Source organism: Pseudomonas sp. NPDC089422 (assembly GCF_044749405.1).
Lineage (GTDB): Bacteria > Pseudomonadota > Gammaproteobacteria > Pseudomonadales > Pseudomonadaceae > Aquipseudomonas.
In genome coordinates this window covers 110,440-205,936 of the sequence record NZ_JBIVHW010000012.1, presented here as the reverse complement: position 1 = coordinate 205,936, position 95,497 = coordinate 110,440, and the positions used below count along the sequence as shown (strand labels likewise).

At 61.6% G+C, this 95,497-nt stretch carries 109 protein-coding genes, 4 tRNA genes, 3 pseudogenes and 1 riboswitch (1 of these 117 cut by a window edge); of the genes and pseudogenes, 62 read left to right on the top strand and 54 right to left on the bottom strand.

Annotation, left to right across the window (positions count from 1 at the left end; all coding sequences use genetic code 11):
• Window positions 1-228, top strand: a 228-nt coding sequence (locus ACIPZ8_RS22335; protein ID WP_400727619.1) for a putative PEP-binding protein, incomplete at its 5' end; no start/stop codon positions are given.
• A gap of 67 nt (window positions 229-295) precedes the next feature.
• Here the strand turns inward: ACIPZ8_RS22335 and ACIPZ8_RS22330 are convergent.
• The gene (locus ACIPZ8_RS22330) at window positions 296-766 is read right to left on the bottom strand and encodes an Lrp/AsnC family transcriptional regulator (protein WP_400727617.1); all 471 of its coding nucleotides are present in this window, start codon (window positions 764-766) and stop codon (window positions 296-298) included.
• Between the two features lie 12 nt (window positions 767-778).
• Between ACIPZ8_RS22330 and ACIPZ8_RS22325 the strand changes: the two genes are divergently transcribed.
• From ACIPZ8_RS22325 to ACIPZ8_RS22315, 3 genes are all read left to right on the top strand, one after another.
• Window positions 779-940, top strand: coding sequence for a hypothetical protein (locus ACIPZ8_RS22325; RefSeq protein WP_400727614.1), 162 nt, complete (start codon window positions 779-781; stop codon window positions 938-940).
• Window positions 937-2,190 (top strand): Zn-dependent hydrolase, encoded by a 1,254-nt coding sequence (locus ACIPZ8_RS22320; protein WP_400727611.1) that lies wholly within the window; start codon window positions 937-939, stop codon window positions 2,188-2,190. The genes ACIPZ8_RS22325 and ACIPZ8_RS22320 overlap by 4 nt, the downstream gene beginning before the upstream one ends.
• A 75-nt stretch (window positions 2,191-2,265) precedes the next feature.
• Window positions 2,266-3,492 (top strand): diaminopropionate ammonia-lyase, encoded by a 1,227-nt coding sequence (locus ACIPZ8_RS22315; RefSeq protein ID WP_400727608.1) that lies wholly within the window; start codon window positions 2,266-2,268, stop codon window positions 3,490-3,492.
• A 238-nt stretch (window positions 3,493-3,730) separates the two neighbouring features.
• On the opposite strand, the gene ACIPZ8_RS22310 is transcribed toward ACIPZ8_RS22315, so the two are convergent.
• The 3 genes from ACIPZ8_RS22310 to ACIPZ8_RS22300 all read right to left on the bottom strand — a co-directional run bounded on the left by ACIPZ8_RS22310 (window position 3,731) and on the right by ACIPZ8_RS22300 (window position 8,070).
• Window positions 3,731-5,035, bottom strand: a complete 1,305-nt coding sequence (locus tag ACIPZ8_RS22310) for an aspartate aminotransferase family protein (RefSeq protein ID WP_400727605.1) — start codon at window positions 5,033-5,035, stop codon at window positions 3,731-3,733.
• Window positions 5,036-5,154: 119 nt separating this feature from the next.
• The gene (locus ACIPZ8_RS22305; RefSeq protein WP_400727602.1) at window positions 5,155-6,651 is read right to left on the bottom strand and encodes a CoA-acylating methylmalonate-semialdehyde dehydrogenase; all 1,497 of its coding nucleotides are present in this window, start codon (window positions 6,649-6,651) and stop codon (window positions 5,155-5,157) included.
• Between the two features lie 72 nt (window positions 6,652-6,723).
• The gene (locus ACIPZ8_RS22300; RefSeq protein ID WP_400727599.1) at window positions 6,724-8,070 is read right to left on the bottom strand and encodes an aspartate aminotransferase family protein; all 1,347 of its coding nucleotides are present in this window, start codon (window positions 8,068-8,070) and stop codon (window positions 6,724-6,726) included.
• A 102-nt stretch (window positions 8,071-8,172) separates the two neighbouring features.
• On the opposite strand from ACIPZ8_RS22300, the gene ACIPZ8_RS22295 reads away from it, so the two are divergent.
• From ACIPZ8_RS22295 to ACIPZ8_RS22240, 12 genes are all read left to right on the top strand, one after another.
• Window positions 8,173-9,093, top strand: a complete 921-nt coding sequence (locus ACIPZ8_RS22295) for a LysR family transcriptional regulator (protein WP_400727596.1) — start codon at window positions 8,173-8,175, stop codon at window positions 9,091-9,093.
• A 124-nt stretch (window positions 9,094-9,217) separates the two neighbouring features.
• Entirely contained in the window at window positions 9,218-10,147 is a 930-nt protein-coding gene (locus ACIPZ8_RS22290; protein WP_400727593.1) for a substrate-binding periplasmic protein, read from the top strand.
• 54 nt (window positions 10,148-10,201) lie between these two features.
• Window positions 10,202-11,023: an amino acid ABC transporter ATP-binding protein gene (locus ACIPZ8_RS22285; RefSeq protein WP_400727590.1), complete on the top strand. Its 822-nt coding sequence runs from the start codon at window positions 10,202-10,204 to the stop codon at window positions 11,021-11,023.
• Window positions 11,024-11,033: 10 nt separating this feature from the next.
• Entirely contained in the window at window positions 11,034-11,705 is a 672-nt protein-coding gene (locus ACIPZ8_RS22280; protein ID WP_400727587.1) for an amino acid ABC transporter permease, read from the top strand.
• Window positions 11,706-11,715: 10 nt separating this feature from the next.
• A complete protein-coding gene (locus ACIPZ8_RS22275) occupies window positions 11,716-12,381 on the top strand; it encodes an amino acid ABC transporter permease (RefSeq protein ID WP_400727584.1) in 666 nt (221 codons plus the stop codon).
• A gap of 28 nt (window positions 12,382-12,409) precedes the next feature.
• Window positions 12,410-13,285, top strand: a complete 876-nt coding sequence (gene dapA / locus ACIPZ8_RS22270) for a 4-hydroxy-tetrahydrodipicolinate synthase (RefSeq protein ID WP_400727582.1) — start codon at window positions 12,410-12,412, stop codon at window positions 13,283-13,285.
• Window positions 13,286-13,343: 58 nt separating this feature from the next.
• A complete protein-coding gene (locus tag ACIPZ8_RS22265) occupies window positions 13,344-14,624 on the top strand; it encodes an NAD(P)/FAD-dependent oxidoreductase (RefSeq protein ID WP_400727579.1) in 1,281 nt (426 codons plus the stop codon).
• Window positions 14,621-16,102: an aldehyde dehydrogenase family protein gene (locus tag ACIPZ8_RS22260; protein WP_400727576.1), complete on the top strand. Its 1,482-nt coding sequence runs from the start codon at window positions 14,621-14,623 to the stop codon at window positions 16,100-16,102. Before ACIPZ8_RS22265 ends, ACIPZ8_RS22260 begins: the two co-directional genes overlap by 4 nt.
• 10 nt (window positions 16,103-16,112) lie before the next feature.
• Window positions 16,113-17,141, top strand: coding sequence for a proline racemase family protein (locus ACIPZ8_RS22255; protein WP_400727574.1), 1,029 nt, complete (start codon window positions 16,113-16,115; stop codon window positions 17,139-17,141).
• Between the two features lie 215 nt (window positions 17,142-17,356).
• A complete protein-coding gene (locus tag ACIPZ8_RS22250; RefSeq protein ID WP_400727571.1) occupies window positions 17,357-18,061 on the top strand; it encodes a GntR family transcriptional regulator in 705 nt (234 codons plus the stop codon).
• A 277-nt stretch (window positions 18,062-18,338) separates the two neighbouring features.
• Window positions 18,339-19,094, top strand: a complete 756-nt coding sequence (locus ACIPZ8_RS22245; RefSeq protein ID WP_400727568.1) for an SDR family NAD(P)-dependent oxidoreductase — start codon at window positions 18,339-18,341, stop codon at window positions 19,092-19,094.
• Between the two features lie 204 nt (window positions 19,095-19,298).
• Entirely contained in the window at window positions 19,299-19,541 is a 243-nt protein-coding gene (locus ACIPZ8_RS22240; RefSeq protein WP_054884963.1) for a DUF1654 domain-containing protein, read from the top strand.
• 3 nt (window positions 19,542-19,544) lie between these two features.
• Here ACIPZ8_RS22240 and ACIPZ8_RS22235 read toward each other — a convergent pair whose 3' ends face one another.
• From ACIPZ8_RS22235 to ACIPZ8_RS22220, 4 genes are all read right to left on the bottom strand, one after another.
• Complete coding sequence (locus tag ACIPZ8_RS22235) at window positions 19,545-19,970, bottom strand: GTP pyrophosphokinase (protein WP_400727565.1); 426 nt, start codon at window positions 19,968-19,970, stop codon at window positions 19,545-19,547.
• A 62-nt stretch (window positions 19,971-20,032) separates the two neighbouring features.
• The gene (locus ACIPZ8_RS22230; RefSeq protein ID WP_346651857.1) at window positions 20,033-20,605 is read right to left on the bottom strand and encodes an SPOR domain-containing protein; all 573 of its coding nucleotides are present in this window, start codon (window positions 20,603-20,605) and stop codon (window positions 20,033-20,035) included.
• Between the two features lie 173 nt (window positions 20,606-20,778).
• Window positions 20,779-20,855: transfer RNA gene (locus tag ACIPZ8_RS22225), tRNA-Val, on the bottom strand.
• Window positions 20,856-21,034: 179 nt separating this feature from the next.
• Window positions 21,035-21,111: transfer RNA gene (locus ACIPZ8_RS22220), tRNA-Val, on the bottom strand.
• A 202-nt stretch (window positions 21,112-21,313) separates the two neighbouring features.
• Between ACIPZ8_RS22220 and ACIPZ8_RS22215 the strand changes: the two genes are divergently transcribed.
• A complete protein-coding gene (locus ACIPZ8_RS22215) occupies window positions 21,314-22,597 on the top strand; it encodes an NAD(P)/FAD-dependent oxidoreductase (protein WP_400727562.1) in 1,284 nt (427 codons plus the stop codon).
• A gap of 87 nt (window positions 22,598-22,684) precedes the next feature.
• Here ACIPZ8_RS22215 and ACIPZ8_RS22210 read toward each other — a convergent pair whose 3' ends face one another.
• The gene (locus tag ACIPZ8_RS22210) at window positions 22,685-23,371 is read right to left on the bottom strand and encodes a peptidase C39 family protein (RefSeq protein WP_400727559.1); all 687 of its coding nucleotides are present in this window, start codon (window positions 23,369-23,371) and stop codon (window positions 22,685-22,687) included.
• 212 nt (window positions 23,372-23,583) lie between these two features.
• Between ACIPZ8_RS22210 and ACIPZ8_RS22205 the strand changes: the two genes are divergently transcribed.
• Window positions 23,584-23,763, top strand: coding sequence for a hypothetical protein (locus ACIPZ8_RS22205; protein ID WP_027920521.1), 180 nt, complete (start codon window positions 23,584-23,586; stop codon window positions 23,761-23,763).
• Between the two features lie 53 nt (window positions 23,764-23,816).
• On the opposite strand, the gene ACIPZ8_RS22200 is transcribed toward ACIPZ8_RS22205, so the two are convergent.
• Both ACIPZ8_RS22200 and ACIPZ8_RS22195 read right to left on the bottom strand, forming a co-directional pair.
• Window positions 23,817-24,569 (bottom strand): TerC family protein, encoded by a 753-nt coding sequence (locus ACIPZ8_RS22200; RefSeq protein WP_103446775.1) that lies wholly within the window; start codon window positions 24,567-24,569, stop codon window positions 23,817-23,819.
• A gap of 28 nt (window positions 24,570-24,597) precedes the next feature.
• Window positions 24,598-24,837, bottom strand: coding sequence for a hypothetical protein (locus ACIPZ8_RS22195; RefSeq protein ID WP_110638690.1), 240 nt, complete (start codon window positions 24,835-24,837; stop codon window positions 24,598-24,600).
• A 132-nt stretch (window positions 24,838-24,969) separates the two neighbouring features.
• On the opposite strand from ACIPZ8_RS22195, the gene nhaR reads away from it, so the two are divergent.
• From nhaR to ACIPZ8_RS22180, 3 genes are all read left to right on the top strand, one after another.
• The gene (nhaR, locus tag ACIPZ8_RS22190) at window positions 24,970-25,863 is read left to right on the top strand and encodes a transcriptional activator NhaR (protein ID WP_400727556.1); all 894 of its coding nucleotides are present in this window, start codon (window positions 24,970-24,972) and stop codon (window positions 25,861-25,863) included.
• 74 nt (window positions 25,864-25,937) lie between these two features.
• On the top strand, window positions 25,938-27,149 hold the full coding sequence (sstT, locus tag ACIPZ8_RS22185; RefSeq protein ID WP_400727553.1) for a serine/threonine transporter SstT: 1,212 nt from the start codon (window positions 25,938-25,940) through the stop codon (window positions 27,147-27,149).
• An 88-nt stretch (window positions 27,150-27,237) separates the two neighbouring features.
• Window positions 27,238-27,885: a YceH family protein gene (locus ACIPZ8_RS22180; RefSeq protein ID WP_400727550.1), complete on the top strand. Its 648-nt coding sequence runs from the start codon at window positions 27,238-27,240 to the stop codon at window positions 27,883-27,885.
• A gap of 5 nt (window positions 27,886-27,890) precedes the next feature.
• Here ACIPZ8_RS22180 and ACIPZ8_RS22175 read toward each other — a convergent pair whose 3' ends face one another.
• The 8 genes from ACIPZ8_RS22175 to ACIPZ8_RS22140 all read right to left on the bottom strand — a co-directional run bounded on the left by ACIPZ8_RS22175 (window position 27,891) and on the right by ACIPZ8_RS22140 (window position 35,267).
• On the bottom strand, window positions 27,891-28,079 hold the full coding sequence (locus ACIPZ8_RS22175; RefSeq protein WP_041166543.1) for a hypothetical protein: 189 nt from the start codon (window positions 28,077-28,079) through the stop codon (window positions 27,891-27,893).
• Window positions 28,080-28,246: 167 nt separating this feature from the next.
• The gene (gene ahpF, locus ACIPZ8_RS22170; protein ID WP_400727548.1) at window positions 28,247-29,809 is read right to left on the bottom strand and encodes an alkyl hydroperoxide reductase subunit F; all 1,563 of its coding nucleotides are present in this window, start codon (window positions 29,807-29,809) and stop codon (window positions 28,247-28,249) included.
• Between the two features lie 125 nt (window positions 29,810-29,934).
• Window positions 29,935-30,498 (bottom strand): alkyl hydroperoxide reductase subunit C, encoded by a 564-nt coding sequence (gene ahpC / locus ACIPZ8_RS22165; protein WP_004375926.1) that lies wholly within the window; start codon window positions 30,496-30,498, stop codon window positions 29,935-29,937.
• A 205-nt stretch (window positions 30,499-30,703) separates the two neighbouring features.
• On the bottom strand, window positions 30,704-32,059 hold the full coding sequence (gene gorA, locus ACIPZ8_RS22160; protein ID WP_400727545.1) for a glutathione-disulfide reductase: 1,356 nt from the start codon (window positions 32,057-32,059) through the stop codon (window positions 30,704-30,706).
• A 99-nt stretch (window positions 32,060-32,158) separates the two neighbouring features.
• Window positions 32,159-32,998 (bottom strand): UTP--glucose-1-phosphate uridylyltransferase GalU, encoded by an 840-nt coding sequence (gene galU / locus ACIPZ8_RS22155; RefSeq protein ID WP_012273146.1) that lies wholly within the window; start codon window positions 32,996-32,998, stop codon window positions 32,159-32,161.
• 196 nt (window positions 32,999-33,194) lie between these two features.
• The gene (locus tag ACIPZ8_RS22150; protein ID WP_400727542.1) at window positions 33,195-34,115 is read right to left on the bottom strand and encodes a c-type cytochrome; all 921 of its coding nucleotides are present in this window, start codon (window positions 34,113-34,115) and stop codon (window positions 33,195-33,197) included.
• On the bottom strand, window positions 34,112-34,762 hold the full coding sequence (locus ACIPZ8_RS22145; protein WP_400727539.1) for a c-type cytochrome: 651 nt from the start codon (window positions 34,760-34,762) through the stop codon (window positions 34,112-34,114). The genes ACIPZ8_RS22150 and ACIPZ8_RS22145 overlap by 4 nt, the downstream gene beginning before the upstream one ends.
• Before the next feature lie 145 nt (window positions 34,763-34,907).
• Window positions 34,908-35,267, bottom strand: coding sequence for a hypothetical protein (locus ACIPZ8_RS22140; RefSeq protein ID WP_400727536.1), 360 nt, complete (start codon window positions 35,265-35,267; stop codon window positions 34,908-34,910).
• A 159-nt stretch (window positions 35,268-35,426) separates the two neighbouring features.
• On the opposite strand from ACIPZ8_RS22140, the gene ACIPZ8_RS22135 reads away from it, so the two are divergent.
• The 8 genes from ACIPZ8_RS22135 to csrA all read left to right on the top strand — a co-directional run bounded on the left by ACIPZ8_RS22135 (window position 35,427) and on the right by csrA (window position 41,193).
• Window positions 35,427-35,729: a DUF1883 domain-containing protein gene (locus ACIPZ8_RS22135; protein ID WP_167065070.1), complete on the top strand. Its 303-nt coding sequence runs from the start codon at window positions 35,427-35,429 to the stop codon at window positions 35,727-35,729.
• An 8-nt stretch (window positions 35,730-35,737) separates the two neighbouring features.
• The gene (locus tag ACIPZ8_RS22130) at window positions 35,738-35,908 is read left to right on the top strand and encodes a hypothetical protein (protein ID WP_400727533.1); all 171 of its coding nucleotides are present in this window, start codon (window positions 35,738-35,740) and stop codon (window positions 35,906-35,908) included.
• Between the two features lie 24 nt (window positions 35,909-35,932).
• A complete protein-coding gene (locus ACIPZ8_RS22125; RefSeq protein ID WP_400727530.1) occupies window positions 35,933-37,009 on the top strand; it encodes an NAD(P)H-dependent flavin oxidoreductase in 1,077 nt (358 codons plus the stop codon).
• A 120-nt stretch (window positions 37,010-37,129) separates the two neighbouring features.
• Window positions 37,130-37,888 carry a molybdate ABC transporter substrate-binding protein gene (modA, locus tag ACIPZ8_RS22120; protein ID WP_400727527.1) on the top strand — a complete coding sequence of 253 codons (759 nt, stop codon included), beginning with the start codon at window positions 37,130-37,132 and terminating at the stop codon, window positions 37,886-37,888.
• Window positions 37,888-38,568: a molybdate ABC transporter permease subunit gene (gene modB, locus ACIPZ8_RS22115; protein ID WP_400727524.1), complete on the top strand. Its 681-nt coding sequence runs from the start codon at window positions 37,888-37,890 to the stop codon at window positions 38,566-38,568. The genes modA and modB overlap by 1 nt, the downstream gene beginning before the upstream one ends.
• A gap of 1 nt (window position 38,569) precedes the next feature.
• Entirely contained in the window at window positions 38,570-39,661 is a 1,092-nt protein-coding gene (modC, locus tag ACIPZ8_RS22110) for a molybdenum ABC transporter ATP-binding protein (protein WP_400727521.1), read from the top strand.
• A gap of 57 nt (window positions 39,662-39,718) precedes the next feature.
• Window positions 39,719-40,741, top strand: coding sequence for a DNA topoisomerase IB (locus ACIPZ8_RS22105; RefSeq protein ID WP_400727519.1), 1,023 nt, complete (start codon window positions 39,719-39,721; stop codon window positions 40,739-40,741).
• Between the two features lie 254 nt (window positions 40,742-40,995).
• Complete coding sequence (gene csrA, locus ACIPZ8_RS22100; RefSeq protein WP_008089330.1) at window positions 40,996-41,193, top strand: carbon storage regulator CsrA; 198 nt, start codon at window positions 40,996-40,998, stop codon at window positions 41,191-41,193.
• A 68-nt stretch (window positions 41,194-41,261) separates the two neighbouring features.
• Here the strand turns inward: csrA and ACIPZ8_RS22095 are convergent, their stop codons facing one another.
• The 4 genes from ACIPZ8_RS22095 to ACIPZ8_RS22080 form a co-directional block, all read right to left on the bottom strand.
• The gene (locus ACIPZ8_RS22095) at window positions 41,262-41,615 is read right to left on the bottom strand and encodes a response regulator (RefSeq protein WP_085676104.1); all 354 of its coding nucleotides are present in this window, start codon (window positions 41,613-41,615) and stop codon (window positions 41,262-41,264) included.
• A 12-nt stretch (window positions 41,616-41,627) separates the two neighbouring features.
• On the bottom strand, window positions 41,628-43,073 hold the full coding sequence (locus ACIPZ8_RS22090; RefSeq protein ID WP_400727518.1) for an ATPase domain-containing protein: 1,446 nt from the start codon (window positions 43,071-43,073) through the stop codon (window positions 41,628-41,630).
• Window positions 43,074-43,078: 5 nt separating this feature from the next.
• On the bottom strand, window positions 43,079-44,239 hold the full coding sequence (locus ACIPZ8_RS22085) for a nitrogen regulation protein NR(II) (protein WP_400727515.1): 1,161 nt from the start codon (window positions 44,237-44,239) through the stop codon (window positions 43,079-43,081).
• A gap of 84 nt (window positions 44,240-44,323) precedes the next feature.
• On the bottom strand, window positions 44,324-44,608 hold the full coding sequence (locus ACIPZ8_RS22080) for a hypothetical protein (RefSeq protein WP_400727513.1): 285 nt from the start codon (window positions 44,606-44,608) through the stop codon (window positions 44,324-44,326).
• A gap of 204 nt (window positions 44,609-44,812) precedes the next feature.
• Between ACIPZ8_RS22080 and ACIPZ8_RS22075 the strand changes: the two genes are divergently transcribed.
• Both ACIPZ8_RS22075 and ACIPZ8_RS22070 read left to right on the top strand, forming a co-directional pair.
• A tRNA-Leu gene (locus tag ACIPZ8_RS22075) sits at window positions 44,813-44,897 on the top strand.
• 103 nt (window positions 44,898-45,000) lie between these two features.
• Window positions 45,001-45,414: a DoxX family protein gene (locus tag ACIPZ8_RS22070; RefSeq protein ID WP_400727510.1), complete on the top strand. Its 414-nt coding sequence runs from the start codon at window positions 45,001-45,003 to the stop codon at window positions 45,412-45,414.
• Between the two features lies 1 nt (window position 45,415).
• On the opposite strand, the gene ACIPZ8_RS22065 is transcribed toward ACIPZ8_RS22070, so the two are convergent.
• The gene (locus tag ACIPZ8_RS22065; protein ID WP_400727508.1) at window positions 45,416-45,610 is read right to left on the bottom strand and encodes a hypothetical protein; all 195 of its coding nucleotides are present in this window, start codon (window positions 45,608-45,610) and stop codon (window positions 45,416-45,418) included.
• 614 nt (window positions 45,611-46,224) lie between these two features.
• Between ACIPZ8_RS22065 and ACIPZ8_RS22060 the strand changes: the two genes are divergently transcribed.
• Window positions 46,225-46,899, top strand: a complete 675-nt coding sequence (locus tag ACIPZ8_RS22060; protein WP_400727506.1) for a polysaccharide lyase family 7 protein — start codon at window positions 46,225-46,227, stop codon at window positions 46,897-46,899.
• Between the two features lie 313 nt (window positions 46,900-47,212).
• Here ACIPZ8_RS22060 and ACIPZ8_RS22055 read toward each other — a convergent pair whose 3' ends face one another.
• Entirely contained in the window at window positions 47,213-47,725 is a 513-nt protein-coding gene (locus tag ACIPZ8_RS22055; protein WP_400727504.1) for a DUF2514 family protein, read from the bottom strand.
• The gene (locus tag ACIPZ8_RS22050; protein ID WP_400727501.1) at window positions 47,722-48,153 is read right to left on the bottom strand and encodes a lysozyme; all 432 of its coding nucleotides are present in this window, start codon (window positions 48,151-48,153) and stop codon (window positions 47,722-47,724) included. Before ACIPZ8_RS22050 ends, ACIPZ8_RS22055 begins: the two co-directional genes overlap by 4 nt.
• A gap of 100 nt (window positions 48,154-48,253) precedes the next feature.
• On the opposite strand from ACIPZ8_RS22050, the gene ACIPZ8_RS22045 reads away from it, so the two are divergent.
• Window positions 48,254-49,273 (top strand): acyltransferase family protein, encoded by a 1,020-nt coding sequence (locus ACIPZ8_RS22045; RefSeq protein WP_400727498.1) that lies wholly within the window; start codon window positions 48,254-48,256, stop codon window positions 49,271-49,273.
• Here ACIPZ8_RS22045 and ACIPZ8_RS22040 read toward each other — a convergent pair.
• On the bottom strand, window positions 49,257-49,433 hold the full coding sequence (locus ACIPZ8_RS22040; protein WP_400727625.1) for a hypothetical protein: 177 nt from the start codon (window positions 49,431-49,433) through the stop codon (window positions 49,257-49,259). The two genes, ACIPZ8_RS22045 and ACIPZ8_RS22040, sit on opposite strands and share 17 nt — an antisense overlap.
• 417 nt (window positions 49,434-49,850) lie before the next feature.
• Here ACIPZ8_RS22040 and ACIPZ8_RS22035 point away from each other — a divergent pair, with 417 nt between their 5' ends.
• The 3 genes from ACIPZ8_RS22035 to ACIPZ8_RS22025 are packed head-to-tail and all read left to right on the top strand — an operon-like array spanning window position 49,851 to window position 50,844.
• Complete coding sequence (locus ACIPZ8_RS22035) at window positions 49,851-50,087, top strand: hypothetical protein (protein ID WP_400727495.1); 237 nt, start codon at window positions 49,851-49,853, stop codon at window positions 50,085-50,087.
• Window positions 50,088-50,089: 2 nt separating this feature from the next.
• Complete coding sequence (locus ACIPZ8_RS22030; protein ID WP_400727492.1) at window positions 50,090-50,284, top strand: hypothetical protein; 195 nt, start codon at window positions 50,090-50,092, stop codon at window positions 50,282-50,284.
• Between the two features lie 41 nt (window positions 50,285-50,325).
• Window positions 50,326-50,844 (top strand): hypothetical protein, encoded by a 519-nt coding sequence (locus tag ACIPZ8_RS22025; RefSeq protein ID WP_400727489.1) that lies wholly within the window; start codon window positions 50,326-50,328, stop codon window positions 50,842-50,844.
• Here ACIPZ8_RS22025 and ACIPZ8_RS22020 read toward each other — a convergent pair.
• Window positions 50,799-51,437, bottom strand: a complete 639-nt coding sequence (locus tag ACIPZ8_RS22020; RefSeq protein ID WP_400727486.1) for a hypothetical protein — start codon at window positions 51,435-51,437, stop codon at window positions 50,799-50,801. The genes ACIPZ8_RS22025 and ACIPZ8_RS22020 overlap by 46 nt on opposite strands.
• 104 nt (window positions 51,438-51,541) lie before the next feature.
• Here ACIPZ8_RS22020 and ACIPZ8_RS22015 point away from each other — a divergent pair, with 104 nt between their 5' ends.
• From ACIPZ8_RS22015 to ACIPZ8_RS22005, 3 genes are all read left to right on the top strand, one after another.
• Window positions 51,542-52,060: an NUMOD4 domain-containing protein gene (locus ACIPZ8_RS22015; protein WP_400727483.1), complete on the top strand. Its 519-nt coding sequence runs from the start codon at window positions 51,542-51,544 to the stop codon at window positions 52,058-52,060.
• Between the two features lie 14 nt (window positions 52,061-52,074).
• Window positions 52,075-52,527, top strand: a complete 453-nt coding sequence (locus ACIPZ8_RS22010) for a hypothetical protein (protein WP_400727480.1) — start codon at window positions 52,075-52,077, stop codon at window positions 52,525-52,527.
• Window positions 52,528-52,772: 245 nt separating this feature from the next.
• A complete protein-coding gene (locus ACIPZ8_RS22005; RefSeq protein WP_400727478.1) occupies window positions 52,773-53,723 on the top strand; it encodes a phosphoadenosine phosphosulfate reductase family protein in 951 nt (316 codons plus the stop codon).
• Window positions 53,724-53,729: 6 nt separating this feature from the next.
• Here the strand turns inward: ACIPZ8_RS22005 and ACIPZ8_RS22000 are convergent, their stop codons facing one another.
• Together ACIPZ8_RS22000 and ACIPZ8_RS21995 are read right to left on the bottom strand one after the other, a co-directional pair.
• Window positions 53,730-54,095: a hypothetical protein gene (locus tag ACIPZ8_RS22000; RefSeq protein ID WP_400727475.1), complete on the bottom strand. Its 366-nt coding sequence runs from the start codon at window positions 54,093-54,095 to the stop codon at window positions 53,730-53,732.
• Window positions 54,092-54,571, bottom strand: coding sequence for a hypothetical protein (locus tag ACIPZ8_RS21995; RefSeq protein WP_400727472.1), 480 nt, complete (start codon window positions 54,569-54,571; stop codon window positions 54,092-54,094). Before ACIPZ8_RS21995 ends, ACIPZ8_RS22000 begins: the two co-directional genes overlap by 4 nt.
• Before the next feature lie 72 nt (window positions 54,572-54,643).
• Between ACIPZ8_RS21995 and ACIPZ8_RS21990 the strand changes: the two genes are divergently transcribed.
• Both ACIPZ8_RS21990 and ACIPZ8_RS21985 read left to right on the top strand, forming a co-directional pair.
• Window positions 54,644-54,847, top strand: a complete 204-nt coding sequence (locus ACIPZ8_RS21990) for a hypothetical protein (RefSeq protein WP_400727470.1) — start codon at window positions 54,644-54,646, stop codon at window positions 54,845-54,847.
• A 66-nt stretch (window positions 54,848-54,913) separates the two neighbouring features.
• Window positions 54,914-55,189, top strand: coding sequence for a hypothetical protein (locus tag ACIPZ8_RS21985; RefSeq protein ID WP_400727467.1), 276 nt, complete (start codon window positions 54,914-54,916; stop codon window positions 55,187-55,189).
• 16 nt (window positions 55,190-55,205) lie between these two features.
• On the opposite strand, the gene ACIPZ8_RS21980 is transcribed toward ACIPZ8_RS21985, so the two are convergent.
• Complete coding sequence (locus ACIPZ8_RS21980) at window positions 55,206-55,670, bottom strand: hypothetical protein (RefSeq protein ID WP_400727464.1); 465 nt, start codon at window positions 55,668-55,670, stop codon at window positions 55,206-55,208.
• Between the two features lie 108 nt (window positions 55,671-55,778).
• Between ACIPZ8_RS21980 and ACIPZ8_RS21975 the strand changes: the two are divergent.
• The 7 genes and pseudogenes from ACIPZ8_RS21975 to ACIPZ8_RS21945 form a co-directional block, all read left to right on the top strand.
• Window positions 55,779-56,264: pseudogene (locus tag ACIPZ8_RS21975) on the top strand (hypothetical protein); the annotation flags it as partial.
• Between the two features lie 365 nt (window positions 56,265-56,629).
• Window positions 56,630-56,899, top strand: a complete 270-nt coding sequence (locus ACIPZ8_RS21970) for a hypothetical protein (RefSeq protein ID WP_400727461.1) — start codon at window positions 56,630-56,632, stop codon at window positions 56,897-56,899.
• Window positions 56,896-57,108, top strand: a complete 213-nt coding sequence (locus ACIPZ8_RS21965; RefSeq protein WP_400727458.1) for a hypothetical protein — start codon at window positions 56,896-56,898, stop codon at window positions 57,106-57,108. Before ACIPZ8_RS21970 ends, ACIPZ8_RS21965 begins: the two co-directional genes overlap by 4 nt.
• Window positions 57,105-57,476 carry a phage protein NinX family protein gene (locus ACIPZ8_RS21960; RefSeq protein WP_400727455.1) on the top strand — a complete coding sequence of 124 codons (372 nt, stop codon included), beginning with the start codon at window positions 57,105-57,107 and terminating at the stop codon, window positions 57,474-57,476. Before ACIPZ8_RS21965 ends, ACIPZ8_RS21960 begins: the two co-directional genes overlap by 4 nt.
• A gap of 43 nt (window positions 57,477-57,519) precedes the next feature.
• Window positions 57,520-57,711 (top strand): hypothetical protein, encoded by a 192-nt coding sequence (locus ACIPZ8_RS21955; protein ID WP_400727452.1) that lies wholly within the window; start codon window positions 57,520-57,522, stop codon window positions 57,709-57,711.
• 81 nt (window positions 57,712-57,792) lie between these two features.
• The gene (locus tag ACIPZ8_RS21950; protein ID WP_400727449.1) at window positions 57,793-58,038 is read left to right on the top strand and encodes a DUF4224 domain-containing protein; all 246 of its coding nucleotides are present in this window, start codon (window positions 57,793-57,795) and stop codon (window positions 58,036-58,038) included.
• Window position 58,039: 1 nt separating this feature from the next.
• Window positions 58,040-59,091, top strand: a pseudogene (locus tag ACIPZ8_RS21945) (tyrosine-type recombinase/integrase).
• Between the two features lie 97 nt (window positions 59,092-59,188).
• Here ACIPZ8_RS21945 and ACIPZ8_RS21940 read toward each other — a convergent pair.
• Both ACIPZ8_RS21940 and sohB read right to left on the bottom strand, forming a co-directional pair.
• A tRNA-Cys gene (locus ACIPZ8_RS21940) sits at window positions 59,189-59,262 on the bottom strand.
• Between the two features lie 153 nt (window positions 59,263-59,415).
• Window positions 59,416-60,435 (bottom strand): protease SohB, encoded by a 1,020-nt coding sequence (gene sohB, locus ACIPZ8_RS21935; protein ID WP_400727446.1) that lies wholly within the window; start codon window positions 60,433-60,435, stop codon window positions 59,416-59,418.
• Between the two features lie 195 nt (window positions 60,436-60,630).
• On the opposite strand from sohB, the gene ACIPZ8_RS21930 reads away from it, so the two are divergent.
• The 4 genes from ACIPZ8_RS21930 (at window position 60,631) to ACIPZ8_RS21915 (ending at window position 63,757) form a co-directional block, all read left to right on the top strand.
• The gene (locus ACIPZ8_RS21930) at window positions 60,631-61,341 is read left to right on the top strand and encodes a histidine phosphatase family protein (protein ID WP_400727444.1); all 711 of its coding nucleotides are present in this window, start codon (window positions 60,631-60,633) and stop codon (window positions 61,339-61,341) included.
• 54 nt (window positions 61,342-61,395) lie between these two features.
• Entirely contained in the window at window positions 61,396-61,713 is a 318-nt protein-coding gene (locus tag ACIPZ8_RS21925; protein ID WP_400727441.1) for an SCP2 sterol-binding domain-containing protein, read from the top strand.
• Between the two features lie 185 nt (window positions 61,714-61,898).
• On the top strand, window positions 61,899-62,966 hold the full coding sequence (locus ACIPZ8_RS21920; RefSeq protein ID WP_400727438.1) for a phosphotransferase family protein: 1,068 nt from the start codon (window positions 61,899-61,901) through the stop codon (window positions 62,964-62,966).
• Window positions 62,967-62,989: 23 nt separating this feature from the next.
• Complete coding sequence (locus tag ACIPZ8_RS21915; protein WP_400727435.1) at window positions 62,990-63,757, top strand: SDR family oxidoreductase; 768 nt, start codon at window positions 62,990-62,992, stop codon at window positions 63,755-63,757.
• Between the two features lie 58 nt (window positions 63,758-63,815).
• Here ACIPZ8_RS21915 and ACIPZ8_RS21910 read toward each other — a convergent pair whose 3' ends face one another.
• Entirely contained in the window at window positions 63,816-64,166 is a 351-nt protein-coding gene (locus ACIPZ8_RS21910) for a hypothetical protein (protein WP_060513485.1), read from the bottom strand.
• 172 nt (window positions 64,167-64,338) lie between these two features.
• On the opposite strand from ACIPZ8_RS21910, the gene ACIPZ8_RS21905 reads away from it, so the two are divergent.
• The 4 genes from ACIPZ8_RS21905 (at window position 64,339) to ACIPZ8_RS21890 (ending at window position 68,529) form a co-directional block, all read left to right on the top strand.
• Complete coding sequence (locus ACIPZ8_RS21905) at window positions 64,339-64,521, top strand: hypothetical protein (RefSeq protein WP_027920554.1); 183 nt, start codon at window positions 64,339-64,341, stop codon at window positions 64,519-64,521.
• 74 nt (window positions 64,522-64,595) lie between these two features.
• Window positions 64,596-64,988: a glycine zipper domain-containing protein gene (locus ACIPZ8_RS21900; protein WP_400727431.1), complete on the top strand. Its 393-nt coding sequence runs from the start codon at window positions 64,596-64,598 to the stop codon at window positions 64,986-64,988.
• 154 nt (window positions 64,989-65,142) lie between these two features.
• Window positions 65,143-66,972, top strand: coding sequence for an SLC13 family permease (locus tag ACIPZ8_RS21895; RefSeq protein ID WP_400727428.1), 1,830 nt, complete (start codon window positions 65,143-65,145; stop codon window positions 66,970-66,972).
• A 138-nt stretch (window positions 66,973-67,110) separates the two neighbouring features.
• The gene (locus ACIPZ8_RS21890) at window positions 67,111-68,529 is read left to right on the top strand and encodes a diguanylate cyclase (protein ID WP_400727425.1); all 1,419 of its coding nucleotides are present in this window, start codon (window positions 67,111-67,113) and stop codon (window positions 68,527-68,529) included.
• Between the two features lies 1 nt (window position 68,530).
• Here the strand turns inward: ACIPZ8_RS21890 and ACIPZ8_RS21885 are convergent, their stop codons facing one another.
• On the bottom strand, window positions 68,531-69,289 hold the full coding sequence (locus tag ACIPZ8_RS21885) for a sulfite exporter TauE/SafE family protein (RefSeq protein WP_400727423.1): 759 nt from the start codon (window positions 69,287-69,289) through the stop codon (window positions 68,531-68,533).
• 99 nt (window positions 69,290-69,388) lie between these two features.
• Here ACIPZ8_RS21885 and ACIPZ8_RS21880 point away from each other — a divergent pair, with 99 nt between their 5' ends.
• A complete protein-coding gene (locus tag ACIPZ8_RS21880) occupies window positions 69,389-70,309 on the top strand; it encodes a LysR substrate-binding domain-containing protein (protein ID WP_400727420.1) in 921 nt (306 codons plus the stop codon).
• Window positions 70,310-70,425: 116 nt separating this feature from the next.
• Here the strand turns inward: ACIPZ8_RS21880 and ACIPZ8_RS21875 are convergent, their stop codons facing one another.
• Entirely contained in the window at window positions 70,426-70,620 is a 195-nt protein-coding gene (locus tag ACIPZ8_RS21875; protein WP_400727417.1) for a hypothetical protein, read from the bottom strand.
• Between the two features lie 580 nt (window positions 70,621-71,200).
• On the opposite strand from ACIPZ8_RS21875, the gene ACIPZ8_RS21870 reads away from it, so the two are divergent.
• A complete protein-coding gene (locus ACIPZ8_RS21870) occupies window positions 71,201-72,244 on the top strand; it encodes an alpha/beta fold hydrolase (RefSeq protein ID WP_400727414.1) in 1,044 nt (347 codons plus the stop codon).
• Between the two features lie 33 nt (window positions 72,245-72,277).
• Here ACIPZ8_RS21870 and crcB read toward each other — a convergent pair whose 3' ends face one another.
• Window positions 72,278-72,655 carry a fluoride efflux transporter CrcB gene (crcB, locus tag ACIPZ8_RS21865; protein ID WP_079228884.1) on the bottom strand — a complete coding sequence of 126 codons (378 nt, stop codon included), beginning with the start codon at window positions 72,653-72,655 and terminating at the stop codon, window positions 72,278-72,280.
• A 71-nt stretch (window positions 72,656-72,726) separates the two neighbouring features.
• Window positions 72,727-72,788: riboswitch (Fluoride riboswitch) on the bottom strand.
• 276 nt (window positions 72,789-73,064) lie between these two features.
• Here crcB and ACIPZ8_RS21860 point away from each other — a divergent pair.
• Window positions 73,065-73,319, top strand: a complete 255-nt coding sequence (locus tag ACIPZ8_RS21860; protein WP_400727411.1) for a hypothetical protein — start codon at window positions 73,065-73,067, stop codon at window positions 73,317-73,319.
• Between the two features lie 89 nt (window positions 73,320-73,408).
• On the opposite strand, the gene ACIPZ8_RS21855 is transcribed toward ACIPZ8_RS21860, so the two are convergent.
• Window positions 73,409-74,644: an SRPBCC family protein gene (locus tag ACIPZ8_RS21855; protein ID WP_400727408.1), complete on the bottom strand. Its 1,236-nt coding sequence runs from the start codon at window positions 74,642-74,644 to the stop codon at window positions 73,409-73,411.
• 355 nt (window positions 74,645-74,999) lie between these two features.
• Between ACIPZ8_RS21855 and ACIPZ8_RS21850 the strand changes: the two genes are divergently transcribed.
• Entirely contained in the window at window positions 75,000-76,013 is a 1,014-nt protein-coding gene (locus tag ACIPZ8_RS21850; RefSeq protein WP_400727405.1) for a GlxA family transcriptional regulator, read from the top strand.
• Between the two features lie 142 nt (window positions 76,014-76,155).
• Window positions 76,156-77,484, top strand: coding sequence for an MFS transporter (locus ACIPZ8_RS21845; protein ID WP_400727402.1), 1,329 nt, complete (start codon window positions 76,156-76,158; stop codon window positions 77,482-77,484).
• A 12-nt stretch (window positions 77,485-77,496) separates the two neighbouring features.
• Here ACIPZ8_RS21845 and ACIPZ8_RS21840 read toward each other — a convergent pair whose 3' ends face one another.
• From ACIPZ8_RS21840 to ACIPZ8_RS21810, 7 genes and pseudogenes are all read right to left on the bottom strand, one after another.
• Window positions 77,497-78,213 (bottom strand): glycosyltransferase family 25 protein, encoded by a 717-nt coding sequence (locus tag ACIPZ8_RS21840; RefSeq protein ID WP_400727399.1) that lies wholly within the window; start codon window positions 78,211-78,213, stop codon window positions 77,497-77,499.
• 24 nt (window positions 78,214-78,237) lie between these two features.
• Complete coding sequence (locus ACIPZ8_RS21835) at window positions 78,238-79,611, bottom strand: oligosaccharide flippase family protein (RefSeq protein ID WP_400727396.1); 1,374 nt, start codon at window positions 79,609-79,611, stop codon at window positions 78,238-78,240.
• A gap of 154 nt (window positions 79,612-79,765) precedes the next feature.
• Window positions 79,766-81,025 (bottom strand): nitrate/nitrite transporter, encoded by a 1,260-nt coding sequence (locus ACIPZ8_RS21830; protein ID WP_400727393.1) that lies wholly within the window; start codon window positions 81,023-81,025, stop codon window positions 79,766-79,768.
• 30 nt (window positions 81,026-81,055) lie between these two features.
• Window positions 81,056-82,108 carry a sugar phosphate isomerase/epimerase family protein gene (locus tag ACIPZ8_RS21825; RefSeq protein WP_400727390.1) on the bottom strand — a complete coding sequence of 351 codons (1,053 nt, stop codon included), beginning with the start codon at window positions 82,106-82,108 and terminating at the stop codon, window positions 81,056-81,058.
• A gap of 119 nt (window positions 82,109-82,227) precedes the next feature.
• The gene (locus ACIPZ8_RS21820) at window positions 82,228-83,724 is read right to left on the bottom strand and encodes a PLP-dependent aminotransferase family protein (RefSeq protein ID WP_400727388.1); all 1,497 of its coding nucleotides are present in this window, start codon (window positions 83,722-83,724) and stop codon (window positions 82,228-82,230) included.
• A gap of 59 nt (window positions 83,725-83,783) precedes the next feature.
• Window positions 83,784-84,050, bottom strand: a complete 267-nt coding sequence (locus ACIPZ8_RS21815) for a DUF3077 domain-containing protein (RefSeq protein WP_400727386.1) — start codon at window positions 84,048-84,050, stop codon at window positions 83,784-83,786.
• A gap of 95 nt (window positions 84,051-84,145) precedes the next feature.
• Window positions 84,146-84,389 (bottom strand): annotated as a pseudogene (locus tag ACIPZ8_RS21810) (hypothetical protein).
• Between the two features lie 329 nt (window positions 84,390-84,718).
• Here ACIPZ8_RS21810 and ACIPZ8_RS21805 point away from each other — a divergent pair.
• The gene (locus ACIPZ8_RS21805; protein ID WP_400727384.1) at window positions 84,719-86,164 is read left to right on the top strand and encodes a PucR family transcriptional regulator; all 1,446 of its coding nucleotides are present in this window, start codon (window positions 84,719-84,721) and stop codon (window positions 86,162-86,164) included.
• Window positions 86,165-86,227: 63 nt separating this feature from the next.
• Here ACIPZ8_RS21805 and ACIPZ8_RS21800 read toward each other — a convergent pair whose 3' ends face one another.
• The 9 genes from ACIPZ8_RS21800 to ACIPZ8_RS21760 all read right to left on the bottom strand — a co-directional run.
• Window positions 86,228-87,739 carry a CoA-acylating methylmalonate-semialdehyde dehydrogenase gene (locus ACIPZ8_RS21800; protein WP_400727382.1) on the bottom strand — a complete coding sequence of 504 codons (1,512 nt, stop codon included), beginning with the start codon at window positions 87,737-87,739 and terminating at the stop codon, window positions 86,228-86,230.
• A gap of 57 nt (window positions 87,740-87,796) precedes the next feature.
• Entirely contained in the window at window positions 87,797-88,147 is a 351-nt protein-coding gene (locus ACIPZ8_RS21795; protein ID WP_400727379.1) for a cupin domain-containing protein, read from the bottom strand.
• Between the two features lie 12 nt (window positions 88,148-88,159).
• Window positions 88,160-89,542 (bottom strand): NAD(P)/FAD-dependent oxidoreductase, encoded by a 1,383-nt coding sequence (locus tag ACIPZ8_RS21790; protein WP_400727376.1) that lies wholly within the window; start codon window positions 89,540-89,542, stop codon window positions 88,160-88,162.
• A gap of 52 nt (window positions 89,543-89,594) precedes the next feature.
• Complete coding sequence (locus ACIPZ8_RS21785) at window positions 89,595-90,992, bottom strand: amino acid permease (RefSeq protein WP_400727373.1); 1,398 nt, start codon at window positions 90,990-90,992, stop codon at window positions 89,595-89,597.
• A gap of 310 nt (window positions 90,993-91,302) precedes the next feature.
• Window positions 91,303-92,208, bottom strand: coding sequence for a DMT family transporter (locus ACIPZ8_RS21780; RefSeq protein ID WP_400727370.1), 906 nt, complete (start codon window positions 92,206-92,208; stop codon window positions 91,303-91,305).
• Between the two features lie 69 nt (window positions 92,209-92,277).
• The gene (locus tag ACIPZ8_RS21775) at window positions 92,278-92,682 is read right to left on the bottom strand and encodes a heme-binding protein (RefSeq protein ID WP_400727368.1); all 405 of its coding nucleotides are present in this window, start codon (window positions 92,680-92,682) and stop codon (window positions 92,278-92,280) included.
• Between the two features lie 49 nt (window positions 92,683-92,731).
• Complete coding sequence (locus ACIPZ8_RS21770; protein WP_400727365.1) at window positions 92,732-94,111, bottom strand: MFS transporter; 1,380 nt, start codon at window positions 94,109-94,111, stop codon at window positions 92,732-92,734.
• A 130-nt stretch (window positions 94,112-94,241) separates the two neighbouring features.
• Window positions 94,242-95,048, bottom strand: coding sequence for a shikimate dehydrogenase family protein (locus tag ACIPZ8_RS21765; RefSeq protein WP_400727363.1), 807 nt, complete (start codon window positions 95,046-95,048; stop codon window positions 94,242-94,244).
• Window positions 95,049-95,082: 34 nt separating this feature from the next.
• Window positions 95,083-95,497, bottom strand: the 3' portion of a protein-coding gene (locus tag ACIPZ8_RS21760; protein ID WP_400727361.1) for an HD domain-containing protein. Its footprint extends 191 nt past the window's final position; the window shows 415 of its 606 coding nt (coding positions 192-606); its start codon lies off the right edge, out of view; it ends in the stop codon at window positions 95,083-95,085.

Genomic DNA, 95,497 nt, shown 5'->3' with positions numbered 1-95,497 from the left:
AACGCCATCCAGGCGTGCAACAAGGCTGGCAAGTACATCGGCATCTGCGGCCAGGGCCCATCGGACCACCCGGACCTGGCCAAGTGGCTGATGGAGCAAGGTATAGACAGCGTGTCGCTGAACCCGGACTCGGTGATCGAGACCTGGCTGTTCCTGGCGGAGGATGAAGAAACGAAAACCATGGAGCCCTCAACGCTGGAAGCCCTGGCGGCCTTCGCCCAGCGATAACGGGTAGCAGGCAGGTTCAGCATCAGCGGGCGGGGGCAACGACAGTTGCCCCCGCCTCGTTCCAGTCCTAGCCTTCGAGGTCGGTCGGCACAGCGAGCCCGGTTTTGACATTGCTCATTGAAACCAATGTCTTGAAGCGTTTGACGTTGTTGCTCTGGAAAAACAGCGCCCTGGTCAATTGCGTGTACTGCTCCATGTTCCTGACCAGCATGATCAGCACAAAATCACACTCGCCTGCCACGTAGTAGCACTGTTGAACCTGCGGGCACGCCATGAAACTCCTTTTCATTTCGTCCAGCAGCTCCAACCGCTCACTTTCTACCTCGATCTCGGTGATGACGGTCAGCATGTAACCCAGGCTCGCAGGGTTCACCTGCGCCACCGTGCGCTGAATGACCCCTTCGCTGCCCAATCGCTTCAATCGCCGATTGACCGCCGCAGAGGAGAGACTCACCTGCTCGCCAAGATCGATCTGGGAGGTTGTTGCATCACGCTGGACCGCCTCCAGCAAGGCACGGTCAAAGGAATCGAGGCTCATGGTCAACTCGTAATGAATCCATCAGTTCAAGCGACAAAACGCAATAAAACTACGCAAACAGGCACAAAATCAAGCTTTCATACACCATCGATGGAATATCATTTTTACCTGACCAAAGATAAACAACGCGAACGTTGCGGCATCCGCCCTTCGCACTGGGGAGATAAAAAATGACCAATGTGCCTGGCTTGCAATTGAATGGTGCGAAGCTTCTTCAGCAGATCAGGACCCTGGGCGATATCGGTGCCGACCTGGCCCAAGGTGGCAGGACGCGCATCGCACTCAGCGATGCGGAAAAAGCCGGGCGTGATCAATTGGTGGCGTGGATGCGCGAGCTTGAACTGGACATTCAGGTTGATCGCATCGGCAATATCTTTGGCTCGCTTCGCTGCGCAAGCGACACCGGACACCAACGCCCCTTCATGATGGGTTCGCATATCGACACGGTTACCAACGCCGGGGCCCTGGACGGCTGCTACGGTGTGCTGGCCGGGCTGGCCGTACAACGGGCATACCGCGAGGCTGGCGTGTTGCCACCGCGCACCATCACCGTGGGCGCCTTCACCAACGAGGAAGGCGTGCGCTACCAACCAGACATGATGGGCTCGCTGGTGTATGCCGGCGGCTTGAGCGTCGAAGCCGCTCTGGACACCGTGGGCACCGACAACAGCCGCCTGGGTGATGAGCTTGCCCGCATCGGCTATGCCGGCGAGTTGGAACCGGGCGCCATGGTGCCCCACGAATACCTGGAGCTGCACATCGAACAAGGCCCCATCCTGGAGGCGGAAAACACCTTGATCGGCGTGGTGGAAAATCTGCAGGGCATTTCCTGGCAGCGGGTGACGGTAAAAGGCAATGCCAACCACGCGGGCACTACCCCTACCCGCCTGCGGCACGATGCTGGCTATGTGGCCTGCGCCATCAGCACCGAGTTGCGCCACCTCGCCAAAGGCAGCGGCACCACGCTCGCGACTGTCGGCTGCATGGCCTTCGAGCCCAATGTAATCAACGTTATCCCGCGTCGTGCCAGCTTCACTGTCGACCTCAGGGACCCAGACGAAAGCCGACTGATCCAGGCTGAACAACAGCTCGCCGCACGCCTGGCAGACATTGCCGAAGAAGAAGGCGTGTCGATCGAAACCGAGCAACTGGTGCGATTCCAACCTGTGACCTTTGACCCATCCCTGGCCAATGCCATCGAAGCCTCTGCCCGACGCCTTGGTCTCAGTCACCGCCGCATGACCTCAGGCGCGGGCCACGATGCGCAGATGATCGCCCGCATTGCACCTGCCGCCATGATCTTCGTGCCCAGCCGCGGCGGCATCAGCCACAACCCCCGCGAACATACCGACGACGAACAGCTGCTCAACGGCGCTCAAGTGCTGCTGGATGTCGTCCAGCGGCGCCTGTCCACGCCTCGCTGATCCCCCTTGCCCACTTGTGCCCGCCGGTGATCACCGGCGGCAGTGGCCCCACTTTGCCTGTCATTGGAGTCCGAAATGCTGTTAGCGAACCCGAACGTAACCCGCCAACCCTACCCTGATGACCTCAAGCGGATCATGAGCATCGCCAGTGCCAACGAAAGTCGCCAGTGGCTTGGCCAGTGGTCGAGCATCAATGCCAAAGGCACTCCGCTGCATGACCTGCCAGGTCTTGCCAGTGAACTGGGCGTGGCCCAGGTATGGGTCAAAGATGAATCGGTGCGTTCGCAACTGGGCAGTTTCAAGGCGCTCGGCGCCCCGATCGCCTTGGTGCGCCTGATCATGCGTACCTTCGCCGAACGCCAGTTCAACGCTGCAGACCTGTTTGCCGGCAAGCATGCAGCCGAACTGGCCGACTTCACTGTCATCAGTGCTACCGATGGCAACCACGGACGTGCATTGGCGGCCGCAGCCCAGAGTATTGGCTGCCGCTGCGTGATCGTGCTGCATGCCAACGTCAGCGTCGAGCGAGAGACGGCCATCGCTGCCTATGGCGCACAGATCGTGCGCATCACCGGCAACTATGACGAATCTGTCGAGGAAGCGGCCAGCCTGGCAGAGCGCAACCGCTGGCGGGTCGTATCTGATACCTCGTACGAGGGCTATCAGGCTATCCCCAGGGATGTCATGCAAGGCTACGGCACCATTCCCGCCGAGATCATTGAAGACCTGCAAGCACAGCGCACCCCACGGCCGCCGTTTACCCACGTATTCCTGCAAGGCGGCGTGGGCGGCCTGGCCGCGGGTATTGCCAGCTACCTGTGGGAGCACTTTGCCGAGCAACGCCCTGCCTTCATCGTTGTTGAGCCGGCGCAAGCGGACTGCCTGTATCAGAGCGCAAAGTCCGGCAAGGCAGCCAAGGCAACCGGCTCGGTGGATTCCGTGATGGCAGGCCTGGCCTGCGGTGAAACCTCCCCGCTGGCCTGGCAGTTCCTGCAGCCGTGCGTCGACTTCTTCATGACCATCGAGGATGACGAAGCCGTGGCATCGATGAAGCGACTGGCTCAAGGCAGCCCGCAAGACATTCCGCTGGTTGCGGGTGAGTCAGCGGTAGCGGGCCTTTCTGCCCTGACCCGGCTGATGCACACCCCCAGCCTGGCTGCGGACGTCGGGCTCGATGGGCAATCGCGCGTGTTGCTGATCAGTACCGAGGGTGCAACGGCCCCGGGCGTTTACCAGGCACTGGTGGGCGAGTCGAGCGACTCGGTACTCAAGCGTCAAGAGGATTGGCTAGCCCGCACCTGATGGCTGCCCTTTCCTGATGCTCGCTGCAGAGTGCCCGCCGCCAGCCTTGGCAGCCCCAATGTGAAACAAAAGCCAGGCCAAGCCTGGCTCCTGTTTGCAGAAATAAAAGGCCGCCCAGCGTGGAGGCGGCAAAAGTCTCAAGCCGAAGCCTTCGACAAGGGTGAGAAACTGCAATCCATGAAAGTTACAAGCAACCGCAGTGACGTCTGCGGGTAAGCAGAAGCGAGGCGATGAGCACTCAGCCCAGGATCGAGCCGATGACTTCATCCAGAATGGCGACGCCTGCCTCGACTTCTTCAGCCGTGATAACGCAAGGGGGTGCCACGTGAATGCGGTTTTCAACCACGAACGGCAGCAAGCCCTGCTCCAACAGCTTGTTCTTCAGCGCCAGCATGGTTTGTGCAGCCAGCGGCGCGCGGGTGGCCTTGTCGCTGACGAACTCCAGGGCCCAGAAGACGCCGGCGCCACGGACTTCGCCAATGGCCGGGTGTCGCTGCTGCAGCTCACGCAGACGCGGGCCCAGGTGCTTCTCGCCGATTTCCCGGGCGTTCTCCACCACGCGCTCTGTACGCATGGTGTCGATCGAGGCGACGATTGAAGCCATGGCCAGCGGGTGCCCGGAGTACGTCAGGCCGCCCGGGAAGTAGTGGGTGTCGAAGTAGCTGCTCAGTTGCTCCGAAATCACCACGCCGCCGACAGGCACGTAACCAGAGTTCACCCCCTTGGCGAAGGTGATGAGGTCCGGCACGACGCCATAGTGCTCGAAGGCAAACCATTTGCCGGTACGGCCGAAGCCCGCCATCACTTCGTCGAGGATCAGCATGATGCCGAACTCGTTGGCCAGCTCGCGCACGCCCTGCATGTAGGCAGCCGGGGTCACCAGCACCCCGGCAGTACCCGGCAGGCTTTCGAGGAGAATCGCTGCGATCGAATTCGCACCTTCACACTCGATTACCCGGCGCAGGTGCTGCAATCCTCGTGCGGTTTCTTCCGCCTCGGTCTGGGCGTTGAATTCGCTGCGGTACAGATACGGGGTAAAGAAGTGCACGTGGCCACGGGCGTACTCGTTCGGCACGCGGCGCGGGTCGCCGGTGGCGACGATCGCCGAGCCGGTGTTGCCGTGATAGGAGCGGTAGGAAGACAGCACCTTGTCGCGGCCGGTGAACAGGCGCGCCATGCGCATCGCGTTTTCGTTGGCGTCAGCGCCACCGTTGGTGAAGAAGACTTTCCTGAAACCGGCGGGGGCCTGCTCGATGATGCGCTTGGCAGCTTCGCCGCGCACCAGGTTGGCCGTTGCCGGGGCAATGGTGGCCAGAGCGCCGGCTTGCTCCTGGATAGCCGCGATGACCGCCGGGTGCTGATGCCCCAGGTTGGTGTTGATCAGCTGGCTGGAGAAGTCCAGGTAACGCTTGCCATCGTAGTCCCAGACAGTACTACCCTCACCGCCGGCGATCACCAGAGGGTTGAGTGTTCCTTGGGTAGACCACGAGTGGAAGACGTACTCGCGATCGAGATCTTTCACGTATTGATTGGTAATCGCCATGATGCTTGTCGACCTGTTTATAAAGAGATCCAGACACTTGAAGGGTGACGAACGCCTGCGTCATCGCGGTTCTCCGTCAGAACAGTGAACGACGCAGGCATCCGAACCAGGGGCTTGCCTTAGCTATTGCTAGGGAAAGCAAATTGAGCGGCCTCGTGGCTGGTGCGTTTCGGCCAGCGCTGAGTGATCGCCTTCTTGCGGGTGTAGAAGCGCACACCGTCCGGGCCATAGGCGTGCAGGTCACCGAACAGCGAGCGTTTCCAGCCGCCGAAGCTGTGATAGCTCACGGGTACCGGCAGCGGTACGTTGACGCCCACCATCCCCACTTCGATCTCGTCGCAGAACAGGCGTGCCGACTCACCGTCACGGGTGAAGATGCAGGTGCCGTTGCCGTATTCATGGTCGTTGATCAGCTTGATGGCTGCTTCAAGGCTGCTCACGCGGACGACGCACAGTACCGGGCCGAAGATCTCTTCCTTGTAGATGCGCATTTCCGGGGTCACGCGGTCGAACAAGGTACCGCCGACGAAGTAGCCATCCTCATGGCCCGCAACCTTGAAGCCACGGCCATCGACAACCACCTTGGCACCCGCAGCCACGCCGTCATCGATGTAGCCCAGCACTTTGTCACGCGCAGCAGCAGTGACCAGCGGGCCCATGTCCAGGCCGCAGGACGTGCCTGCGCCGATCTTCAGCGCCTTGATCTGCGGCTCGAGCTTGGCGATCAGCGCATCGGCCACCTGGTCACCCACGCAGACTGCCACCGAGATGGCCATGCAGCGCTCACCGCACGAACCGTAGGCGGCACCCATGAGTGCGCTGACGGCATTGTCCAGCTCGGCGTCTGGCATCAGTACCGCGTGGTTCTTGGCGCCACCCAGTGCCTGCACGCGCTTGCCGCGCTTGGTGCCCTCGGCATAGATGTATTCGGCGATCGGGGTCGAGCCGACAAAGCTCAGCGCTTTGACTTCAGGTGCTTCAATCAGCGCATCGACAGCTTCCTTGTCGCCATGCACCACGTTCAGCACACCCTTTGGCAGGCCGGCTTCGTGCAGCAGTTCGGCGATCAACAGGGTCGAGCTTGGGTCACGCTCGGAGGGCTTGAGGATGAAGCAGTTGCCACAGGCAATGGCCAGCGGGTACATCCACAGCGGCACCATGGCCGGGAAGTTGAACGGGGTGATGCCAGCCACCACTCCGATTGGCTGCAGATCAGACCAGGCATCGATGTTCGGGCCGACGTTGCGGCTGTACTCGCCCTTGAGGATCTCTGGGGCAGCGGACGCGAACTCGACGTTCTCGATGCCGCGCTTGAGTTCACCCACGGCATCTTCAATGGTCTTGCCGTGTTCTTCGCTGATCAGTTGCGCGATGCGCTGCTCGTTCGCCTCAAGAAGCTGCTTGAAACGGAACATCACCTGGGCACGCTTGGCCGGCGGGGTATTGCGCCACGCCGGGAACGCCGCCTGGGCAGAGTCGATGGCCTTCTGTACCGTGGCACGGCTGGCCAGGCCAAGCGTGTGGATCGCCTGACCCGTGGAGGGGTTGAACACGTCGGTGGTGCGGGCATCGTCTGCGACGTGTTCACCGTGGATCAAGTGCTTGATAGTGTGCATCTTCGTTCCTCAAAGCTTGGTCACAAGCTGTGTCTGTATAAAGAAGCGCCCCCACCAGGCAGGGGCAGTCGTTCAGTTGATGCCGTGCAGGGCCTCGCCCACGGCATCGAACAAGCGATCCAGTTGCTGGGGTTGGGTATTGAAGGTTGGGCCGAACTGCAAGGTGTCGCCGCCAAAGCGCACGTAGAACCCCGCTTTCCACAGCGCCATGCCCGCCTCGAACGGGCGAACGATGGCATCTCCATCACGCGGGGCAATTTGCAGCGCCCCGGCCAGCCCGCAATTGCGGATGTCGACGACATGACTGGCGCCCTTGAGCCCGTGAATGGCTTTTTCAAAATGTGGCGCCAGCTCGGCCGACTGCTGGACCAGGCTGTCCTTTTCCAGCAGGTCCAGGGTCGCCAGGGCGGCAGCACAGGCGACCGGATGGGCCGAGTAGGTATAGCCATGGGCAAACTCGACCGCGTATTCAGGGGATGCCTGATACATGAACGCATCGTAGATCTTGCTGCTGGCAATCACCGCGCCCATTGGAATGGCGCCGTTGCTGACTTGCTTGGCCACGTTCATCAGGTCGGGCGTTACACCGAAATACTCGGCGCCACTCATGGCGCCCATCCGCCCGAATGCCGTGATGACCTCATCGAAGATCAGCAGGATGTCATGCTGATTGCAGATTTCCCGCAGGCGCTGCAAGTAGCCTTGCGGCGGCACGATGACACCGGCCGAGCCAGACATCGGCTCGACAATGACTGCAGCGATGTTCGAGGCGTCATGCAGTTCGATCAGCTTGAGCAGTTCATTGGCCAGCGCCACGCCGCCGGTTTCGGCAGCCCCCTTGGTAAAGGCCAGCTCGGGCTGCAGCGTGTGCGGCAGGTGATCAACGTCCAGCAACTGGCCGAACATCTTGCGGTTGCCGCCGATGCCACCCAGCGAAGTGCCTGCAACGTTCACCCCATGGTAGCCACGGGCACGGCCGATCAAGCGGGTCTTCTGCGGCTGCCCTTTCAGTCGCCAGTAGGCGCGAGCCATCTTGATCGAGGTGTCAGCACATTCCGAGCCGGAGCCCGTGAAAAACACGTGGTTGAGGTCACCCGGCAGCAGGCTGGCGATCCGCTCTGCCAGCTTGAAGGACAGCGGGTGGCCATACTGGAATGCCGGTGAGTAATCCAGCGTCACCAGTTGCCTTGCCACAGCATCAGCTATTTCCTGGCGCGCATGGCCCGCACCGCATGTCCACAGGCCGGAGAGGCTATCGAACACCTCCCGCCCTTGCTCATCGATCAGCCAGTTGCCCTTGGCACCGACAATGAAGCGCGGATCCTTCTGGAAATTGCGATTCGAAGTAAACGGCATCCAGTGGGAAGCCAGCTGAAGCCCACTGGCCAAGGGAAGACGTGCTTGCAGGGCCTGATTCATGGCGGTGGATCCTGAGCTGGTTTGATGCGACCTAGCTTGAACCCAAGGGTAATGTGCGTTAAATCTGTATTTTCTTTACGTCAGTTATCGGATTACTCACGCATGACAAAAAAAACACCCTTGCATCAAGTCAGTGATTTCGACCTGAGGTTGCTACGGGTTTTCAAGACAGTGGCCGAGTGCGGGAGTTTTTCCGGTGCGGAAAGCGTGCTGGGCATCACCCGCTCGGCCATCAGCCTGCACATGGGCGACCTGGAAAAACGCCTGGGCATGCGCCTTTGTCAGCGCGGTAGAGCGGGCTTCGCCCTGACCGATGAAGGCCGTGAGGTACTGCGCGCCAGTGAGACCGTCCTGGTCGCCATCGAGGGCTTTCGCAGCGAAGTGAACCAGATGCACCAGCAGTTGCGCGGCGACCTGAACGTAGCGATCGTGAACAACCTGGTCACCCAACCCAAGATGCGCATCACCCATGCCCTCAAGGCCGTCAGGGCCGAAGGCAGCGGGGTTCGCATCAACCTCAGCATGAGCACACCTGGCGAGATCGAGCGCGGCCTGCTCGATGGCCGCTTGCATGTCGGCGCCGTGCCGTTGATCACGCCGCTTTCAGGCCTGGACTACAGCCTGCTGTACGAGGAACGGTCCAACCTCTACTGCAGCCATGAGCACCCGCTGTACGCCTGCGCCGCCTCGGTTACCGACGAGCAACTTGCCCAGGCAGACGCCGTCATTCCCGTCTACCGCATGACCGCCGAAGCGATCGGCCTGCATCAGCTGCTGAACTTCGCCGCCTCGGCAACGGACCGGGAAGGCATCGCCTTCCTGATCCTCACCGGCAGCTACATCGGCTTCCTGCCCGACCACTACGCCGCGACCTGGGTGGAGAAAGGCCTGATGGCGCCTCTGGACCCCAGTCGCCTGTACTTCGATTCGAAGCTGGCAATTGCAACCCGCAAGGGGCGCCGGCAAAACCTCATTCTCGAGCGCTTCATCGACGCACTGCAGCTGACCGGCAGCCCCGCCTAGCTTCACCCCCTCCCGGCAAATCTCTCCGACGCCTTCGATCATTTGCGCAGTGATCGAGGGCGTTTTTGCTTCAAAAAATTATTTGGCCCGTGTTGACATGCAGCGGGAAATCGCAATAGCCTGAATGCATCGCTGCACACATTGCAGCACTCAAACAAAAACACAGCTCTCGTTATTCGCTTGCTCTTCTGTCTACAAGAACAACTCACCGGAGAGATTTGAAATGGCACGGTTCCTTTCACGCAAAATGAGCGGCATTGCCAGCCTCACCGCAGCGCTTTGGCTCATGCAGCCGATCGCTCAAGCCGAAAACCAGACCTGGCAAAGTGTCCAGCACGCAGGCGTGCTTCGCTGCGGCGCAGCGGTTGCCGCCCCGTATGTGATGCGCGATCCCGCCACTGGCCAATACAGCGGGTTCTTCGTCGACCTTTGCCGCGACTTCGCCGAAAACGTGCTGAAGGTCAAGGCGCAGTTTGTCGACACCAGCTGGGACAATCAGGTGGCCGGGCTGCAGAGCGGCAAATGGGACATGGCGATGGCGCTCAACAAGACACCTGAACGCGCCAAGGCAGTGGCGTTTTCGGTACCCGCCACCGACTATCAGATCTCGTTGCTGGTGAACAGGAAGAACCCCAAGTTCAGCGGTGCCGGCAACAGCCTGAGCGACTACGACAAGCCCGGCGTGACCATCGCCGTGATCTCCGGGACGGCAGCTGACAAGGCGGTCTCGGCAGCCATCAAAAGTGCCACGCTCATGCGCCTCCCCGGCTCCGATGAAACCCGCATGGCGCTGATGTCCAAGCGTGCCGACATCCTCGCCGACGCCAATGACACCAACCATTTGTTCGCCATGGCCAACGACTGGGCCAACGAGGTGCTTCCGGTACCTGCTCTGGCCAAACAAGGTGTGTCCTTTGCCCTTGCCCTGCAGACGCCCCCCGAGGACATGGCTGAGCTCGACGCCTACCTGACGCAGCGCCGTGAAAGCGGTGAGATCGACAAGCTGGTGGACAAAGCCTCCGCCCAGATCATTGCGGGCAACAAAGCCCAGTAACTCCTTGACGCGTCGAGGGCCCCGGCCAAGGGAGCCTTCGCGGAGAGAACTGTAATGACCACTCCCCATTTGGTGGCTTCCCAGCCACAGGCTTCGCTCACCCCGAATTCCGCCCAGGGCGGCTGCTTCATCCAACTTCAACAGGTACGCAAGGCCTATTCCGAGCAGCTGGTGGTGATGGACGGGATGAACCTCGACATGCGCGCCGACGACCGCCTGGTGATCATCGGCCCGTCCGGCAGCGGCAAAAGCTCGTTGCTGCGTGTGCTGATGGGCCTTGAAGGCATCCAGGGCGGCAGCATCCAGTTCCAGGGCAAACCCTACATCGATGGCAGCCGCAAACAGGGCAAGCCGCTGGATGAGCACCTGCACAAGCAGATCGGCATGGTGTTCCAGCACTACACGCTGTTCCCGCACCTGTCGGTGCTGGGCAACCTGATCCTGGCGCCCGTGAAGGTGCATGGCCTGAGCAAGGCCGAAGCCACCGAAAAGGCCCGCGCCTACCTCGCTCGCCTGGGCCTGGAAAGCAAGCTGCACGCCTACCCCAGCCAGCTGTCCGGCGGGCAGAAGCAGCGCGTGGCGATCGCCAGGGCACTGATGCTCGAACCGCGCCTGATGCTGTTCGATGAAGTCACCTCGGCGCTGGACCCGGAAATGGTCATCGAAGTGCAGAACGTGATGCTGCAACTGGCCGAACAGAAGATGGCCATGATCATCGTTACCCACGACATGCACTTCGCCCGGCATATCGCCACCCGCGTGGTGTTCTGCGCCAACGGCAAGGTGGTCGAGCAAGGGCCGCCCGAACAGATCTTCACCCAGCCTCGCGAGGCCCGCACCCGCGAGTTCCTCGAGAAAGTCGTGCAGTTCGATTGAGGGCCTGGCCATGAACTACCAATTCGACTTCCATTTCCTGAGCGGCAGCCTGCCGGCGCTGCTCGACGGGCTGAAGGTGACGCTGGAACTGGCGCTGGTCTCGAACCTCATCGGCCTGACCTGCGGCTTCCTGTTGTGCCTGATGACACTGAGCCGCTGGTTCTTCGTGCGTTGGCCGGCGCAACTGTTCATCGAGTTTTTCCGCTGCACCCCGGCGCTGCTGCAGATCGTCTGGTTCTTCTATTGCGTGCCGATGCTGTTCGACGTGTTCATCGACCCGATTGCCATGGGTTTCCTGGCGCTGGGGCTGAACCTCACGGCATTCAACGCCGAAGCCTATCGGGCCGGTGTTCAGGCTGTGCCACGCGAACACCTGGATGCCTCGATCGCGCTTGGCCTGAAGAACTGGCAACGGACGGTCTACGTGATCCTGCCGCAGTCGCTGCGCAGTGCCCTGCCGGTGCTGATCACCAATGGCATCGGCACCCTGCAACAAAGCGCGCTGGTGGCCATCGTCGCAGTCGCCGATCTGATGTACATCGGCAAGAGCCTGGCCACCGAGGCCTATCGTCCCCTTGAAACCTACACCCTGATCGCCTTGATCTACTTCGCCCTGTCGCTGCCGATCGCGCAGCTGGTGCAGTGGTTCGAGCGTCGTCAGGAACTGGCCGGCCAACGCTGAGGAGCCCACCATGCCACTCGATTTCTCGGTTGTTCTGGGCTACTGGCCGGTGCTGCTCAAAGGCCTGGCCCTGACGCTGGCCTTCACCGGTGTCTGCGCCGTGCTGGGCAGCCTGCTCGGCTTCGTGGTCAGCCTGCTGCGCCAGGTGAAGCTGAAGCTGGTGCGCCTGCCACTGACGCTGTACGTGGAGTTTTTCCGTGGCACGCCGCTGCTGATCCAGCTGTTCTGGGTGTTCTTCTGCTTCCCTGTGGTATTCGGCCTGGATATTCCCCCTTACGTGTCGGTGCTGATCGCCCTGACCCTGTACATGGGGGCAATCACCAGCGAGACCTTCCGTGGCGCACTGAAGTCCATCGCCAGCGAACAGCACGATGCCTGTACCGCGCTGGGCCTAAGCCCGAAGGTCAAGGTGCTCTACGTGATCTTCCCGCAGGCCCTGCTGCGCGCGGTGCCACCGCTGCTGTCGAACGTGGTCAGCCTGTTCAAGGAGAGCGCGCTGATCTCCTCGGTCGGGGTCGCCGACCTGATGTTCGTCGGCCAGAACATTTCCAACAGCACCGCCCGCCCGGTCGAGTTCCTCTCGGCGGTGGCGGTCATCTACTTCCTCGTCGCATTCCCGCTGACCCGCCTGGTCGGCGTGGTCGAAGGGCGCCTGCTGCGCCGCTTCGCCTACTGATTCTTACCCACCCCTAGGAGAGAACACCATGAAACTCAAAGGCATCCTGCCCGCCCTGGTCACCCCGTTCGACGCCGCTGGCAAAGTCGACCACGACACCCTGGCCTCGATCCTGGAGCATCAGCTCAAGGCCGGTGTCAGCGGTTTCGTACCACTGGGTTCGACCGGTGAGTACTACGCACTGACCAACGAAGAGCGCCGCCAGATCCTGGCCACAGTCAAGGAAGTGGTGGGCGATCGCGGCACCCTGATCGCTGGCGCCAACGGCTCATGCACCCGTGAAGTGCTGGAACAGATCAAGCAGACCGTCGATGCCGGCTACACCAACCTGCTGATCGCCCCACCCTACTACGCCCTGCCATCGCAGGAAGAGCTGCTGGCCCACTACAACACCATTCTCGAGACCTTCCCCGAGATCAATGTGGTGCTCTACAACTATCCTATCCGTACCAACGTCGAAGTCGGCATGGATGTGATCGCCGCGCTCAACGACCACCCACGCGTGATCGGCATCAAGGAAAGCAGCGGCAACCTGCTGCGCGCCATCGAGATCGGCGAGAAGTACAAGGGCATCCAGCTCTCCTGCGGCTCCGATGACCAGGCCCTGGACTTCTACCTGTGGGGCGCCGACAGCTGGATCTGCGGCCCGGCCAACATCTTCCCGGAGAAGGTCGTGGCTTTCCACAAGGCGTTCACCAGCGGCGATATCCGCGGTGCCCAGCAGGTGATGCGCAGCCTGTTCCCGGCCATGGCCAACCTGGAAAGCGGCAAGTTCGTGCAGAAGGTCAAGTACGGCGCCGAGCTGGCCGGCTTCAAGGTCGGCAATGCCCGCGCACCGCTGCTGCCGCTGACCGATGAGGAAAAGACCGAGTTCCGCAAAGTGTTCGAAGCTTCGCAGCAATAATGCTCCACGGGGCCGCCATGCGGCCCCTTCGCACCCTCTCTTGATACGAGACAGACTCATGAACACCCCACAATCGTCATCGCAGAACGCCGTAGTCATCGGCGGCGGTATCGTCGGTGTCTGCTGCGCGCTGTACCTGCAGCGCGAGGGCCACAAGGTCACGCTCATCGACCCCGCCGCCCCCGGCGACAGTACCGCCAAGTGGAGTTGCGGTCAGATGGCGGTCAGTGAAGTCATTCCGCTGTCCAAACCTGGCATTCTGATGAAGATCCCAGGCTGGCTGCTTGACCAGAAAGGCCCCCTGGCCCTGCGCCCGAGCGCGCTGCCCGGCATCCTGCCCTGGTTCCTGCGTTTCCTGGCCTGCGCCCGCTCATCGAAAATCCATGAGATCGCCCAGGACATGGCCCGCCTGACCCAGCACGTCTATGCGGACTACGCCCCGTTGCTCGACGCCTGCCCGGACAAGACACTGCTGGGCGATCGACCGATTCTCGAAGTGTTCGATTCGCCCGCCGGCCTGGCCCACGAACGCCCGCACCTGGAGCTGCGCAAGCAACTGGGCTTCAAGTCGGAGGAACTGGATGGCGCGGCCATTGGCGACCTCGAGCCGGCACTGGCCGGCAAATTCCAGCATGGCCTGATGTTCCCTGACTGGCGCGCGGTCAGCGACACCGAAGGGTTCATCGCGGCACTGACCGAAAGTTTCATCAGCCAGGGCGGTGTGCGCCTGCGCCAGAGCGCCGTGAAGATCGACGAGAACCATGACCGCGCCAGCGGCGTGACCCTGGCCGATGGCACTCGCCTGCCCGCCGATCACGTGGTGGTCGCCGCAGGCACCGGCGCCCGTCCGTTCTTTGACAGCCTGGGGGTGAACATCCCGCTGGCCGGCATCGCTGGCTACCAGGCCGTCTTGCCCCGACCGGACGTGGAAATCCGCCATTCGGTGATCTACGCCGACGGCGGCTTCTGCTTCGCGCCGATGACCCGTGGCCTGCAGATCGGCGGCACCATCGAGTTCGCGGCCCCAGGCGCCGAGCCGAACTTCAAGCGCGCCGAAATCATCATGGAAAAGGCCCGCCGTGTGCTGCCGCAACTCAACACCCAGGGGATGGAGTTCGGTGTCGGCTACCGGCCGTTCCTGCCGGATACCAAGCCGGTGATCGACCGCTCCCCCCGCCTGAACAACGTGATCATGGCGTTCGGCCACGGTCAGCTCGGCCTGACCTTGGGCGCCACCACCGGCCGCCTGGTCGCCGACCTGGTCGCCCACCGTACGCCTGCACAAAACCTGACCGCATTCAGCGCCCGACGCTTCGCCCTTATTGGAGGTACAGCATGAACCGTTACGACCAGTTCTACATCAATGGCCAATGGGTCAGCCCGATCAATGGCGGCAGCTTCGATTCCTTCGACCCGAGCGATGAAAGCCTGATCACCACCGTGGCATCCGGCTGCGCCGAAGACATCGATGTTGCCGTGAAAGCGGCCCGCGCTGCATTCGACGAGGGCCCATGGCCTCGCCTGAGCGGTGCCGAACGTGGCGCCTACCTGCGCAAGATCGCTGACGGTATCCGTGCCCGCCAGGAAGAACTGGCAACCATCGAAGTGCGCGACAACGGCAAGCCATTCCCGGAGGCCATGTGGGACATCGGTGATACCGCAGGCTGCTTCGATTACTACGCCTACCTGGCCGAGGAGCTGGATCGAAACCGGGAAAAGGATGTGACCCTGTCCGACGACCGCTTCAGCTCGATCGCCCGCAAGGAACCGATCGGCGTTGCCGGTGCGATCGTACCGTGGAACTTCCCGATGCTGATGGCTTCGTGGAAGATCGCCCCAGCCCTCGCGGCGGGCTGCAGCATCATCCTCAAGCCCGCCGAACAGACCTCGCTGACCGCGCTGGAGCTGGCCCGCATCGCCGATGAGGCCGGCCTGCCTGCCGGTGTGCTGAACATCGTCACCGGCCCGGGTTCCAAAGTCGGCGCCGCGCTGACCGCGCACCCGGGCGTGGACAAGCTGGCCTTCACCGGCAGCGTGCCGGTCGGCAGCCGCATCATGCAAGCCGCCGCCCAGGACATCAAGAACGTGACCCTGGAGCTGGGTGGCAAGTCGCCCTTCGTGATCTTCGCCGACAGCGACATCGAGAAGGCCGTCGAGTGGATCATGTTCGGGATCTTCTGGAACAAGGGTGAAGTCTGCTCGGCCACCTCCCGCGTGCTGGTCGAGCGTTCGGCCTATGAGCCACTGCTCAAGCGCCTGGCCGAGGAAACCCGCAAGATCAAGATCGGCAACGGCATGGAAGAAGGCGTGCTGCTTGGCCCGCTGGTCAACCGCAGCCAGTACGACGGCACCCTGCAGGCCATCGCCCGCGGGCTGGAAGCAGGCGCGCGCCTGGTCTGCGGTGGCGAACGCCCTGCGCACCTGGACAAAGGTTTCTACCTGCAACCGACCGTGTTTGCCGACGTACCGGAAGACAGCTGGATCTGGAACGAAGAAATTTTCGGCCCAGTGGTCTGCATCCGTCCGTTCGACACAGAAGAGGAAGCGGTTCAATCAGCCAACAACTCGCGGTTCGGCCTGGGGGCTGCGGTCATGTCCAAAGACCTGGAGCGCTGCGAGCGGGTCGCCCGCAAGTTCCGCGCCGGCATCGTCTGGATCAACTGCTCGCAACCGACCTTTACCGAAGCACCGTGGGGCGGTTACAAGACCAGTGGCATCGGCCGCGAGCTGGGCGAATGGGGCCTGAACAACTACCTGGAAACCAAGCAGATCACCCGCTACGACAGCGAACAGCCTTGGGGCTGGTACATCAAGTGAGGTAACGACCATGCGTTGGAAACAGACGCTTCAGCTGGCTGAGGTGCACTGCGAAGGCGAGATCGGCAAGGTCATCACCGGGGGCGTCATCGGCGTCCCGGGTGCCACCATGCTCGACAAGATGAACTACATCAACGAAGTCGACGACAGCCTGCGCCGGCTGGTGACGCTGGAGCCACGCGGCTGCCTGCAGATGTCGGTCAACCTGCTGTTGCCGCCGACCCGGCCGGAGGCCCAGGCTGGCTTCATCGTGCTGCAGGCGGACAAGGCCCACCCGATGTCCGGCAGCAACTGCATCTGCGTGGTCACCGCGCTGCTGGAACTGGGCATGGTGCCGATGCAGGAACCGGAAACCACGGTGGTGCTCGACACCCCTGCCGGCCTGGTCACCGCCCGCGCCCAGTGCGCCGACGGCCGCTGCCTGAGCGTTTCGCTGGACATGGTGCCCGCGTTCGTCGAGCACCTGGACCTGGCCATCGAAACCGAAGCATTCGGTACGATCAGCATCGACGTGGCATTTGGCGGCGTCTACTACGCCTTGATTGACGTCGACCAGACCGGCCTGTCGATCGCCCCGGAAAATGCCCGCGCCCTGGCCGATGCCGGCGTGGCGTTGAAGGACGTGATCAATCGCCAGCTGAACATTCAGCATCCGCTGCTGCCCTCGGTCAACGAAGTGGCATACGTGATGTTCCGCAACCGCCTGGACGATCGCACCTACCAGACCTGCACCACCCTGCCACCCGGGCGGGTCGATCGCTCGCCCTGTGGCACCGGCAGCTCGGCCAACCTGGCCACCCTGGCGGCACGGGGGCGGGTGCAGGCCGGCGACCAGCTGGTATCGCGCTCGACCATCGGCGGCCAGTTCCAGGTGGCCTTGCTCGGCCACACCGAGGTGGCCGGCAAGCCGGCGGTATTGCCGCGGGTGACAGGCCGCGCCTGGCTGTACGGCCTGCAGCAGCTGGGCGTGGACCCGGACGATCCGCTCGCGGCGGGCTTCATGCTGAGTGATACCTGGGGGGTCGGCTTGAGTCAGTAACGCTGCCACACTGTACCTGGCCTGCGCCGGGTACAGTGCCCTCGCTCGAAACCAGACGGCGTTGCCCCTGGGTGAATATCGATCACCCACAACCGAATACAGGGATGCCGTACGTTCGACCTTGCCTCCCGCTGGAGCGATTCCACGACAACAGAGACACAAAAATAATCAGGCCTGACCTGTATGATACGGGTCAGACCAACCGAGACCTGATGATGGCAAAAGACAACGAAACGGAAAGCGGCCCTCGTCGGCACAGCGGGCGCTACATCTATGAAGAGCTGCGCAAGCAGATCCTGACCCTGAAACTGAAGCCGGGCGTGCAGCTCGACGAGGTATCCCTGGCGGCTCAATTCGGGCTTTCCCGGTCGCCTGTGCGCGATGCGCTGGCGCGCCTGATTACCGAAGGCCTGGTGGTGATCCTGCCGAACCGCACCACGCTGGTCACGCCTTTCGAGATCGAAGAATTCCCTAACTACATCTCCGCCCTGGACCTGATCCAGCGCGCAGTGACGCGCCTGGCGGCAACCCAGCACAGGGCCGAAGACCTCCAGGCGATCCGGGATGCAGATGCGGCCTACCTCGCTGCGGTGACGACGGGTGACTTCCAGGCCATGTCCGAACTGAACAAGGCGTTCCACATGGCCATTGCCCACGCCGGGCGCAACCCGTACTTCATCAACTACTACGAGCGCCTGCTGGGCGAAGGTCAGCGCCTGCTGCACCTGCATTTTGATCATGTTGTCAGCTCTGCCAGCGCGCATCGCCTGGGCCGCGACCACGATGAGATCATCCAGGCGATTGCCTCCCGGGATGCCGATGCAGCGGAAGCGGCCGCGCATGAGCACACCATGCTGTTCCAGCGGCGCTTCCTCGACTACATGCAACAGAATCTGACTGCGCGCATGTCCGTCGGCTGAGCGCTGCAACCCGCGAAAGACGCGGCCTTCGATCACCAGGGTGACGGGCCGCAGCGTCACTGCAGAGGTTAACCCATAGCTGCATTCCCACCTTGCGCCAGCCTTGTCGCAGGGGCATTCGCATGCCTGAAAATCGGGCCTGATCCCGCTTTCTGACAGCCCCTCGAAAAGCTGCCTGTACGCCTCTATTTCATTGCATGCAATCATGCATACATGATATTCATAAGCCGAAGCGCTCCACCCGTTCACAACAACAATCGGTGAGGTTCACGCTCCAATGAACAGATTTGCAAACAAGGTAGTCATCGTTACCGGAGCCGCTGGCGGTATCGGTTCGGCAATCGCCACACGCTTCGCCCGCGAAGGCGCCACAGTGGTTGTCAGCGACGTCAACCTGCAAGCGGCTCAGGCAGTGGTCGAAGCCTTGCAGTCCGAAGGCCATCAGGCGCTGGCCATTTCGGCAGATATCGGCCAGGGTGAGGCATGCCGCGGATTGATCAAGGATGTGCTGGCACAGCTCGGCCGGATCGATGTCCTGGTCAATAATGCCGGCATCAACCGCCGCGGCAACCTGCTCGCGCTGAGCGAGGATGATTGGCACAGCAGCTTTGCGGTCAACGTGGACTCGATGTTCCACCTGTGCCGGGCCGTTCTGCCAGCAATGATCGAAGCCGGTGCCGGGGCGATCGTGAATACCGCGTCGCAATGGGGGCTTCACCCTGCGCCTGGGCATATCGCGTACAACGTCACCAAAGCGGCAGTGGCCTCATTCACCCAGAACCTGGCGCGCGATTATGCCCCGCACAACATTCGCGTGAATGCGGTGTGCCCTGGCGAGATCCACACCCCGATGCTCGAAGCCGGCGTGCTTCGTTCGGGCCGCACCATTGCAGACCTTGACCGGATGGTACCGCTGGGGAGGATTGGCAAACCTGAAGAGGTTGCGGCGTTGGTGGCCTTCCTGGCCTCGGATGAAGCAGCCTTCATGTGTGGCTCGCTGGTCGAAATCACAGGCGCCCAGGCCGTGGCGTGATGCCGCCACACTGCAGGATTTTGCGCCGACCATAATGGCCAACAGCAAACAGCCCAGATCGATGACTGTCGAACCTGGGCCGTTTGCTATGGAGGGGGAAGAATCTTTTTCCAACGACGCCGATTACTTTCACCCACACCCAGTTGCGAAATTCATTACGGTGAAATACTGTACACACATACAGCACAACAAGGAATCGCCTCCGTGGCCAACACCGCCGAAGCAACCGCAAGCAGCTACCAGCAACTGGGCCTGCGCATTCAGAAAATCATCAACAACCCCCTCGCCCAGCGCAGCCGCGCCGCGCTGATCTTTCGCCTGGAGCACGAGTCGCCCGATGACTGGGAAACCCTGCTCGAGGAAATCGCCGAAAACGACAACGTCACCCTCGCCCACCGCGACGACGGCGGCGTGCAGATCTTCTGGACCGTGCCGAAGGAAGACTGAGGCTCAGGGCAGCGCCTGCAGGTAGGCACTGGCCTCGCGATAACGGGCCAGCCGCGCCAGGTCGGCGGGGCCTGGCACGGGAATACGCGAGAGGTCACTGTTGTCGGCCAGGTCAGCCAGCTTGACGGTGCGCGCCAGCGGGTCACTGCCCAGGCGCACCACGAAGTCCTGATAACTTTCGCCCTTGTTCCGGCTCAGGGCCAGCAAGGAGGCGAGAATTTTCAGGGGGAAGCCCTCACGGGCCAGGTCGGAAAGGGTCAGCGACGTGTCTTCGATCACGTCATGCAGCACCGCGACAATGCGCTGCTCCGGTGTGCTGACCCGCATCATCACCCGCAACGGGTGGAGGATATAGGCCGCTCCACCCTTGTCATATTGCCCTTCATGTGCCCTGGCGGCCACAGCGATGGCCCGCTCCAGCGTAGACATGAGGCCCTCCCCGTTTGGCTAGTCTCAGGCCAAGCATAGCCGGGGAAGACTACAGATTACAGTTAACGCTGCGCACCATGCTGGATGACGATCGAATCGGTACCCAGCTTGGCCATCACCTCGGCCTTGCGCGCATCGGCTTCGGCCTTGCTCGGGAACGGCCCCATCAGCACCACGGGTTTGCCGTCGCGGTACTCCACCGAAGACGGGATGCCCTTCTCGATCAGGCGTGCGGTCATGTCGGTCAGCGCCCCCATGTTGGCACCCTGGATCACTTCGACGTCCCAACCTTCAGGGGCCGGCTGATCAGCCAGCGCCTCGGCACGGCGCTGCAGGTCGGCGCCGCCGCAGTATTCGCGAATACGCAGGTTGTTGCCGCCATCATCGACAATGATCTCGTATTGGCCGTCGGCACCCTTGATCGCCACGTAGCTGCGGTACGCCTCGTACTGGCCGGCATCGTCCTTGCCACGCACCTGGCCGCAGAGGGTGCCCTTGGTGTCGATCCGCACGTTGCCGAACTTGGCGGTCTTGGGGTTGTGCAGGTGCTCGGCAACCTGCTTGTGCACACCCTCGACCTCGTTCTCACAGCCCGCCAGGGCCAGCACTGCCAATACCACTGCCAGTTTGCGCACGCGTGTACCTCCAGATTCGAAGGGGCGGATTCTACCACGGCCGCCCTGGGCACCGCCCGCGACCAAAGGTTACACGCTGCTTCGAGGGGGGCTTTTTCGAGAGGGGCATGGAATGCAAAAAGGGCGATCCTTGCGGATCGCCCTTTTCATTGCCCGGAGACCGGGACTTTGTTTGGTAGGCACAATTGGACTCGAACCAACGACCCCCACCATGTCAAGGTGGTGCTCTAACCAACTGAGCTATGTGCCTGTCGTGTGGTGCGCATATTAGTGATCGAATGCGTACCTGTAAAGCGTTTTTTTCAAAAAAATCAAAAACTTTCAGAAACCTGCAGGCGACGGCGCCCGCCGCCTCGAATGCGCCCACAATGCAAAAAGGGCGACCCTTGCGGATCGCCCTTTTCGATGCCCGGAGACCGGGACTTTGTTTGGTAGGCACAATTGGACTCGAACCAACGACCCCCACCATGTCAAGGTGGTGCTCTAACCAACTGAGCTATGTGCCTGTCGTGTGGTGCGCATTCTACGCAATCCAAAAAACCTGTCAACACTTTTTTTCGCGCTAACTCACTGAATCTTAAACTGTTTATAGAGAAGGGCCCGTTGCAGGCCAGTAAAGGATTTTCAACAGACGACTAGCGGGTGTTTATTATTATTGATAGCATCGGTACATTCGTTAAAAATATAAAACACAGAGGTTCCTGCAGCATGGCTAACACCCCCTACCCCCAGTCCTACTACGCCGCCTCGGCAAACCCGGTGCCGCCACGTCCGGCGCTGCAGGGTGAGGTGGAAACCGATATCTGCATCATCGGTGCCGGCTACACCGGCCTGTCCAGCGCGCTGTTCCTGCTGGAAAACGGCTTCAAGGTGAGCATCGTCGAAGCGGCCAAGGTCGGCTTCGGCGCATCGGGCCGCAACGGTGGCCAGATCGTCAACAGCTACAGCCGCGACATCGACGTCATCGAGCGCACCGTCGGCCCCAAGCAGGCACAACTGCTGGGCCAGATGGCCTTCGAAGGCGGCCGCATCATCCGTGAGCGCGTGGCCAAGTACAACATCCAGTGTGACCTGAAGGACGGCGGCGTCTTCGCTGCGCTGACCGCCAAGCAGATGGGCCACCTGGAATCGCAGAAGCGCCTGTGGGAACGCTTTGGCCACAATCAGCTGGAGCTGATGGACCAGAAGCGCATCCGTGAAGTGGTCGCCTGCGACAACTACCTGGGCGGCATGCTGGACATGAGCGGCGGGCACATCCACCCGCTGAACCTGGCCCTGGGTGAAGCCGCCGCGGTCGAGTCGCTGGGCGGCATCATTTATGAGCAGACCCCGGCCATCCGCATCGAGCGTGGTGCCAACCCGGTGGTGCACACCCCGCAGGGCAAGGTCCGCGCCAAGTTCATCATCGTTGCCGGCAACGCCTACCTGGGCAACCTGGTACCAGAGCTGGCCGCCAAGTCGATGCCATGCGGCACCCAGGTGATCACCACCGAGCCGCTGGGCGAAGAACTGGCCCGCACCCTGCTGCCGCAGGACTACTGCGTGGAAGACTGCAACTACCTGCTCGACTACTACCGCCTGACCAGCGACAAACGCCTGATCTTCGGCGGTGGCGTGGTGTACGGCGCGCGCGACCCGGCCAACATCGAAGCGATCATTCGCCCGAAGATGCTCAAGGCCTTCCCGCAGCTGAAGAACGTCAAGATCGACTACGCCTGGACCGGCAACTTCCTGCTGACCCTGTCGCGTCTGCCACAGGTCGGCCGTATCGGCGACAACATCTACTACTCGCAGGGTTGCTCGGGCCACGGCGTGACCTACACCCACCTGGCGGGCAAGGTGCTGGCCGAGGCCCTGCGTGGCCAGGCCGAGCGTTTCGACGCCTTCGCCGGCCTGCCGCACTACCCGTTCCCGGGTGGCCAGATGCTGCGCGTGCCGTTCAGCGCCATTGGTGCCTGGTACTACAGCCTGCGCGATCGCCTGGGCTTCTGATGATGTAAGCAGGACTGGCCCTTTCGCGGGACAAGCCCGCTCCTACAGGAGCGGTGTCGCCCCGCGAAAGGGCTGGTGCAGGTGAAGCTATTTGTTCAGGCTACGCACGGCCTGTTTCGCCGCCACTTCCTGGCCCGCTCGGGCCAGTTCGTCGGCAGCCTGCAGCCAACGCTGGCGGTCCACCTGGGCCGGCAGCTGGCGCGGGGGCTGCACCAGCACCGCCCAACTGCCCTCCTTCGCCCACGCCGAGGCAAAGTCATCGAACGCCATCAACTGGCGCCGATGCATCCCTGAGCGCAGCAGCACGCGCTTCTTGAAGCTGTCATAACCGATCAGCACCGCGTAACGCGGCTCGCTCCACCACGCCGAACCTTCCTCGTAACGCAGCAGCACCGGATTGCCAGCGGCCACCTGGGTCAGCAAGGCATCCAGTTGCTTGTCCAGCGGGTACACCACCATGCCGTACTCGCGGGCCACGCGCGGGATGCTGGTTTCCAGCGCATCGGCGCCCTTGGGCAGATTCAGCGGCTTGTCCAGCAACCCCGGGGTAATCGGCGCACCTTGCTGTGAGAGCAGCGCGGCCAGGGCCATCGCCCCGCTGTGGTTGGCATTGCCGCGATAGAACGGCACGCTGCTGATTTCGACCCGCTGGGGCATGCCCTTGAGGCTTGCAGGGGGTGCGCTGGCGCAGCCGCCCAGGGTCGCGGCCACCAGGCAGGCGGCCAGCAGCTGACGTGGGACGGTCGCCCAGCTCTTGCAGGAATGTTGCTCCATGGACACTCGCTTGTTCCGATGCCAGGCGGGCAGCGCCCGGCTCTGGCAGCGATCATAGGATGCCGCGTTGCGCGGGTATAGTCCGACAAGAAATTGGAACCAATCGGCTTAAGCAATCGACCTTTGGTCAATGGAACGTCTCGGCCGGGCAGCTAGACTAAAGCTGTGTCTGGAGGGCAAACCGCAGGTTGGCCCAAGAGAAGGAGGCACACATGAGCCTGACCATGGCAATCCTCATGCTGGTGGGTATGTGGTTGAGCGTCGCGGCCGCCATGCTGTGGGGTGTTCTGCGTATTGTGCGGCGTCATTCCCAGCATCACCACCTGCCACCACAGGCCCCGGCCAAGGCGCAGCCCGTGCGCAGGGCGCGGCGGCATGCTGGCGTGCACTGAGGTTTCTTCACCAGAATGCAAACGGGGCGCCAAGCGCCTCGTTGTTTTTTTCATCAGCCTTCGGCGGCTTCACGCTTGAGCCGCGCTCGGCGGGCCAGGATGTTGAGGATCTCGATCACCGTCGAGAAGGCCATCGCCGCATACACATACCCCTTCGGTACATGGGCGCCAAAACCTTCGGCGATCAGCGTCATGCCGATCATGATCAGGAAGCCCAGGGCCAGCATCACCACCGTCGGGTTGTCATTGATGAAGTTGGCCAGCGGGTCGGCGGCCACCATCATGACAATGACTGCGGTGATCACGGCAATGATCATGATCGGCAGGTGCTCGGTCATGCCCACGGCAGTGATGATGCTGTCGACCGAGAAGACGATGTCCAGCAGCAGGATCTGGAAGATCGCCGCAGCAAAGCCCAAGGTAACCGTGTTAGAAACCTTGGCTTCTTCCTTGGCGCCGTGCGGGTCGACGTTTTCGTGAATCTCCTTGGTGGCCTTCCACAGCAGGAACAGGCCGCCGGCAATCAGGATCACGTCCTTCCAGGAGAAGGCGTTGCCGAACACTTCGAACACCGGGTCGGTCAACTGCACGATCCAGGCCACGGTGCTGAGCAGCGCCAGGCGCATGACCAAGGCCATGCTGATACCGATACGGCGCGCCTTGGAGCGGTACTCCACAGGCAGTTTGTTGGTCAGGATCGAGATGAAGATCAGGTTGTCGATACCCAGTACCACTTCCATGGCCACCAGGGTAGCCAGGGCGACCCAGGCGGTAGGGCTAGCGGCGAGTTCCAGCAAGTATTCCATTGTTCAAATCCTGAAGCGGCGGTTGGGGTCAGATTTCTTGGGTGTGTGCTTTCTTCTCGGCGTCCTTGGGCTTTTGGCCCTCGTGACCGATGGCATCGCTCAACGCCTGCTGGGCGGCCTTGTTGGTGTCGTCGATGGCCTGCTTGGCCGACTTGGCGGCCTGGTCGAGCATCTGCTGGGCAGACTTCTCGGCCTGGTCGCAACCGGCCAGGCTGAACAGCGCCAGGGCCAGCACCAGCGGAGTGCCAATGGATTTGAGTTGCAGCATGGTGTCCTCGCTTGAAAAATCCCGGCGGCGCGAAGCGCCTGATGGGGTCGCATTCTAAAGACGCCAATACTTCAGAAAAATTCGTATTTCCAGTGTGTATACTTCGGTTTTTACGAATCGGGACCCGCGCGCGTGCTCAACTATCGCCAGCTCCACTACTTCTGGGCCGTGGCCAAGACCGGCAGCATCGCCCGCGCCAGCGAGCAGCTGAACCTGACACCACAGACCATCAGCGGGCAGATCAGCCTGTTCGAGCAGACCTACGGGCTGGAGCTGTTCCAGCGTGTCGGCCGGCAGCTGGAGCTGACCGAAACCGGCCGTCAGACACTGGTCTATGCCGAGCAGATGTTCCAGATCGGCGGCGAGCTGGAGGCCATGCTCAGGGCTGGCCCGCAGGAGCAGATCCTGTTTCGCGTGGGGGTGGCCGACGTGGTGCCGAAGTCGATCGTCTATCGCCTGCTGGCGCCGACCATGGAGCTGGACGAGGTGCTGCGCATCAATTGCCGCGAAGACAAGCTCGAACGGCTGCTGGCAGACCTGGCGATCCAGCGCCTGGACCTGGTGATTTCCGACAGCCCGATGCCCAGCCACCTGGACATCAAGGGCTACAGCCAAAAGCTCGGCGAATGCGGCCTGAGCTTCTTCGCCACCCCGGCCCTGGCCAGACAGCATGCCGGCCCCTTCCCCGCCTGCCTGCAGGATGCGCCGCTGCTGATTCCCGGCCCGGAAACCGTGGTGCGCAGCCGCCTGTTGCGCTGGCTGAGCGAGCTGCAGGTGCAGCCACGCATCGTTGGAGAGTTCGATGACAGTGCGTTGATGCAGGCGTTCGGCCAGTCAGGCAGCGGGATTTTAGTCGCGCCGAGCGTGATTGCCGAGGAAGTCTGCCGCCAGTATGGCGTCGAACTGATTGGCCAGACCGAAGCGGTGCATGAGTCGTTCTATGCCATTTCGGTGGAGCGCAAGGTCAAGCACCCGGGGATCGTGGCGATTACCGAGGGTGCGCGACGGGAGCTGTTCCACTGGTAGTGGCCGCCAGCAAAAGGGCCGGACCTGATTGTGCTAAAGTCGCGCCCTTTGAAAATTCCGAGACTCCGCTGCACATGACGCCTGTTTTCCGCCTCATAAACCGCACCAGCCTGGTGACCCAGATCATCATCGGCCTGGTTGCCGGCATCGCTCTGGCCCTGCTGGCACCTGCCATCGCCCGTGACCTGGGCTTCCTCGGCAAAGTGTTCGTCAGCGCCCTCAAGGCCGTCGCGCCGGTGCTGGTGTTCATTCTGGTCATGGCGTCGATCGCCAACCACCGTCACGGCCAGGAAACCCACATCCGCCCGATCCTCTGGCTGTACCTGCTGGGCACCTTCGCCGCCGCCGTGGTGGCCGTGGTCGCCAGCATGCTGTTCCCTTCGCAGCTGGCCCTGAGTACCAGCGAGGCGTCCCTGAGCGCGCCAGGCGGCATCGGTGAGGTGATGCAGAACCTGCTGCTGAGCGCGGTCGACAACCCGGTCAACGCCTTGCTCAACGCCAACTTCATCGGTGTGCTGACCTGGGCCATCGGCCTGGGCGTGGCCCTGCGCCACGCTGGCGATACCACCCGCACCGTGGTCGAGGACCTGTCCAATGGCGTGACCTTGATTGTGCGCGTGGTGATCCGTTTCGCCCCGCTGGGTATCTTCGGACTGGTCAGCTCGACCCTGGCCCAGTCTGGCCTCGGCGCCCTGCTCGGCTACCTGCACCTGCTGGGTGTGTTGATCGGCTGCATGCTGTTCGTGGCGCTGGTGATGAACCCGCTGATCGTGTTCTGGAAGATTCGCCGCAACCCTTACCCCCTGACCTTGCTGTGCCTGCGCGAGAGCGGTATTACCGCGTTCTTCACCCGCAGTTCGGCGGCCAACATTCCGGTCAACCTGGCGCTGTCGGAGCGCCTGGGGCTGCATGAGGACACGTATTCGGTGTCGATCCCGCTGGGGGCGACCATCAACATGGCCGGGGCGGCGATCACCATCACCGTGCTGACCCTGGCGGCGGTACATACCCTGGGGATTCCGGTCGACTTGCCGACAGCGGTGCTGCTGAGCCTAGTGGCGGCAATCTGCGCGTGCGGTGCCTCTGGGGTCGCGGGTGGTTCGCTACTGCTGATTCCGCTGGCGTGCAGCCTGTTCGGCATCCCCAGCGAGATTGCCATGCAGGTGGTGGCGGTGGGCTTCATCATTGGCGTGCTGCAGGATTCGGCGGAGACGGCGCTGAACTCTTCGACCGATGTGTTGTTTACCGCAGCGGCCTGCCGGGCCGAAGAACGGCGTAGCGTGTGAGATTGCCGGGGCCGCCTTGCGGCCCCAATTGCCTTACACCGCGGCATTACCTACGCTAGTGGCCTTTCCCCAGCAATGAGACAGGGCCATGTCAGAACACGAAACCGCAGGCGAAGGCCGCTTCAGCAGCATCGAGATCCGCATCCTCGGCGCGTTGATCGAGAAGCAGGCCACCAGCCCGGAAAGCTACCCGCTGACCCTCAACGCCCTGGTCCTGGCCTGTAACCAGAAGACCAGCCGGGAACCGGTCATGAACCTCACCCAGGGCCAGGTCGGCCAGGCCCTGCGCGCCCTCGAGGGCCAGGGCATGGCTCGCCTGCAGATGGGCAGCCGCGCCGACCGCTGGGAACAGCGGGTGGACAAGGCCCTGGAGCTGGTCCCGGCGCAGCTGGTGCTGATGGGCCTGATGTTCCTGCGGGGGCCACAGACCCTCAACGAGCTGCTGACCCGCAGCAACCGCCTGCACGACTTCGACGATACCGAGCAGATCCAGCACCAGCTGGAGCGCCTGATTTCGCGCGACCTGGCCCTGCACCTGCCACGCCAGGCCGGGCAGCGGGAAGACCGCTATACCCATGCCCTGGGTGACCCGGCGGAAATCGAAGCCATTCTGGCCGCGCGCCAGCAGGAAGGTGGCGTTCGCAGCAGTGGCGGCACTGTTTCGGAAGAGCGCTTTGAAGCCCTGGAAGCACGGATCGCGGCGCTGGAGGCACGCCTGGCCGAACTGGAAGGCTGAGCCGCCTACGGTTCAGGGTCGGGGAAGTTGCGACAGCTCTTGCGCTCGGCCAGCTCCCGGTCACTGGGGCGCTGGTCGACGAACACGGTACGGCCGTCTGCGTAGATCTCGAGGTAGCCCCAGTGCAGGTCCTGCTCTTTCTGCCCGGGCTTGGGCGGGACTAGCCACCAGGGTTCGCGGCTGATCAGGGTCATGGTTAAGTACCTGAGGGTGTCTGCGTTAAGCATAGACACCCTCAGTTTTTGCTTTGCCAGCGCCGGCCCTTTCGCGGCTGAAGCCGCTCCTACAGGTACAGCACAGGCCTCAAGGGCGGTGCTTTCCCTGTGGGAGCGGCTTTAGCCGCGAAGAGGCCGGTACGCGCTTACGCCGGAGCCGAGGTACGGATCAGGTGATCGAACGCCGCCAGCGAGGCCTTGGCGCCCTCACCCACCGCAATGACGATCTGCTTGTACGGCACGGTGGTCACGTCACCCGCGGCAAACACACCCGGCACACTGGTCTGGCCCTTGGCGTCGACGATGATCTCGCCACGCGGCGACAGCTCGACCGTGCCTTTGAGCCAATCGGTGTTCGGCAGCAGGCCGATCTGCACGAAGATGCCTTCCAGCGCCAGGTCATGCACCTCGTCGGTGCTGCGGTCCTTGTAACGCAAGCCCGTCACTTTCTCGCCATTGCCAACCACCTCGGTGGTCAGCGCGCTGGTGATCACCTTGACGTTCGGCAAGCTGTGCAGCTTGCGCTGCAACACTGCGTCGGCACGCAGCTGGCTATCGAACTCGATCAGCGTCACCTGGGCAACGATACCGGCCAGGTCGATGGCCGCTTCCACGCCGGAGTTGCCGCCGCCGATTACCGCCACGCGCTTGCCCTTGAACAGCGGGCCATCACAGTGTGGGCAGTAGGCCACGCCACGGGCGCGGTATTCCTGCTCGCCCGGCACGTTCATTTCGCGCCAGCGGGCGCCGGTGGCGAGGATCACCGTTTTGGCCTTCAGCGAGGCGCCACCCGCCAGACGCACTTCGTGCAGGCCGCCGTCGGTGGCCGGGATCAGCGCTTCACCGCGCTGCAGGTTCATGATGTCGACGTCGTACTGTTTGACGTGCTCTTCCAGCGCCGTGGCCAGCTTCGGACCTTCGGTCTCTTGCACCGAGATGAAGTTCTCGATGGCCAGGGTGTCGAGCACCTGGCCGCCGAAACGCTCGGCAGCGACACCGGTGCGAATGCCTTTGCGTGCGGCGTAGATGGCCGCTGCGGCGCCAGCAGGCCCACCGCCGACCACCAGCACGTCGAAGGCGTCCTTGGCGTTGATCTTCTCGGCCTGGCGGCTGCCTGCGTTGGTGTCGATCTTGCCGAGGATTTCTTCCAGGCCCATGCGGCCCTGGCCGAACACTTCGCCGTTCAGGTAGATGCTCGGCACCGCCATGATCTTGCGCGACTCGACTTCATCCTGGAACAGCGCACCGTCGATGGCCACGTGGCGCACATTGGGGTTGAGCACCGCCATCAGGTTCAGTGCCTGGACCACGTCCGGGCAGTTCTGGCACGACAACGAGAAGTAGGTTTCGAAGGTGAACTCGCCCTCCAGTGCCTGGATCTGCTCGATCACTTCGGCGCTGGCCTTGGACGGATGGCCGCCGACTTGCAGCAGCGCCAGCACCAGGGAGGTGAATTCGTGGCCCATGGGGATGCCGGCGAAGCGCAGGCTTATGTCGGCACCCGGGCGGTTCAGCGAGAACGAAGGGCGACGCGCATCGCTGCCGTCCGCGCTGAAGGTAATGAGGTTCGACAGGCCTGCGATTTCCGCCAGCAGGTCGTGCAATTCGCGGGACTTCGCGCCGTCGTCGAGGGAGGCAACGATCTCGATCGGCTGGGTGACCCGCTCCAGGTAGGTTTTCAGTTGCGATTTAAGCGTGGCGTCCAACATACGGGCGATTCCTTTTTCAAAACTCGGATACAAAAACGCCCAGGCGAGGTCGCCCGGGCGCTTTTACGGGGCGGTAGGTACTTCAGCTTTGGCGGCTGTCTACCGCCCGCGACATGCACATCGGCTTAGATCTTGCCGACCAGGTCCAGCGATGGCGCCAGGGTGGCTTCGCCTTCTTTCCACTTGGCCGGGCAGACTTCGCCTGGGTGAGCGGCAACGTACTGGGCAGCTTTGACTTTGCGCAGCAGCTCGGCTGCGTCGCGGCCAACGCCACCGTCGTTCAGTTCGACGATCTTGATCTGGCCTTCCGGATTGATCACGAAGGTACCGCGATCGGCCAGGCCGGCTTCTTCGATCAGCACGTCGAAGTTGCGCGAGATGACGTGGGTCGGGTCACCGATCAGCGGGTACTGGATCTTGCCGATGGTGTCCGAAGTGTCGTGCCAGGCTTTGTGGGTGAAGTGGGTGTCGGTCGACACGCCGTAGATTTCCACGCCCAGCTTCTGGAACTCGGCGTAGTTGTCGGCGAGGTCACCCAGCTCGGTCGGGCAGACGAAGGTGAAGTCGGCCGGGTAGAAGAACACGACGGACCACTTGCCTTTCAGGTCGGCTTCGCTGACCTGAACGAACTCGCCCTTGTGGTAGGCGGTGGCGTTGAACGGTTTGACCTGGCTGTTGATGATTGGCATGAGAGACGCTCCTTCATGGGGTTGGAATCAGTTGATGGAAAGAATCCTAACCGCTGGTCGCCATGAAGGCTCATTGGCAAAGCTCATGCTGCTGATTGGTTTTGGCTATAACCGTAGATAATTAATAGAAGGGAATGGGCTGAGCAAAGGATTGCGGAGTATTCAGGCCCCCATCGCCGGCTTGCCGGCGATGGGGGCTGTCGCATCAGCGCGTGACTGTGCGCATGGTGACGAACTCTTCGGCGGCAGTCGGGTGCACGCCGATGGTCTCGTCGAACTGCTGCTTGGTGGCACCGGCCTTGAGGGCGATACCCAAGCCCTGGATGATCTCGCCGGCATCCGGGCCGACCATGTGGCAGCCCAGCACCTTGTCGGTTTCGGCGTCCACCACCAGCTTCATCAGGGTCTTTTCCTGGATGTCGGTGAGGGTCAGCTTCATCGCGCGGAAGCGGCTCTCGAAGATCTGCACCTTGTGCCCGGCTTCCAGCGCTTGCTCCTCGGTAAGGCCGACGGTACCGATTGGCGGCTGGCTGAACACTGCGGTGGGGATGTTCTGGTAATCCACCGGGCGGTACTGCTCAGGCTTGAACAGGCGCCGTGCCACGGCCATGCCTTCGGCCAGCGCCACCGGGGTGAGCTGCACGCGACCGATCACGTCGCCAATGGCGAGGATCGACGGCGCGGTGGTCTGGTACTGATCGTCGACGCGGATGAAGCCGCGGGCGTCCAGCTCCACGCCAGTATTCTCCAGGCCCAGGTTGTCGAGCATCGGGCGGCGGCCAGTGGCGTAGAACACGCAATCGGCGAGCAGCTCGCGGCCGTCCTTGAGGGTGGCTTTCAGGCTGCCGTCGTCAAGCTTGTCGATGCGCTGGATGTCGGCGTTGAACTGCAGGTTCAGGCCGCGCTTTTCCAGCTCTTCCTTGAGGTGGGTACGCACCGAGCCGTCGAAGCCGCGCAGGAACAGGTCACCGCGATAGAGCAAGGTGGTGTCGGCGCCCAGGCCCTGGAAGATGCCGGCGAACTCGACGGCGATGTAACCACCGCCAACCACCAGCACGCGGCGCGGCAGGTCCTTGAGGTAGAACGCCTCGTTGGAGGTGATCGCCAGTTCCTTGCCGGGAATGTCCGGCACCTGTGGCCAGCCGCCGGTGGCGATCAGGATACGCTCGGTGCTGTAGCGCTGGCCGTCCACTTCCACTTCGTTGGCACCGGTGATGCGGGCATGGCCTTGCAGCAAGGTCACGCCGCTGTTCACCAGCAGGTTGCGATAAATATCGTTGAGGCGCTCGATCTCGCGGTTCTTGTTGGCAATCAGCGTGCCCCAGTCGAAGTGGCCCTCTTCCAGGGTCCAGCCGAAACCGGCGGCCTGTTCCAGCTCATCGGCGACGTGGGCGCCGTACACCAGCAGTTTCTTCGGTACGCAGCCGACGTTGACGCAGGTACCGCCCAGGTAGCGGCTCTCGGCCACTGTCACTTTTGCACCGAAGCCCGCAGCGAAGCGCGCCGCGCGCACACCGCCGGAACCGGCGCCAATCACGAACAGATCAAAATCGTAGGCCATGTAATCACTCTCCTAGGCAGGCGCCCAGCATACCGCCGTTGGCCGCCGCAAACAAAAAAGCCACCCCGAAGGGTGGCTCCTTGAACCCGCATTGGCGTATCAGTACGCCTTGCCGGCCTTGTAGAAGTTCTCGAAGCAGAAGTTGGTCGCCTCGATGTAGCCTTCGGCGCCACCGCAGTCGAAACGCTTGCCCTTGAACTTGTAGGCGATCACGTTGCCTTCGGCGGCCTGTTTCATCAGCGCGTCGGTGATCTGGATCTCGCCACCCTTGCCTGGCTCGGTCTGTTCGATTTTCTCGAAGATGTCCGGGGTCAGGATGTAGCGACCGATGATCGCCAGGTTGGACGGTGCGTCTTCCGGCTTCGGCTTCTCGACCATGGAGTCGACGCGGAAGATGCCGTCCTTGATTTCTTCACCGGCAATGACGCCGTACTTGTTGGTTTCCTGCGGGTCGACTTCCTGGATGGCGACGATCGAGCAGCGGTACTTCTTGTACAGCGCGACCATCTGTGCGAGCACGCCGTCACCTTCGAGGTTGACGCACAGGTCGTCCGCCAGTACCACGGCGAACGGTTCGTCACCAATCAGCGGGCGGCCGGTCAGGATGGCGTGGCCCAGGCCTTTCATTTCGGTCTGGCGGGTGTAGGAGAACGAGCACTCGTCGAGCAGGCGACGGATACCGACCAGGTATTTTTCCTTGTCGGTGCCCTTGATCTGGTTTTCCAGCTCGTAGCTGATGTCGAAGTGGTCTTCCAGAGCGCGCTTGCCGCGGCCGGTGACGATGGAAATCTCGTTCAGACCAGCATCCAATGCTTCTTCAACGCCATACTGGATCAGTGGCTTGTTGACCACCGGCAGCATTTCCTTGGGCATGGCTTTGGTAGCAGGCAGGAAGCGAGTGCCGTAGCCGGCTGCCGGGAACAAGCATTTCTTGATCATAAACATCCTTAAACATAGGCGAGGCCTGTGGAATTCGGCGCAGTCTAATCAGGCGGCATGAAGCTTACAATGCCCTGCCTGTGACGACCGCTGCCATCATAGAGACAACCTAGTGTAGATAGTTCCAAAAAGTTCGTGAAAATCCCGTCATCCGGCCCCTCCACAACAGCCGCGAAGAGGCCGGCGAAACGGGGTTTCAGCCACCGCTGCCCTGCCCGACCAGCACCCCGTCGACCTGCTGGCCGTACAGGTTGACGCCGTCGTTGGCATGGAACTTCAGGCGTGTCTTTTCGATGGAACCCTCCACCAGGCGCGGGTCCTGCGGGCGCTCGTGGCGGTTGACCCAGGCGGCCACGTCCCAGGCCTGCTGATCGCTCAGGCTGCCCAGTTTGCCCAGTGGCATGTTGTACTTGATGAACGATGCCGCGGTATTGATCCGGTGCATGCCAGCGCCCCAGTTGTAGGAATCCTTGCCCCAGAGGGGCGGCATCACGTATTCACCGGCCACCTTCTGCCCCTCGCCGTTGTCTGCGTGGCAGATGGCGCATTGTTCGCGGTAGACCTGCTGGCCACGCTTGAAGTCGTAGCCACCTGCTGGCTGCGGCACCTCGGGGTAACCGCGACCGGCGATTTCCACGCCGGTGGGCGCCTTGGTCGAAAGCCAGTATGCATACACGGCGAGCGCCGTCATCTGCGGGCTGTCGGCGGCCGGCGGCTGGCCGTTCATGCTGAACTGGAAGCAGCCCTGGATACGCTCGGCGAAGGTGTTCACCTTGTCGTTCTTCTTGCGGTAGGCCGGGTACATCGGATAAGCGCCCCAGAGCGGCGCGGAATGCGCCAGGCGGCCCTGGTCGAGGTGGCAATTGCTGCAGTTCATGCCGTTGCCGACCGCCTCGGGCATCAACCGCCGGGTATCGACAAACAGTGCGTGGCCCTCGCGGACCATCTTGCCGAAAGCGTTGTCCGGCAGCTCGCTTTCGGCGGGCGGTGCGAAGTGTGGCGCGGCCTGGGCACCGGGGACCTTCAGTTGCGACTGGTCTTCCATGGCGATGGGCGCCTGATTGGCAAAGGCAGTGCCCGTGGCCAGCAACAGTAACGTGGGCAACGAGGTTTTCATGGCTTGACCTCCGGGCTGGCGGGGTGGGCGAAGTACTCGGCAATCGCCTTCACTTCGGCGTCGGTCATGGCCTTGGCCACGCCTGCCATCAGCTGGTTGGGGTCATTGCTGCGGCTGCCGTCGCGCCAGCCGTTGAGCTGTGCCATCAGGTAGGCGGCGGGCTGCCCGGCCAGCGCCGGGAAGTGCTCGCCGACACCGCTGCCGCCCGGGCCATGGCACTGCACGCATCCGGGGATCTGCCGGCTCCAGTCGCCGTAGAGGGCCAGGCGTTCGGTGGGGGTGCTTGCGATCTGCTGGCGACGCAGGTCTGGGGCAGGATCACCCGGCAGACCGGCCAGGTAATGGCTGACGGCCTCGATCTCGTCCTCGCTCAGGGCTTTGGCCAGCGGTGCCATGACCGGCTGCTGGCGGATGCCACTGCGCCAGTCATGCAGTTGCTTGCTCAGGTAACCGGCCGGCAGGCCAGCCAGACGGGGGAACCCTGCGGCGGCAATACCCTTGCCGTCCGGGCCATGGCAGCCCAGGCAGGCCATGGCGGCGGGGTTGGCCCCGCCCTGGGTGAAGACTTTCTGGCCATCGGCGGCATGCGCCGCAGGCCAGGCCAGGATCAGCAGGCTGCCGATCACGACGCGACTCAACGGTGTCATCACGAATCTCCATCTCTTTTGTTATAAGCTTAGGCTTAAAAAACATAAGCAAATGGATACTAGCCCTGTCAGGGAATTCGCAACAACGCTCGAGTCGACCACCGGCTGGCAATGTGCCTTCTAAGCGCCTATCCGTTGAGCCAGATCAACTGCCGGAGATGCACTCGGTCGTTGCCTCGCGTACGTCACCCGGGCGCAGCGGGAAGTTGTTCAGCCGCTCATGCAGCTTGATGCTGCTGCCGCTGCCGCGCTTGTGGATATCGAGCAACGCTGCCGGCCCGGAACCTGCCGTGAGCTTTTGCGGCACAATCAGGCGCAAGCCGCCATCGCGCTGTTCTTCCACCAAGGGGTCACGGCTTTTGGCCAGGTGCGCCTTGACGCAATCGGCGTATTCACGCGGCGTCTTGCCAGACATGACATCCATGGTTTCATGGGATTGCTCAAGTTCCGAAACGCTGACACACCCACCCAGCGCCAGGAACAACGCCGCCACCATCCACTTCATTTCCCGCACCTCGACTGACAAGAGAGCGTAGGACAACAGCCAGGCGGATTTGCTCCCCGCTTTGGCCGTTTTATCTGCCACGTGCCATCAGGCGCGGCAGCGCAAGGCGACATCGTGGTATCGTTCGCCTTTGCAGAACCAATCCTTGCGGAGCACCCCATGAAATTCGTACACCAGCGCGAGCACCTCAACGAGGACGACATCGTCGTCATCGAGTGCTCCCAGCGCTGCAACATCCGCCTGATGAACGACGCCAACTTCCGCAGCTTCAAGAACGGCGGCCGGCACACCTACCACGGTGGCCACTTCGAGCGCTTCCCGGCCAGGATCACCGTGCCGAGCACCGGTTTCTGGAACATCACCATCGACACCGTGACCACCCGCCCGATCTCGGTAACGCGCAAACCGACCCTGACCCACAAGATCAAGATCATCCGCCGCTCGTCGTCGAAACTCGGATAAGGCCTACCATGACCCAGAACATCAAATACGTCATCAAGTACAAGCTCGACGGCCAGCGCCGCTGGGACTTCGCCGTGATGGCCGACGCCTCGCACGAACAGGCCATGGAAGCCCTGCGCAAGATCCACGGCGAAGAGGCCGAGAAGATCAGCGACATCCAGGTGAGCAAAGCACTGTAAGGCAACAGCGACAAGGAGAAACGCATGAGCAACTGGCCCGACCGTCGTATCCTCGATCTGCTGGGCATCGAGTTGCCCATTCTCCAGGCGCCGATGGCCGGCGCCAGCGGTTCGGCCATGGCCATTGCCGTGGCCAGGGCGGGTGGCCTGGGTGCCCTGCCCTGCGCCATGCTCACCGGCGACCAGGTGCGGGGCGAGATCGAAGCCTTCCGCACGGCCTGCCCTGGCCAGCCGCTGAACCTGAACTTCTTTTGCCATCAGCCGCCAGGGCCCGACCCCGAGCGCGATGCCCGCTGGAAGCAGGCACTGAAAGCCTACTACGCCGAAGTCGGTGCCGACTTCGATGCGCCCACGCCTGTGTCCAACCGCGCACCCTTCGATGAGCAGAGCTGCGTGCTGGTCGAGCAGCTGCGCCCAGAGGTGGTGAGTTTCCACTTCGGCTTGCCGCAAGCTGCACTGCTGCAGCGGGTCAAGGCCACCGGAGCCAAGGTGTTGTCCAGTGCCACCACGGTGGAAGAAGCGCTGTGGCTCGAAGCCAATGGCTGCGACGTTATCATCGCCATGGGCTATGAAGCCGGCGGCCATCGCGGCATGTTCCTCAGCGACGACATCACCAGCCAGATCGGCACCTTCGCCCTGGTGCCGCAGATTGCCGATGCCGTGCGCCTGCCGGTGATCGCCGCTGGCGGCATCGGCGACCACCGTGGCCTGGTGGCGGCCCTGGCCCTGGGTGCCAGTGCGGTGCAGATCGGCACGGCCTACCTGTTCTGCCCGGAGGCCAAGGTCTCCCCTGCCCACCGTCGCGCACTGGACACCGCACCGGCCAGCGACACCGCGTTGACCAACCTGTTCACAGGGCGCCCGGCGCGCGGCATCAACAACCGCATCATGCGCGAACTGGGGCCGATGAGCGAACTGGCCCCGCGTTTCCCGTTGGCCGGCGGGGCACTGATGCCACTTCGAGCAATTACCGATGCGCAGGGCAACAGCGATTTCAGCAACCTGTGGTCGGGGCAGGCGCTGCGCCTGGGCCGGCATATGCCGGCTGAGCAACTGACCCGGGACATTGCTGACAAGGCCTTGGCGCGGGTTGCTCGATAAGGCCAGCACTGCCAACACATGACTCCCCGGCTGCAACCATTCTCTCAGCCCCTTCCCGACAAATGGCCTATCGCTATATAGTCAGCACCATAACGATAACCACCTCAAGGAGCTGTCTTCATGCGTATCCGCCTGTCCCACTTGGCCACCACTGCCCTGGCCAGCCTGGTCTCCCTCAACAGCGCCTGGGCTGACGAGGTGCAGGTTGCGGTCGCCGCGAACTTCACCGCGCCAATCCAGGCCATCGCCAAGGACTTCGAGAAGGACACCGGCCACAAGCTGGTCGCTGCCTACGGCGCCACCGGGCAGTTCTACGCGCAGATCAAGAACGGCGCGCCGTTCGAAGTGTTCCTCGCCGCCGACGACAGCACCCCGGCCAAGCTCGAACAGGAAAAAGACATCGTCCCGGGCTCGCGCTTCACCTACGCCATCGGCACCCTGGCCCTGTGGTCGGCCAAGCCTGGCTATGTCGACGCCAAGGGTGAAGTGCTGAAAAAGAACGAGTACCAACACCTGTCCATCGCCAACCCGAAAACCGCACCTTACGGCTTGGCCGCCACCCAGGTACTGGACAAGCTGAAGCTGACCGAAGCCACCAAGGGCAAGATCGTCGAAGGCCAGAACATCACCCAGGCCTTCCAGTTCGTGTCCACCGGCAACGCCGAACTGGGCTTCGTCGCCCTGTCGCAGATCTACAAGGACGGCAAGGTCGAAAGCGGCTCGGCCTGGATCGTTCCGTCGAGCATGCACGAGCCGATCCGCCAGGACGCGGTGATCCTCGACAAAGGCAAGGACAACCCGGCTGCCAAGGCCCTGGTCGATTACCTGAAAGGCCCGAAAGCCGCTGCGGTGATCAAGTCCTACGGTTATGAAATCTGATGCCACTGGACGCCAGTGACTTCGGCGCGGTCTGGCTGACCATCAAACTGGCCAGCCTGACCACGCTGATCCTGCTGATCATCGGCACGCCCATCGCCTGGTGGCTGGCGCGCACGCGCTCGTGGCTGCGCGGGCCGGTGGGCGCGGTGGTGGCGTTGCCACTGGTGCTGCCGCCGACAGTGATTGGCTTCTACCTGCTGATCGCCCTCGGTCCGCACGGCTGGCTCGGCCAGGCTACCCAGGCACTGGGCCTGGGCACCGTGGTGTTCAGCTTCACAGGCCTGGTGATCGGCTCGACGGTGTACTCCATGCCCTTCGTGGTGCAGCCGCTGCAGAACGCCTTCGGCGCCATCGGCCAGCGCCCGCTGGAAGTGGCCGCGACCCTGCGCGCCAGCCCCTGGGACACGTTCGTCCATGTGGTGCTGCCGCTGGCTCGCCCCGGCTTCGTCACCGCCAGCATCCTCGGCTTTGCCCATACCGTGGGCGAGTTCGGTGTGGTGCTGATGATCGGTGGCAACATCCCGGACAAGACCCGCGTGGTCTCCGTGCAGATCTTCGACCACGTCGAGGGCATGGCCTATTCGCAAGCACATTGGCTGGCCGGTGCCATGCTGGTGTTCTCGTTCCTGGTGCTGCTCCTGCTGTACGCCGGACGCCGCGGCAAGACTGGCTGGAGCTGAAATGAGCGGATCAATTGTGGCGCGCCTGAAGCTGGCGCGCGACGACTTCACCCTGGACGTCGACCTGAACCTGCCGGGCCGCGGCATCAGCGCGCTGTTTGGCCATTCCGGTTCAGGCAAGACCTCGTGCCTGCGCTGCCTGGCCGGGCTGGAGCGGGCAGCAAGCGCCTATATAGAGGTCAACGGCGAGGCCTGGGAGGACAGCGCCCGCGGTCACTTCCTGGCACCGCACCTGCGCCCGGTGGGCTACGTGTTCCAGGAGGCCAGCCTGTTCCCGCACCTGTCGGTGCGCGGCAACCTGGAGTTCGGCTGGCGGCGCATCGCCCAGGCCGAGCGCAAGGTCAGCCTCGACCAGGCCTGCCAACTGCTGGGCATCGGCCACCTGCTCGAACGCAAGCCGGCCACCTTGTCGGGCGGCGAGGCCCAACGGGTCGGCATTGCCCGGGCGCTGCTCAGCAGCCCGCGCCTGCTGTTGATGGACGAGCCGCTGGCCGCACTCGACGGGCCACGCAAGCGCGAGATCCTGCCGTACCTCGAACGCCTGCACGACGAACTGGACATCCCCCTGGTATACGTCAGCCATGCCCAGGACGAAGTGGCACGGCTAGCCGACCACCTGGTGCTGCTGGAGCAAGGCCGGGCCATGGCCAGCGGGCCGATTGGCGAGACCCTGGCCCGCCTCGACCTGTCGCTGGCCCAGGGCGAGGACGCCGGGGTGGTCTTCGAGGGCATGGTCGTCGGCCACGACCCGCACTACGACCTGCTCGACCTGCGCCTGCCCGGCAGTGACGCGCCGTTGCTGCGCATCGCCCACCCGGCGCACAGCATGGGCAGTACCTTGCGGGTCAAGGTCCAGGCGCGGGATGTGAGCCTGGCATTGCGCGCCGACTGTACCTCGAGCATCCTCAACCGCCTGCCGGTGCGGGTGCGCGAAGCGCGCCCGGCGGACAACCCGGCGCATGTGCTGGTGAGCCTGGATGCCGGCGGCAACGCCTTGCTGGCGCGCATTACCCGGTTCTCGGCGGACCAGCTCGGCCTGCACCCGGGCCAGGCGCTGTTCGCCCAGATCAAGTCGGTGGCACTACTGGGCTGAGCATCATCGCAGTGGCCGTTGTCCATTGATCAGTGACCTGATCGAGGCCTGACGCCGATGCTCGACTGCCCTCTGCCACCCAGCCTGCATTATGTCGACGACAGCCAGCCGGGGCTGACCCGGCGCCGCTGGCGCGACCGTTTCATCTACCTCGATGGCCAGGGGCAGCGCATCCGCGACAAGGAAACCCTGACGCGCATCGCCGCGCTGGTCATCCCGCCGGCCTACACCGATGTATGGATCTGCAGCGACCCGCAGGGCCACCTGCAAGCCACCGGCCGCGATGCCCGGGGCCGCAAGCAGTACCGCTACCACGCCCAGTGGCGCGAACTGCGCGACCAGCACAAGTACGGGCGCATGCTGGCCTTTGCCCAGGCCCTGCCCAAGCTTCGGGCACAACTGGAAGCGCACCTGGCCCGCCCGGGCCTGGACCGGGAAAAGGTCATGGCGCTGGTGGTGAGCCTGCTCGACCACACGCTGATCCGCATCGGCAATCAGCGCTACCTGCGCGACAACCGGTCCTATGGACTGACCACCCTGCGCAATCGCCACGTCGAAGTGAAAGGCAGCACCGTGCGCTTCCAGTTCCGCGGCAAGCGCGGCGTCGAGCACAACGTCACGCTCCGTGACCGGCGCCTGGCCAACCTGCTCAAGCGCTGCATGGAATTGCCCGGGCAGGCGCTGTTCCAGTATCTGGACGAAGACGGCCAGCGGCACAGCGTCGGCTCCAGCGAGGTCAACCAGTTCCTGCAGCAACTGACTGGCGCCGATTTCACCGCCAAGGACTACCGCACCTGGGCCGGCAGCAGCCTGGCCCTCAGCCTGCTCAGGCCCCTGCCCTGGGAGCCGGAAAGCGAGGCCAAGCGCCAGGTCGCGACCATCGTCAAGCAGGTCGCCTCTCGCCTGGGCAACACCCCGGCAGTGTGCAGGCGCTGCTATATCCACCCGGCCGTGCTCGAACATTACGCCCTGGGGCGCCTGGCCGACCTGCCTGGGCGCCGCGTACGCAAGGGGCTGGATGCCGAAGAAGTGGCCTTGCTGCTGTTCCTTAAGGCCCTGGAAACAACAGACGATGATTGAGCCGCACTATTCAACCTATCATGCAGAGAAATTTCCCATTAAGGCCGAAGCCCCCTATTCTTGCCACCGAGCACCTTCGCCGACACGCTTAGCAGCATTTACCTCGGCACCTGCAACTAAAGACACGCAACAGAATTTGTCTTTTGGGGAATTACTATCCGCCGAAAGCGTCTTTAATGAGAAGGAAGAGGGACAAGCTCCCACCGTTGCAGCCCAATGGCCCGACGGATTTCGACATCACCAAGGAGAACTACATGCTGATACTCACCCGTAAGGTTGGCGAAAGTATCGTCATCAACGATGACATCAAAGTCACCATTCTGGGCGTAAAAGGGATGCAGGTGAGGATTGGCATCGATGCACCAAAGGATGTCCAGGTGCACCGTGAAGAGATCTTCAAGCGCATCCAGGCTGGCAACCCGGCTCCGGAAAAGCACGACGACCAACACTGACCCGAGCCTCGCTTCAAGCCGCACGGACGCGCTTGATCGAATGGCCGGCGCAAGCCGCAACCTGAACCTCAGGTGCCGAGCAGCTCGCGCACCTTGGCGATCATTCTGTCCATGTCGAAGGGCTTGTCGAAGACCGCAGCGAACAGCTCCGGGCGCCCTTGGCTGGCCTGTGCGCCGCTCATGAGGATCACCGGCAGGTCAGGCAGCTCCAGTTCGTCGCGAATTGCCCGCACCAGTTCCTCACCATTGAGCACCGGCATCATGTAGTCGGTAATCACCAGCTCCACGCGCTTTTCCCTCAGTGCTTCGAGCGCCTTGCGACCGTTGCTCGCCTTTTCCACCAGAAAGCCTTCGTCCTCCAGGGCAAAGCCGAGGATATCGGCGATCAGGTATTCGTCATCGACGATCAGGATGGTGTTCATCGGCAGGCCCCGTCAGCCACCCCCTTGCGGTACCGGAGTACCCGACAGTACGCCGCAGGCGCCCTCGAACGCCTTACGCAGACTGATACCCTGCGGCCCGATGTGCAGTTCGTGCAGCGCGGGGTCGTGATGGCTGTCGCGCACCTTCAGGATCGACAGCATGCGCCGCAGCTGAGAATCCAGCTCGACGAAGCGCATCAGCATGAGGTTGTCGACGATGCTCGACAGGTCAGGCGCCGGGGCCGTGATTTCCGAACCGAAAATATCACGCATCTCCCAGGTGAGCATGACGCTGACATCCCGCGCCCGCAGCTCGCCGGCCAGGGCACGGAAGAAGGCATTGAGCCGCGCCGGGTCGGTCGCCAGGCGGCTGAACGCGCCCAGGCTGTCGATCAGCACGCGCTTGCTGCCCTGCTGCTCGACCTGTTCGAGCAGGCGCGCGCCCACCTGGTCAAGCAGGCCTTCGGTGGTCGGTTGCCAGCATAGCTGCAAGGCACCTGCGCGCTCCTGCGCAGCGAAGTCGTAACCCAGCGATGCCGCCTTCAACCGCAACCTCGCGGGTGTTTCGTAGAAGCCAAAATGCAAGGCCGGCTGCTCGGCGCTGGCAGCCGCCAGAAACGCCAGGCCCAGGGAGGTCTTGCCGATCCCCGAGGGCCCCATCAGCAGGCTGACCGAGCCCAGTGTCAGGCCCCCGCCCAGCATTTCATCCAATGCCTCGACACCCGTGGAAACCCGGCTCAAGGAGGCACTGCCAAGCTGGCTGGGGTGGCTGTAAAGCGACTCCAGGCGCGGATATACGTGCATCCCCGCCTCATCGATCAGGCACTCGTGGCGCCCGGACAACGCCCCGCTGCCCCGCGTCTTGCGCAACTGCACATGGCGTACCGCGCGGCTCCCGACCAGTTGCTCGCCCAGCTCGATCACACCATCGACCATGGTGTGCTCCGGGCTGTTGTCATCCAGGCGGGCGCTGGTCAGCAGCAGCACGGTACAACCCGCGAACGCCGCATGACCTTGCAATTCCGAGACGAACTTCTTGGTATCCAGCGCCGTTTCCGCACGCACCCGGGCATTGAGCACGCCATCGACGATCAGCAGGCTCGCCTGCTGCTTGCCGATTTCCTGGCGCAGCAGTTTGACCACCGCATCCAGCCCTTCCTGTTCAAGGGTATCGAAGGCACTGACGAACTGGATCTGGTCACCGACCATGCCTGGATCGAAGAACGCCAGGGTCGCCAGGTACTGGAACAAGCGCTCATGGGACTCGCTGAGCAAGGTTGCCACCAGCACCTTGCCCCCATCACGCACATGGCCGCAGGCCAACTGGTTGGCCAGGATGGTCTTGCCCGCGCCGGGCGGCCCCTGAACGATATAGGAAGCGCCCGCGACCAGGCCGCCCTTGAGCAGCGCATCGAGCCCTTCGATCCCCGTGACCAGCCGTTTGAGTGCCTGCACCATGGTGGCTACCTGTCGTCTTGTGCCCTCGCATCGGGCTGATAGGCCGGCAGATACAGGCGCATGCACGTGCCCTTGCCGGGCGTGCTTTCGACGGTGATGGCGCCATTGCTCTGCTTGGCAAAGCCGTAGACCTGGCTGAGGCCAAGGCCGGTACCCTTGCCGAAAGGCTTGGTAGTGAAGAACGGCTCGAAGATGCGCGGCAGCACCAGCGGGTCGATACCGTCGCCGCTGTCATTCACTTCGAAGCATACGAATGTGCCGCGCAGCCCCTCGACGTCGCCTGCCATATCGACCGTGAGCACCGCCAGGCCGATCGTGCCCCGCTCACCGATCGCATCGCGTGCATTGAACAGCAGGTTGAGCAGCACCATCTGCAGCTGCCCGGTATCCACCTCGATCAGCGGCAGATCGGGCTGCAGGTACGCCTGCAACACGATTTCACGCGGCAGCGCATGCTCCAGCAGGCCACGTGTGGACTCCAGCAACCTGGCCGGGGCAATCAGCGAGACATCGAGCTGCCGGTGACGGGCGAAGCTGAGCAGTTGCTGGGTCAGCTCGGTGCCGCGCTGCCCGGCATCGAGGATGTGCTCGAGCATGCGCTGCACCCGCAGCGGGTCCTGGCTGGCCTGCGCCAGGCGCGCCGAATTGATGATGATGGTCAGCAGATTGTTGAAGTCGTGCGCGAGGCCGCCGGTGAGCTGGCCCAGCGCTTCGAGCTTCTGTGCCTGGAACAGCTGGGCACGCACGGCGTCGAGCTGCAGCGCCGATTCACGCCGGTCGGTGATATCACGGGTGACCTTGGCCAGGCCGACGATCTGCCCCTGTTCGTCGCGGATCACATCGAGCGCGGCCAGGGCCCAGAACTGCGTGCCGTCCTTGCGTACGCGCCAGCCTTCGTCCTGCGCCACCCCCTGCTCCAAGGCCTGCTTGAGCAGGCGCTCCGGTCGCCCTTCGGCGCAATCCTGAGGGGTGAAGAACAGCGAGAAATGCCGCCCTATGACTTCTTCGGCGCGGTAGCCCTTGATACGTTGGGCACCAGCGTTCCAGGACACCACATGGCCGGCGGGGTCGAGCATGTAGATGGCGTAGTCCACCACCGATTGCACCAGCTGCTCATAGCGGCTGGCGGGCATGACCGGGTGATCGATACAGTCAGCTGAAACCATGCGAACTCCACAGGCACAGCAGGAGGGACCTGATTAGCTTAGCCAAGCATGCCCTTCTGCAACAGCGTGCACTGCAACAGATGATCAACGCTCGGGTTCGACCATGACCGGGCTGATTCGCCGCGGCATCGCCACTTTCAGCAGCCACAGGCCCACCAGCACTATCAGACCGCCACCTGCCAGCGCCATCAAGCGTTGCGGTTGCGGGTGTCCGGCATCGAAACCGAGCATCAGCAGGTAGGCACCGAGGCTGATCAGGCTGAGGTACAGAAAAGCGCCCATCAGCAACACCTGCGCGAACAGCAGGCGCCAGAACAACCGAGGGCGAACAGTGCGCCCGGGAAGAGCCGACGGAGTGGCCTGGAACATGGCATCAAACTCATTGGATCCAATGAAGTGAGCAACAGTGGCCTAATGACAGCAAGGTGTCAATTGCCCATTCGATTGACGCCTTCATTCCTTTGATCATAGGTGCTGCGATTGACTCAACTATAACAATGGGTTATAAAGCGCACTTGATTGTCAGGCCCTTCTGCCTAGAAGCGCGCCGGTCGATACGACCCTTTCAAGCGTGCGAGTGTGGTGGAATTGGTATACACAGCAGACTTAAAATCTGTCGGCGTGAGCCTTGCGGGTTCGAGTCCCGCCACTCGCACCAAACTCCTTTGAAAAGGCGCCCTTGCGGCGCCTTTTTGCTGCCCGCAGCAATCCCCCGCGCAACTGCTAGAGTGGAGCTTGTCTCCATCCACCGGTATGCCGCCATGCGCTACTCCCTGTTCGATGGTCAACGCGACATCATCCTCCTGATTGCCCGCGTGCTGCTCATGATCCTCTTCGTGCTTTCCGGCTGGGCCAAACTGACTGGCTTCGAAGGCACGGTCGGCTACATGACCTCACTGGGCGCCCCCGCCCCGATGCTGGCGGCAGCGGTTGCGGTGATCATGGAGTTCATTGTCGGCATCCTGCTGATCCTGGGCTTCTATACCCGCCCGCTGGCCTTCCTGTTTGCCCTGTTCGTGCTGGGGACCGGACTGCTTGGCCATCCGTTCTGGAACATGGTCGACCCTGAGCGCGCCGCCAACATGACCCAGTTCCTGAAAAACCTCAGTATCTGCGGCGGCCTGCTGTTGCTGGCGGTCAGTGGCCCTGGGCGCTTTTCGGTCGACGGGCGCTGATTCAGTCGTCCAGGTCGTCGTGCCAGGCTGGGTGATCGCGCTCTTCGTCATCGAGGTCATCCAGCAGCTCTTCGTCCTCCTCGACTTCGTCCTCGGCGCCCTGGGCATCCGCTTCAGGGTCAAAGTCTTCATAGAGGAATTCGTGATCGAGCAGGTGAACGTGCTCGGGTTCGTGCAGGTCGTCTTCGTCGCGCATGGTGGCTCCTGGAAATCTGGCAGGCCTGTATAGGCGCATCGTTGGCCGTGGTCAATGGATGGCGGTTAACGCTGACTTAACCAGCGTCCCTCAGGCTGCAGTCTCTCCCTTCAGAACGTTCGTTGCCCGCCTTCATGGCGGGCTTTTTTTCGCTCATGAAGGGTCTCGACACGCTGTCAACGTGAACTTCACGAGTTCATGACAAGCACTTTGGCACTCTGACCCTGCTCCGTACGTTCTTTAGGACCCGCCACTTTGGCGGGTTTTTCTTTTTCCGGCTTTGGAAATGTGCTCGGAAGGTTGTCGCATCCTTTGCCTGAGCGCACGCAGGCGAGCCCCTCATCGCCAGACAAACCTGAGCAAAGCCCGGCCCTGAACCGGGCTTTTCTTTGGCTGTCACCCACAGACCTGAGCCACTTTCTTACCTGTCATCACACTTTACGTAATTGCAGGGGTTGAAAAAAGATGACCCGGCGATACTGTATATACATACAGTTTCTCGTACTCCAAATCATCCGCCTGCGCATTCACGAGTGCCCAGCCGGATGCGGAGGAACGCATCACGGTTGGAAGGCAATCGTGCCAGGCCAATGATTTTATCGTCAGGAGTATTTATGACCGTAAACATCAGCAATCTAACGATCGCTACCCCGGTGGCAGTCTCTTCAACGAACCCTGTCGCGCTTGAACTCAATGGCGCCGAAGCCATCGCTGAGTTCCCTAGCGTGGTGAAAGTGCTCAGCGACGGCTCGGTTCAGTTCACGGCACCGACCAAAGGGGCATCGAGCAAGAGCACCCACAGAACCCGTTGCGAGTGGTCGGAAACACAGAGCTGGGCGCTGAGCAGCGCCCCGGACCACTGGAATCGCCAGACAATGACCCTGACCAAGGTCAACTCGGCGCAGAAGGTCGTGGTCAGCCAGATGCACGTCAGGGGGGACGACAGCCCGCCCGTGAAGGTGTTCTGGAACAAGGGCAACATCACCCTGGGTTTCCGGGCGTCCTACAACCAGACCACCCCGGTGAACAGCACCCTGCTGCAGGGCGTGCCGCTCGGCACGAAATTCGACGTGATCATTCACGCCACCTCCGCAGGTGTGGTCAAGGTGACCGCCAGGTGCAACGGCGTCTCCAGGACATCGAGTGAACTGCAGCTGGATGACAGCTGGGACACTCGCCTGTTCGAGTTCCATGGCGGGATCTACAACCAGGTCGACTACACCGATACCACACCGGCTGAAGATGGTTCGGTGTGCATCATCAGCGCGCTTTCGCTCAGCCATGGCTGAATGCCGGGCAAAATGAAAAACCCCGCAGATTTTCATCTGCGGGGTTTTTCGAATGGTGGAGGCCGAGGTCGGAATCGAACCGGCGTAGACGGATTTGCAATCCGATACAAGAATCTCCGCCTGATGCGGCCTCAAGGATAAAATCAGTTCCAAAACGAACCGCGATTTGCCGGGCTGTAACCCGCATCCTACAAGGGTCGCCATTTGAGTTTTGGAACCGTTTTTTTGATGAAATAGCTCTCAACATTTGAGTCGGGGAGATGGCATTTTCTGTCCACCGCTTCAGCCGGACTGGGACATGAAACTCTGCCCTCTACCGAGACTCGATCCCATCCACCACCGCCTCGCACGCCAGGCCGGCTATTCGGCTTCGCTCAAGCGCTGTCGCGAGGTCTCCCGCCATTCGGTCAGCGTCTTCAAGCAATCCCCCGAGCACCACGACGGCAGAGGTTCCTGCCTGGCGCTGCTGGGCAGTGATGGTGTCGCAGGTGGCTCGGTGGCCGGCGCGCAGTCGGTCGATCTCACTCCGCAGCCCGCCAGCAGCAGACTCAGCAGTATCGGCGCGGCCCTGGGCCAGCTCCAGTTGTTGTCGTGCACTCTCGCCCTCCTTGTCCGCCACGGCCTGGCGGCGCTGTTCTTCTGTTCTGGCATTTGCCGCCGCTCGACGATCGCGCTCGGAAACCTGCAGGCGGTAGTCGGCTAGCTCTCCGCGTGCGGTACCGGCCTCGCCCTGGGCAATAACCACTCGGTACTGCTGACCGCCGGCAACCAGCACCAGGGCGATCAGCCACCAGCACCAGGCCGGTACCGCGCCCAGCCAGTTCATACAGGCTCCAAGAACATTTCGCGCTCGGCGGCGCGACGACGAACGAGACCTGGGAGAACCTTGCCGCCTGCCTTGTTCCAACGCGGAAACTGCTCGGCGGCTCCTGGGTAGTCCCCGGCGTTCAGCAGCCGCCGGAGCGTGGATGACTCGAGATTCGCCGAGCCCAGGTTGTAGGTGAAGCTCATCAGGGCGTCCCACTGACTCTGGTTCAGCAGTGCCGTGACCAGCCGTTGCACCTCTGGCTCGAAGCGCTGGACGTCGTTCAGCAGCATGCGCTCGGCCTGCTCCTTGGTGATCGACATCCCTGACTTCACGCCGCGGGTGGCGCCGTATCCGATAGTCCAGACGCCGACAGCATCTTGGTACGCCTGCAGGCGCAGGCCTTCGAACGACTTGATCAGGCTCAAGCCGCGTTGCGATGTACGCATGGGTTGTCTCCAAGAAAAACCGCTCGATGGCGGGTCGTGTATCCGTGGTTAATCAGGAAAAACGAATGTAGAATGGATTCTTTTTTTGAATTAACAATAAATGCTCAATTCCATTCAAATCCTTAGAGCGTTAGCTGCGTGGTTAGTCGTAGGCCACCACGTCATCCAAATTTTTTACAAATCGGAAACTTTCGGAATAATTTCTGAAGGCTTTCACAGCTACGGCGCTATTGGCGTAGATCTGTTTTTTATTATAAGCGGCTTCGTCATATACGCTTCAACCACAAACAAGCCTACAACCCCGATCGAATTTATACAAAACCGCTTGGCGCGAATAGTTCCGGCATACTGGTTATTCACAGCAGTCACTGCAGCGGTTCTGCTCTACGCTCCACATTCAATCCCGCTCACAGCATTTGAACCATTATTTTTCCTAAAAAGCCTGTTTTTCATTCCAGCACAAAACCCTACTGGCATAGGCCTATACCCTATAATGACAATTGGGTGGACACTTAATTACGAGGCATCTTTCTACGCCATATTTTTCGTATCTCTATTTATGCCAGAAAAATACAGAATTGCTAGTTTGTTCTCCGGCGTAGCACTTCTCCATTTCATAGCAAGCAAAATTGACGGCTCGTTCTCGTTCTACAAGAACGATATTGTTTTGGAGTTTCTGATCGGCGTTGCACTACAGATCGGTTACCAGCGTGGGTGGCTATCACGCATACCGCCAGCACTGGCAGCTTTCGCAGCCCTTGCCGCTTTGGTCGCAATCGTGTACGCGGGACCTGTATCGCACAGCCCTTATAAAAGCGGCATACCTTGCGCAATCATCCTATGTGCCGCAGTATCACAGGAAAGGTTTTTCCCTAAACATAATTTCATTGCCCGACTCGGCGACTGGTCGTACTCAACATATTTGTGCCATCTACTTTTTATCAGTCTGGCCCTTTATATCTCCGAGAAATATCAAGTCAACGACTTACCACTTATCGCCGGAGCTTGCACATTGATCTTGATCACATCCCGCGCGAGCTTCTCCTATATTGAAATGCCATTAAGCCGAGCAAGTAAACGATACCAAACGCTGCGCACAAAAATCAAACAGGCGACGTAGGCCAATTGATAGCAGTAGGAAACCCAGGCTGCTCAACAATTTTGTTGAGCAATAGCTTATATTTTGCATATTCTTTGAATTTCAAGATTTCTTCAGGGCTGAGCAAGTCGGCAACGAATGCATCCGCCATACCTAAGGTTGATTCGTTGGCGACTGAAATTAAATAATCCCTTTTGCAAATTGCACTTCTTCGTAACTCTTCGTCCGTCGGCGGGCACTCTATCGACTCGGAAAACCCCCACTGCCCGTCAACCTCTACACCGGGGTTACAACCCTCGATAACGAAACCTACAGAACGTTGTTGAATCCAAGCTCAGGAGCAAAGCCGCATGAACCCATCAAGCGGCCTTCTTTGCATCTGGCGGCCAGCTCGTCGTTCTGGGGGCTTCACCTACCGTCCACTGCCCGAGCGCAAGCACCCGGAGCCAAGCCCCAAGAAGCGACGCGGCCCGGCGCCAGTACAGCACGGCACTCGCCAAGAAAAGTCCAAGGCCAAGGCCGAGATGATCGCTGAACTGGCGGCCACCATGACCTGCAGCGAAGCGTCCAAGCAGCTCAACATCCCCCAGGCCACGCTGTGGGATGTACCAAGCGAAACGGCTTCTCCTTCGTGCAGGCGGTGCGCGGCAAGCACACGCCCAAGCCTGACGAGGGCGACCGGGAAGCAAAGCTTGCCGAGGGGATTATTTCTCTCCGCGACGCTGGCTTGTCGCGCTACAAGACTGCGCTGGCATTGGAGGTAGGCCACACCGTTGTGAGCCGGATCATTAAGAAGTTCGGCATCGACTTCCCGCTCAAGAAAGCAGGGGCATAGCCATGAGCAATTGCGGCGAGCACCCCAGCGTCTACCACCTTGGCCGGGAATGCCGCCGCAACGGAGGCGGCAAGATGGCAAACCAATTCACCCCTAACACGATTCACGGTTCCTGGTTCCTTGCCGGCTTGAACGACATGGATATGGAGCTCGAGCATGAAAATGAGAAACGCCCTGCAAAGATCAAGGCGGCGTGAGCAGTTCAACCTACCGCCCAGCGGATTGAAGGAGGTACCGTATGGCGATGTCACAGCAGGCGCGCGACGAGAAGCGCCGCGCCAAATCCGCCAGGCTGAAGGAAGAAGACCTGCGCTTGAAGGTTCGACCAGGGACTAAGCGGGCCCTGCTGGAATTGATGGAGTGGGCCGGGATCGAGGAACAGGGCGAGGCGATGACGCTGATGATTCATCACATCGAAGCGCTTGGGCATCACGCACTGTTCCGGATCACGCGCCACGAAATCGAAGCTCATCGTTCTGCGGCGCGGGCTGAGCCACTGCGGCTTTCGGCAAGGAAACGAACGGGCCAGCACCTGCGAGCCATATGCGGCTGGGCAGATGCCACATACAGCCAGATGATCGAGGCGCTGATCCATGGCATCCACGCTCTCGGCAGGATGCACGCAGCGAAGTTTCTCACCCCGCCTCGACACGAAATCAGCATCTCGTCACGTCTGGCCCTGGCCTTTGACCGGAGGAGCATGCTGATGATTCAGCAGGATCCAGGAGATGAGATTTTAGCCCCTGCGACTTGCTGAAATATGCTCCATGAATGCGCAACGAGCTTCGACTGAGTCCTGATAGAACTGTAACTGGCAGGCGCTTCAGCCATCTCTGGGGATTTTGAAATGTAGCTCTCCGCTTCGGCGATCAGGCAACTAAGGGCCCCCATGATAGAAACACACTGCACCACCAATTCTGAGTCATCTAGCTCATGTACTGGGACAGCATTTAGCGCTTGTAAAGAAGCAACCAATGGGCCAGATAGCACTATCGGCCATCCCAAACGAAATACGAAATCTGGGGGATTTTGGTCAACCATTTTCTCAATCGCTGCCGCCTGTTGTGCGGCATTTTCCACCACAGCAACAATCGCCCTGAGGCGGCCTGATTTGTCCTCATCTCGCTGCTTTTGACCGCGATGAATCTGCCAATTCGCTACACCACATGCTCCGATAATGGCTCCGATCGAGCCAACTGCTTGAATCCATGCGGCTGCCTCTGTCGCATTTAATCCCGAAAGTCGAATGGTGCCAGCAACAAGCCAAATTACTGGGCCAGCTATCAAACAAGTCCACATAATTCGCAGCGCAAATGGCGCGCTGTTAGCCAATTTATCTCTAAAACTCATGGTCGCCCCTTGAACAAAAGGTGCGAATCTAAACCCATCCCAAACCAAATTGCCACCATGCCGCATCCGGCCACGGAGGGCGCCGCATGCTCGGGAGATAACCCATGCATCCAGAATGGAGGCCGGTTCCCGGCTTCGAGTCAGCCTACCTGGTCAGCTCCGATGGCCAGGTCAAATCGGTAGCCCAGGGCGCAGGGCGAGTGCCTGAGCGTCTGCTGAAGCAGTTTGCCGACCGGGGCGGCTACATGAAGTTGGTGCTCTGCCACAACGGTCAACGCACCAACGTCTACGCCCACCGCCTGGTGGCAGAAGCTTTCCTGCCAAACCCTGAAGGTCTTGCACACGTCAACCACATTGACGGAGCCAAGGACAACAACTGCAGGGAGAACCTGGAGTGGGCCTCATCAGCCGAGAACAACATCCATGCATGCCGGGTACTGCTGAAGCGTGTGCGTCCAGTGGTCGCAGAAATCACCACAGGACAGGTTTCGCTTTGCTACCCGAGCATTCGGCAAGCGCTGGAAGATGGCTTTCACCGCGGCTCAATTCAGCGATGCATTGAAGGTCGGCGACACCGTCATGGTGGGTACCGCTGGCACGACTGCCTGCCATTGCAGGCCTGAAAAAGGAAATCACCATGACCAACTTCAACTGTGCCTACGTGCGCGATCACTACGGCGTGCCAGCAGAGATCGGACGGCGCGTGATCGCCAATGGCGAGCCTGGCGTGATCATGGCAGATCGCGGGCACTACATCGGCGTGATCCTCGACAGCGACCCGAAGAAACGCATCCGCAACTACCACCCCACCTGGGAGATGCAGTACGGCGAGATGGCGGAAAAGCTGCCGCTGAAGCGCTACCAGGTGCTCGTCGCCGGCTGGGGCTGGTGGGATATCACTAATCGAACAATTGTCGACGTTTTCGCCAGCACGCCGGCACAGGCCAAGTACAAGGCCTACGAGCGCTGCGAGTACCACGACATCGAGTGCATGTCGGCTTCAAGGTCCGCCGGGCCTGACCATCCGGCGCTGCCCGCCAGCGCCTTAGCCGTTACCTTTCTCGTCCCCGCCGACCAGTTCAACTACTAACCGGGCGCCCGGTAAGCATGGCGATGAAGCGATCCACCGGGCTACATGGCGCGCTCTACATCTTGGGCATACCACTTCAACCTCGTCCTTTGTGTCGTCCAGGTCGAAATGAAGTTCTGCACCGCACTTTTTGCACTCGGCCATCTGAGTACCCTCACGCAGGTATCAACTCAGCATAGCGCCTTCCCCTATTCAACGATAACGCCTCCCCGGCGAGGGCGGCGCCTGCACGCAAGGACCACACGATGGCCGAATACAACATCGTCAGCATGAGCGGCGGTAAAGACAGCACGGCCACCCTTCTGGTCGCTCGCGAGTTGGAGGTGCCGAACCTAAGCGCCGTATTTGCAGACACCGGGCACGAACACCCGGCCACTTATGACTACGTGCACTACCTGGCCGAGGCCATCGGCGTGCCTATCCGCTGGGTAAAGGCTGACTTTGCCCGGCAGATCGCCGGCAAGCGTAGGTTCATCGAAACGAAGTGGCGCGAGAAAGGAGTGCCCGAGGCCGTGGTGCTTGGGGCCCTGGATGTGCTGCACCCCACCGGCAACCCGTTCCTCGACATGTGCCTCTGGAAAAGCCGATTCCCCAGCACCAAGGCTCGATTCTGCACGGACGAGCTGAAGCGGAACCCGATTATCGAAGACGTGTTCATGCCGCTCATGACTGGCGAGAACCTTTTGCTTTCTTGGCAGGGCGTCAGGGCTGACGAGTCACCTAACCGCCGCTACCTGCCAGAGTGCGACGAGGTCGGCGGCGGCCTGTTCAACTACCGGCCTATTCTGAAGTGGCCAGTCGAGGCCGTCTTCGAAGCGCACCGCGCCGTAGGAATCAAACCAAATCCACTGTACCTGCAAGGCTGCAACCGACTCGGCTGTATGCCCTGCGTCATGTGCGTGAAGGATGAACTACGCGAGATATCGTCCAGATGGCCAGAAGAAGTGTCCAGGGTCCGCGAGTGGGAGCGATTGGTCAGCACTGCTAGCAAGCTAGGGGCTGCGACCTTCTTCCCGACGGTGACAGACCCAACCGTGAGATCAGACGACAAGGTAAGCGCCGCAACCCACGGCATAGACCGCATGGTGGACTGGGCAAATACAGCACGCGGCGGCCGCCAGTTCGACATGGTCGATCTGATCGCGCGCACCGACAGTTGGCAGAAGTGCTCTTCGTCCTACGGTCTATGCGAATAAACTCTACTAGTCGAGCAGGTCATCTAGCAAAGAGTCAATATCTGAGGCTTTCTCGCGAGCGGCTTCAAAAAGCTGACGAAGCATGGGTGAATACTGAGAATAATCACTGACAAAGACGTCCCCTACAAGAACGCCAAAATGTAGAGTGGTTGTCCAGTTAAAAATATCTTCATCAGTCCAATATTTTTCGCGCTGCTCATAGACCACCAAGGTCTTACCTTTATATCTAGCTTCGAGATAAATCGGTACAAAATTTTCAGTGGCTTTAGTAAGAGAAACTGGGGGCTGCTCCGCACGCCAACCAACCTCTCCTTTATAAGTCGCCTTAAGGACTTGCTCAACCAGCCTGAGCATTTTATCGTCTGTATTCAACGCTGCCTCCAACTCGAATCTTTGTGTGCACTTTCGATCTGCACAATCATTCCATTCAGATCCCGGGCGATTTCCCAGGCATCCGCGACACTGATATCTGAAACATTACCTGGCAGGAAGTAGAACCTCTTGCGCTCAACTTTAGCCAGCACATTGAGAAGTGACTTTTTTTCGTCCGACTGAAGCTTTCCTTTGAGGTTCACTAGGCGACCTTTAATTTTAACGATCGCCAAATGAACTCTTTTTTCATCAGTCGTTGATGCTTCCCACTCTCTGATCGACTTAAGGAGCTCTTCTGAGTCTTTCGAGAGCTCAGGAATAATCTCCCCGATTCTGACTCGATTGAAAAAATACTCTTTAATTTCTCGAGCCTGCCACCCTACCCAACCAGTAACTAAAAAGCCAAGAACTGAAAGTACATCAGCCATTCCAGCGAACCAGTTTGGCAAAGTCCAATCCCCCATCGCCAACTCCATATCAATCTGCCTTCGCCAAATCGTCCCGGCCCGTTCCGATTATGCCACTCTCAGATTCATGAGGAATCCCCCATGCCCACAGAAAACCGATCCAGCAACACCGAACTGATCAGCCAGGCCGCGTCGGCCATCGAAGACCTGCTGGCAAATGGCACGGGCGCAGTTGCCGCCGGTGCTTGGGCCATCCTCCCCGCTGAGTTACGCAAGCTCACCGCCCAGCCAGTTCCGCAGCCCCACGCCGAGCCGATAGCGTGGATGGTTGGTACTGCCTTCTAGTGGACCAAAGAAGAGGCAGAGCGGGATGCGGCGGCGACTGGGCTGCCGATTGTTGGTCTGGGGCCGATGACCGGGTCCGCTGAGGTCGAGCGGCTGCGCGGCGAGAACGAGCAGCTGCGCGAAGTCATCAAGCACTCTGACTCGAACATCCAGCGGCAGAGCCTACGAATATCGAATCAGCGCTCCCAGCTGGCCGAGCGAGATGCGATGCTGCAGCGAATGAAAGCCCTGTTCCGCATTGACGACCCGTTCGATCTCTACGACGCGGTATGCAACGCCCTATCCGCCAGCGCAGAGCCGGCCGCCCCGGTTCAAATGAAGCCGACAAATCCGACTCACTAATGTCGAATTGCTGATTTCATTCCAGATGGCCTGACTCCTCATCACGGGCAATGAACCTCAGAAAGGCAGCCTCTGCTGAGTTGTGGACGGCACGTTGAGTTGACTCCAGCTCACTCTCTGCCCCTGGCTGTCCATTCTCTACTGCCTTCTTCAGCCAGTAAATTGCTCGCCACACATCAGAACTTGGATCATCACTCTTGGCCCATCCTCTGGAATACAGTCTCCCGACTTGGTATTGAGCGACTCGATCCCCACGCCGTGCAAACGGCTTGAGCACTCTAACCGCCTCCTTAAATTTACCCTCCGTGATGTAGTCGAGCCCAAGTTGCACAGTAGGTGATGGAGCAGGCGGAAACCAATTAGGCCATTGTGAAATTACAGCCCCTGAGATCCCGCCCAAAACGCCCAAGACTGCTATGACAATCTGCACCTTATAGTCAGTTTTTAGTGCCATTGCTGCGAACTCGCCTTTGGCTGCCACGTGCAGCTCCACTTCTTACTAAAGCACATAAATCCAACCTGAACTCCTACCTGCTGTAACCCCTCTCCCCTCTATTCACTGCCGCGATATGGCGGCCAAGGCGAAGCTATGTCTCAAGCAAAGAAACGCCCGATCCTGTTCAGCGGGCCGATGGTCCGCGCCATCCTGGAAGGCCGGAAGACGGTCACGCGCCGCCCGGTGAAGGTTCAGCCCCGCTAGAAGGGCGATATCGGCAGCTACGGCCTTGGCCAGCCATTCATTCGCAACCCAGACCCGACTAAACGCAACCCCGAATGTCCGTATGGCCGGCCAGGCGACCGCCTGTGGGTGCGCGAGACTTGGTACTGCGATCACTTCGAGGTTCAGAAAGGGCCGTACCTCAAACCGGATGATCTTGATCTCGTCGAGGCGCGCGAGGATGGCACGCTGGTCTACGCCGCAGACGGGCTCACCCCATACGAAGCCGATCAGCCGGTTTGGAAGCCCAGCATCCACATGGCCCGCTGGGCCAGCCGCATCCTGCTGGAGATCAGCAATGTCCGTGTCGAGCAACTGCAGGACATCAGCGAGGAGCAGGCCCTTGCCGAGGGCGTCCGACTCTACACCGATCATGCTGAGCTAGGCGACTGGTACCACGTCAAAGGGATCGAGACCTACAGCGCAAGCCCGCGCAAGTCCTTCGAGCTTCTCTGGCAACTGATTAATGGCGTCGATGCTTGGTACAAAAACTCCTGGGTCTGGGTCGTCGAGTTCAAGGTTGTAGAGCCGGGCGCCTCAGGATGCGACTACCACGGCAGCCACTTCGGCGCGTCGTATCCCGATGCCCAGTGTGTCGATGGCTTCCTGTGGGATGAGGACAGCTGCGACGTGCCAGGCGGACCACTGCTGAGCGGTGGCGACATCCCCTGCCCGAAGTGCAACGCAGAAGCATATGCCGACCACCAGCGCGAGATGAGCCAATGACCCGCCACGCCCTCTGCCTCCTGCTGCTGGCCACCGGCGCCAGCGCAACCGAACTGCCGTCAGGCGTCTGGTCCTTCGAGGACAAACCCCGCAGCGTCGTCTGCTACGTCATGAACTCGCTGGGCAACAACGCCATCAGCTGCGTGAAGGTCTGGCTGCCACAAGTGGCCGGCAACGAGCGCCAGCTCTCCCCGCACGAAACACAACCCGAACCTACACCCGCACTGGCGCCTGGGTGCTGGATTGATGAGAGGTATCAGCTGTGAGCAAGGTAATTCACTTGGTCTCGCACTTCGGCTGCTTCGACGATCACGACTGCCAGATCGCATGCAACCAGGTCGGCGAGGACATGGACGGCTCAGATCGACCGAAAGAGGTCACCTGCAAGAAATGCCTTCGTGTGTATGAGGCACGCGAACGGCATGCCCGGGAGCAATTCGATAAGCGAGAAGCTGCGCTGAAGGTGGCGCCATGACTGACCTGATCGAAGTGAAGACGGCCGACCTATCGGCCGAAGCGTTGGGATGGGCGGTCGGCAAGGCCGAGGGCCTGGACGTGTTCCTGGCCCCGCCGCAGTACGGCAACCCTTGGCGGGTGTTCGCCCGTTACCAGGCAACGGCGATCGCGCACGCCAAGCGCTACAACCCATGGGAAGACTGGGCGCTGGCAGGCCCTCTTGTGGAGAAGCACCGGGTATGGATGCACGTATCCGGTACCACCTGGAGCGCTTTGATTACTGCATGGGTCAATGGCTGCGACCAGCCCGCAGTCGCTATCTGCCGCGCAATTGTCGCCGACAAGATCGGCGATACCGTCCAGGTGCCGAAGGAGCTGATGCAATGATCGCCATCGCCTTCGTCGCCTTCCACCTCTACAGGTAGCCGCGATGATCCCGCACAAAGGCTGGCTGCGGCGCCAGATCGAGTCTGCGCTGATCCTGCTTGCAGCCTGGATCCTTGGTGGTCGCAACGTCACCAGGTCCGGGGTCGTCTCTCGCAGGGACAACAACGAGATGTTCGAGATGGACTTCCAGCTACGCGACATTGCCCGGCGCATCCGCCAGCAGTACAAAGCCTAACCCCTCCCCTACAACTCAAGCCCGCCGACATGCGCGGGCATGGAGAGCTATTGCCGCCACCGGCGGCGTGGAGACCATCCCATGGAAACCGAGATCCTTTCGGACGAAGAGCTGGTGTTGATCACCGGCTACAAACCCCGGGCGTGGCAGCGCCGCTGGTTGAACGAAAAAGGTTGGCACTTCGTCGAGAGTCGCGGCGGTCGGCCGCTGGTTGGCCGCCAATACGCACGCCAGAAGCTCAGCGGCGTGGTGATCGACACAGTGCCGGTCGCTGCAGTCCCGCCCCCGGCGCCCGCCTGGACCCCTGATTTCTCCCGAGTAAAGTGAAATGCGACCCAGAAGTACCGAGAACCGCGACCTGCCACCGGGCATGTACCGGCGCAAGCGCACCAGAAAGAACGGAAAAGTGTGGGTTGGGTACTACTACCGCGACCAGGCCGGCAAGGAAATCCCTCTCGGTACCGACCTGGTACAGGCCAAGCTGAAGTGGGCCGACTTCGAAGCCAAGGCCACCCCGGCTGAGCTGACGACCATGAAGGGGATCTTCGACGAGTACCTGCTGAAGATCATCCCGGGCAAGGCCGCCAGAACCCAAAAGGACAACATCTACGAGCTCAAGCAACTGCGCGCCGTGTTCGACTCGGCTCCGATCGACGCCATCACGCCGGCCATGATCGCGCAGTACCGCGACTCGCGGTCGGCGAAGACCAGGGCGAACAGGGAAATCGCCCTGCTCTCCCACGTATTCAACACGGCCAGGGAGTGGGGGCTCACCACCCGAGACAACCCGTGCCTGGGCGTGAGGAAGAACAAGGAGAAACCGCGCGACTTCTACGCCAACGAAACGGTATGGCAGGCGGTGTATGACGAGGCTCCACCGGAGCTGAAGGATGCAATGGACCTGGCATATCTGACCGGCCAGCGGCCGTCGGACGTGCTGTCCATGCGAAAGGACGATATGGAGGGATCTACCTGCTGGTCAGCCAAGGCAAGACCGGCAAGCGACTGAGGATAGTATTGGAGGTGGACGGGATGAAGAACAGCCTGGGCCAGCTGCTCGAGCGCATCATGCGCAGGACCAGCGAGCACCTATCGCCGTTCTTCATCGTCAATGAGCACGGCAAACGCATGAGCTGGCCCATGCTGCGCAACCGGTGGGCGGAGGCTCGCGAAGCTGCCAGGGTGAAAGCCGAACTGGAGAAGAAGCCGGACCTGGCCAATCGAATCGCCCAGTTCCAGTTCCGCGATATTCGACCGAAGGCGGCATCGGAGATCAACGACTTGAGCGAAGCCAGCGTGCTGCTGGGGCACTCGAAAGAGGGAATCACCGAGCGCGTTTACCGCCGCGTCGGCGCCATCGCCAAGCCCTCGAAAGGCTGAAGTTTCGGAACTCCATGCCTTTTGTTTCGGAACTCTTGGCTTTTTTGAGGCGCAAAGAAAAACCCCGCAGACGTTAATCTGCGGGGCTTTCGAATGGTGGAGGCCGAGGTCGGAATCGAACCGGCGTAGACGGATTTGCAATCCGGAGCATAACCACTTTGCTACTCGGCCTCAAAGTTCGGATCTAGCAGCTTTCGCTTCGCTATCTCCTTGAAACACCGCACCTTTTCAAGGTTTGCTGCGTTTCGATGGGCGCCATTATGTCCGCATTCCTTTCACCTTGCAACCCCCTGAACGAAAAAAAATTTCAACGGGTTCAAGGTGTTAGCGCAAGCGCCCGAGTTTACTCCACAAACCTACCACGGTGTTCTCGACTGTGCCGCTGGCCGCCATGCCGATCCGCTCCTGCAAACTCTTGCGCTCGGCATAGTGCAGATGGAACAGGTTGGCCGTGCGGGCGCGGTCACTGAGGTATTCGTCGCTGGTCTGAAGTTCATCGACCAGCTTGCGGTTCAGTGCGGCTACGCCGAGCCAGACTTCACCGGTGGCCACTTCATCGATGTGCAGCTGCGGGCGGTAGCGGGCCACGAAGTCCTTGAACAGCTGGTGGGTGATGTCCAGGTCTTCCTGGAACTTCTCCCGGCCCTTCTCGGTGTTCTCGCCAAATACGGTCAGGGTACGCTTGTACTCGCCGGCGGTCAGCACTTCGAAATCGATGTCGTGCTTCTTCAACAGGCGATTGACGTTGGGCAACTGTGCCACCACACCGATCGAACCCAGCACGGCAAATGGCGCGCTGACGATCTTCTCGCCGATGCAGGCCATCATGTAACCGCCGCTGGCCGCGACCTTGTCGATGCACACGGTGAGCGGGATGCCAGCCTGGCGGATGCGCGCCAGTTGCGAGGCCGCCAGGCCATAGCTGTGCACCAGGCCGCCGCCGCTTTCCAGGCGCAGCACCACTTCATCGCGCGGGGTGGCCAGGGTCAGCAGTGCGGTGATCTCGTTGCGCAGGCTTTCGGTGGCGGAGGCCTTGATATCACCATCGAAGTCGAGCACGAATACCCGGTCCTTCTCCTCGGCCTTGCCCTTCTTCTGCTGTTTTTCCGCCTTGGCCTGCTGCTTGCGCAGGGCCTTGAGCTGGGCCTTGTCGAGCAGGCCGCTTTCCAGGCGCTCGCGCAGCTCTTTATAGAATTCGTTGAGCCGGGTGACCTGCAATTGCCCACCGGCCTTGCGCCGCCCCTTGCCGCGCAAACCGGCGATAGCGGACAACACCACCAGGATGGCAATCACCAGGGTGGCGGTTTTGGCGAGAAAGCTTGCGTATTCGGCAAGAAACTCCACGTTGACTCCTTATGAACCTGCGCCAGATCGGCGCGAAACTGTTGCAAGCATACCGTTGCGCCCGTGCCCTCGCCAGCCGAGGTAAACGCTGGCAACACAGTTCAAACAACCTTTTCAAACGCTTGTATGTTTTTTCGTTGACAGCCTGTGTGGCGCATCCTAACCTCGCAGCAACCTTCAACGCCGGATACCGCAGTGGGCAATCTCTACCTGATCCGACATGGCCAAGCTTCCTTCGGTGCGGACGACTACGACGTCCTCTCGCCCATTGGTGTGCGCCAGAGCCAGGCCCTTGGCGAACACCTCGCCCAGCTCGGCCTGCGCCTGGACCGCTGCGTGGCCGGTGATCTGCGCCGCCAGCAGGACACCGCCCGGCACGCGCTGCAGGCGCTGAATGCAGGTGGTTGCACGGTGCCGGCCATTGAGACCGACCCGGCGTTCAATGAGTTCGATGCCGATGGTGTGATCCGTGCCCTGCTGCCCGGCCTGCTGAATGAGGAGCCGCATGCCCGTGAGGTGCTGCGCAACGGTGCACAGAACCGCAGTGAGTTCCAGCGCCTGTTCGCCCTGATGGTGCAACGCTGGCACGCGGGCGAGCACGCCGATGACGGCCTGGAAACCTGGCAGGCGTTCACCGCACGGGTCGAAGCCGGCCTGCAGCGCGTGCTGGGCACTGCTGGCAGTGGCGACAACATCGCCGTGTTCACGTCCGGGGGCACCATCGCCGCCCTGCTCCACCTGGTTACCCGAATCACCCCCAGCCAGGCCTTTGCGCTGAACTGGCAGATCATCAACACGTCGCTCAGCCAGCTGAAGTTCCGCGGCCGCGACGTGGCACTGGCTTCCTTCAACAGCCAAGCCCATGTGCAGCTGTTGAGGGCGCCGGAGCTCATCACCTACCGTTGAGCCCGGCCCGTTGTGTCCCTGCGGACGCGAATATCACTTAACAAGGAAAACACCATGAGCGATGTAGCTAAAGCCGTCGAGGCGATGAAAGCAAAATTCAACCCAGCTGCTGCTGCTGGCCTGGACCTGGTGTTCGGCTTCAACATCACCGACGAAGACAAGCACTATGCGCTGCTGGTCAAGGACGGCACCTGCGAGATTCAGGAAGGTGAGAATGCTGACGCCAACTGCACCCTGGTGCTGGACAGCGAAACCCTGAAGGGCATCGTCAGCGGTGAAACCGACGGCATGCAGGCCTTCATGGGCGGCAAGCTGCGCGTCGAAGGCGACATGATGCTGTCGATGAAACTCAGCGAGCTGTTCCCTTCCTGAGTGATGGGCACAAGCAACGATGAGAAAACCGAAGCCAGACCGGCTTCGGTTTTTTTTTGCCCGGCATTCGGTGCAGTGATCAACCAGCAACACCCTCGCCTATATGGCACCTGGCGCGCTTGTTCCACAGCCGTCAGGCCATTAGATTAGCCAATAATCCTTGCGCCAGATAATAAGGAAAACGCATGACGCTCACCGACCAGTCCACCCAGGTACGCCCCGGCGAAGAACTCGACGCGGCCGTCATCGATCCCTATCTGAAGGACCACATTGCCGGCCTCGAGGGCACACCGAGCATCAGCCAGTTCCCTGGCGGCGCGTCCAACCTCACCTACCTGGTCAGCTACCCGGGCCGTGAATTCGTGTTGCGCCGCCCACCGTTCGGCCAGAAGGCCAAGTCGGCCCATGACATGGGCCGCGAGTTCCGCATCCTCAACCAGCTCAACAGCGGCTTCCCGTATTGCCCCAAGGCCTACGCCCACTGCACCGATGAATCGCTGATCGGCGGCGAGTTCTACGTGATGGAGCGGGTCAAGGGCGTGATTCTGCGCTCCGACATCCCTACCGAGCTGGGTCTGGATGCCAGCCGCACCGAGGCCCTGTGCAAAAGCTTCATCGACCGCCTGGTCGAGCTGCACCAGGTGGATTACCACGCCTGTGGCCTGGCCGACCTGGGCAAGCCGGAAGGTTACGTGCAGCGCCAGATCGAGGGCTGGACCAGCCGCTACGAGAAAGCCCTGACCCCGGATGCACCCCGCTGGGAGAAGGTGATCGCCTGGCTGCACGAAAAGATGCCCGCCGACCACCCGCGCCCGGGAATCGTGCATAACGACTACCGCTTCGACAACGTGATCCTCGACGCTGACAACCCGATGCGCATCATCGGTGTGCTCGACTGGGAGATGGCCACCCTCGGTGATCCCTTGATGGACCTGGGCAACAGCCTGGCCTACTGGATCGAGGCCAGCGACCCGGCACCGGTGCAACTGATGCGCCGCCAGCCGAGCAACGCCCCGGGCATGCTCACCCGCCGCCAGTTCGTCGACTACTACGCCGAGCGCGCCGGCATTCGCCTGGACAACTTCGATTACTACTATTGCTACGGCCTGTTCCGCCTGGCAGGCATCGTCCAGCAGATCTACTACCGCTATTACCACGGCCAGACCCAGGACAAACGCTTCGCCCAGTTCATTCACATGAACCGGCTGCTGGAGCAGATGAGCCTGCAGGTCATCGGCAAGTCCACGCTCTGACGCCAGACAACAAGGAAAACAGCATGCCCAAGACCCAACTGTTCGACCTCGACGGCAAGATCGCTTTCGTCTCCGGCGCCAGCCGTGGCATCGGCGAAGCCATTGCCCATCTGCTGGCCCAGCAGGGCGCTCACGTGATCGTCTCCAGCCGCAAGCTGGAGGGCTGCCAGCAGGTGGCCGAGGCCATCATCGCCGCGGGCGGCAAGGCCACGCCGGTGGCTTGCCATATTGGCGAACTGGAGCAGATCCAGCAGGTGTTCGCCGGCATCCGTGAACAGTTCGGGCGCCTGGATATCCTGGTCAACAACGCGGCCACCAACCCGCAGTTCTGCAACGTGCTCGACACCGACCCGAATGCCTTCCAGAAGACCGTCGACGTGAATATCCGCGGCTACTTCTTCATGTCGGTAGAGGCCGGCAAGCTGATGCGCGAGCACGGTGGTGGCAGCATCATCAACGTGGCCTCGATCAACGGCGTTTCGCCGGGCCTGTTCCAGGGCATCTATTCGGTGACCAAAGCTGCGGTGATCAACATGACCAAGGTGTTCGCCAAGGAATGCGCGCAGTTTGGCATTCGCTGCAACGCCCTGCTGCCAGGCCTGACCGACACCAAGTTCGCCTCGGCCCTGGTTAAGAACGACGCCATCCTCAATGCCGCGCTGCAGCAAATCCCGCTCAAGCGCGTGGCCGACCCCAAGGAAATGGCCGGCGCCGTGCTGTACCTGGCCAGTGATGCGTCCAGCTACACCACCGGCACCGCGCTGAATGTCGACGGTGGTTTCCTGTCCTGAACAAGGCTGACCGGCCTCTTCGCGCGGCCAGGCGCGAAGAGGCCGGTACTGCAAGCGCTTACAGGCAGGTCGCCGCCGCCGCCCGGCGCTGCAGGGCCATGCCGTCATTCTTTTGCGCGTAGTAATCCACCCGCGTCCCGCCCGCCTGCGGATATACATCCACGAACGACTCCGCCTCGCGGGTATAAACCGTCAACCCGCCCTGCTTGCGTGGCTCCAGATAGCCACTGGCATCGTCGCCGAACACATCCTCTTTCTGCCAGCTGAACTGGATGCACTGGGCCACCAGCTCCGGCGCCTTGCGCGAATCGAGCTGGGCCGTCGGCTTGCCGCCCCGCGCCGCATCCATGGTCGCGCTCGCGCAACCGACCAACACCAGCGCCGCAGCCATCGGCAGAATTGCTCGCATGTTCCATCCTCGGGGCAAAAAGAAAGCGACTCTAGCACTGCCACTCAATTGTCCCAAGCACGCCATTCATCGCGCGCACGGCAAAATTTTGCGCGGCAAGGAAACCAAATGGATCGATCCCAGTCTCAGGTAGTGTCCCGTAAACCTTTGCGGATCAAGGACCTATATAGTGATGACGCGTTTTGCAAGCTTTTCGCTGATCGCCGCCTTCCTGCTGTTGTCGGGCTGCTATCACGACCACTACCGTGATGACGGCGGCTGGCGCGATGACGACCGCGGCCACCGTCACCACCATCGACATGATCGCGACGATGACGACGACCGCCAATGGCGCGGTGACCGTTACGACCGCTGAAGCGTCTCCCCTACCCTGACCCGCCGCCCAACCGTGCGGCACCTTAACCTGATGACTCCTTTGAGGTTCCAATCATGCGTCTGACTCTACCTTCCCTCGCTCTTGGCCTGCTGCTGTGCCAGGGCGCTTTCGCCGGTGACGGTACTGCCGCCATTGGCGGTGGCCTGGGTGGTGTCCTGGGCAACGTTGTCGGCCAGCAAATGGGCGGCCGCACTGGCGCAGCCATCGGCGCCGGTGTCGGCGGTGCAGCTGGCAGTGCAGTAGCTGCGAAGAAAGGCAACCGTACCGAAGCCGCCATCGGCGGTGGCCTGGGCTCGGCCGGCGGCTCGCTGCTGGGCGGCGCGGTAGGCGGCAAGACCGGCTCGACCATCGGTGCCGGCCTGGGCGGCGCAGCCGGTGGTGCCCTGGGCAACCACATGGGCGATAACGGCGGCAGCAGCAAGCACCGCCATCACCGTCGCCACTGAGTGGCAACCAGGAAAAGGGCCGCATCGCGCGGCCCTTTTCATTTGCGTACTGGCTGCAAACCCTGCAGCACGTCAACATCACCTTCACCGCAAGCTGCCACACTGACTGCTACTGTCTTTCGTGCCCACTTGAGTGAAGGAACACCCCCGCCCCATGAACCAGGAACTGCTCTGGGTACTCGGCCTGCTGGCTGTCGTCGTCATGCTCTTCGTCATCAACCGCCCGCGCATGGACGTGGTCGCGCTGCTGGTGATCCTCGCCCTGCCGCTGTCGGGCATCCTTACCGTGGAACAGGCCCTGGCCGGTTTCAGTGACCCCAACGTGGTGCTGATCGCCGCCCTGTTCGTGATCGGCGAAGGGCTGGTGCGCACCGGCATCGCCTACCGCATCGGTGAGTGGATGAGCGAACGGGCCGGTAACAGCGAGGCCCGCCTGCTGGTCTTGCTGATGGTTTCGGTGGCCGGGCTGGGCTCGGTGATGAGCTCGACCGGTGTGGTGGCGATCTTCATCCCGGTGGTGCTGAGCATTGCCGCACGCCTGAAGCTGTCACCCAGCCGCCTGATGATGCCGCTGAGCTTCGCCGGCCTGATCAGCGGCATGCTCAGCCTGGTGGCCACGCCACCCAACGTGGTGGTGCACAGCGAGCTGGTACGCCATGGCGTGCCCGGCTTCAGCTTCTTCAGTTTCACCCCGTTCGGCCTGGTGGTGCTGGTGCTGGGCATCGGTTACATGCTGCTGACCCGCCACTGGCTCAATGGTGAAGTGCGCAAGGACGGCCGCGTGGAAAGCCGTCGCACACTGCTCGACCTGGTGCTCGACTACAAGCTCAACGGCCGCGAGCGGCGCCTGCGCATCCGCCCTCACTCGCCGCTGATCGGCCATACCCTGGGTGAACTGGAGCTGCGTACCAGGCACGGCGCCAACGTGATCGGCATCGAGCGCCAGCACAAGTTCACCACCCGGGTGATCACCGCCGACTCAGGCACCGTTCTGCACCAGGGCGATGTGCTGCTGCTCGACCTGTTCGCCAATCGTGACGACCTGCGCAACCTGTGCCAGACCATGCAGCTGGAACCGCTGCACTTCAAGGCGGCCTACTTCATCGACCAGTCCCAGGACCTGGGCATGGCGGAAGTGTCGCTGCCGCCTGGCTCGCAACTGATCGGCAAGAGCATTCTGGAACTGGCCTTCCGCAGCCGCTACGACCTCAACGTGGTCGGCCTGCGCCGCGAACAGGCGGCCATCGAGGCGCAACTGGTGGAAGAGAAACTGCGCCCGGCAGATACCCTGCTGGTAGTGGGCCCGTGGAAGGCCGTGCGCCAGTTGCAGAGCCAGCCAAAGGACTTCCTGGTCCTGAGCCTGCCGGCCGAAATCGATCAGGTCGCGCCAGCCCGAACCCGTGCACCCTATGCCCTGGTCAGCCTGGCAGTGATGGTCGGTCTGATGGTCAGCGGTGCCGTGCCCAATGTCATCGCCGCGCTGATCGGCTGCCTGCTGATGGGCGCCGGGCGCTGCATCGACATGAACAGCGCCTACCGGGCCATTCACTGGCAGAGCCTGGTGCTGATCGTCGGCATGCTGCCGTTCGCCCAGGCACTGCAGAAAACCGGCGGCATCGACCTGGCCGTGGGCGGGCTGGTCAGCCTGCTGGGAGGTGCCGGGCCGCTGGCCATGCTGGCCTGCCTGTTCATGGTCACGGCCATCATCGGCCTGTTCATTTCCAACACCGCCACCGCCGTGCTGATGGCGCCGGTGGCGATCAGCACGGCAACGCAGCTGGGCCTGTCGCCCTACCCGTTCGCCATGACCGTGGCCCTGGCGGCATCGGCGGCGTTCATGACGCCGGTGTCTTCACCCGTCAATACTCTGGTGCTCGGCCCAGGGCAGTACCGCTTTGGCGACTTCGTCAAAATCGGCGTACCCTTTACCGTGCTGGTGATGCTGGTGACGGTCCTGATGGTGCCGTGGTTCTTTGGTCTTTAGGCAATCTGGCAAGGAATGGAGGCTATTTGACATCAACTTGCACGATTACGGCAGATTGACATCAAGCACCCTGTGCCAACACACTGGCGCGTGAACACCCCAGGTGCTTATAGCCGTTGTCCTGGATTTCGTTTCCGCTTGTCGGTCGAGCCTATGGTTTTTCCAGCACAATCGCGCTTGTTGCCCTACCTTGCCCTGTTCGGCCTGACATTTGCCCTGACCCTCGGCGGGGTCCTGGCCCGGCCGATCGAATCGTTATCGCTGTTCTGGCCGGTCAATGCGGTGCTGGCTGGCGTGCTCCTGCGCTACCCACGCCAGGCCAGCCCCTTGGGCATGACCCTGGTGTGGCTGGCGATGGTCGCAGCCGACCTGGCCTGTGGCAGTGCCTGGGCACCAGCCCTGTGGTTCAACTTGTGCAACCTCGGCGTGGTGGTAACGGTGTGGTGGCTGCTGTCGCGACTGCCCCGCCCGCACCGGCGCATGCGCACCCCACATGGCGTGCTCAGTGTCTTCGGTGCCTGTGCGGCGGGTGCCGTGGTGGCGGCCAGCATGGCCTGCGTGATGGCCGCACCGTGGTTCGAACAGTCGCTGCAGGCCACCTGGCTGGCCTGGTTCAGCGAACAGTTCTCGACCAGTGTGCTGGTGTTGCCCGTACTGCTCACCGCCCCTTCGGCGCGGGTACTGATGCGCAGCGGCGCCCAGGCCATCCGCCTGGCACCTTTGCTGGTGCTGCTGGCCTCACTGGCCTTCAGCATTGCCTTTGGCGGGCCAGGCGCTATCGCCTTTCCGATTGCTGCGCTGTTGTGGTGTGCCTGGACGTACTCGCCCTTCCTGGTGTCGTTGCTGGCACTCACCGCCGGCAGCACGCTGATCGTCGCGGTGGCGCAGAACCTCATGCATTTCAGCGTGCCGCAGAGCGAACCGGGTGTCACCACACTGATGTCGGCGCGCCTGGGTATCGCCATGCTGGTCCTCGGCCCGCTGGTGGTCGCCTGCGTCAGCCAGGCCAATCGCAGCCTGCTGGCACGCCTGGCGCGCCAGGCCACCATCGACCACCTCACCGGCCTGCTCAGCCGCAGCGCCTTCACCCACCGCGCCAATGCCCTGCTCGACAGCCGCCAGCAGCATGCGCTGCCACTGACCTTGATGATGCTCGACATCGACCATTTCAAGTCGATCAACGACCGCCATGGCCATGGGGTTGGCGACCAGGTCCTGCGCCAGTTCGCCCGCACCCTGCAGGACCAGTTGCACGACGAAGTACTGCTGGCTCGCCTGGGCGGCGAGGAGTTCGTGGTGGTGCTGCCGGGGTTGCCACCGGAGCAGGCCAAATTCACCGCCGAGCGCCTGCGCCGAGCCGTGCAGGACCTGCATGCGGCCCAGGGCGATGCGCGCTTGCAGATCACGGTCAGCATTGGCCTGGCCGGCTGCGCCGCGGACGAACCCGCGCCCAACCTGGACGAACTGCTGGCACGCGCCGATCAGGCGCTGTACCGGGCCAAGGCGCATGGCCGCAATCGCGTCGAGCAGGCCGACGCGCAACGCCAGGCGATCTGAGTCAGGCCAGCAAGTCCCAGGACAGCTTGGCGATCAGTACGCACAGCAGAATCAGGAACAGCCCGCGCACGAAGCCTGCGCCCTTGCGCACGGCCAGCCAGGTCCCGGTCAGGGCACCGAGGATATTGCACGCGGCCATCGGCAGGGCAATGGCATATAGCACATTGCCCGACGGCACGAAGAACACCAGGGCCGCCAGATTGGTGGCGATGTTGACCACCTTGGCCGATGCCGAGGCATGCAGGAAGTCGAGGGCGAAGAAGCGGATGAACAGGAAGATCAGGAAGCTGCCGGTGCCTGGGCCGAACAAACCGTCATAGAAGCCGATCGCACCACCAATCAGCACCGCCAGGCACTGCTCCCGGCGGCCAATCTTCGCCGGCTTGTGCAACGTGCCAAAGTCCTTCTTGCAGAAGGTGTAGATCGCCATCAGCACGATCAGCACCAGCACCGCCGGGCGCATCACGCTGGGCGGCACCAGTGAAACCGTGGCTGCGCCGGCGAACGACATGACAAAAGCGCTGAGCGCCGCCGGCACGATCAAGCCCCAGTCCAGGGTCACCTTGCGGATGAACGAGCGAGCGGCGAAGGCCGTGCCGCACACCGAAGCCAGCTTGTTGCTGCCCAGCAGCGCTGCGGGCTGCGCAGTGGGCAACACGTTGAACAGCGCCGGGATCTGAATCAGGCCGCCACCGCCGACGGCGGCATCGATCAGGCCGGCAGCGAAAGCAAACAGGGAAAGTACGGCGATATCCATCATGGCGCGGTTCCAGGCAGTGAAAACAGACTGCAAGGCTAATCAAAGCGGCGCGCTTGTGTTGAAATGCCATATTGCGAAAACTGCAATCAGGAGGCCTCCATGGCATTGGACATGCTGCGCGAAATCCAGGCGTTCGTGAGTGTTGCGCACAAGCGCAGCTTCGTCGCCGCCGCACGCGCGCTGGGCCGCTCACCCAGCGCGGTGACCCGCGCGGTGCAAACCCTGGAAGACAACAGCGGGTGCAAGCTGCTCAACCGTAACGCCAACGCGGTGACCCTCACCGAAGCCGGTGAGCGCCTGCTGCCCCACGCCGAACGCTTGCTGGATGTGCAACGCGATGCAGCCGATGAACTGGCCGCGCTCACCGGCAGCGCGCAAGGCTGGGTGCGCTTTGCCGCGCCGCAACTGCTTGGCGAGCATGTCTTGCCTGGCGTGCTGGCCAGCTTCAGCCAGCGCCACCCGCAAGTGACCCTCGATGTGCAGTACAGCGATGCGGCCCTCGACCCCCTGCACGGCAAGTTCGATTTCGTGGTCCGCGGCGCCTTTCCCCAGTCGAGCGAACTGATTGGTTATCCACTGTGGCGCTACCAGCGCCATCTGTATGCCAGCCCGGCTTACGTCGCCCGCATCGGCATGCCCGAGCGGCCCGAGCAGCTGGACCAGCACGCACTCATCCTGCATACCGCCCCGCGCATCCTCAAAGCCTGGCACTTCTGCCGCGATGGCCAGATCACCAGCCTGCGCCCGCACCCGCGCTTGCGCCTGGGCTCTGGCGATGCGGTGTACCACAGCACCCTCGCCGGTGCCGGTATCGCACGCCTGGCCGACTGGGTGGCAGAAGCACAGGTGAAGGCTGGACGCCTGGTGCGGGTGTGCGCAGATTATCGGCTGACCTCAAGCACTGGCCAGGACCCGCAGATGCACGCGGTGTACCCCTCCGGCGAGCTGCCCGCCCGGGTGCGCGAGTTGCTGCTGGCCTTGCGCCAGGCAGGAGAAGCCGCCTCTGAACGGGCTGGCTGAGCGCTGTTCAAATTCTGCTCAATTTAACAGAGCCCGCAATTTGCCTGGCTTGCAGAACTTTATCCACAGACCTACCCACGTTTTTTGTGGACAGATTTCCCCGAGCAATGAAGGACTTAACGCACACTCAGCAGCGCAATGTTCGCCGCCTTGACCAGCTCGATCCATTCCTGTGCGCTGATCACCCCGGACTGCTCCAGGGACTCGGCACAACGCAGCGCCTGATCGTATTGATCCTCTTCGAGGATACCTTCGCCGAGATAACGGCTGCGCCACTCCAGCATGGCTGAAGTGCCCTTCTTGCATTCCATCTATGTACTGACTCCCAAGGCAAAAGACTGGGTTCGTTAAAGTACGACCCATTATGACGCAGCGGGAGACTACACGAGGACCTTGCACTTGAGAACGACTTGCACCTACCACTAGTCCAGCGGTACGGCCAAGAGGGAACGGCGAGGATCTGCCAGAATCTGGCAGCAATCTGGCAGCAATCTGGCCCATCTAGCGAGGTAGACGGGCCGGAGGGCGTCAGTAGAATCAGCTTGGCGGAATGGTGCCCAGCAGGCCGATCAGAACGGTCAACAGCAGAAAGCCACCCAGAAACAGCGCGAGCTTGCCCATCGGAACCTCTTCAGTGTGATAGCAGGGACGAAAAGCATTGTCGGCTCCAGGCTGATACGGTTACAGATTCAGCTTCGAAGAAAAAAAGCGGATCAGATGACGTGCTCGGCACGCTGTACCGAGCGGCGCGCATGTATCTCAATGTGTACAAACTGAGACTGGATACACAAGATCGCTCACTGCTGCCCCGCTGGACACATCCTCGATACAGCGATGGTCTTGAATGACGTGCATCCAACAGCGCCGATGGCCAAGCCAAGGAGACGCGCCATGATAGCCCGTCACGCATCCGCCGCATCGAACGCACCACGACGTTTCAGCCGTTCCATCCTGTTTGCCTGCGCCCTGCTGCCACTGGCCGTCATGGCCGGCAACACACCAGCGGCGCAAGCACAGCCTGGCGTCCAGGTAAGCGATGCCTTCGGCCCGCTGAAACACATCAAGGCTGGCGTCCTCGATGTCGGCTACGTCGAGCAAGGCCCGGCCGACGGGCCGGTGGTGATCCTGCTGCACGGCTGGCCCTACGACATCCACAGCTTCCAGGAGGTCGCCCCCGCCCTCGCCGCCAAGGGCTATCGGGTACTGGTGCCCTACTTGCGCGGCTATGGCGAAACACGCTTCCTTTCGCCTGACACGCCTCGCAACGGCCAACCTTCGGCGCTGGCCAGCGACGTGATCGCCTTCATGGATGCACTGCAGGTCAAGCACGCCGTGCTGGCCGGCTTCGACTGGGGCGCGCGCACCGCCGATATCGTGGCGGCCCTGTGGCCCGAGCGGGTCAAGGCACTGGTCTCGGTCAGCGGTTACCTGATCAGCAGCCAGGAAGCTGCCAAGGCACCTCTGCCGCCCAGTGCGGAGCTGCAGTGGTGGTACCAGTACTACTTCGCCACCGAACGCGGCCAGGCCGGTTACGAGAAGAACCGCCATGATTTCGCCAAGCTGATCTGGCAGAGCGCTTCGCCCGCATGGGGCTTCGACACTGCCACCTTCGAGCGTAGCGCCAAGGCGCTGGACAACCCGGACCAGGTCGCCATTACCGTGCACAACTACCGCTGGCGCCTGGGCCTGGCCCAGGGCGAAACCCAGTACGACCCACTGGAAGCCAGGCTGGCCAGACTGCCCAGCATCGGCGTGCCTACCATCACCCTCGAAGGTGACGCCAATGGCGCACCGCACCCGCCGGCCGAGGCCTACGCGCAGCGCTTCACCGGCAAGTACGAGTACCGGCTGATCACTGGCGGTGTTGGCCACAACCTGCCACAAGAGGCCCCGCAGGCATTTGCCAAGGCGGTGGTGGATGCCGATCACCTCTGAGACGAAAAACCCATGCAGCAGAGACGCCCCGGCTCAGCCCAGCCAGCGCACCAGGGCAAACCCGGCGAAGGTCATCAGCAGCGAGCCCAGCACATGGGCCGAAACCGTGGCGGCAGCCCAGCCATAACGGCCGTGCATGAGCATCGACAGGACTTCGGCGGAAAAGGTCGAGAACGTGGTCAATCCACCGCAGAAACCGGTGGTGATCAGCAGCCGCCAGGCCGGATCGAGGTTGGGCCAGCGCATGAAAAAGGCCATGGCCGCGCCGATGACGAAGCCGCCGATCAGGTTGACCAGCAAGGTGCCGAAGGGCATGCCCGGGAACAGCGAGTTGAAGCGCAGGCCGAACCACCAGCGCAACACGCAGCCGCTGCTGCCGCCGACGATCACGGAGATGAGGGAAAGGTACATCGGGTTACTCCACAAGGTTTCAACGGCCCTGTGGGTAAACGGCAGGCATGGCCTACGCGCCCTTTCACAGGGGGTGCGTAGGCATCATCAGCGCAAGGGCGGTTCAAGGAGGAATGCCATCTCCTGAAGCCGTGATATTAGTCGGCCACGTCCTGTCATGCAACGCTCGCGCATGGGTGGCCGTTGACAAGTGGCGGCGATCAACGCTGCGAGATGTTCTCTTGCCTGGTGGGTAAACGCTCATTACTCACCTCAGGTCTGGAACTCACTTTCGCCCGAAAGTAATGAGTTTGCACCTGTCATTTTTGTCAGTAGATGGCGCTCAGGACAGCGGGGTATTGTCGATTCAGGCGCATCGTGCTGGCACGGTGAAGCCATAATCGATTACATCAAAGGATGAGGTGCACTGATGAGCGCTAAAGAGATCCGTCTTTCTCTGGGAGACATTGACAACGATAACAGTCCTGAAGTCTTTATCGAGTACTACGCTGCAAACGACTTTGAGTTTTCCATCACCGTGTCTTCGTCAAAAAAGAATGGCATCTATGACAAAGTAAATGGAACAGGTGATGCCGATGGCGATGGTGACTTGGGTGACCCAGCCGACAATGAACTTTATATCAAAGTCGCAAATTTGGCAGTGCAGTTGCTGAAGAGTTCATGATCATCCAATACCTCTGAATGACTTAAACACTGAGCCTAAGTGGGCAACCATGCCCTGCAGCACGTCGCGGTGCTGCGGGGCAGTTGCTATCAGCCTACCGACTTAAGCTGCGGCCGCCCTTCCAGGCGCTCGAGCATGGTCGCGCAGTACCAGTCATCGAACTGGCAGACACCATTCTCGGCGTTCTCCGAGAACGGGCCTGGCTCGTAGCTGGGCGAGGAAACGCCTGCATGGGTGCCCTCGACCAGACGGCGGTCCTGGTCATTGGTCGCCAACCAGACTTTGGTCAGCCGGTCGAGATCGTAATCGACCCCTTCCACCGCAGATTCCGGCACCAGCCATTTGGTGGTCACCAGTGTCTCGCCCGGCCCGATGGGCAGCACGCGGAAGCTCAGTGCGTGGTCGCCCAGAAAGTGGTTCCAGGTCGAGGGGTAGTTGAAGTACAGCAGTGCACCGATGTCTGGCTCACCGCTTTTGTCCAGTCGGCCTGCAACGGCCGGCTTGCCATCCATGGTGTAGCTGACCGCACCGGCAGACAGCGGAATGCGCGTCATGCGGAAGCGCCCCAGCGGGTCCATGTTCAACCGGCTCGGCATGCCTGCGGCTTCACAACGGTCCCAATGCGCCACCAACTCCGGATCGTCATCTCCACCCACGCCGGCAACCGACAGGTTCTCGACAAAGGAGTTGAGCAGCTCTGGATGGGTACCGTCGCAGTGGTAGCACTCGCGGTTGTTCTCGAACACCAGCTTCCAGTTGCCCTTCTCGATCAGGTTCGACTCGAAGGCGACCTTGCAGTTTTCCAGGAAGTGCGGCGCGATGAAGGGGCTGACGGCGGCGCGGAAGCTGGAGAAGTCCGGGGCCTTTTGCGCGACGCAGACATAGATGTAGGTGTGCACCACTTCGATATGCACAGGCTTCAGGCCGTAGTTCGACTTGTCGAAGTCGGTGCCCATGTTGCCGGCATAGATCAGGTTGCCATCGAGCTCGAACGTCCACTTGTGGTAAGGGCACACCAGCTTGGCGACCTTGCCGCTGGCGTGCTCGCACACCTTGGCGCCGCGGTGGCGACACGCATTGTGGAAAGCGCGAACCTCGCCATCCTTGCCGCGCACAACGGCCACCGGGTAATCGCCGATCTGCAGGGTGAAATACTGCCCAGCCTTGGGAATCTCGAACGTATGCCCGGCAAACACCCAGTCCTTGTGCCAGATGTGCTCAAGATCCTGCCGATAGACCTCAGGATCGAGGTAGAGCTCGCGCGGCAACACATGGCGAGGCTTGCGCTGCTTGATCAGGCCAATCACGGATTCGTTGCTGTTCATTATTATCCTCCAGACGCCAAAGCCGGTTGTCGTGTTGCAAATAAGTGAAACTTTAATCACTGCCTCACATAGTACGCCGCCGTAAAAAACTTACACCGGCACAAAAATTACCTTACGCATAACTTTAATTCATGCGAGCAATCCACATAATTCGCGCTGGACAATCGGCTGCCCGCGACATTATGTTACGCAGCCATAACAAGGGGTTATCGAAACGAGCCTGGAAAAGTCGTTAGACCGGCACCTGAGCCCCTCCTATATTGATTCGAACATTGATGACAACTTTGTTCACTCATAAAGCATCGTCATTCCAAACGTTGCTCACGCCTTTGCGTCTGGGCTACCGGGTGCCGCCATGAATACAATTACAAGAGCATTCAGCCGTACCTTCGCCGACCGCAACCTGGGCTTCATCTCCCAGGCACGCGTCGAGCGGAAAACCACCCGAGTCGGTTTTCTCCTGCTCGAGAACTTCTCTTTGCCGTGCTTCACCCAGGCACTGGATGTGCTGGTCACCGCCAACCTGCTGGCGCCGGGCACGGTGCGCGTGCACACGTTCAGCCATGACCACCGCGAAGTCATGAGCGACCTGGGCATCCCGATCAGGCCCGACACGCCGTTGACCGACATTCGCCTGTCCGACCTCGATCTGATGGTCATCTGTGGCGGCTTGCGTGCCGCCAGGACAGCACCGAACTGGTTGTCGACCTTGCTGAAGAAGATCGCCAAACTACCGATCGCCCTTGGTGGGCTGTGGAACGGTGCCTGGTACCTGGGCACCGCAGGCCTGCTGGATGGCTACCGCTGCGCGATCCATGCCGAGCAGCGCACGGCCCTGGCCGAACGTGCCCCGCATGCCAGCGTGACCCATGAGCCACTGGTGTTCGACCGAAACCGCATGACCTGCGCCACGCCCAATGGCGCCTTCGAGATGATGATGCGCTGGCTCGCCTGCGGTTCGGGCCCCCAGCTTGCCGATGCCGTGCTGGATAAGCTGGATGCCGACCAGAGCAAGTACCGCAGCGTGCAGAAGCCGCAACAGCCCAAGGTGAGCCAGGTGCTGCGGGAGGTCATCGCGCTGATGGAAGCGAATATCGAAGAGCCGCTGAGCCCGGAGCAACTGGCCCAGGTCGTCGGCCTGTCGATTCGGCAGATCCAGCGGCTGTTCAAGGACCAGCTGAACACCACACCGCAAAAATACTACTTCCAGCTCAGAATCACCGAAGCACGCCGCTTGATACAAAACTCCAAGGCCTCGATCTTCGATGTTTCTCTGGCATGCGGTTTCGTTTCCTGCACGCACTTCAGCCGATCCTATAGCGCTTTCTTCGGCCACCCGCCGTCGAAAGAAATCAGGTATGAAACCTGATCAGGTCAAGGACAGGCCCCGTTGCACAACAACAATAACGACACCTATCGCCGCTGAGTTTATCCAGCGAGTTCCGACGCGAAGTTCATTGTTCGCGGCGTTGCGCTGCCAAACTTCAAAAGCCTTGTATCAGGATATAAAAATGACACGCCCCACTCTTTCAGTAGAAGATGTACCGCTCAACAACTTCCACCGGCTACTCACGCTGCGCTCGGGCGGCGGTTCGTTTGTCGACGGTTATGTGCTCAGTATTATCGGCGTGGCCCTGGCACACCTCAGCGCTTCGCTATCCTTGAGCAACTTCTGGGAAGGCCTGATTGCGGCATCGGCCTTGATCGGGATTTTCTTCGGCGGCTTCCTCGGCGGCTGGCTGACCGATCGCCTGGGCCGCAAGCGTCTGTTCTTTGTTGGCCCTACCCTCTTTGTCTTCGCCTCCCTCGCTCAGTTCTGGGCTGATTCCGCTGAAGCGATCTTTGTTCTGCGCCTGATCATCGGCATTGCAGTGGGCATCGAGTACCCGGTCGCCACTTCGTTGCTGGTGGAGTTCATGCCCAGGAAAAATCGCGGCCCGCGCCTGGCGATGCTGACGATCCTCTGGTTCGCCGGCGCAGCGGCGGCCTACATCGTTGGTGAACTGGTGCTGCGCAGCGGTGGCGATGACGCCTGGCGCTGGGTGCTGGCCAGCTCGGCGAGCATCGGCCTGGCACTGTTCCTGGTGCGCATCGGCACCCCGGAATCGCCACGCTGGTTGCTGGGCAAAGGCCGTGATGTCGAGGCGGAGCAGGTCATCAAGCACGTCTATGGCGATGATTTTTCCCTGAACAACCTTCCGGAAGAAAGCCCGAACTACAAGGTCAACGTGTGGAGCCTGATCTACTCGGGCTATGCCAAGCGCATGCTGTTCGTCATCGTGTTCTGGACCTGCTGCATCATCCCGCTGTTCGCCGTATACGCCTTCGCGCCCAAGGTGCTGGCAGCGATGAACGTGAAAGGCGACAGCGCTTCCATCGGCTCGGTGCTGATCACTTTGTTCTTCGTACTGGGCTGCATCATCGCCACCCGCCTGATCAACACCCTCGGGCGCCGCAACCTGCTGCTGTACAGCTTCAGCGTGTCTGGCCTGGCGCTGCTGTGCCTCGGGGCATTCAACAATGGCGCGGGCATCTGGGTGCTGGTGTTCTTCGCCATCTACGCGCTGTTCATCGGTGGCGCCCAAGTGTTGACGCTGGTCTATCCGAACGAAATATTCCCGACCGAGATCCGCGCATTCGCGGTGGGCGTGGGCACTTCGATTTCGCGCATTGGCGCAGCGGTGGGCACCTACCTGGTGCCGATTTCGCTGGACACACTGGGCATCGCCCAGACCATGTACGTGGCCGCAGGTATCACCTTCTTCGGCTTGCTGCTGTCCTGGCTGCTGGCGCCGGAGACACGCGCGCTGAACCTTCAGCAAGCCGCGGCGCTGGGTTGAATGCGCTGAGGGCTATCGGGTTCTCCTGAGCTTTTCTGCCTTCAAGCGCCGATACAAGGCCATCACCGGCCGCAGCATGGCCAGCCGGTCAAAAATCGACAAGGCATGCAGGTCGGTGCGCGAAGGCCGCTGGTAACCCAGGTTCCAGGTGAAGTAGTAGGCCTGGATGTTCTTGTCGGTGTGGATGAGCGTGTTGAGGGCCGCGTCATAGTGCATCGGCCCGCCGTCAGGGTGCCCTGGCGGGCGCTGCAGAATCTGCGCGAGAAAGTCCCGCAGCTTGCCCACGCTCTTGCCGTTCACCGCATAGAAGTGCGACAGGTGGATGGGGCGATCGACCGGCGCCCAGCCGGGGGTATCGGAATTGCCCTCGCACGAATGGCCAAGGTAGGCAATGTCCCAGTCCATGCCTTGCAGGGACTCGATGGCCTGCTTGCCAAACGGGCCAATGCGCCGGGAGAACTGGATGTCGTCTTCCATGATGAGGATGTTGTCGACATTGAGGCGCACGGCTTCTTCCAGTATCTGCATGTGGCTCATGAAACAGCCCCGGGCGCCGATGCTGGGAAAGCCCTGCTGGTCGGTGGGCGTCACTGCAGGGAAAAAGCCGATTTTCTCGTCATCGATGTGGAAGCCGTTGCGGGCGAATTCGGCTTCGGTTTCTTCGCGGCGGTCCGTTCTGGACGGGATATTGATGATTCGGGTCCGATCAAAAAAGTCGATCACATTCATCGTTCAGGTCCTTGGTACAGCCGATCAGAAGGCGAACAGATGGCTGATGAACTGCCCACACAGGGCACCGAACACCATGACGGGCAGCACCACCAGCTCGCGCTTGATGCTCAGCATGCCCAGCTGGTGGCTGACCTTGAAGATCAGGAACAGCGTGAAGAAGGTATGCAGGGCCACCCCCCACAGCGCATAGGTCACCCCGCCGATGGCCAGCAGCAACGGCATCAGGGTGAACAGCGCCACCACCCGGATGATGTTGTCCATGGCCATGTACTTGGTCAGCCCCAGGGCCATCCATATCTGTTGCGTCAGGCCATAGCGCAAGGTGAACAGCGATAGTGAAAGGATTGCCATCATCTGCCCGGCGTCCTGATAGCGGGCGTCATACAGCCAATGAATGATCAGCGGGCTGGCGGTGAACAGGAAGCCGCAGGTGAACAAGGTCAGCACATCGAAGATCAGCCTGAAGCGAAAATACAGGTGGCGCAGGCGATCCATGTCACCGGTCCTGGCCGCCTCGCTGAAGGCCGGCAAGGCCACGGCCCCGGCCAGCCGCTGCAGGCTGAGCTGGAAGGCCGCCAGAATGCCCACGGCAATCGAATACACCCCCAGCTGCGCCACCGTCATGCTGCCGCCGAACCAGATCCGGTCGCCCTGCATGGCCAGCACGCCGACGGCGGACGACAGGAACACCCAACGGCCGTAGTTGACGATTTCACGCAGGGCTGCCGGGTCCCATTGCGGGCGGTCTCTATGCCCCGGGAAGATCAGGTGGCTGAGCACCGTGGTGACCAGGGTGGAGACCAGGCCAGCAGCCACCAGCGCCCAGATGGAACGGAAGAAGTAACCGATCACCAGCATCACCACCAGGCCGGCGATTTGCGAAACCAGCTCGACCAGCACCACCTTCTTCTGCTGGAAGGTGCGGATGGCCACATCGATCTTGGTCGACTGGAAGGCGAAAATGATCGCGAAAAAGCCGGTGACAGCCAGTATCCCAGGCAGCTGAGGATCAGCATAGGTGGAATGCATCGGCCACATTTCGAAGTGCTGGGAAATCCACGACGCCAGCGCCACCAGCTGCATCACCACAAACAGCCCCAGGCCGCGAATGATCTGCAACGACCAGATGGTATTGAGGAACAGCGGCTCGTCGCCGCGCGGGCTTTGAATGATGTTCTGCCGCAGCCCCACATCGGACAGCAACAGCAGCAACACCGAAACCGTGGTGGCGATGGCCATGAGGCCGAACATTTCCGGCAGCAGCAAGCGGGTGATGATCAGGTTGCCACCCAGCCGGATGACCTGGGAGGCGACGATGGAGCCGATATTCAGCGCCCCAGCCAACAACACGCGTTTGCGAAGACTTTGCGAGGACGACAGATCGATCGTAGACATGGCACCCACAGTCCCTGTTTTTAAGACGTTACTATAGTCTCAATCTGCCATGCTGCTACGGCGTCGGCGCCGATACCGACAATATTGCGCAGGAGCAGGTCGCGGCAAAAACCGGTTGCGCCGCACAGTGGCCACGCAACCGGCAACCGCATGTTCAGGCAAGCGCCTCTGCCAGCACTGCCTGGCGATGGCGCTCGACCCTGCGCTGCAGCAGGCTGGACACCACCACGCCCACCACCGCCAGCACGCTCATCAGGCTGAACACGTAGGTGTAGCCTTGCTCGCCAGGATAGTGATCGAGCAACGCGCCGTAGATGACATAGGCGAACATGCCCGGCGCATAACCGATCAGGCAGCCGATGCCGAACGCCGAGCCGGTAATGCGCGAGGGAATGCCCACTTCACTCATCGGCGCCCAGAACACTCCGCGCATGGTAAACACCACCAGGGCGAAGGACAGTGTCGCCGCCAGGCCCGCGTAGATGTAGCTCTCGCCACGGGGAATGCTGAGAATGACCAGCATCAGCGGCAGCAAGGCAACGAACGCCCACTTGAGGTAGCGGCTCGAACTCTTCAGCTGTTTGTCGGCGATGAAACCGCCTGCCGGGCCACCCAGCACCTTGAGGAAGTACTGGTTGATGATGCCGTAGGCGCCCACCAGTGCCACCGGCAGGTGATACATGTCCTTCAGGAACGGGATGAAGTAGGTCAGGCCGCAATACACGATGTAGACCATGAACACGTTCAGGCTCACCAGCCAGATCCCTGGCATGCGCACCGCCTCCAGCAACCCCGACAGGCCGATGGGTTCGCGGGGAGCGTTGGCCTGGCGGGTGTCTTTGAGCAGGAACAGCGCCAGCACGCCAACGCCGATGTCGATCAACGCATAGAACGCGATGGCCGCCTTGAGCCCGGCGGCGCCCGAGCCAAGGGCAACGAACACGCCGAGCGCAGAAAACGCCACCAAGGTGTCCACCGCCCCGCGCCCGCCTTCGAGCAGGCCGAACATGCGGCTTTGCTCCTGGTCGTTGCCCAGGTTGCGGATGGACTTGAGCAAGGACGGCCAGAAGATGCAGTCGGCGCACACCGCCAGCAGGCCAAAGATGATGAGCAACTGGTCATAGCCCGGGAAGCTCGCCAGGTACAGGCCCAGCCCACCGATGCTCACCAGCCCCAGGGGGATGAGCTTGCGCGTCTCGAAGCGGTCGGCCAGAAAGCCGCCCAGCACGAACAGCGCGGTGGCGACGATGGCGTTGACGCTCAGCAGCGTACCGATCTGGGTATGGCTCAGCCCCATGTGCTCCTGCATCGGGATATAGAAGGCATCCTTGAGGCTGGACAGTTTGTAGATGGTCCCGCCGCCCAGGACGAGGATCAGGAAGCGTAGCCACTTGGCTTTGACCGATGTTGTCATTGTTGTTCTCCACTGTATCCGGGTTAAGGGTCAGGCCAGGGTCAGTTCCGCCAGCAGGCGGATTTCGGCCAGCAACTCACGCACGTAACGCACCTGGTCATTGGCCCAGCGGTGCTCGTCAGCCAGCATCTGCTCCAGGCTGTAGCCCGGTGGCAATGGGGTTTCGCTCATCTCGCGGTAGGCGATGAAGGGGTCGGCGCCCTCGCCCAGCTGGCGGAACGCCGGGGCGATGTAGTGGTTTTCCTGCTCGAGGATGAACGCCACCACCTGCGGCGCGGGCTCACCCAGCAGCAACAGTTCCAGCAGCATGCGCGGGCCGGGCAACTGGTCCTCGGCCCTGCCCTGCAGCACGCCGTAGTGGCCAAAGCCGTTGGCCTCGGGCACTACGCGCACGCCCTTGAGGTGCACCTGGCGAATGAATGGCGCCAGGTTGGCCAGTGCCGGCAAGGGCTGCTCGCAGGCATTGATCATGTTGCCGAAGTCGAACAGGGCGTTGAGCCGCGGGTGCCCTACCCGGCGCAGCAAGCTGGCGATCTCATCGCTCTTGAGTTCTTCGTGTTGCTCGAAGTCGAAGTTGAGGTCGTGCTCATCGGCCAGACGCGCCAGACGATGCAGGTCGTCTTCGATGATGCCCATCACCCGCGACAGATGGCCCTCGTAACGCGAGTAAACGCGGATGTTGCGGCTGCCGATGGCGTGCGCGATGACGACGGCCTGGTCGACGTCTTCGGGCAGCGTGCTGCTGATTTCCAGGTGCACGTCCAGCCCGAGGGCCCTGGCTTTTTCGGCAAATGCCGCCAGGCGCTCGGCGGGCATGCGCGACAGGCTGTTGTGCTCGCCGTCGAGCAGGTGCAGCGAAAGGCCGTCGAGGGCATGCCGGTAGGCAAAGTCGAGCATGTCTTCGGGGCAGACCCGCCCGTGGGTGAGGTTGGTCAGCAGCGGGTAACCGTGGGCGAACAAGCGCAGGCTGTCCAGGCGTGACAGCACGCGGCGGGCAAGGTCGGGCGTGAGTAGCACGGGCGCGCAGCCGGCCTGCGCGTTGTGGCCCATGAGGCCGGCAAAACGGGATTGGATAGGCGTCATTATTGTCATTGTCCTCAGAGCGAGGCCGGGGTAGCCCGGCGCTGCTGTTATCGCTCTGAAATGGCCTTATCCATAGAGCCATTATCTTTTTGTTCGTATAGCCATTTTGGCAGTGCAGTTCAGACCCGCATGCCCAACGCGCCCAGTGCCTGCGCAAGCTCGCGTACCCGCTGCGCAGCCTGCTCGACCGGCGTGGCGGCAAAGCCCAGCAGCAGCCCGGGGGGCAGGTAGCGCTGGAGGCAGTAGTCACTCAGCGCATAGGTGTAGACCTGATGGTTGCCGAGATTGCGCGCCAGGGCGTCGTCGTCCACCGCCTCGGACAGCCAGCCGATCAGGTGCAGCCCCGCCTCCACCGGCGCCACTGAGAGAAGGCCCGCCAACTCACGGTGCAACGCCTCCACCAGGCTGGCCTGGCGCTCCTGGTAGAGCGCGCGCATGTGGCGGATGTGGCCGAGGAAATGACCCTCGAGCATGAAGTCGGCAGTGGTCGCCTGGTGCAACGTGGACGGGCTGCGGTCCATCACCGCGCGAATCGCGCAGAACGGCTCCAGCAAGGCCTCCGGCAAGATCACATACCCCAGGCGCAACGACGGGTAGAGCACCTTGCTGAAGGTGCCGACGTAGATCACCCGCTGCCCCGGAGCCATCGCGTACAGCGCCGGCAGTGGCCGGCCCACGTACCGAAACTCGCTGTCGCAGTCGTCCTCGATGATCCAGCCCTGGCTGCGCGCGGCCCAGTCGATCAGCTCCTGGCGCCGTGAATAACTCATGGTGATGCCCAGTGGATGCTGGCGCGAGGGCGTGGTGAAGGCCAGCCGTGCGTCCGGGCACTCGCGCACCCCCTGCTGCACGTCCAGCCCTTGCTCGTCGATGCGCAGCGGCACCAGCTGGCAACCCAATGCCTGGAAGGCAATGCGCGCGGAGATGTGCCCGGGGTCTTCCATCCATACTCGGTCACCGGGATTGAGCAACAGCATGCCGAGCAGATTGAAGGCCTGCTGGGCGCCGGAGGTGATCACCACCTGCTCCGCGCTGCACTCGATGCCGCGGGCATCGAATACGTACTCGGCAATTGCCTCGCGCAGACGCTGCAAGCCTTTGAGCTCACCGTAGCCCAGTTGTGCCTTGTCCGGTTTGCGCAGGTGACGGTTCATCAGGCGCTTCCACACCGGCATCGGGAAGGCATCGTAGGCCGGGTGGCTGGTCAGCAGGGACGCCGGGCGCTGGGCATCCCAGCCGCTGTAGGAAATACCGCTGAAATGCTCGCTGCGCAGCGAATGCACGGCCTGGCTCAGGCTCGACAGGCGTGGCGGCTTGCTTGAGGCATCGGTTTGCGCGACCCGGCCCTGCCACTCGTTGCCCACAAAGGTACCGGCCCCGATGCGCGAGGCCAGAAAGCCCTCGGCGGTGAGCAGGTCGAAGGCGTTGAGCAAGGTAATCCGGGACAGCCCCAGTTCCTTGCACAAGGTGCGGGTGGACGGCAGGCGAGTACCACCAGCCAGACGGCCAGCGAGGATCTGCTTGCGCAGTTGCAGGTAGAGCTGGCGGTAGAGCGGGACCTGGCTGTCGCGGTCAAGCTCGACGCCGCTGAGCAGCATGCCACCGGGGGTTTTCATGGGGGTACAGGTCCTGAGAGTCGGGGGAAAGCAAGGTCGATGCAGAGCATGTAGGCAATTCAGCCTGATGTCATGCCCAACTCCGCATGATCCATCAACGCCTTGGCCATCGCGCTCAAGTAGTGCGAAGCCCAGATCAGCATCGGTTTCTCGTCCATAAGCCCGAGGGTGGTCAGCTCTCGCACATAGCCCATCAGTTCCGAGGCTTGTTCGCGGGCATCGCGACAGGGGATGCCGGGTTCGATGCGGAACAACGGGTGGGACTGGTTTTTACCTTGGAAGAAGGTGGTCTTGCCGACGGTGCTTTGGGTGTCGTCTGTAGTCATTGGTCAATTTCCCTGAAGTTTTTCGGTTGTCAGGGCCGGCCTCTTCGCGGGTAACCCCGCGAAAGGGCCAGCCCTGACAGCGCATCACCTAAGCCTCAGTGCAAAGTCCGAGGCCCAGTGGGCATCTGCACCTGGATCAACACCGATTCGAGCAAAGCCCGCAGCGCCTCCAGCTCATGCATCGAGGCCATCATCAGAATCGACGCCGGTGACTTGGGCTGAAGCAGCAACGCCTGATGCACCACGCTCGACGCGCACAACGCGTAGTCCGTCGCCTGGATCAGGGTGTTTTCAAGGGAATGAATATCGTAGGGTGGATCGAGGGACGATCTTAAGCATGTGCGTACCTCTGTCGATGAGGCCGACACCTATCGCTGTCAAACAATTGGGTGGCAGCTATGCATGGGTTGACAGACCGGTCGACAGAGATACCTAACCCGGCGCACACGAAGGTGCCCCACGCACAGCCACCATTGAGGTAAGCCGCACCTTCACTGTCAAAGCCGTGTCGTTTATGTGCAACGACAGGCTGAGACTAGAGCGCTGCCAACGCAGCCGCAACGGAAAACAGAGGAGAAGTGTCTCTTTGGGAAATAGACTACAAGGAAGGGAAAAAATCCGAATTTTCGTAGTAGCCTGAAACAGAAAAAGAGCGGGAACGAGACCCCATGCTGACAGTGCAAGACCTGATTGCCATCGCCCCCCTGAAACTACAGGTGATGGCCGGCCTGGCGGGCATCTCCAGGATGATCACCTGGGCCCACACGGTGGACCTGCCCGACCCCTGGCGTTGGGTTTCGCCCGGCGACCTGGTCATGACCACCGGTGTAGGTATGCCGATTGGCGACTCGGCGCAGGCCCAGTGGCTGGAAAAGCTGGCGCAGAGCAATGCAAGTGCCCTGGTGATTGCCCCTCGCGAAGATGCTCCGGCCTTGTCGCCGGGGTTGCTGGAAACGGCTGATCGCCTGCTGTTCCCGCTGCTGCATGCAAACTTCGAACTGGAGTTCGTCAAGCTCTCTCACCAGGTGATCGAGAGCGTGCTGCAGGCGCAACGCGAGCGCTTCAACGCCAGCGAGCGGTTGTTCCAGACCTACGCCCAGGCGCTGCGCATGGAACCTGACATGCCGGGGCGGCTGTCGGTCCTGGCCAGGAGCCTGGGCGGTCACTTGGCTATCGAGGATGCCATCACCGGAATCCGAATCGTTGAAAGCCAACCGGCAGGGAATCAGGTACCGGTGAATGTCGAACGCACCGCGATTGGCGGAAGAACCCAAGCCAACTTGCTGATCAGCAGGCGCCCTCACGTGTCGATGGACGATTCGATCCTGGTACGCTCGCTGGTCGGTCTGCTGGGTGTGGAACTGGAGCGGCAGATGATTCACCGGGACCAGCAGCGCGAGGAAGGCGGGGCATTGTTACGCAGCCTGCTCGACAGTGAAATCGAGCCGGCGCTGACCCGGCCCATGCTGGAGCGCCGTGGCCTCGGGGGCACCCTCGTCGCCTTGGCGATCCACCCGGGGGGTGGCAGCATGCGCACCCCCGATGACATTCACCATGCCCCGGCGTTACACGCCGCTACGCCGCTATTGCTGAAGGAACGCTCGATGCTGTTAGCCATCGGGCGCGACGATGCCGTCCTGTTTCAGGCCTTGCTCGATGGCCTTGGCCCAGGTACGCAGATAGGCATCAGCGGGCCCATCGCTACAGCCACCGGCTACCGGGAAGCAGCCCGGCAATCACGCCTGGCACTCACCCAAGCTGCAGAACTGGCCGTGCCGACATTGCGTTACGGCGATGCCGACACTGGCTTGATCATGGCACCCAAGACCTTGCCCGAAGCTCGGGCGCTGGTGGCGCGCTACCTGGGGCCACTCATCGAGCACGACCGCTTGCAGAGCGCCGCCTTGCTGAACACCCTCATCACGTTCCTGAATAATGATGGCAACTGGAAGGCCAGCGCGCTGGACCTGGGTATTCACCGGCAAACCCTGGTGTACCGCATCAAGCTCGTGGAGCAACTGACCGGTTTCAACCCCACCACGACCCAGGGCATTGCACGCTTCTGGATCGCTCTGCAGGCAGGCATCAATTCAGACCTGCTGGGGCCGCGCTGAGGGTTGAATGCAAACGGCCCCGCTGCGTGGGCGGGGCCGTTCAAGCTCAATCAAGCAAGCGGGTCAATGGCTGGTCGGCATCGCGAATTCCGCACCTTTGGCAATCGCCTGCGGCCACCGCTGCATGATGCTCTTCTGCCTGGTGTAGAAGCGCACCCCTTCCTCGCCATAGGCATGCATATCGCCAAACAGGCTCTTCTTCCAGCCGCCGAAGCCATGCCAGGCCATCGGCACCGGAATCGGCACATTGATGCCGACCATGCCCACCTGAATGCGGCGCCCGAACTCGCGGGCGATATGCCCGTCGCGGGTGTACAGGCTGACGCCGTTGCCGAACTCATGGGCGTTGATCAGCTCGACCGCTTCGGCAAAATCCTTGACCCGAAGGCAGGCCAGCACCGGGCCGAAGATCTCTTCCTTGTAGATGCGCATGTCCGGGGTGACATTGTCGAACAACGTACCGCCCATCCAGAAGCCTTCTGCACAGCCCTCTCCCGCCGTCTGGCCGTTGAACGCTCGACCGTCGACCAGCAACGTAGCGCCTTCCTTCACGCCTTGCTCGATGTAGCCGGTGATGCGCTCGAGGGCTGCACGGGTCACGATGGGGCCCATTTCAGCTTCAAGGTTGGTGCCGTTGAGCACCTTGAGCTCCAGGGTGCGCTCGATCAGCTTCGGCATGACTTTTTCTGCCGTCTCTTCACCGACGAACACGGCCACACTGATGGCCATGCAACGCTCGCCGGCCGAGCCGTAGGCGGCACCGATAAGCGCATCGACCACCTGATCGATATCGGCGTCAGGCATCACCACCAGGTGGTTCTTGGCGCCCCCCAGTGCCTGCACGCGCTTGCCTTGGCGGGCGCCGGTCTCATAGATGTTGTTGGCGATCGGCGTGGAGCCGACGAAGGAGACGGCTTGCACATCGGGGTGTTCTATCAGCGCGTTGACCGCGTCCTTGTCACCCTGCACCACATTGAATACGCCATCCGGCAGGCCGGCCTGCTTGAGCAGTTCGGCGATAAACAGGCTGGGGCTCGGGTCCAGCGGGCTTGGCTTGAGCACGAAGGTGTTGCCGGTGGCCAGAGCGACCGGGAACATCCACATCGGCACCATCACCGGGAAATTGAATGGGGTGATACCAGTGACCACGCCCAGCGGCTGGCGCAGGGTCCAGTTGTCGATGTTGGTGCTGACCTGGTCGGTGAAATCGGTTTTCAGCAGCTGCGGTGCACCACAGGCGAATTCGACGATCTCGATGCCGCGCATCACTTCGCCTTGTGCGTCGGTGAACACCTTGCCGTGCTCGGCAGTAATCAGCAGAGCCAGGTCGTCACGGTGTTCGTTGAGCAGCGCCAGGAACCTGTTCAGCACCCTTGAGCGGCGCAGCGGCGACAGGTTGCTCCAGGCCGGGAACGCCGCTTTTGCCGAGGCCACGGCGGCATTCACGTCGGCGTGCGCCGACAATTGCACCTGGCCGGTAACGGCACCGGTGGCCGGGTTGTAAACGGGCTGCTGCAGGCCGCTGCTGGCATCGACACGGGCGCCGGAAATCCAGTTGGTGATGGTGGTGGTCATGCATGTCCTCACAACTTGAGAAGGGAAACGGTGCAAGGCCTGGGCCTTGCACGTGAATCAGTAGATGGCGTAGACCTTGCGAACGGTCTCTATCACGTCCCAGCGGCCGGTCCAGCCCGGCGGCAGAATGATGAGATCACCGCCAGTCACTTCGACGGCTTCCTTGCTCTGATCGTCAGTCAGCAAGGCGCGGCCGGAAATGATGTAGGTGAACTCGGTATCGGGCCGGTCGATCACTGGCCAGCCACCGGGTTGGCACTCCCAGACGCCTAGGTTGCCCACAGCCTCAGGGGCAAGGCGCTGAATGGCGATCTGTGGGTCGCCCTGGTCGGCGCCGGCGCGTTGGCCAGCAGGGTTCAGTGGTAACGATCGAATTGCCGCGGACTTGATGATCGTGAAAGTAGTCACGGTTGCTTCCTCTTAATGTGCACCAGTCAGCCTTTCCAGCAACATCGCAGTGCGAGATGGACGATGGGTGAAGCGCTCTTCGATATCGCTCAGCGAGGCGGCAGTGAGCCCGCTGTTGATGCCGAGCCAGCGCAGGGGTTCGCGTTCCCAGGACGGGGACCGGTGGTTGACCACAGGCAGGGTGTTGATCGCTTCGTCACGGCCCAGAATCAGGTTGCGCAGCAGGCGGCCAGCCAGGTTGCTGGTGGCCACGCCGTCGCCTACGTAATTCCCGGCCCAGGCCATGCGGTTTTCCCGGTCGATGCTGACCGTCGGGCACCAGTCGCGCGACACCCCCAGGGCGCCGCCCCAGCGGTGGGTGATGCGGGTATCACGCAGGGCCGGGAAGAACTCGAGCATCGTGTGGTGGATCTTGGTGTGGATGCTGTCCACCAGGTCAGCCTGGTCAGGCATGCTTGAGCCCCACTTGTAGGGCGCGCCTCGGCCGCCAAACACCAGCCGCCCCTCAGCTGTGACCTGCCCGTATACCCGCAGGTGGCGCATGTCGTTGAACGCCATGCGCTGCTCGAGGTTGAGCTTGGCCAGCAACGCACGCGGCAATGGCTCGGTGGCCAGCACCAGCGAGTACAGCGGAATCACGAAGCGGGACTTGCCCGGCTGCTGCGAGGTGAAGGCCTCGGTGGCACGCACGGTCATGTCAGCGCGCACCGCGCCGTGCTCGGTGCGAAGCACCCCCGGGGCCATCTGCGTCACTGCCGATTGCTCGTAGATCTTCGCACCAAGGCTTTCCACCAGGCGGGCCAGGCCGTGCACCAGCTTGCCGGGGTGAATCAGTGCGCAGTGCTCGGTATACAGGCCGCCCAATACACCCTCGGCGCCGATGCGGTCGCGCGCCTGGCTGGCGTCGAGCACCTGCCATTGCTGGGGCAGGCCAAAGCGTGCGGAACTTTCCACCGCGGCCCTCGCACGCGTCATCTGCGGCGCACTGCGGGCCAACGACAGAAAGCCCTGCTTGGCGTAATCGGCATCGACGCCTTCCAGCGCAAGTACCCGGCCAATCTCGTCGACCGTGTCGTTCATCGCCGCCTGCAACTGCAAGGCCGCCTGGTGCGAATACAGATGCTCGACACGGTGCAGCGAAATGGGGAAGATCGCCGACGCCCAACCGCCATTGCGCCCGGAAGCGCCGAAGCCGACTTCACGCTTTTCCAGCAACACCACGCGCAGGCCCGGGTCGCTCTTGAGCAAGTAGTACGCCGTCCACAACCCGGTGTAGCCGGCACCGACGATCACCACATCGGCCTGGGTGTCACCCTCCAGACGCGCACGCGGTTGGGCAGGCTCGAACCACAGGGGCCGGTTGGGTAACTGGGATAGATCTGTTTTAGCTGACATGCGTTTGGCTTCCCGTTGATGCCTGGAACAGGGGTAATAGCGCGGGGGCGGTTCAGTCGATTGCCGGCTGGGTAGCGCCCGGCGCGCGTTGCCGGCGCCTGCGCGACAACTGCAGGCAGCCGTAGGACACAGCGATGGCGAAGATGGCGACGATGCACTGCAACAGGCTCACCTGCATGGACGGGTCGAATGCCATGCTTGCCAGCACGGCGACGATCGAGACGGTGACCAGCAGTGGCAGCCACGGGTGGCCCCACATGGCGAATTTCAGCGAGCCTTCGGCCACCCAGCGGCGGCGCAGCCTGAGCTGGGACAGGCAGATCATCAGGTAGACGAACAGGAACACTGTGCCGGACGAATTGATCAGGAACTGGAACACTGTATCCGGCCACAGCGCCGCAATCACCACGCAGCCATAGCCCACCAAGGTGGAGGCGATGACACCACGCACCGGCACGCCCTTGCTGTTTACACCCGCTATCCAACGTGGGGCTTCATCATTGGCAGCGAGCACGTAGAGCAGCCGCGAAGCGGTGTACAGCCCAGCATTGAGCACCGAGAGCACGGCCACCAGAATGACCACCGTCAGCATGTCGCCCGCACCCGGAATGCCGATGTGCTCCAGGGTGCTCACGAACGGCGACTTGCCGGGCGTGAGTACAGTCCAGGGTTGCGCGACGACGATGAAGAAGGTTGCCAGCACGAAGAACACCAGGATGCGCACCATCACGGTATTGACCGCCTTGCGAATATTGCGCGAGGGGTCCTCGGACTCGGCAGCTGCCAGGGTCGCCACTTCGACGCCGGTCATTGAGAAGATCACCACCACCACGCCAGTGAACAACGAGCCCACGCCATGGGGAAGGAACCCGCCTTGCTCGACGAGGTTGGCGAAGCTGGCATCCGAACCTGGCCACAGGTGCAGCACGAATGCACCCGCCACCACCAGGAACACTACGATGGCGGCCACTTTCACGCCTGCAAACCAGTATTCGGCTTCACCGAACGAGTGCACCGACATCAGGTTGAGCAAGGTCATCGTGACCATCAGCCCCAGGGCAATGCCCCACACCGGTATCGCTGGCAACCAGGCATTGATGATCTGCCCGCCGACGACCGCCTCGAAGCCGACGACGATGACCCAGAAGTACCAGTACAGCCACCCGGTCATGTACCCGGCCGGCCGCCCGAATGCCATGCGGGCGTAGTCGACGAAGGAGCCTTTGGCTGGGTGCGCTGCCGCCATTTCGCCCAGCATGCGCATGACCAGGGCCACGATAAGGCCAGTGATGGCATAGGTGATGAAGGCGCCCGGCCCTGTGGAGGCGATTACCGCACTGGAACCCACGAACAGCCCGGCACCGATAACACCGCCTAAGGCGAGCATGCTGATATGGCGTGTCTTGAGTGCACGTTTGAGGCGAGGGTCATGCTCTGACTGAATAGGCACTGGTTGTCTCCTTCTAATTATTAATGGTCAACACGGCCTGAGAAGGAGATTAAGCAGGTGATTGGTTGATGAAAATCGACGGATTACGGAGTTGAGCAGGTACGTTTGTACATTTGTACAAAAGGGGCATCACGACGGCCCTTTCCCCGCAATGCTTGACGAGTGCTGGCCTGGCGTCACGCTCTGTCGGCCTCTTTGCAACGGCTACCGGCGCAAATTCGTAGAAGCGAGCGAGCCTGAACCTAGGCTTTCCTGAACCCTGTACTGGTGCTGACTTCTTCCCAGCGGTTTATTTGCTCTTCTACCTCCCTCATTTTTGTCCCACCGTACCCAGGCGCACCTCGAAGTGGCCAGCCAGCTGAACAACAGCCACGCCTGCGAGAATCAACAGCATTGCAGCCCAGGCAGTGACGGCTGTGGGTTCGCCAGCCGCCACCCCAATCAACAGTGCAACTACCGGTGGGATGTAGGTCACTACCGAGGCTGCCACCGCGCCTTCACTTTCCACCAGCCGGTAGAACGCGATGTAGGCAACGCCGGTGCTGAGCACCCCGAGCCCAAGCACGATACCCACCATCGCAGCTGGCCTGGCCGCAAGATTGGAAAGCCCGGTCATGGGCGTGATGGCGGCCAAAGTGAGCAAGGTCAACCCTAGTTGGTAGGTCGTCAACGCCACGGCCGGTATTTTCAGCGGCGAGATGAAGCGCTTCGTGTAGACGAACGAAGCGCCGAAGAACAGTGCCCCGAACAGTATGTAAGCCACCCCCTCGGGATCCACTGCTTGCGAGCTTGACCACGGTGCCGCTATCAGCACCATGCCGCAAAAGCCCATCAGGATACCCACGCCTTTGAGCAACCCAAGCTGCTCCTCACGCAAGAACAGCCAGGCGCACAGAAAGGCGAATAGCGGAATCGCAGCATTGAGCAACCCTGCAACGCCTGACGGCAGCAGTTGCGTACCTGCGGTAATGGCAAAAAAGTACACACTGCCTGCCAGGATGGACATCGCGGCAAAGTGGTGAAGGTGACGCATATGCCGCCACTGCAGCACGCCGGTGAATATGCTGTAACCCGCAATAGGCAGAAAACCGAACAGCACACGAATGAAAGAGGTCTGCAGCGGCGTGATCAATTGCGTCGACCACTGGAGAAAGGTGTAGGTACAGCCCCAGATGATACCTAGCCCCAGGCAGGTCAGTGCCGTCGTTCTTTTCATTGGTAACACTCCCCATAACAACGGTGAGCAAGGCCCGTCGTTCCAACAGGACTTTTCGTGAACATCGAGTCAACCGATGACGGCCGCTCCGGCCCTGGCGATCAGGGTGTCCTGGTGCGATGCAACGCCGGAAACGCCAATTGCGCCCAGGCATTGGCCTTCGTACCGCAGCGGCAAGCCGCCCTCCAGGCAGGTAAGGCCTGGCACGCTCAGCAGGCTCACGCGCCCTTCCTGGACCATCTCTTCAAAGGCCTTCGAGTCACGATTACCGATGGCTGCGGTTCTGGCTTTTGCCAGGGCAAGCTCTACGCTGAGCAGGCTGGCTCCATCCATGCGGGCGAACGCCAGCAGGCCACCGCCTTGATCCACTACCGCGATCGATACCTTCCAACCTTGGGCACATGCATGGTCTTTCGCCTGATGCAAAATGACGGTAGCAACGTCCAGATCCAATGCGTAACGGGTTTGCATCATCCATCGCTCCTTGAAAAAGCAGGGGCGGATCACCCCTGAAAGCCGACATCTAGCTAGCTTTGTGCAGTGGGCTGGCCGATTGCTGCCGTGCCAGGCCACTTTGAGGAGCCAGCGACGACGCCTTGCAAAGCTCGATACCGCGGGTTTCAGGCGCCATGAGCCAGGACACCACAAGGCCGATGAAGGTGATGCCTGCGGCGAAATACAGGGTATGGCCAATGCCGATCGACTGGATCGACATAGGTACCAGGTAAGTGCCCACCACCGCACCGATGCGCGATACAGATGTTCCCAGCCCCACAGCCACGGCGCGGATCTCGGTTGGAAAAATTTCATTCGGGTAGATGAACTGCAGCACCTGGGCGCCACCAATGAAAAAGGCGTAGGCGGCGAACAGCGCCACGGTCAACCACGAGGACTGCTCAGAAAAACTGCCCAGCAGCAACAGCGCAAGCCCAGAGCACAGCAGGCTGTTGATCAAAAGGCTTCTACGGCCCATGGCATTGACCAGCCAGGTGGCGGCGAAACAACCCACCACGAACATCAGGGTGATGATCATTGAGCCGTAGGCAGACCACTGCGCGTCGAGGTGCAGTGCGTCGAGAACCTTGGGCGCGAACGCGTAGACTGCAAACACAGGGATTACCGAGCACGTCCAGAACGTAGTGACGAAAAACATCCGCCTGCCATAGCCTGCATGCAGCAAACTGCGTACGGACAGCTTCGCAGGCTTGGGATGTTCGGGAAGGTTCTTCAGCCCGAAGCCCTGGCCATAGATCTGCTTGATGATTCGCTCAGCCTGAACCGTACGGCCTTTGCTGATCAGCCAGCGCGGCGACTCAGGTGTGCCCTTGCGGATGAGCAGCAGTAGACCGCTCACCAGCGCAGTACTGGCCAGTGCATAGCGCCATCCTTCAGCCCCACCCGCCTCGATCAAGGCCTGGCCACACATGTAAGCAACCGCCGCCCCTGCAAAGAAATAGATGCTCAGGCCGGCTAGGCGTGGCCCACGGGCTTTTTTGGGCAAGAACTCGACCAGGAAGGCCGTGGCCACCGGATACTCGAAGCCTATGCCGATACCAATCAGCAACCGGAGGATAAACAAGCCAAGCCCGGAGTCGACCCAAAGTTGCAACACCGAACACAGGGTGAACAGAACTGGCCCGACAAAATACATTGCACGCCGGCCGAAACGGTCGGTGAGACTCCCGCCCACGAAACCGCCCAGAAAGATGCCCACAAGTGCCGAGACAGCAATCAAGCTTTCCCAAAAACTGCTGATATTCATTGCCGGGACGAGGAACGGCATGGCGATGCCGATAATGCTCAGCACGTAGCCATCGACGAAGGAGCCGCCACTGGAACGCAACGCGAGCAACCGATGAAACCGGTTGAATGGCACGTTTTCCAGAGAAACAGGGTTGGACATGAAACACCTTTTATTATGGATATCAGTGATTGACCAGGCAGCCCGGAAACAGCATTACGACGTGGAACAAGGGCGTAGCAAAGCCACAGTTCGACATCACGGCCATGAGGCCGCACGGGTAGTTCGTAGATCAACCTACCCGGTGCAGCGTCTGGAAGATCATTTCGATCTGGCCCTCCATCATCGACCCCCCCGGGTGGGTCTGGCAGCCCTGGCGCTTCGCCGCTTGCAACAGCGGCGTTACTGCAGGCTCCATGATGATTTCCGCAACAACCTGGCCAGCCTCCAGCCGGGTGACGTCACAAGGCAGTTCATCGCCTTCGCGCATGCCCAGCGAGGTGGCGTTGACGACCAGGTCGTGTTCGCTCGGGTTATCCGTTCCTAGCCCTGTCACCAGGCCGGGAAAGGCTTCGGTCAGCCGCTCCAGCAGCTGGCGTGCTTTGGCCGGCGTGCGGTTGTACACCGTCAGGCTACGCACGCCCGCTTGCGCCAGCGCAAAAGCGATCGCACACGCTGCGCCCCCCGCTCCTGCCAGGTACACCGACAGGCCAACAGGTTCGATCCCCCCCAGCCTCAGCCCGGCGACGAAACCCAGGCCGTCGAGGTTATGCCCGTGCAGGCGCCCATCGGCGCTGCGGGTAACGACATTGGCGGCTCCAACCTGGCGCACCGCATCAGAAACCGTATCGCAATATTCCACCACTGCCGACTTGTGCGGCACGGTCACCACGAAGCCGCCGATGCTCTGCGATGCCCGTAACCCTTCAACCACCCGCCCAAGGTCCGCCGACGCGACCTGCAACGGTACCAGCACACTGTTCTCGCCCCGCTCGCTGGCCAGCCGGTTAACGGCCTGCGGCGACTTCACCTGGGCGATGGGGTCGGCGAGGATGGCAAAGACACGTGTGGTACCACTGATTGCTGCACAGTCATCCATGGTGTTCTCCTTGTGGGCTTCAAATCCAGGTGGTTCAGGCAACCGAGCGCTCGGTACTGATGCTCATGCGCTCGTCACCCACATAACGTGGGTCGAATGCGGGGCGGGTGAAAATGCGCCGCACCATCGGCTCGAAGTGTTCGAGCGGGAATGTCGGGTAGTCCGGGTCGAACGAGGCCTGGTCCCAGGCTTCGCAGAAGTGCACGCAGCTCTGGTAATACGGGTGGTCCTTGTAGATGTCCCGCTCGTTGGGGTCGCCACCGAAGAAGTGCACGTAGTAAAAGTTCTGGAATAGCCCGTGGTAGTTGATCACCCACGTGACTTCCGCGCGCACGTAAGGGCGAATGATCGAGGCGGCATACTGCGAATGGTTGTAGGGCGCCAGTTCATCGCCCAGGTCATGAATCAGTGCCGCCACGATCATCTCTTCGTCAGCGCCGTCGTTTTCG

Excerpts from the sequence above, each read along its gene's own strand:
- ahpF (WP_400727548.1), bottom strand. The coding sequence starts at position 29,809 with ATGTTGGACGCCACGCTTAAATCGCAACTGAAAACCTACCTGGAGCGG.
- ACIPZ8_RS22080 (WP_400727513.1), bottom strand. The coding sequence starts at position 44,608 with ATGTTCCAGGCCACTCCGTCGGCTCTTCCCGGGCGCACTGTTCGCCCT.
- ACIPZ8_RS21840 (WP_400727399.1), bottom strand. The coding sequence starts at position 78,213 with ATGAATGTGATCGACTTTTTTGATCGGACCCGAATCATCAATATCCCG.
- ACIPZ8_RS21770 (WP_400727365.1), bottom strand. The coding sequence starts at position 94,111 with ATGTCCAACCCTGTTTCTCTGGAAAACGTGCCATTCAACCGGTTTCAT.
- ACIPZ8_RS22330 (WP_400727617.1), bottom strand. The coding sequence starts at position 766 with ATGAGCCTCGATTCCTTTGACCGTGCCTTGCTGGAGGCGGTCCAGCGT.
- ACIPZ8_RS21995 (WP_400727472.1), bottom strand. The coding sequence starts at position 54,571 with ATGGAGTTGGCGATGGGGGATTGGACTTTGCCAAACTGGTTCGCTGGA.
- ACIPZ8_RS22250 (WP_400727571.1), top strand. The coding sequence starts at position 17,357 with ATGGCAAAAGACAACGAAACGGAAAGCGGCCCTCGTCGGCACAGCGGG.
- ACIPZ8_RS22025 (WP_400727489.1), top strand. The coding sequence starts at position 50,326 with ATGGCGATGTCACAGCAGGCGCGCGACGAGAAGCGCCGCGCCAAATCC.
- ACIPZ8_RS22280 (WP_400727587.1), top strand. The coding sequence starts at position 11,034 with ATGAACTACCAATTCGACTTCCATTTCCTGAGCGGCAGCCTGCCGGCG.
- ACIPZ8_RS21835 (WP_400727396.1), bottom strand. The coding sequence starts at position 79,611 with ATGTCTACGATCGATCTGTCGTCCTCGCAAAGTCTTCGCAAACGCGTG.
- ACIPZ8_RS21765 (WP_400727363.1), bottom strand. The coding sequence starts at position 95,048 with ATGGATGACTGTGCAGCAATCAGTGGTACCACACGTGTCTTTGCCATC.
- ACIPZ8_RS21800 (WP_400727382.1), bottom strand. The coding sequence starts at position 87,739 with ATGACCACCACCATCACCAACTGGATTTCCGGCGCCCGTGTCGATGCC.
- ACIPZ8_RS22205 (WP_027920521.1), top strand. The coding sequence starts at position 23,584 with ATGAGCCTGACCATGGCAATCCTCATGCTGGTGGGTATGTGGTTGAGC.
- ahpC (WP_004375926.1), bottom strand. The coding sequence starts at position 30,498 with ATGCCAATCATCAACAGCCAGGTCAAACCGTTCAACGCCACCGCCTAC.
- ACIPZ8_RS22290 (WP_400727593.1), top strand. The coding sequence starts at position 9,218 with ATGCATCGCTGCACACATTGCAGCACTCAAACAAAAACACAGCTCTCG.
- ACIPZ8_RS22255 (WP_400727574.1), top strand. The coding sequence starts at position 16,113 with ATGCGTTGGAAACAGACGCTTCAGCTGGCTGAGGTGCACTGCGAAGGC.
- ACIPZ8_RS22315 (WP_400727608.1), top strand. The coding sequence starts at position 2,266 with ATGCTGTTAGCGAACCCGAACGTAACCCGCCAACCCTACCCTGATGAC.
- ACIPZ8_RS22095 (WP_085676104.1), bottom strand. The coding sequence starts at position 41,615 with ATGAACACCATCCTGATCGTCGATGACGAATACCTGATCGCCGATATC.
- ACIPZ8_RS21820 (WP_400727388.1), bottom strand. The coding sequence starts at position 83,724 with ATGAAAACCCCCGGTGGCATGCTGCTCAGCGGCGTCGAGCTTGACCGC.
- ACIPZ8_RS21845 (WP_400727402.1), top strand. The coding sequence starts at position 76,156 with ATGACACGCCCCACTCTTTCAGTAGAAGATGTACCGCTCAACAACTTC.
- ACIPZ8_RS22320 (WP_400727611.1), top strand. The coding sequence starts at position 937 with ATGACCAATGTGCCTGGCTTGCAATTGAATGGTGCGAAGCTTCTTCAG.
- ACIPZ8_RS22235 (WP_400727565.1), bottom strand. The coding sequence starts at position 19,970 with ATGTCTACGCTGGAGCGGGCCATCGCTGTGGCCGCCAGGGCACATGAA.
- ACIPZ8_RS22125 (WP_400727530.1), top strand. The coding sequence starts at position 35,933 with ATGAGCAACTGGCCCGACCGTCGTATCCTCGATCTGCTGGGCATCGAG.
- ACIPZ8_RS21910 (WP_060513485.1), bottom strand. The coding sequence starts at position 64,166 with ATGCGAGCAATTCTGCCGATGGCTGCGGCGCTGGTGTTGGTCGGTTGC.
- crcB (WP_079228884.1), bottom strand. The coding sequence starts at position 72,655 with ATGTACCTTTCCCTCATCTCCGTGATCGTCGGCGGCAGCAGCGGCTGC.
- ACIPZ8_RS22105 (WP_400727519.1), top strand. The coding sequence starts at position 39,719 with ATGCTCGACTGCCCTCTGCCACCCAGCCTGCATTATGTCGACGACAGC.
- ACIPZ8_RS22275 (WP_400727584.1), top strand. The coding sequence starts at position 11,716 with ATGCCACTCGATTTCTCGGTTGTTCTGGGCTACTGGCCGGTGCTGCTC.
- ACIPZ8_RS21990 (WP_400727470.1), top strand. The coding sequence starts at position 54,644 with ATGCCCACAGAAAACCGATCCAGCAACACCGAACTGATCAGCCAGGCC.
- ACIPZ8_RS21895 (WP_400727428.1), top strand. The coding sequence starts at position 65,143 with ATGAACCAGGAACTGCTCTGGGTACTCGGCCTGCTGGCTGTCGTCGTC.
- galU (WP_012273146.1), bottom strand. The coding sequence starts at position 32,998 with ATGATCAAGAAATGCTTGTTCCCGGCAGCCGGCTACGGCACTCGCTTC.
- ACIPZ8_RS22015 (WP_400727483.1), top strand. The coding sequence starts at position 51,542 with ATGCATCCAGAATGGAGGCCGGTTCCCGGCTTCGAGTCAGCCTACCTG.
- ACIPZ8_RS22245 (WP_400727568.1), top strand. The coding sequence starts at position 18,339 with ATGAACAGATTTGCAAACAAGGTAGTCATCGTTACCGGAGCCGCTGGC.
- ACIPZ8_RS22305 (WP_400727602.1), bottom strand. The coding sequence starts at position 6,651 with ATGCACACTATCAAGCACTTGATCCACGGTGAACACGTCGCAGACGAT.
- ACIPZ8_RS21855 (WP_400727408.1), bottom strand. The coding sequence starts at position 74,644 with ATGAACAGCAACGAATCCGTGATTGGCCTGATCAAGCAGCGCAAGCCT.
- ACIPZ8_RS22090 (WP_400727518.1), bottom strand. The coding sequence starts at position 43,073 with ATGGTGCAGGCACTCAAACGGCTGGTCACGGGGATCGAAGGGCTCGAT.
- ACIPZ8_RS22135 (WP_167065070.1), top strand. The coding sequence starts at position 35,427 with ATGAAATTCGTACACCAGCGCGAGCACCTCAACGAGGACGACATCGTC.
- ACIPZ8_RS21970 (WP_400727461.1), top strand. The coding sequence starts at position 56,630 with ATGACCCGCCACGCCCTCTGCCTCCTGCTGCTGGCCACCGGCGCCAGC.
- modC (WP_400727521.1), top strand. The coding sequence starts at position 38,570 with ATGAGCGGATCAATTGTGGCGCGCCTGAAGCTGGCGCGCGACGACTTC.
- ACIPZ8_RS22030 (WP_400727492.1), top strand. The coding sequence starts at position 50,090 with ATGAGCAATTGCGGCGAGCACCCCAGCGTCTACCACCTTGGCCGGGAA.
- ACIPZ8_RS21900 (WP_400727431.1), top strand. The coding sequence starts at position 64,596 with ATGCGTCTGACTCTACCTTCCCTCGCTCTTGGCCTGCTGCTGTGCCAG.
- ACIPZ8_RS22010 (WP_400727480.1), top strand. The coding sequence starts at position 52,075 with ATGACCAACTTCAACTGTGCCTACGTGCGCGATCACTACGGCGTGCCA.
- ACIPZ8_RS21780 (WP_400727370.1), bottom strand. The coding sequence starts at position 92,208 with ATGAAAAGAACGACGGCACTGACCTGCCTGGGGCTAGGTATCATCTGG.
- ACIPZ8_RS21905 (WP_027920554.1), top strand. The coding sequence starts at position 64,339 with ATGACGCGTTTTGCAAGCTTTTCGCTGATCGCCGCCTTCCTGCTGTTG.
- gorA (WP_400727545.1), bottom strand. The coding sequence starts at position 32,059 with ATGGCCTACGATTTTGATCTGTTCGTGATTGGCGCCGGTTCCGGCGGT.
- ACIPZ8_RS22060 (WP_400727506.1), top strand. The coding sequence starts at position 46,225 with ATGACCGTAAACATCAGCAATCTAACGATCGCTACCCCGGTGGCAGTC.
- ACIPZ8_RS21955 (WP_400727452.1), top strand. The coding sequence starts at position 57,520 with ATGATCCCGCACAAAGGCTGGCTGCGGCGCCAGATCGAGTCTGCGCTG.
- ACIPZ8_RS22070 (WP_400727510.1), top strand. The coding sequence starts at position 45,001 with ATGCGCTACTCCCTGTTCGATGGTCAACGCGACATCATCCTCCTGATT.
- ACIPZ8_RS22055 (WP_400727504.1), bottom strand. The coding sequence starts at position 47,725 with ATGAACTGGCTGGGCGCGGTACCGGCCTGGTGCTGGTGGCTGATCGCC.
- sstT (WP_400727553.1), top strand. The coding sequence starts at position 25,938 with ATGACGCCTGTTTTCCGCCTCATAAACCGCACCAGCCTGGTGACCCAG.
- ACIPZ8_RS21915 (WP_400727435.1), top strand. The coding sequence starts at position 62,990 with ATGCCCAAGACCCAACTGTTCGACCTCGACGGCAAGATCGCTTTCGTC.
- ACIPZ8_RS21925 (WP_400727441.1), top strand. The coding sequence starts at position 61,396 with ATGAGCGATGTAGCTAAAGCCGTCGAGGCGATGAAAGCAAAATTCAAC.
- ACIPZ8_RS21950 (WP_400727449.1), top strand. The coding sequence starts at position 57,793 with ATGGAAACCGAGATCCTTTCGGACGAAGAGCTGGTGTTGATCACCGGC.
- ACIPZ8_RS22175 (WP_041166543.1), bottom strand. The coding sequence starts at position 28,079 with ATGACCCTGATCAGCCGCGAACCCTGGTGGCTAGTCCCGCCCAAGCCC.
- ACIPZ8_RS22295 (WP_400727596.1), top strand. The coding sequence starts at position 8,173 with ATGACAAAAAAAACACCCTTGCATCAAGTCAGTGATTTCGACCTGAGG.
- ACIPZ8_RS21870 (WP_400727414.1), top strand. The coding sequence starts at position 71,201 with ATGATAGCCCGTCACGCATCCGCCGCATCGAACGCACCACGACGTTTC.
- ACIPZ8_RS22265 (WP_400727579.1), top strand. The coding sequence starts at position 13,344 with ATGAACACCCCACAATCGTCATCGCAGAACGCCGTAGTCATCGGCGGC.
- ACIPZ8_RS22325 (WP_400727614.1), top strand. The coding sequence starts at position 779 with ATGAATCCATCAGTTCAAGCGACAAAACGCAATAAAACTACGCAAACA.
- ACIPZ8_RS21860 (WP_400727411.1), top strand. The coding sequence starts at position 73,065 with ATGAGCGCTAAAGAGATCCGTCTTTCTCTGGGAGACATTGACAACGAT.
- dapA (WP_400727582.1), top strand. The coding sequence starts at position 12,410 with ATGAAACTCAAAGGCATCCTGCCCGCCCTGGTCACCCCGTTCGACGCC.
- ACIPZ8_RS21805 (WP_400727384.1), top strand. The coding sequence starts at position 84,719 with ATGCTGACAGTGCAAGACCTGATTGCCATCGCCCCCCTGAAACTACAG.
- ACIPZ8_RS21850 (WP_400727405.1), top strand. The coding sequence starts at position 75,000 with ATGAATACAATTACAAGAGCATTCAGCCGTACCTTCGCCGACCGCAAC.
- ACIPZ8_RS22300 (WP_400727599.1), bottom strand. The coding sequence starts at position 8,070 with ATGAATCAGGCCCTGCAAGCACGTCTTCCCTTGGCCAGTGGGCTTCAG.
- ACIPZ8_RS22195 (WP_110638690.1), bottom strand. The coding sequence starts at position 24,837 with ATGCTGCAACTCAAATCCATTGGCACTCCGCTGGTGCTGGCCCTGGCG.
- ACIPZ8_RS22215 (WP_400727562.1), top strand. The coding sequence starts at position 21,314 with ATGGCTAACACCCCCTACCCCCAGTCCTACTACGCCGCCTCGGCAAAC.
- ACIPZ8_RS21790 (WP_400727376.1), bottom strand. The coding sequence starts at position 89,542 with ATGTCAGCTAAAACAGATCTATCCCAGTTACCCAACCGGCCCCTGTGG.
- ACIPZ8_RS21875 (WP_400727417.1), bottom strand. The coding sequence starts at position 70,620 with ATGGAATGCAAGAAGGGCACTTCAGCCATGCTGGAGTGGCGCAGCCGT.
- ACIPZ8_RS22310 (WP_400727605.1), bottom strand. The coding sequence starts at position 5,035 with ATGGCGATTACCAATCAATACGTGAAAGATCTCGATCGCGAGTACGTC.
- ACIPZ8_RS21960 (WP_400727455.1), top strand. The coding sequence starts at position 57,105 with ATGACTGACCTGATCGAAGTGAAGACGGCCGACCTATCGGCCGAAGCG.
- ACIPZ8_RS21830 (WP_400727393.1), bottom strand. The coding sequence starts at position 81,025 with ATGACAACATCGGTCAAAGCCAAGTGGCTACGCTTCCTGATCCTCGTC.
- csrA (WP_008089330.1), top strand. The coding sequence starts at position 40,996 with ATGCTGATACTCACCCGTAAGGTTGGCGAAAGTATCGTCATCAACGAT.
- ACIPZ8_RS22140 (WP_400727536.1), bottom strand. The coding sequence starts at position 35,267 with ATGAAGTGGATGGTGGCGGCGTTGTTCCTGGCGCTGGGTGGGTGTGTC.
- ACIPZ8_RS22085 (WP_400727515.1), bottom strand. The coding sequence starts at position 44,239 with ATGGTTTCAGCTGACTGTATCGATCACCCGGTCATGCCCGCCAGCCGC.
- ACIPZ8_RS21815 (WP_400727386.1), bottom strand. The coding sequence starts at position 84,050 with ATGACTACAGACGACACCCAAAGCACCGTCGGCAAGACCACCTTCTTC.
- ACIPZ8_RS22045 (WP_400727498.1), top strand. The coding sequence starts at position 48,254 with ATGCTCAATTCCATTCAAATCCTTAGAGCGTTAGCTGCGTGGTTAGTC.
- ACIPZ8_RS21775 (WP_400727368.1), bottom strand. The coding sequence starts at position 92,682 with ATGATGCAAACCCGTTACGCATTGGATCTGGACGTTGCTACCGTCATT.
- ACIPZ8_RS22005 (WP_400727478.1), top strand. The coding sequence starts at position 52,773 with ATGGCCGAATACAACATCGTCAGCATGAGCGGCGGTAAAGACAGCACG.
- ACIPZ8_RS22210 (WP_400727559.1), bottom strand. The coding sequence starts at position 23,371 with ATGGAGCAACATTCCTGCAAGAGCTGGGCGACCGTCCCACGTCAGCTG.
- ACIPZ8_RS21885 (WP_400727423.1), bottom strand. The coding sequence starts at position 69,289 with ATGATGGATATCGCCGTACTTTCCCTGTTTGCTTTCGCTGCCGGCCTG.
- ACIPZ8_RS21920 (WP_400727438.1), top strand. The coding sequence starts at position 61,899 with ATGACGCTCACCGACCAGTCCACCCAGGTACGCCCCGGCGAAGAACTC.
- modA (WP_400727527.1), top strand. The coding sequence starts at position 37,130 with ATGCGTATCCGCCTGTCCCACTTGGCCACCACTGCCCTGGCCAGCCTG.
- ACIPZ8_RS22145 (WP_400727539.1), bottom strand. The coding sequence starts at position 34,762 with ATGACACCGTTGAGTCGCGTCGTGATCGGCAGCCTGCTGATCCTGGCC.
- modB (WP_400727524.1), top strand. The coding sequence starts at position 37,888 with ATGCCACTGGACGCCAGTGACTTCGGCGCGGTCTGGCTGACCATCAAA.
- ACIPZ8_RS22200 (WP_103446775.1), bottom strand. The coding sequence starts at position 24,569 with ATGGAATACTTGCTGGAACTCGCCGCTAGCCCTACCGCCTGGGTCGCC.
- ACIPZ8_RS22150 (WP_400727542.1), bottom strand. The coding sequence starts at position 34,115 with ATGAAAACCTCGTTGCCCACGTTACTGTTGCTGGCCACGGGCACTGCC.
- ACIPZ8_RS22180 (WP_400727550.1), top strand. The coding sequence starts at position 27,238 with ATGTCAGAACACGAAACCGCAGGCGAAGGCCGCTTCAGCAGCATCGAG.
- ACIPZ8_RS21880 (WP_400727420.1), top strand. The coding sequence starts at position 69,389 with ATGGCATTGGACATGCTGCGCGAAATCCAGGCGTTCGTGAGTGTTGCG.
- ACIPZ8_RS22065 (WP_400727508.1), bottom strand. The coding sequence starts at position 45,610 with ATGCGCGACGAAGACGACCTGCACGAACCCGAGCACGTTCACCTGCTC.
- ACIPZ8_RS22285 (WP_400727590.1), top strand. The coding sequence starts at position 10,202 with ATGACCACTCCCCATTTGGTGGCTTCCCAGCCACAGGCTTCGCTCACC.
- ACIPZ8_RS22130 (WP_400727533.1), top strand. The coding sequence starts at position 35,738 with ATGACCCAGAACATCAAATACGTCATCAAGTACAAGCTCGACGGCCAG.
- ACIPZ8_RS21825 (WP_400727390.1), bottom strand. The coding sequence starts at position 82,108 with ATGACGCCTATCCAATCCCGTTTTGCCGGCCTCATGGGCCACAACGCG.
- ACIPZ8_RS22050 (WP_400727501.1), bottom strand. The coding sequence starts at position 48,153 with ATGCGTACATCGCAACGCGGCTTGAGCCTGATCAAGTCGTTCGAAGGC.
- ACIPZ8_RS22260 (WP_400727576.1), top strand. The coding sequence starts at position 14,621 with ATGAACCGTTACGACCAGTTCTACATCAATGGCCAATGGGTCAGCCCG.
- ACIPZ8_RS22020 (WP_400727486.1), bottom strand. The coding sequence starts at position 51,437 with ATGAGTTTTAGAGATAAATTGGCTAACAGCGCGCCATTTGCGCTGCGA.
- ACIPZ8_RS21985 (WP_400727467.1), top strand. The coding sequence starts at position 54,914 with ATGACCGGGTCCGCTGAGGTCGAGCGGCTGCGCGGCGAGAACGAGCAG.